This window comes from Flavivirga algicola (genome assembly GCF_012910715.1).
GTDB lineage: Bacteria > Bacteroidota > Bacteroidia > Flavobacteriales > Flavobacteriaceae > Flavivirga > Flavivirga algicola.
Genome location: NZ_JABBHF010000016.1, coordinates 1 through 87,007, shown reverse-complemented (window position 1 = coordinate 87,007; position 87,007 = coordinate 1). Strand labels below are relative to the sequence as shown.

Below are 87,007 nucleotides of genomic sequence, written 5' to 3'. Positions count from 1 at the left end.
AATCAAGTCAGACAAAAGGAAATTGCTGTGCATCATTCGCTCTAAAAGCTGCATGCTTCAAGCTGCGCTTGGCAGTTACGCTTTCCGCTCTTTATTTCTGGGATCTGATGGGGTTCCTATTCAATATTATATAATTGTTTAGAATATTTAGCCTCCAAATTTATTTAGAATGAAGACTATTAATTAACTGTCATACCGAAACGTGGACGTTGAGCGTAGTCGAAACGAGGTATGGTCGAGATATCACAACATTATTTTATTTTTATGATGTCTGTTCATTTTTTTCTTGATAAAAAAACGAACCAAAAAAATCAAGTCAGACAAAAGGAAATTGCTGTGCATCATTCGCTCTAAAAGCTGCATGCTTCAAGCTGCGCTTGGCAGTTACGCTTTCCGCTCTTTATCTCTGGGGTCTGACAGGGTTCCTATTCAACATTATATAATTGTTTAGAATATTTAGCTTCCAAATTTATTTATAACTGGGTTGGTCTTAAATATATCTGACAAAGGCCTTTTGATTATTTCAGACAGATTTTGATAAAAAGGGAACAGAATAATTTTCAACTTTTAACTAACCAAAAGACCTTAATAAAAACGATCCTTATTCCCTTTTTGAATTATAGACTTTTAAACAACCTCAATAACATTATAAACTATTTTTAACGCTTATTTACCATGCCTTTGACTTGATGAATTTGCAGGCAGGTCGAATCTGGACTAAAGACTATCTCATAAGACTTGGAATCTTTTATTAATGCTTTTGTAAACAGCTCTACATCTTTAATTGTGATGGCATTCACGATATCTTCGAAATTTTTAGGGTCATTCATATGATATCCTTCTCGAAAGTAATTTATTAGTACACACATATCGTAACTATTATAGAACTGTTGCTGCTTTCTCTCTTCTAAATAAGCGGCTTTTATTTTATCTAAATCTGTTTGTGCAACTATGCCATTTTCTATCTTTTCAATTTCCTGACGCACTACGGTTAGGAACTGCTCCACTTTAACAGGATTACAATCGATGGCTATATACAGAGATGCTTGTTCGATAGGATATTCGGATACACTAGATTTTACAATGGTTTTACAAAGTATTGTTGCTTGCTCTTGCAACTTTTCTATAAACCGTAATTGCAAGATATCGCCCAAAACCCTGGCAATTAATACATTTTTTAAGCTATAGGGCATTATATTTTTATACTCTATTCTAAGCAATTTTTTGGGAATTTTCATCATTAAGGAAATATCCTTATGGGTCGTATCCCGTAGCCAGGGTACCGAATTGTCCTTCCACACCTCCTTAACATCGTTGGTTGGTATACTCGCTATATATCTTTCCAATAAGGGCCTTAAATTACCTTTTTGAATATCGCCTACTATAAAGAATTCAAAATCGGCTGCATTATTAAAACGCTCCTTGTACAGTTTTTTTATTTTATCGAAGGAAACGTCTCTTACAAAATCATTATTAAATAAGCGTCGCCTGGGATGCCTGTTTCCATAAAGCGTCGTGATTATACTGTCATTTACCTGATCATCCATAACACGACGTCTTCTAACAATATCGTTGTTTAAATTTCGTATCAATATCTGGTATGCATCAGTATCAAGTCGTGGCTTTACAAAACGCAAATAAACCATTTGCAGCAAGGTTTCTACATCTTTTGTAACCGAAGCACCCGTGATACTTTCTGTTAAATCAGAAAGATGAACACGTGTATGAGCCGTTTTTCCTATGAGTATTTTTGACAAATCTGTTGTAGAATAATTGCCTATACCAGAGAGGGCTACCATATTCTCCAATAGCTGTGCCGAAGGGAGATCATCATTACTAACCAACGAAAAGCCACCATGACTTAAAGCATTAAATTGTATGTTATCCTTATTTTTATTGACATACTTGTAATGCACTTTTATACCATTGCTTAATGTAAAAGTTGTAGACCCTGTAGATTGCAACATACTTTCGGAAATGATACTACCCTGTTTTATGACAATACCTGATAAAAGCTTTTTTTTATTAAAGAGATCTTCGAACGGTATTAAAATGGTATCTCCTTCTAAAGTTCTTAGATGTTTTGAGACACCTTTTTTAATGGTTTGATCCATCTGGAGTGTATCGTTTAAATTTAAGGATTGGGCATCACTATTTACCGAAAACAGTAATAACAGTACATTTATAATCAATAAAAATGAAATTACAGAAAGTATATTTTGCATTTTTTAAGTTGTTTTATACGGATTTCTACTTTTGCCTCAACTATACTTGTTATTAGGTTAAGAGTTTTTAGTGTCTAGTTGAGTACTTCACACTTCACTCAGTATCAACTAAATTCAATGAGAATACTAAAAATCATTCTTCGAGCAATTATTTAGATTCCTGTTTTCGCTTCGGCTCCACTCAGTGAACACACGAGAATGTTAAACCTCAATGCCAAGTGTCTTAGAAATTCTTTTTAATTAAAATTTAAGGACAACCGAATTGTATAACGGTTGCCCGTACCCTATGCTACACCATTTTTTATTTGAAAATGGGAAATGACCTTTACATATTGTTTCCAGAGTGACTAATTCAAAAAAACAACCATATTTATAAAAACATTTAGAGATGAGTTCTATGCCTATATTATGTCGCTAACTTTGATATTCTTCTTTTTTATAGCCTTTTCCTTGCATCACGTTTCATTTAACCTTTCCAGCAAGCAAACTATCTAATCGTTAAAAGGGAAAAGATGGTTTTTAATTCTTAACTACTCTAACCTAATTAATCTTAAAACCATGTATTTTCCCTTTTTGACATTGCTTCTTTTATTTTGACATATTGTTTTATGTACAACTATTGAATTCTTTTTACAAGTGATCTAATAAATAATTTAAATAACCGAAACCCCCATGCAAGGTCTCGTGATACTCTTTTTCATTAAAATTATCATGCCTTACACAGCAATATAACTCTAAAAGAAAATATTGAAATGGTTAAAAACCAAGCTTTATCTATTTTAAACCATAACAACCAACTTGACACATTAAGTCCTTGCATGATTTTTTTTATAGAAAAAAGGCAGATGTACAACACCTATTAGTTAGTCTTAATAGGTTCAATAGATAAAACTAAATTGATTTTATCCAGCTAGTAATGTTGGAAGAAGTGTATTATATTCATAATCAAGATTGTTTGCGTTAGTTTAATTATTTTAGTTTAGTTGTTTTTTTTAATATATATCCTACACCGAAACGATTATAAAACTACTTTATAGTCAATGTTTTATTATTTATTTCATAGGTATTAATAAACCCAGTACTCTTAATAGCTATTAAAATATCTTCTATACTATTACTCTTATTGAATGTACCAATAAATCGTTCTTCTTTCTGTACCGTATTTTCAATAATCACATCCATATCGTACCAACGTGATAGTACATTCAAAATATCTTTTAAGGGTTTATTCTCAAAACTAAAAATCCCCTCTTTCCATGCAATGATGTTATAGACATCTTCAACAGTCGCCTTGCTTGTAGTTTTTGTTTCCAGATTGAGATGTAATTGTTGGTTAGGCACTAACAATTCATTGACACTTTCTGTACTAACAGCCACCTTTCCTTCTACTAAAGTAGTACTAATATGGTTTTCGTCTTTATAGGCCTTAATATTGAATTCGGTGCCCAACACTTCAACTTCTTGAGATTGATGGTATACCTTAAACTTAGCTCCTTTATGATTGGTACTTGGTGAGACATCAAAATAAGCTTCTCCATGAACCAGTTCCACCTGACGGGTTTCTCCAGCATTAAACGTTACTGGATATTTCAGTTTAGACTCTGAATTTAGCCAAACTTTAGTACCATCGGATAGTTGGATATAAAATTGTCCGCCCCTAGGAATGGTTAGCATATTATAGTTCACAGGTTTGTTTATTTCTTTACCAGCATGTTTAATTACAGGTTGATATACAATCTCTTCACCATTACTGCTTATATTATTTGATTTGTAATCTTGCCCTTTTTCCAGAACAACAGTAGACCCGTCTTCAAGTGTTAAAGTGGCTTTGTCTGTCCCCGTTTTTATATTATTATTAACAATGACAGGTTCACCAAAGTCTACATCCTTATTATCTGCCTTATTAAAAACAAAGGCCACTGAGACCAATAGCACAATAGAAGCCGCTGCAGCATAAGGCCAAAACTTAAATGATTTTTTGGAACGTTTCTCTATTTTCTTTTCTATAACCTTCCAGTCTTTTTTTGTCTCAATCTCCTTTAAAAGATTGGAGTACTCTCCTGTCTTGATTTTTGAGAGCATTTGCGATTGAGTTTCGGTATCGAAAATCTCAGATTCCCTTAAATTGCTATTGCCTTCGTTCTTAATTAGTGAGGCTGCTAATTCTTCTGAAAGTGGTTTTATTTTATTGGAATTATCCATTAGATATTTTAGGCTATATTATTAATACAAAAAAAAAGGAAAACGGGTAGTATAATGTATGAAAAATTATTTAACTGTTAAAAAACTAAGAAAGCTTCTTAATTTACGATAGGCTACTTTTTTATGATCCTTCACGGTATTGATAGATATAGACAATTTATTTGCTATCTCATTATTTGTATAATCTTCAATACTCAATCGAATAACCTGGGCGGCTTTTTCTGGTAATTTATTGATTGCTTTTTCTATAACCGCTGTGGTTTCTATGGTTACAGCTTCAGTCATATAGAATTCTTCGGTTTCATAATCCTCTAAATTTGCCAGCTCGTAACGCTCTGTAGTTTTATACTGCTTGCTTTTTAAATAATTGAGACATTTATTCTTTACGGATTTATAAAAAAAGCCAGTCGCATGGTTTTCATTCTTAAAAGAAATCTTGTCTTCCCAAACTTTAAGAAAAACCTCTTGCACAAAATCCTTTGAGAGTTCCAAATCGTTAAGATACTTGTATGCAAACACACACAATTGTGGATATAAGCTCTCAAAAAGTTTTTTGTAACTTTTTAATGTAAATTTATTTTCGCCTCCCCGCATTGGCTTTATTAAATAAGATTCGCTAAACTAAGTATTTATTTATTAATCCTGTAAAAATATACGCAATTATTAATTAATTCCATAAAAATATCGATGTAAAACGAAACAATTCTATTAATATGAGATTTAATATTTTCAGTAAAAAAACAATACTTATTGAATCGATAAAAGGTTCTTGATTTTAATCGAACTAATTTATATACAATCGATTAACACAACAAAAAATATTTTTCATTAATTTTTATCGTAGCTTCACCAATATCATAACATGTTTTTTAATGTTTATTTTTGTTTTCAGTTAATTCTCCCAAAAAAAGTGCTTTTTTATGTTAAAAATTTCAATCGTTTTAACATTATTACCAATAAATTTAAGAGTAATTTCTTACAAAACCTATTAAAAGATTCTTATTTTTTAAAACTGATTGAATAAATCAACAAAAAAAATTAGAAATTTTAAGCTTTTTATTTCTTATAAATTCTAAAAAATGAAGCTTACTTTATGAATTCATTTAAACTTTTTGCAATCTATAAAAGTGTTAAAAATTTTCAAATATGTTGCATATGCAACATATTTTTGTACTTTTGACAAAAATTAGCTAGGATCATTAATTGATAGACATGAATAAGCTTAATTTGGAAAATGTTTTTTTGAATGCCCTTTTCTAAAGTAATGACAGAATGAAATATAATATAGAACAATGTATTGGAAATAGATTGAGGTGTTTATCTCGAGTTGTAGACAGAGATTTTAGGGCTAGCCTTAAAGCATTTAATATCACAGAAAGCCAATTAAGCATTTTATTTGCATTGACAAAATTAGGAAAAGTCGATCAGGGAAAAATAGGCGAAGCCTTATTTTTAGAGCGATCAACGGTTAGTAGAAACATTAAACTATTGGAAAAAAGAGGGGTTTTAACAAAATCATCCGACTATCGTCCAGAAATAGCAATCACAAAAAAAGGCCTAGACCTGGTTCAATCTATTATGCCTATTTGGGAATCATTAATGACTAGTTTTATGGACAAGCTAGGTCATGAAGGCATAGAAAGTATTAAATCGTTGGAACAAAAATTATATTAAAAAATTTACCATATAAGTTGTATATACAACTTATAAATGTATCATCATTAAAACAAAGTCATTATGAAAACTAAAAAACAGAAAAATGAAAACAATTCATGGTTCAATACCATTAAGATTAGCATAAAACCTTAAGATAAAAAAATTTAATACAAATGTTGCATATACAACTAAAACAATTTTATGAAAAATAAACCACTCACAGCCACGACGTTTTTTAATAAAGTGACTTCGCACCACAAAATTATTCTAACACTAAGCATCGTTATAATGATAGCCGTTTCATTATTTATTCCAAAGATGACCAAAGACACCAGTTATGATGCTTTTTTACCGAAAGACGACCCCATATTAGCTTTTAGAAATCAAACGAAAGAAACCTTTGGTTTAAAAGATCCTATGGTTATTGCCATAGTAAACGAACAAGGGATCTTTAATAAGAAGACCCTTCAATTAGTTTATGAATTAAGCGAACGTTTAAAAACTATATCTGGAATAGATCCTGATCAAATTACGAGTTTATCCACCGAAAATAATATTGTTGGTACCGATGCTGGATTGGAAGTTGATCCATTTTTTGAAATTGAAGAGCTCACAGATAAAAAAGCCCTTGAAGTTAAAGCTGCTATAGACAATTTTGAATTATATGAAGGCAGCCTGGTCTCTAACGACCATACCACGACTCTCATTGTTGCCGAAATGTTGGACAGTTATGATAAAAAGCAACATGAGGTTTATAAAAGTCTCATGAAGCTACTTGATGAATATAAATCCCATAATGAACAATTTTACTTGGCTGGAGAGGGTGCTGTAAGTGGTTACCTTATTCGATATATTGATGAAGATGCCATGAAAACCAATCCGTTTGCAGCCATAGTGATATCCATCATACTCATTTTTGCTTACAGAAGACTTCGAGGTGTTGTTTTACCTAATATTATGGTGCTTGCTTCGGTAGGGGTCGCCCTCGGAGCCATGGCGGCTTTTGGTGTCGACTTTTTTGTTATTACCAATGGTTTACCTGTAGTTCTTATTGCCATAGCGGTTGCCGATGGTATCCATATACTAGGCGAATACTATGAAACGGCTGCGAAACACCCAGAATTTACTCAAAAAGAATTGGTCGTGGTAACTATGACACACATGTGGCGCCCCATTACAATTACCTCTGTAACAACAGTCGCTGGGTTCTTGGCAATTGCTGCATCTTCATATATGCCGCCAATGACCTATTTTGGTTTATTTGGTGCACTTGGTGTATTTGCTGCTCTTGTATATGCGGTATTTATGATCCCTTCGGCCATGATGTTTCTAAAACCACAATTAAGTAAAGCTTATAAAAGCGATCAGAAAATAGATTATTTCGGAAAAGCTATGGCATTTATTGGTAAGGTGGTTATAAAATACCCCAAAGCCATTATTGCTATTGCCATCATTATTATTGCTTTTGGAATACATGGTGCATCCAAACTAGAAATTAATGAAGATCGGATAAAGAATTTTCAAGCAGATGAACCTATAGTAAAAGCAGATGCGCTCATCAATAAAAAAACAGATGGGACCTCTTATTTAGATATTCTAGTTGAAACTCCAGAAGTCGAAGACATTTTTGAACCTGAAAACCTTCATAAAATAGAAGCCTTGCAAACATATGTGGAAACATTACCGCATGTAAAAGGGAGCATTTCTATTGTTGATTTTCTTAAAAAAATGAACCAGTCATTAAATGAAAACAATACAGCCTACTATAGGATTCCCGACGACCGTGAATTAATCGCACAATATTTTTTACTGTACTCGGCTAGTGGTGACCCAACAGACTTCGATAACTATGTGGACTACGATTATCGCTTAGCAAACATTAGATTGAGAATGGATACCAGCGAGTACAACTTCGAAAAACCTGTCGTTGATGCGGTTAATACTTATTTATCACAAAATTTTAATAGCAGTACCATAAAAGCTACAAGTTCGGGTAAGGTTACTGTGGATGCTCATTGGATAAACCGATTAGGATTTAATCATTTTGTTGGCGCAGGGTTAGCACTATTGGTTGTTTTATTATTTGCCGCTTTAAGTTTTAAATCTATCTGGGCTGGGATATTAACCATTATTCCAGTATCTATATCTGTATTGTTCATTTATACGGTCATGGGTGTTTTAAACATATGGCTTGCCGTTGGTACTTCTATGTTTGCTGCTATTGCTATTGGCGTTGGTGTCGATTTTGCCGTACATACTGTAGATCGTCTTAAATTCCTTTTAAGTGAAAAAGGCTTACCCATTAAGGAGGGCTATCATGAATTTTATAAATCTGCTGGACGGGCGCTTCTATTTAACTTTCTGGCACTGGCCTTAGGGTTTAGTGTTTTAATGACAAGCTCTGTACCTCCTTTAAGTCAATTCGGGTTCTTAGTTGCGGTAGCCGTGACTGTTAGTTTTATTGGAAGCCTCACGCTACTACCAGCCATAATCTATCTGGTTAAACCTAAATTTTTTAGCACTTCAAAATAAGCACACATTTAAATAATATTCACCATAAAAACAATAAACATGAAAACAAGATTTTTAATAGGTTTTATTGCCATAGGATTAGTATTCCCATTACATAGTATATCACAAACATTACCATCTGGACAAAGTATAGCCAATAAAACACACACTAGAGATGAAGGTGTTTCCCTGAGTAGAAAACTCACTATGGAACTAAAAGATAAGAGGGGGAAAATTAGAATTAGAGAAACCACATCATTTCGTAAATATTTTGGAGAAGAAAAGCGTTTGGTTATTTTTTATCTAACACCAAAGAGTGTTATGGGAACTGCTTTTTTAACTTACGATTACCCAGATGCTTCTTTAGATGACGATCAGTGGTTATACATGCCAGCCCTAAGAAAGACACGCCGTATCTCTGCAGCTAATAGAGGGGATTATTTTTTGGGTACCGACTTAACTTATGAAGATATTAAACTTGAAACCAGAATTAATCGTGACGACTATACCTATAAAACGATTGGTAAAGAACAGGTTGATGGTCATGAATGCTTTGTTATTGAAGGACTTCCCAAAAGCAAAGAAATTGCTAAAGAACTGGGATATAGCAAAACTAAATTATGGGTAGATGCAACATTATGGATGTTAAGAAAAGCCGATAATTGGGACGTCGCTGGTAATTATTTAAAAACAATTGAAATTAAGGATATAAAAAAGATCCAAGGCATTTGGACCTATCATAAAATATATGTGAAAAATCATAAAACCAATCACGAAACTATTTTTCGAATCGATGAGGTCGATTACCAAACAGAAATTAATGATGATGCTTTTACTAAAGAAGCGCTTGTTAATGGTTTATAATGTTTTAAACAATATAGCATGTTATATAGATATATAGTGATAGGGTTTCTTTTTTCAATGGGAGTCCACGCCCAAAAAAAGCAAAATACATTTAGAGAAGCCTTTAAGGCGAGCCTTGTTATTGTTTCTGATGTTTCGTATGAGTTTAAAAATGAAGCGTTTCAAAAATCTGAAATAATCTTAAAACCCGAATTTTCATATAGACTCAACAGAAATTCAAAATTTGTGTTGAAAAGTCAACTTTATACAGAATTAAATGACAATCTGGAAAGAGGCTTTTCAGAAGATGATATGGCCTCAGATTTTAGTAAACGTTTGTTTATAGGCGACCGTACCAATCTAGAATTACGTGAATTTTTTTTCTATACGAATTTTAAAAACAAATTACGTTTAACGATTGGTAAACAACAAATTGTTTGGGGAGAGACTGATGGTTTAAAACTATTGGATGTTGTTAATCCTCAAAACTTCAGAGAATTTATTTTAGATGATTTTGAAGATAGTCGAATTCCGCTTTGGTCCATAAAAGCGGAATTCGATATCAAGAACATAAATGTACAATTCGTATGGATTCCAGACAATACATATCATATTACACAAGATTTTGATGCCCCGTTCTTTACCAAAAATTTATTTCAATCGCCTCCTGAAGGCATTCCAGTTGTTATAAATGAAACGGAGAAACCCCAGCATTTTTTAAACGATTCGGATATTGGTTTTAAGTTAAATACTTTCACCAAAGGCTGGGATTTATCATTAAATTATTTTTATTATTATGACGATTTACCCGTTTTTTACAACGTGTTACAAATTACAGACACCAATAATCCTTATGTAACTATAAGTCCAAAATTTGAACGGCAACATTTAATTGGTGGTACTTTTAATAAAGTATTTGGGTCTTCAACTTTTAGAGGTGAGATTGCTTATATATTTAATCAAAATTTCCCTTCTATAAATCCAAATGCTACCCATGGAATAGAATCCAGTAATTTATTTAAATCTGCCATTGGGATAGATTATATAAAAGGAGAACAGATAATTAGTGTTCAATTATTTAACGATCTTATAACCGATGCTATTTCTCCTTACAATAGAGATTTGTTTGAGACGAATATGTCTCTAAAAATTTCCAGAGATATGATGAATGACGCACTTAATACAGAAGTACTTTGGGTTCAAAATGTAAATCATGGAGATGGTTATGTAAAGCCTCAAATTAGTTATTGGGCGAATACAAATACCCAATTATTTCTAGGTAGCAGCTTCTTCTATGGAAACGAAAGCAATCTTTTTGGACAATTTAAAGACCGAAGTAGAATCTCTTTTGGAATACGCTGGGGTATTTAGTCTATTTATTTGATAACTAATGTGAAGTACATGCCAAAGCTAACGTAATTTCATGTGAATTTTAATACACAATCTGTTTATTTTATAATAATATAAAACAGTGATTTGTTATGTTGAAAGGGTAAAGCATAAGCGCCAAAACATTTCAGAAAGATCTCCTTAATTTATCAAGTAGGTCTTCCCTCACAAATAGCTATAAGCCTTCTTAATGTATCATTCGCCAATTCATAGTCCGACATTGAATTATTGTTTTTGAAAATTTTATCCAATATGACTTCTTGCCATGTCTTCGTTCTAATCCAAAAACGCCTTTTTAAAAATATATTCGTTTTATCTCCCGATTTTTTCAACTCTATAAAATGATGCCAATTATCCTTGTCGCGGCCAAAAGCAAACTTTACAGGAGGTTCCCAAGCACAAATAATTTCTTCAAATTTAGACCCCATGAAACCACCTGACTTTTGAATAGTCCCAACTCCAATTTCTTTGTCTGAATCACTATATCCATATGAGTGTGTTACGGTAAAATATTTCTTGTTTTCGGGGTTGGTGATAGCACTCCAACAAAGGTCTATATTTTGTTCTATTACTCCATGTACGGAAACATCTCTAAAAATGGCATTATCGTCAATATTCTTATTGTAATAATTATGCGTAATAATCCATGAGATAATACCGCCAAGCAATGCCCCAATAAAAAGCAGTATAACATCTAACATATCTATGTTAATAATTTATTGTTCATCTGATTGTTTAAAAATACGATTTCCTGAAAAACGGATTTACATACAATCTCTGTTTTTTTATTAGTCTTTGAAAAACCTTCTTATCCGTAACAATAAAATATAATAAACTAAATATGCCAACAGCTGTTTTTATAGTAAAATCACTAATAAATGTCTTATTATAGATTTCCCAAAAAACTTTTATACCACCTCCCAGACGATTTAATAATACGTTCTTGGGTCTCAAAATTGGTATGTACCAATCCAAATCTGGGGCGATACCCTTCTGCCCATTCAAAATTATCGGTAAAAGTCCAAACAAAGTAACCGTCAACATTAAACCCGTCTTTTTTAGCTCGATGGACCTGTTGAATATGTGATTGTAAATAGTGAAGTCTTTCTAAATCGTGCACCTTGCCGTTACTTAGTTTATCGGTAAAAGCAGCACCATTTTCGGTAATAATAATCTTTTTGACTCCTTTGTACTTATTAAATTGTGCTATCATATTATAAATACTTGGTGGATATACCTCCCAATCCATCAAAGTGGTTTTAACTTTGCGCTTAGAAGCTTTTACAATTTTAGCGTGAATATGAGGCACAAAATAATGATGCTTTACAACTTCTCTGGTATAATTCTGTACACCTATAAAGTCAAAATCAAAAACAGCATTAACTTCATCCCCTGCTTTTTGATAGTCTTGAATACGTTTCAGTACGGGAACAATATCTGAAGGGTACCCCAAACCTAAAGAAGGTTCAATAAAAAGTCGGTTAAGTAAGGCATCGGCTTTTTTCGCAGCTAAAATGTCTTTGGAAATATTTCTATATGGGGTAACTTGTGAACAAGAAAACGTGGTTCCTATAGAAGCATCAGGTATCATATTACGTAATATGCGCCCGCCCACAGCCTGACTCAATACGGCGTGGTGTACAGCTGGCAAAAAGTTTTTCAATCCCTTACTGCCAGGTGCATGTACCCCTAAAAAATAACCTGCCCCAGTGAATACCATGGGTTCATTTAACACCATCCAATGTTTAACACGATCTCCAAATTGTTTTGCACACACCATTGCAAATTGTTCGAGCCAACTAACAATATCTCTATTTACCCAACCGCCTTTTTCCTGTAAAACCTGAGGCAGATCCCAATGGTAGAGCGTTACCCAAGGTGTAATACCACATTCTAAACAAAAATCTATAACACGATTATAAAAGGAGATACCTTCTTGACTTACTTTTCCATGACCATTTGGTATGATTCTGGACCATGCCAATGAAAACCTAAAATGCTTTATGTTCATGGCCTTCATGAGCAAAATATCGCTTTTAAAATTGTTATAAAAATTACAACTCACCTGTGCTTGTTGTCCTTGATAGATAGCTCCCCTTTTAGTTGTAAATTTATCCCATATAGAGGCGCCTTTATCATGTATATTATGAGCACCTTCTATTTGATAGGCAGCAGTAGATACGCCCCATACAAAATGGTTTCCAAAATCTTGAGGACTTAGATCAAAGTTAGGTTCCGAATTATTCAAACTCATTATGGTTTTATAGGAGGGACTCTTCAAGCAATTGATCAATAATGCTTTCAGTAATATCTGGGTAATCAACTTCCACATAGGTATTACTTTCAATCCAATCCATCAACTTTCCGAAATGTTTCTTTTTAAGAGATTTTATAACAGGAACCCCCATTTCTTTTAATGCTGCTGCATTGCACTGCTGCTCGTATTGTCCTTTCATGGGAATGGTCATAAGTTTTTTCTTCATAAATAACACTTCAGCTGGTGTTTCAAAACCTGCGCCACAGAGCACACCTTTACTACTAGACATACTTTGAACAAAAGCTTCATTGGTTATAGGCTGCACTTTAATATGCTTTTTATCAATGACTTTTTTATTGTGTTTAGAAAAAATATCCCATTTTACATGTTTAGCCATAGTAAGCATTTTCAGTATTTTTTCATCGCTATAAGAAGGCAGGTATACAGTATAATGATCCATAGTCCTACATGAAGCTTTTCTAATATCTTGCCTAATAACTGGTGTAAAAATATTTTTCTGATAGGGTTTAAAATGAAAACCATATTGTTTGGTTGTTGGAGCGTAACTTTTAAGAATCAATTTTCCTAAAAGGTCTTGTTTTTTAGGTTTTGGAGCATTGGGGTTCAATACAGCTGCTTGATGACTCAAACTCACACAGGCTTTGTTTTTTAGTTTACATGCCCATGCCGAAACAGGTTCAAAATCATTGATAATAATATCATAATCATCAATTGGAAGACTATTTATTTCTTTTTGAAGCCGTCTAGTATTGGCTTTCAAATAAGTTCTCCACATGTTAACCCCTCCTTTTTTTCCAAAAATAAAACTAAGCCCTTTAAATTGGTAATCGATGGTATATGGAATATTAATATCCGCTTGCGTACCGCTTATAAGAATATCCAGTTCTATGTTCTTTTTTTGAAGTATTGGAATAATATCACGAGCTCTACTTAAATGCCCGTTACCTGTACCTTGAATTGCATAAAGTACTTTCATTATAGCATATTGATAATTGAGGTAAACCTCTATTTTTTAATGAATTGAAATTCCTTTATCAAGTTCTGAAAAAGCTCTTCGTTTTCTAGTACTTGCGATTCTTCATCATCTTGCTCTATATTTTCTTTTAGATTCTTTTTCATACTCTCATCTGCTTCATAATTATAAAGGCTCCATGTATTGTTACAATACTCTAGTGCTGTTAAATTTTCAATCCAATCACCTGAATTCAAATACATAACTGAACCATGAGACGTTTCTATATTTTTAATTTCTGGTTGGTGTATATGTCCACATATTACATAATCGTAGTTATTTTCTATGGCAATATCGGCAGCGGTCTGTTCGAAATTATTAATGAATTTTACAGCAGATTTCACACTGTTCTTAATTTTTTTAGACATAGATATAGGCTCCCTACCTAGCTTTGATGCAATGAAATTTATACCACTGTTTAACAGAATTAAAGAGTCGTAACCAACGGCACCTAATTTAGCAATCCACTTGGAGTGTTGCATAGTCACGTCGAATACATCACCATGAAATATCCAGGCTTTTTTATCATTAATATTTAGTATAACTTTATTAACTATGCTAAAAGCACTTAATTCAAACCCAACAAATTTCCTGAGCATTTCATCATGGTTTCCCGTAACATAATACACTTTTATATCTTTAGAAATCCATGTCATAATATGCTTTACCACCTTCATATGAGATTTTGGCCAATAACGTTTACTAAATTGCCAAATGTCTATAATATCACCATTTAATATAACTGTAGTTGGATTAATGGACTTTAAATACTTCAATAATTCTTTAGCTCGACATCCGTAAGTTCCCAAATGAATATCGGAAAGTACTACAATGTCAACAGGTCTTTTTTTCATATATTATTAACGCTAGTCATTTTTTAACTTTAAGGAAGAAATAGTAACTACTAAAGCGGATAATAAAAAAATTACGATCAAGACAGATAGATAAATTGAGATTATTTTCATATATCAAAATTAATCCTGCAAATATTACAATTATAAATAGACATTCATGTAATCGTAATTTTAAACTTAAATTAAATGATTGTTAATAGGATTTTGTTTCTAAGAACCTAGCAAAAGAACCCATGCCACACAAAAGACCTAATATAAATATGCTTGAACCTTATTTAGTTTGGAAATTTTGGGTTCAAACTAGAAATCTTCGGGCTATAAACAACCCCTAAAAAAAGGGGATAAACCCTACATCAAACAAAGGAAACCACTCTTGATGTGCGTTTTTCATAGTGATAATTTTGGTTCAATATATAAAAGCACTACTCTTTTTATATGTATTTACCATGAACCATCTTAAAACTTAGAAACTATGAAATCTAAAAATACGTACCAAATTATTATTCTGTTTTTCTTAATGATATGCTGTCATATGGTTAATGCTCAGGAAAATAATGATTACCGTATCAAAATAAATGCATACCAATTCGACCCACTAGAGCGCATGCCCGATATTTCTAAGGGCTTAAAACTAAAAGAGGTTTCTTTTTCAGACAGCACTTATCAACTGGTACAATTTAAACATGCACTAAACAGACAGGAAATTAAAGTCCTGAAAGAGGAATATGGACTAAAACTAGAGCATTACATTCCTAATTATACCTACTTAGAATGTATAAACAAGGATCAATTAAAGCGAATCAATAAACTTTCTTTTTGGAGATGGTCCGGCAATTACGAACCCGCATATAAACTATCTCCAGAAATTGGCACGTTAGAGCTAAGGACCACTGCAAGAAAAAGAAGGTCTGACCTATTATTAATGGCCATCGCCTTTGACAATGCAAATGCAGATACTGTAGAAAGCTTTTTAAGATCTAAGGGCGCTTCAAATCTAACTGTTATTGATGAAAGAAAATATAAGGGTCGGTTAAAGTTCACATTTAATTTTGCTAACAGAAACAAAATTGCAGAGCTGGTTGAACCAGATTTTATAATGCGGTTAGAAGAAGTAGGAGAAACATTTGATGACAACGGGAATACATCGGGCACGATACAATCTGGGACTCCGGGAACCACACCTTTCTGGAACGTTGGTATTAATGGAGAGAATCAGATTATAGGAATTCTTGATAGTGGCGTTACCGATATTAATCATTGTATGTTTTCAGATCCCTCCCAACCTGTAGGAAACAATCACCGAAAAATGGTAGGGCAGCGTGGAACCGGGATCAGTGCGCATGCTACGTTTGTTGCTGGTATAGCCGCTGGAGATGATATTAACAACCTTGGTACTGGGGCTAATCGTGGGATTGCATGGGCAGCACGCATTACGGACGAGCGCAGGAATAGCTCTAATATTCTAACAGATTTAAACGAATCTCATGCCGATGGTGCCCATATACATACCAATAGTTGGCATGATGAACCTAACCCACAATACAACCAAGTAGCAGTAGACACCGATAATTTCTTGTACAACAATGAGTTTGATTTTCTATGTGGCTCTTCTGGTAATGTAGGCGAATCTATTGGGCCTCCCGGTACAGCTAAAAATGCTTTATGTGTCTCTGCAACACAAACAGACCCCAATGAAAACAACTTTGGAGATGGCAATAGTGGTCCCACGCCCGAAGGAAGAAGAAAACCCGAAATTTTTGCACCTGGGTGTGGCATCACTTCTGCCCAATCTGGAACGGCCTGCGGTATTAACAACACGCAATATGGTGCCGTTTGTGCAACCAGTTGGGCGACACCTGCTATTGCTGGTACAGCAGCATTGGTTAGACAGTATTATGAAGAAGGTTGGTACCCCTTTGGAACCAAAGAACCCCATCTTGGATTTACACCTACAGGTGCCCTGATAAAGGCTACCTTACTAAATTCAACCTTAAATATGACTGGGATCGCAGGGTATCCTGGAAATCAAGAAGGGTGGGGCTTGGTACGACTTAATAATGTTCTATTTTTACCTGGCAATGCAAGAAACCTTCAGGTATGGGATGTGCTTAATAACTCAGGGCTTATAACTGGTGAATCTTCTAGTTATAATTTGGAAGTAAGTACAAACGGGCAGCCATTAAAAATCACATTGGTATGGACAGATCCACCAGCACTTAGTGGTGCTGCAACACCTCTTATTAATAATTTAGACCTTGTGGTTACAGGACCTGACGGTTCTGGAGACACCATTACATATACTGGAAACGATTTTACTAGTGGCCAATCTACAGTTAACGGTACAACGACAGACCAAGTAAATAATGTAGAGATGGTATTAGTAAATACACCACAACCTGGTAATTATACCATTCAGGTTCAGGGAACACAAATAAATCAAGACACTCAGGGTTTTGCTCTCGTTGCGACCGCAGATATGCCAGACCCGCCATTACCTACAGGGAGTCAAAATACTTTGGTAGTACTTACTGAGTTACCAGGAACAACCCCATCAGGCGCGCCTTCTCAACCCAATGCACAAAACCTTATTAATGATGTAAACGCATATATCAGTGAGGCAAGTTATGGACAAACGACCATTAATCCAACCTATGAATCTGTGACATTAACCACGCCTTTGGGTAGCTACCTTTCTTTAGATAGTAATCCATTAATAGAGATGACACAGGACGTGGTCGCAGAATTAATAAGTAGTAACCCTGACGTATTCGATCAAGGAACCGCCACGCCTAACGATGACATAGACCGTATTATGATCTTATTAAACGATCAAGGATTTACAGGAGATTGGGCCACAACTGGCGCCTGGCCTTATGAACTACCAGTAGGCCTCACAGAACGCCTTTCGGTTTCTGTAAGCTCTGTTTTTAATGATCCTGAAAAGCGATTAAACCATGCCATGTGCCATCAATTGGGTATGGTAGACTTATATAATCATCCAGGCGTGGTATTTGCACAACCGCATGTTGATAATTGGGATATCATGGGGAACCTAAACATCGTACAGCCCATGGCATGGTCTAAAGAACGTGCTCTGTGGCTTAGCACACATAGTCCTAATAGTATACGGTGGATTCCTCGACCTGCTCCAGGAAGCCCTTTTAGCCAGACCATTCCTCTTAATTGGTTAAGTTCAACAAACACAAGCAATCCAAGAGCTATTGCTATTGGGCTTACACCAGGTGTGGCCAACATACAAAACGAGAACGTTTTTTATTTTATTGAAGCGAGAACGACTTCTATTGGTACCACTGATGATCTTATTCCTGAAGATGATGGTGTATTGCTTTATTATGTCAATGAAAATATTACCCAAGGTGAAGGTCCTGTGCGCATCATAGATCAAAACTTAACTACAAATACATTGGACGATGCCGCATTTGGCACAGGTTCCATACCTCCCCCTGCTGGTACTGGACTAGATGTAGATGTATTAAACGCGACAGGTTCTGAAGCTTACCGTATTCAGATAAACTATGATCCACCTCAAACCACTAACGATATGAATATTAGAGTTGGTGATCCGCATTGGACCAGCCCTGATATTTGGGTAGATTCTCAAGTAGATGGTTTTGATGTTGAAAATGGGAGAACACCTCAAGATCGTGGTAATGATCCTGTACAAGGAGAAGACAATCGCATCTACTTTACAGTGACCAACCCAGGGCCTGGTGATGCTTTTGATGTTACGGTTTCTGTTAGGATTTCAGAACCATATCATACTATTGGAGGTGCTCCAGATTTTAATCGTTTCGTTAATCAAAAATTTTATGCCAAAATAGATGCAGAAAGTAGTATCACAGATTATGTAGTCTGGAGACCCAATGATAATGGCGATGACTTACATTCATGTATTAAAGTAGAAATACATGAAGTATTTAACGATATCAATAATTTTAACAATGAAGCTCAACAGAATGTAAATATACAAGAAAGTACAACTGCCAGCCCTTATGAACCCGTTATTCATCAATTTAGTGTAACTAATCCCTATGATTATTACCAGTTGTTTTATTTTAGGTTGGAAGGCTTGCCCCAAGGCTGGACCTATAACTTTACAGAAAACAAAAAAAGGCTTGCTGCTCACGAGCGGTATGAAGGATCTTTGACTGTTTACCCGCCAGATGATGCCGAAGTTTGTACAGACCATACAACATATATTACCAGCTGGATGCCCAAGGGAAATACTTTAGTGCAATACGGCGGTACAACATTGCAAATAAACCTTCGTAATAGAACCACCCTTACGGCTAATACACGATTAACCAGATGTCGTAGAGACGCAAATATTGCCAGAGGTAATGACACTCAATTTTCCAGTATAAGCTATGCACAAGCACAAAGGCCTAAATGTTTTCAATTAGTCACCCAAGGGTGTACAGACCCTATTCGCGCTAATGAAGAAATCATTCTCCGCTATGAAGACCCAGATGGCAACCCTGTTTACAGAGTTGTTATGACAGACGAATTTGGTTGTTATTCTGACACTTATGTGGTCACAGATGGTGGCGAATGGAAAGTCTCTGCAACTTATGAAGGTGATGATTGTAATGGCTCTACAACAACAGGCAGACAACCTGTAGCAGTGCCAATTCCAACACGGCCAGGAGGTACTACAGGAATTTTTGGTAGAAACTGGTGGTTCTCAACGCACGTTGGATCGACATATCCTTTGGGAACTCTAGATGATGATACAGATGCCAATATTTATGCTGCCGTGGATCTTTCGACACCTATCAACGATAATTTCAATCTGTCATTTATATTGGGAATTGCTCAAATGACTTCCGAGGTAAGCTCAGCTCTTGAACACCCCAGATACCATCATTTTTCGAGTAATATAGAATGGAATATTGGTGCATCTAGTGGTATGAGACCTTATGCAAGATTTGGTCCAGGTTATTACAGAGATAAGGACAACAATAATTTCTTTGGTATGAATTTTGGTATTGGCGGAAAAAGTCGCATCAATGATAAATTAATCATTACCCCAGGTTTGGATTATCATTATGTAGGTATAGGAGAGGATAACAACGCCTCTTTCCTGACCTTTCATTTAGGGATTATTTTTAAATAAAGCACTTCAGTTACCCTATATAAAGAGTATCTAAAAAGACTTTGTAATTTGATTTGTCAGGTTGAGCCTGTCGAAACCAACATTAAGTATCAGTATTTTAAAAATATTTCGACAAGCTCAATATGACATTGAACATACTTTTTAGACCTTTTTTATTTAACAAAGCTGTAATATTTTTCTCTATATTTACATAACACATTCCAAAACAAAAGTTATGAGTTCATACGAACAATGGGGAGATAAAGCTGCCGATATAGAAGCAGAAAAAAAATAGATTTAATTCTCATTCTTCTTCCGAACAACAATATAAACCTACCAAAAGAACAACTTCAAGTAGAAAGAAACCTGGTGGCTTTTTTAACTTATTATTCAAAACACTTCTCATTGTTTTTATTATTTATTTGTTTGCTGCTTTGACGAAATAATAGCTTCCTGATTCTGTATTAAATAAATCATTGGATATCAATAATCATGGTTGACAATTGTTTTCTGATTGCTAATAAAATGCTTATACTGACTTACAAAAAGAGGTCTGAAAAGTCATTATAATTTGATTTGTCAGGTTGAGCTTGTCGAAACTGATGTTGTTTATCCAGTAAGTTAAAAATTTTTCGACAAGCTCAATATGACTTACGTTTTACTTTTCAGACCTCTACATATTATAACTTTATCCTTATTTTTTAATTAATTTAAAAGTCTTAGCCTCTTTTTGCTGTCCACTAAGTTTTAGCAAATAAAAACCTGGGGCCAAGTTTAAGTTTTCAAGCGATAACTCGTAATCTTTTTTTGAAACATCTAAAGTCTTAGAAAAAAGGGTTTTTCCGCTTGTAATACTATATAAATTAGCAGCATTATAGCCATGTTTATCTCCTAACGATAAAGCTATACTCGAAGTAAAAGGGTTTGGAAAAATAGAAGCATTATTTAATTTGACTTCCTCCTCAGGTGCTGTTTTTTTAATTGACGATTTCGACGATGCAGAGCTTACTGTGGTAAATTTCCATTGTTGATTCTGATTTGATGCGCTGGATCTCCATAATTTTGCACTTTGGTTATTAGATCCGCCATTACCACCATCAATAGAATAATTTGAGGCATTTCGTTTTTGTAATCTGAAATGTCCAGACCCTGCACTTATTTTTTTCCAGTGCTGATTTTGATTGCTACTGCTACATGTCCATAATTTAAGGTTTTGTCCATTAGAACCACCATTACCACCATCTAGACAAAAGTTAGTATTTCTTTTTTTATAAGAATAATATCCGTTGCCACGGCTTATTTCTTCCCATTGCTGATTTTGGTTGTTGGTATTAGAAGCCCATAGTTTTACATTTTGATTGTTTGCCCCTCCATTACCACCATCAAGGGCATATCCTGAAGCATTTCTTTTTTTCATATGTATAAAAGTGCTACCTCCAGATCCACCTCCATTACCATTAGGCACATATATTTTAAAATCATCAATTCGAACATAGGCATCACCATCTGCTACATCTCTACCTCCATTATAATAATTAAACCAATAAGCATATACTTTTAGTTTTTCTACTCTACGAAAATTAATATTGGTAACATTACATACCTGTACACCATTTACCCAGGCGCGGAGTATCCCATTGTTTCGGCCTACATCATTCATTTTAACGTATTGCTTAACATGATACCACCTATTAAAATCCATATCACTTGCATCTCTTCGACTCCAAGATCCCCAATTTAATGCCGATGCAAAAGTTTTTGTACTAGCATGTGGTTGAGCCCCAGGGTTACTCACAGAATAAGCTTTGGGATTATAATTTCTATAATCCGTGCTACCTGTTCTTACTGGGGCATCATAGTTTGTATACGTATGATACAAATAGTACCTATTTTGAACATAGTTTTGATTATCACAATTAATGGTACCACGTGCAGACCATCCTTCTACACCATAACCAGGCCTGTTCCCCCATCCTGCTTCATCATAGGTTCCTGAAAACCCAGGAGCTTTACCACCATACCCTGCACTTTGGTTTCCCATAGAAGCATCATAACGAACACGATATTCGGCGTATACTTCTTCTGGTTCAAATCCCCATTTTTGCTTAAGCAAATAGCGCATCGACCCTCCATAATGCTGACCTTTATTAATTTTAATTTCAACGCATGGGCTGTTGTTATACCCACCCGATGTTAAGTGCTTAAAATTATGACCTGCAGTAAAATCATAATTGTTTTTAAAATTGGGAGAGTTAAAATTATCTTCCCACCTTTGTCCGTGTAAAAAATTGAACATTAATACTACTAAAAAACAACTTAGTAGCCTTGTTAATTTAGTTTTCATAATTCATGTAATTTAAGGTTAATATTACATTATTGTAATATTTACATAATATAGCTACGAATAAAAAAGGAAAAGGGGTACATATTAATTCAAAAAGAGGGGCAATAAGTTCTTTTGACGAATTATCGCTAATTATTTAACTGAATTACAGCTACTTGCTAAAAATTATTGAATATTTTTTTTAACCGACACACCAAAACAAACAACTATATATCTGAAATTCAAAGCATTAATTAGTCAACTAAAATATCCTTCGTGATATGTTATTACTTAATTGCTTAAAACAACACAAAACTCGACGTATGGATGATTTTCATATGTATAGCAATTAGAAGTTTAAAATATGCTGTTATTTTCGAATTTTACCTCTTTTATTATCGAGTTAAAACAAGAAACCGAGTACTTCCTTCCTCTGCTGTGGACAATATTATTAAAACATTAGAAAATAACGCCGAGAAGCTTTTAGTTATAATCTTTCATAATTTTTGCCCACAAATTGTTTTTATAAATACTTAAAGCTTTTTTAAACAACAGTTCTGCTTCACTCGATTTACCCAAACCTTTGTTTCCTAAGGCTTCTAAATAATATGAATATGAAATGGCTCTATTATTAGTAGCTGAAGCTTCTTCTACAGCAATCAATGTTTTGCTGAAGCCTTTTTCTCTATATGCCTTCCCTTTTTCAATTAATGATTCAAATAAGGTATTGGCTTTTTCTGTATGCCCTAATTTCTTATAAGATTCAGCTTGAAAGTAAAGTAGGTCATACATACCTCTTCCATTATTAGAATTCACACTTTTTTGATAACTACTCTTTGCCTTTTTACTGTTTTTTATTTTAGTATAAACCTCGCCTTTTAAGTAATGGATTAAAGCATTTTTTTCGTCGTGGGTTGGCTTACCAACTTCTAAATTCTCAGGATATATCATAGCGGCATCTAAATATTGTATAGCTTCATCGTATTTTTTCCTATTCGCTAATTCTAAAGCCTTTAAAGCGTTGGTATGCACATAATGCCAATAGATTTCTCTTCCGCCTTCCCAAGTTCTAAAATGATGATTGGATAAAAATTCCAGGGCTTTATCATAAGAGCCATCTAAGTTGTACAATTCGACAAGTGTTTTAGGTGCTTTCACATCTTGCTTTACGATATCTATATTATTTTCCAATATGGTTAAACATGCTTTGTAGTCGGAATCAGATTCATTATAATATTTAGATAATTCGGCATACCAAAGCGGAATATCATTTCGCAATGCTATCCCTTTGGATATATAATTTATGGCCTGCTTCATATCCTTGTTATTATGATAAGCACTAAAAGCCAAATTTCTCCATACCATAGGAATATCATTATTAAGCTCACTTGCTTTTTTCCATGCATTAATAGCATCTTCTTTTCTATGGTCATATAACAAGTTACCTAGTAAATAGTAGGCTGCTGCATTTTGAGCATCTAATCTTATAGCATTTTTTAGAACAGCTTCCGATTCTTCTCTATATGGAAAACAATAATCCAATGCTACATTTTTGGCTGTATTTAAAATAGCTAACGCTTTATCTTGGTCTCCAGATTGGTCGTAGAAATACGATAAATAATAATGTACCAGTGGATTTTTAACTTCATTTATAGAGGATAACAATTTGACACCATCTTCAAATAAGCCTGCATTCATATAGTTAGTCACAATTTCCAAGTAATTATTATCTACATCTTGCATGTTTTTATGCCATAACTGTATTGAATTTTTTCCGCTTAGTAGTTCTTTCTCATAAAGTGCAGAAAAATTTAAAGGGTCGTAAGCAATCAACTGATCTATAAGTATTGTTGCTTTTTCTATACGTCCTAATTTTCTAAGAAGTGCACTGTAAAGCACAACGATTCTCCCATCTCTATTATTACTGGTGTATGCTTCCGAAATATGACCAAGTGCTTTTTTATAATTTCCTTTTAAGCTTTCCATTTGAGCTAATTGATAATTTCCAGAAGAAAACCATTGGTAGTACCAGGTCGCTCTGGCAAAATTTTTATAAGCTTTGTCCATGTTACCAAGGCCTCTATGGGCCAGCCCCAAATAATAGTACAGTTCACCTTCTTTTGGCTGATAATATTTTATTTTCAATTTGTTGGCTGCATTTTGAAAGTAAGTTAATGCCTCCCTATATCTGTTTTGATCTACTCTTCTAATTCCTAGAGCAATATTGGTTCGATAATCGTTCGGTGAAATTTCTAGTGCCTTTAAATAATAATCGTCTGGATTTTTTCCAGGACGGTTAAATTGATCGACAAACCTTCCTGTAAGGTACAAGTCTTCAACAGAATTAATATCTTCAACATCCTTAATTGGTTCTTGAGGTTCTGGTAATGTCGGGTGTTGCGGTCTGTAGGGTTTATATGAAATTAACTCTTTGTTATTTTTATCGAAAAGCTGAATGTTCAAATTATATTCTTCAAGCGCTTTTTTTCCTTTGTATCTTGATGTAAATGGTTTTGCAGGCCCTAAATCAATCGTTCCTTCAGCTATAGTTTCTTCACCATATTTTAATATGTATTTAGCATCATTAAAGTTTTGTGTCGTATTGAAGCCATAAAAGACAGTTTTAGGGTTTCGCATTTGAAGCGTCACAGAAGCATCAATATTAGCATTTTTTACAACTTCTAACTCGCGAATGGGATACCAATAGTTTTTCGCATCTTTTACGGAATGAGGCAAAATCCAACTATAATCTGGCTGATTATTAGAGAATGTCCCGGTCATAAGTTCTACATAAGCTTTGCCGTCATCTGTTAATTTTCGTCGCGCATTTTGCCCTTGAAGACCTGGGCCAAACTGCCATAGTTTTGAAGTACTATTTTCGTGGGGGTCTCCAACATGAACTGTTCCTGCATTTACACCATAATCATACCCTCCAATAAAACCTTCTTTAGCGCCCCACATAAAAAATGAAACTGGATCTGGATGGTTTTTCCACCAGGTTAAATCTACATTTTTTTCATAGCTCGTTCGTCCATAATTATCTGTTTTATTTGATAGCGGCCATTGAATAAAATTTCTGTTATTATGAAACACACCAATTTCTTGACTTGGTGGCCAAAACGTTCTAAAGTCTTTACTTGCAGTTATTGCCACGTTTGCCCAAAATAGAAAAGTTTTAGTTTTTGTACTGGTATTATTTAAACGATAATCGACTTCGATATAAGACTTATTAGGATGTAATGTCATGCCTACTATCCCTCTGGCTCGAATCGTTTTCTCGGTTTCTCCAATCCAAATCGTAGCACTTCCATCTTCATTCTTCACCAATCTATAATCGCTAGGTAACATGGTTGTGGTTCTATGATGATGAGGGAAACACCATTCTATGCCTCCAGAGACCCATGCCCCAAGAGTTCCTATTAAATCTGGTTTTATAACACTGTTGGTATGAAACATTTCATGACCATTTGTTTTATCGATCGCAGAAAATAAACGGCCTCCAAAAGCAGGTAGCACTTTAACTTTAACAAATTCGTTTTCTAAATACACCATGTGATAAGTTTCATCAGAGAGCGTTCTTCCTAAGTTTGTTTGCGAAGGATAAGGGTATACGCGACCTTCTGCACCCTGTACACTTCTACCAGTATAAAATATTGGACTTATCTCGTTTTGTCCTGGTTTGTAAGTGGCAATCGTTTCGCTTCCTTCATATATTTTTACTTGGGCATTAATATGTATAGAAATAAATAATGTACAAACTGTGATTATGACAAAAAGCAAATCTAATTTCGAGTCATTCATTTTTTTAAAGTAAGTTGGTTGATTGGTGTATACCATTAAAAATAAACAAAGTGGCACAGAAATTAAACATTTCAAATTTCTGCTGTCCCCTAAATTATATTGTATTTTATAAATAATACATTTAAATTGCTATGCAAAGTCTGTACAAAGTTTGCATATAGTTTATGATAGAGCAGGAATACTTAACACATTGTCTTAAAAAAATTGAAGAAAAATTACAATGGAAACCATCTCATTTGTGGAAAGAATCAGATTTTGTAAAACTCTCTCAAATCATTTCAGAGCAATCAAATATTTCAATAAGTCCACATACACTTAAGCGCCTCTTTGGTAAAATAAAATATAAGACATATTACAATCCGCAGCTGGCAACCAAGGATGCGTTAGTTAAGTTTTTAGGGTATGATGACTGGCAAGGTTTTGTTTCAAAAATTAAAAGCGGAAAAAAAATTATTAGTCCCATCGAGAAGGATGATAAGGCTAAAAAGAACACTTTTAGTAGATTTAATATAACCGCTGGTGCCATATTGTTATTTATCTTAGTTGGTGTCGTAATACAATCTCAGAGCAATCAAAATAACTTAAAGATATCGGAAGATATTTTTGACGTTATAAATTCAGTAGGTAATGTCCCTTTTACCGTATCTGCCAAATATAATTTGTCCAATTTCAAATCAGATAGTTTAAGCATAGATTTTGATTTTAGTCATCCCATTAGAGGAAAACAAATAGTAAATATAGATAAGACTAGATTTATACATAATTTCACCTATCAAATTCCTGGATATTATTCCATTAATTTATTGGATAAAGAACACATTTTATCATCAAAAAAAATATTGGCTAAATCTAATGGGTGGGATAGCTATGTCGCTTATGAAGCCAATAGAGATAATTATTGGATCGATAACCAAATTAATAAAAAAGACACGACGGGTTGTTTATATTTTTCACCTAAACTTCTACATACCAATGGTTTTGATATTAACACTGTATTTTATGTTACCAATAGATTGTATAAAGATTTTGAGATTGATGGTGATCATTTTGAATTAAAGACGCGATTCAAAAACACAAAAAGCTTAGGGGGCATTACATGTTATGACTTTATATTGAAACTTATATGTGAAAAAAAATCTAACTATTTAAAGTTAATGGAATCGGGGTGTTCTCAATTTTCAGGAGTAAAAATGGGCGATAAAATTATTGAAGGAGCATATGAAAATTTATCGTCTTTTTCTTTTGATACGGAAAGCTGGAATACTTTACAGTTAATCGTAAAAAATAAGCATGTAGAAATAACCATTAATGACAAATTAATTTCTCGTTTTAATTACACTGAGCCCAATGGAAAGATTGTGGGTATAGAAAACATTTTTAAAGGTGCAGGTATGTTGGATTTTATAAGGATACGAGATTTAAAAACAGGTAAAGCGTTTTTTGATGGTTTTTGAAATAGAAAAACTCAATGGTTTACGAATAGAACAAGCTATATTTTCACCAGAATACTTGATAAAAACCTCTCATCACATGATTAATAAAATTTTGACTGTTACACCTGACCCTTTTATAATCTCAACAGCCTTAATTTAAAGGGTAGCATCCTATAATTGTCACATTATTAACTTCTTTTCCTTTTTTTAAACTTTAAAACACCCTGGGAAAACAAGTTCCCAGGATATTTAAAAACCCAATTATGGGCCATCTATTAGCGCTTTTACCCTACTACTTGCGCTAATGCCTTTATTATTTACAGTACAAACCATCTATTTAGCAGATTCCTAATATGGGGGCAAGGCTATACCATTCCCAAAGTATTCACTAATCCTTGATATCCTTTTAGGTTTTATTGTCAACTTGTGGTTGCAAAGCTGCCAACAACAATCAACCAACATTTTATATTGGCAGCTCACAACACTTTTTTCCATGATTTTTTAATTAATAGTATAGCTTGTCCTAACTACTTCACCCAACCTGAAATAGCCCAGAACTTCTTCATCGGGATTATTAGGGTTAATACAATTGCCTTTTAATTGTACAGGTGTGGTTTGGAAAGGTCCTCCTCCATCTCCCCCAGACTGACTTATTAAGATATCGATGTAATTATAGTAACTCTCAGAAATACCATAAATGCTTACATCTACAGTTGCTCCAGCGATTAAATCCTCATTATCGTATTCTATAAAATTTTCATTTCCATCTGTAAATTCGTCGCTTAAAACTCCTAGTGTGAGCAATGCGTTTACCGACGAATTAAACTCTCCCAAATAATAATTATCAATGTTAATAGGGTCGTCAAAGAATACTTTTAGCTGAATTTCTTCCTCATCTCCACCACCTTCTACCGTTTGTTCTATATCGTTAATCTCTGTAACCGACATTAGGGTTTCGGTTGCGGTGTAGGTTTGTCCATTATATAAAATTTCTAAAGTATAGGATTCGTTAATCTCTGATACAAAATTGGTAGTTATGTAATCGCCATTGTTTTGGTCTTCAAAAACAAACTGCGAACCATCGTTCACCTTAGTAACGATTACTGAAGCACCAGTAACGGGTACATTAGGATTATTATCAAAGTAAGCAGTAGACTCACTTAACTTAATGATTTGTATTTGCCCCGAAGTGCCCTTTTCCCAAATAATAGATGCTTCTACTACTAATCTGGAACCCCCATTCGGGACATCCACATTTACCGTGTCTGTACACGAAAAAAATAAACCGATCATTATAAAAACCGAGGCTATACATTTATATGTTTCATTGTTCACAAAATTGTTATTTGTGTTTTTGTATTTACCATTTTTATTCAAAAAGCTCATTGTTTTAAAATTTAAAGTTGTAAGATATTGAAGGAATAATGCCAAAAATTGCAGTACGTGTGGCTTCGTTTACGCCAGTAGTTGTGTTCTGCCCGAACGTAATTGATGCGGCATTTTTGCGATTATATACATTGTAAATACTAAATACCCATTCGGCTTGACATTTTCGATTTTTATTTTTTCGCGGTATGAGTGTTGCGGAAAGATCTAGTCGGTGATAGGCAGGTAATCTGTCTGCATTTCGTTCAGAATAAGTTGCTATAGACAATTCATTATACTGAAATTGTCCATTGGGATAGGTAACTGGGCGCCCTGTTTGAAAAGCAAAGTTAGTCCCAAAACGCCATTTGTCATTTAACTCATAACTCCCAGTAAATGATACGTCGTGTGTTCTATCAAAAGATGTATTATACCAATTACCATTATTAATCCCTAAACCTCCAGCGGTTCCTCCTGGTGTTCGCTGTTCTGATTTTGATAATGTATAGGCTAACCATCCCGTAAAATCACCTTTATTTTTACGAAGCAACAATTCAAACCCATAAGCTCTGGATTCACCAATTAGAATTTCAGTTTCTATGGTGTTTTGAGCTATAAGATCGGCACCATCAATATAATCTACACGATTATCTATCGTTTTGTAATATGCCTCAGATTCTATAGAAAACATATTATTTTTAAAATTCCTGAAATAACCAACAGCAAATTGGTCGGCTATTTGTGGTTTTAAAAATTTCCCACTTGGTGCCCAAACATCTAAAGGTGTGGCCGAAGTCGTATTGGAAATTAAGTGCAGGTACTGAGCTATACGATTGAAACTAACTTTGAACGATGATTTTTCATTCAGTTGATAAGACAGCGCAAAACGTGGCTCAAAATTTCCAAAATTAGCAATACTTTTACCATTGCCATATTCCGTTTCATTAATTGGATCGGCACGCTCGTAGATATCTAATTGTGTATTATAAACTACAGGTAAATTATTGGCATAATTATTTAAGGTTTGCTTTCCTAACCTGTTAAAATAACTATAACGCAACCCATATTGTGCCGTTATCTTATCCGAAATTTTATGTTCTAAACTTGCATAAGCACCTGCTTCTAAAGCAAATTTATCATCTAATTTCATGGGATTAATACCAGAACTTTCATTCAAGGGGTTTAGTTGCCCAGGATTGAAATTGTAATAAATACCACTTACACCAAAATCAAATTTTAGCTTATCATTCAAATAATACCCAAGATCATATTTAAGGTTGTAATTACTAATATCTGATTTCCAGTCTATACCATCAGAATTAATCTCGAGATTATAGTTGTAACGACTATAGATTAAGGATAGGTTAGAAAACAACTTATCATTAAAAATATGGTTCCAGCGAAGGTTTCCCGAAAGATTCCCATAAGAATTGGTAAAGAAATTAGACAACTTAAAAATATCATTCCCAAAATACCCTGACAGATATAATTTGTTTTTATCATCAATCTGATAATTGGTCTTCAGGTTTAAATCATAAAACCCAGCACGATTGCTATTATTTGCCAAAGCCAAAAATATGTTAGCATAAGAGGCTCGTCCTGCCAAGATGAACGAACCCTTATCTTTAAAGGTAGGACCTTCCATGGTAAGTCTACTGGAAATTGCCCCAATACCACCTGAAATCTTAAAGTCCTTGCTATTACCATCTTTTTGCCTTATATCTAAAACCGAGGATGCCCTACCTCCAAAACGTGCAGGAATACCGCCTTTGTACAATTTAATATCTTTAATAGCATCTACATTAAATACCGAGAAAAACCCAAACAAATGAGAAGCGTTATAAATAATGGCCTCATCTAGCAATACTAAGTTTTGGTCTTCGGCCCCACCACGAACATTAAAACCAGAGGCGCCTTCACCTGCATTGGTTACACCTGGTAATAATTGCAAGGATTTAATCACATCGACTTCCCCCATAACCGCTGGCATTTGTTTAATTGTTTGGCTCGATAATTTTGCCACACTCATCTGTGGTGCGCGCAGATTTACTTTTTTGGATTCTTCTGCATTAATTACTACTTCTTGTAACTGACCTGCATCTTCAACTAGCTCTGAATTGAGCTTGACATTTTCGTTCAACACAATCTCTTTTTCAATAGTAGCATACCCTAAATAAGAAATCACTAAGGTGTAATTACCCTTGGGGGCTGTTAACGAATAGAATCCATATTCGTTAGTGGTAGTACCGATAGTGGTCCCTTTTAATAAAATTGTAGCCCCTAAAAGAGTTTCTCCATTGGCTTGATCTTTAAGTGTACCACTTATAGTATACTTTTCTTGTGCAAAGCCCAACCAAGACATGATCAAGGCTGCAAAAATCAATGATTTGTTCATAAAATTGATATTATTTTTTCGATTTAATTCGCGAAATATAACGCCTCAAATAGTCACGAAGTGTAGTGTATTATTAGGCTAGGTGCAGAATGTCCTTTTTAGGTGCGAAACGTTTTTTGTTTAACGTTTTATTGGGATTTTGCCTTACTCAGAAAGTGCCTTTTAGTACTTTGTAAGTTGCGATTTTATCTCTTTAAGATATGTTTTGGATACTGGAATTTTTAAAGTTGAACTTTCGTCCAAAATTATATTTGGTTTTTGGTTGATTGTTTTCAACTCTTGTACATTGAGCAAATTAATAGCATAAGAGCGATGGCACCTTAAAATAGACGGAATGTCTTGAAGCTCGCTTAATAGTTTTGAAAATCTGGTTCTAATACTTTGCTCTATCAGCATATTATTCCGTTTATACTTAATAGACACATATTGATTTTTTGATTCTATAGCATAAAGATTATTTAGAGGAATCGTTAACCTGCATGCCCCTTTTTCATCTAAAATCTTAATTAGTTCTTCATTGCCTGATACTATTTTATAATGTGTTGTAACCACATCTAAATCAGTTTTAAGACTCTGATTGTCAAAATACAATTGCTTTAAATATACAAATACAAAGCTTCCCATTACAGGATATAAAAGCACAATAGTTGCATAGAAAAAAGTTCTAATGATGTCAAAAACAACTTCTTCCATAAAATTGTTAAGCGTAATCACATCCTCTTCGAGCCAAGTATATTCTATAATAGCATTTAAAAAAACAATCAAACTAACATCAATTAAAAACCATTTTAAAAAGTATCCTAAATTATTATTGATGTTCGGGAAACGCTTGCGCAATACAAACTGGCTTATATAAAGCACAAAAAATACCATCGTACTTAAAAAGGTTACGAAAATTAAAAATCCACTAATTGTACGTTCACCAAGTTCCAAATCTACATCTAAACCAAAAGGCTTATATATTAATAAGAACAGCATAAAAAACAGACTACAGCTTAATACGTAAAGCCATTTTTCCTTTTTATTCTGAAAATGATGAAATGGGAGCTTTAAAAATTGACGGAACTGCATGGGGTTTAGTTTGTTTAGAGCAAACCTGAATTTATTATATCAAAGCTTTAAAGATATGTTATTTTTTGCTATAAAATTGTAGATTTGAACCTATCTCAACACAACAAACTCACCATTAGACGATTACAATTATATTGTAAAAATAAAATCTTAATGTCTTAGTAAAGTTCCTCCTGACATTTAGAGACAAAAAATACCAGAGCTCCTCTACTTAAGCCTGAAAGAATACCTTATACCATTTTTTAAAGCAATAGAGGAAAACCAAAAGACTCAAGCACAAAAACGCTTAGTAGCGGGTAACTGGTACTCGAACCAATGACTTTTGGGTTATGAGCTCTATCCAGAGCCAATTTCACAACCTTATAATTTCGTAAAACACTAATTATTAAGTAATTTTTACAAATCTATAAAAACCGTATACGGTATCGTATACGGTTTTATCATATTCAAAAATAAATTTTATTTTCAATATTGTGTTTACAATAGGATAGTTTAGGTTATTATCTCGTTAACTTTTTTAGTCTGGTTTGATATCTCTGTGTATATTCCCGTTTTGCTTTCTCATCAAGATAAGAAGCATTGACTAAAGCTAGCACTTCATCCTGATTAGATATAAGACTGTTGAATGCTTTATCAACTTGTTTTTTAGACAATCCTGCCAAATCTCCAAGTATATAGAATTTTTCTGCTACTTTTCCTTTTGTTTTATTGGGAGGCAAAAGCCCTTCATTAAGTGCAAAATCACGATCTTCAATATGTATTCTGCTATTTAATAAATCATAAGCAGGACTCAATTTAAAATCACCCAAAGGAGTCTCTATCAAAGAGAAGTTTTTAAAATGCGCATCCCCATTAGAAATTAAGTAATTGAATAGAATAAGTTTAAACAATTTAACAGCCTCTACTTTGTATGCCGGCACATACTTTTTCAATAATTCGAAGATTTCTAAATAATTACCCAAATACTTAAAATCACTTCCATGCGTTTGGGGAGTCCGTTTTGCTAACGAAGCAAAATCTTCTTGAGCCCATTTGCTTCCGTCCGTTTTTACATCAAATCGTTTAGTTAAATAAGCAGGTGTCCCATCTTCAAAAAACACCAAAGCATTGTTAGCAGTTTCAATGTCAAAAATCTGACTGGCAATTTGCATAGTTAGATGCTCATTGGCGGGCATTTGATCACTCTTTTTTCCTGCATTAGGAATTGGCTTTAAAATATATTCTCCTTGCTCTCCCTCTACGATTAGGCGTAATTTATTCTTATCCAATGTAACAGAAAACTTCTCCTGTACTCCAGAAATAGACATCCGTTTTTGATTTTCCCTAAAGAGCTCTTCGGTAATGGCATTACTTGCAGGAGATTTATAAGGTAATATTGGGCTCACTTTTCTCCCTGCAAACATTCTTTTTAACGCTAAGGGGCTATAGGTATCGAATCCTTCTTTTAATGTTCCTGGACAATATGTTATTTCTACACCCATTACTTATTTATTTTTCTAATAGTTACTGCACCTATAGTGTCATACTCTGCTGTAGTAAGTAGCAAACCAAAAACATCATTAGTGTCTACACGCATTTCAAAACAGATTATTTGTTTATTAGTGCCTTCTGGTAGCATACTGTAAAAAAAAGGGAATAAGTATTCGGAATGGTATTCTTGCCTATTTTTAGGCAAAGTTAGACTTATTGAAGGTCGATTATCGGCTTCAAACCACTCTTTAGTATATCGAAATACAAAACTTCCATCATCTAATTGTGATAATATACCTGATACTTCGTTTTTATATAAAACTTCTGCTGCTCTCATGATTTAGTATCTATTGATTTCACCTTTAGTGTTAATTCTAAACCTAGTGCATCAGCAAGTTTTTCTAATGTTTTTAAAGTGGGATTTCCTTTTCCGCTTTCAAATTGTTTTAACGTACGAAGCCCAACACCTGAGAGTTCTGATAAAGCCTCTTGTGTCACCTGAAGCATTTCCCTACGTTCTTTTATAGCTATAACTAAATTTTTAAAGTGCATTATACGGCTCTTTTAATGCTAAAATATAAAAATTTCCTTATAAATTCACTAAATAGTGCTTTTTAATGCTCTTTTTAACAATTTTACGATATATTATATATAATTAGTTTTAAAAAGTGCAATATAACGCATGTTTGTGGCCAAAAATTAAGGTAAGCCCTTCATAAAACCTAATACCACATACTACTTTAAAAGAGATCATGTTTAAAAGTTGTGTGTGAAATAAAAAAGCGTTCTTTTTTCAATGCTAAAATAAAATGATCCTCAATCCTTGAAACAGAACACGAAAACATGAATTAGACTTGCTCCTCCCTTTTTTATAAAGGGAGGACAATTTCGATGGCATCGAAATTTAGGAGGGTTTTATATATAAACAGTATCCGTTTCCGAGCAAATTCCCAGCTTTTTTAATGATTTACTTTTCCTTTGCCCGTCCAAAGAAAAATAATAAACCTGCCTGCTGGCAGGCAGGGGAAAAGACGCTCCATCATAGGAATTTCGCCTCACGCTATACTCAGACGAACCGATCCCAAAACATCGCGTCGCGCCTTGGCTCAACCCCAACACTTGCTCCTGGCTTTCGATGTTCCGTGTTCTATTCTTACGACGGGCCTGGACTTACCTTATGTCTGTTTTTAACAACTGGGTTGAGTATTCAAATCTTATAAAAAAGGGACCGAAGTATCAAAATATGTTCAATTCTTAGGCTTTATATCAACTCAAATTTTTGCCTACAAACAGCTTTTGTTCTTGGTCCAATTTTGTACCTATGTTGTACTCAAGAAATAAAAAAGGGTTTCAATCTCTTGAAACCCTTGTCTTTGCTAGTAGCGGGAACTGGACTCGAACCAGTGACCTTCGGGTTATGAGAATAATCACTTTCCAGAAAATTATCTCTCTACTATTTTATTGGAAATCATATTTATTTTTGAAATAGAAAATTTTAATGAAAATTAAATTTGTTGTAGGTTTTAAAATCTATTTAAGTACTTTAAAAGGTTTATTTCAAACTAAAGGTTATTTCACTGATATTTTGTTCATGTCTTAAAAAGGCTTTTACTTCAAAACTTTCTTTCTTCCATATAATATATAAAGGTCTTTCTTCGAAACTACCTTCTTTTAGACTAAAAGTACTCTTCCTTAACGTTTGAATAACCTGACCCTCATCATCTTCAGTAACAGATTCACTTTCAAGTTGTCTATTTTCGATTATTTGAATGTTATCTGGTTTTCCATACTTTTCAACAATCGAATCATAAAATTGACGATCAATCACTTTTTGAAAATGAACCGTAATTGATTGTACAGTATCTTTTTCATTAGTCATTATTGTTAGCATATTATAGCTCATACCACAAAAACCCTTTTTGATAGACTCATTAGCTATATAATAATAACTCTTTTCAAAAAGCTTATTTTCAAAATCAGTTCCAATGATTTCTTCTGCGATAGAAATATGCTTTCCTAATACTTTTTCAAATTCAATATAGCCCACAAAATAACTGTTCTGGTTTATAATTAAAATCAATAACAAACTAATAAAACTTTTCATCAATCGCAATCAAAGGGGTTACTTATACCTAAAACACTTGTAACATAAGGTGCAGGGTTAGGTATAGGAAAGGGAGCTACTGAGCTTAAACTACCTCCAACTAAAGATAATTGAGCATTAATTGCGTCTTTGAAAACCTCTGCTAATTTAAACTTTGTAACATCTGGGTTTGAAAAAAAGTATAAATCTGCGGACTTTATCGCAGCAGTAACTGCTAGCGCTGTAAGGTTAGCAGCACGTCCATTAGACATCCAAGACGGCATAGTAAAATAGGCAGTATCAATATTAATATCAATTTCACCATAGTATGGGCTACCATTAGATCTAACACCTGTAGTATAAAACCTGTGATCAAAGTTTTTGACAGCACATCCTTTCTGTAATGCTCCTGGTGGCTGGGCATATTCAAAACTTCTACAATCCGAACCCAAGAAAGGGTTAGCATCTGGATTAGCCATTAAAATTTTTATAACATATTCAGCAAATTCTTTAGCTTCATCAGAGGCATCCTTTTCAAGAAAATCATAAATTTGCATTGCCGTTTCATGGTTTTCTAATTTATACAGCCAAGCAAATTCCCAATTTCTAAGATTTAATAACCTATCTAAAGCATCATACTTTGACATTTCTAATGCATCGTAAGGAGAGTTTACAGGGCTTGTTGAACCAGGCCTACCACTACCTCCATGACTTGGATCGCCCCCTGTATCATCTGGGTTTACGTAATTACCTGAGATAAGAATTTCGTCTGACAGTCCGAAGCATTCTACATAAATTGTAACTGATAAGGTTTGTGATTGGCATGGGTAATCTAAGCTACTATGATGACCTGCCATTCCACAATCCGAAACTACATAAAGTCTACAACTATCTCTAGCTGTTAAACCAGGGTCGATAAAATCCAATCCAAAGGACGTTTCTGTTAATGGGTAATGTTCTATTTTACCTGAGAGACCATAGTATTCATAATCTACTTCTTTATACTCTCCTCCATAAGTATATCTTAAAATATAGGCTTCATAATCGCTTTTGTCTCCTAAAACTTTAATCACCAAATTATCAAAGTAATATTCTTCAACTTCACTTGTCTGAGTAGATGGTTTTATCATCCTAAATGTGTAAGTGACTTGACCTAATGTATCTGTGAGTTTTTTTATATTAGAAAAATCAACAGTACCAAATGCTGTTTCATCTGTTTTAGAACTAACTCCTTTATTGGTGACAGACTTTGTTACTATAGGATTTCTGTTTAAGAACCTTTTAATTTGAGGTATTTCATTGACGGAGACATCTTCAATTTTAATAAGCTTTTCCTGTATCGCTTCTTCTACAATTTGTTCTTTTTCTACAACAGCTTCTTTTTCGCAGTTTGTTAAAAATAAAGTTAGGACAAATAATATAACTACAAACTTAAGTGTGTAGTTAAAATAGGATTTCATGTGCATATATTTAAAAGTTTAGTAAATTAAATAGTTATTTATATGCTATTAAAATATTGAGGGAAAATTACTAGGTCACAAATGTAAAATATTTTCATTTAAAATCTCATTCTATTTATAAGAAAAATCACAACTAAAACGGGTATGAAGATCAAAAGTAGTATACATATATCTTCTATAGATAAGAGTCACTTAGAATCAAGACCAAGTGTTGTACCTATGTTGTACCCTGAGAATTAAAAAAGGCCTCACATTTCTGCAAAGCCTTGGTTTTACTAGTAGCGGGAACTGGACTCGAACCAGTGACCTTCGGGTTATGAGCCCGACGAGCTACCTACTGCTCTATCCCGCGATATTGGACTGCAAATATACAATCCTTTTTAAGTATAACAAGCATAAAGATAAAAAATTTTATTGCTCGATGCTAGTTGCCTGAAAATCTATCAATTCTGTATTCAAGAATTGCAGTGAGACTTGTATCGGGTTACAACACACCTCACAATCCTCAATATAGGATTGTTTAGAAATAGAACTATCTACCAATACAGAAATCCTTTCCCAACAATGCGGACATGTAAAATAATGCTCTAACATATGTATAAAACTAAAAAAGCCGACAGATTATGTCGACTCTTTAAGCAAAAATTAAAATTTAAATTATTCTTTTTCAATGTCCATAGTAGCCGTAGCACTTTGCATTTCTATATGCATTAAGCTAGGTGGGTTTTTACCAGAAGTACTAATATATTCTTCGTTTAAATTATTATCACTAACCATCATAGTGCTTAACTTGGTCAAATTCATAAGTTCCATTGGTAAATCACCTGTAAACTGGTTCGTAGACAACAATAATTCTTCTAAATTTGTTAATTGTCCTATTTCAACTGGAATTTCGCCATCCATTTTGTTGTCCATAAGGCTCAACTTTTCTAATTTAGAGAGCGCATATATTTCTCTTGGAATCTGACCCGTTAAATAATTGCTTCCTAATAAAAGTTCTTTTAAATTAGTTAAACTCATTAACGAATCGGGAATGTTACCAGCAAATTTATTACTGTAAAGCTTTAAAGCTTCTAGTTTTTTTAATTCACCCAATTCTACAGGAATATCTCCTTCAAAGTTATTCATAAACAATTCTAAAGACCTTAATTCTTTTAAATTCTTTAGGGTTAATGGAAGCTTTCCCGTTAGTTTATTAAAACCTAAATTGATTTTTTTAACGTATATTAAGTTTCCTATTTCTTGTGGCAGTTCTCCTTGAAGGTTGTTGAATTGCAAATTAATTTCAACAACTTTATTGTCTTCTACTTTTATGCCATACCACGTATTGATGGAGGTATTTAAATCCCAAGTGGCCGTCCACTGGGTTCCTTTGGTTGCTTTATATAAAGCAATTAATGCGTCTTTTTCGGCTGATGAAACATTAGCAAACGAATAAGCTGTTACAAAAAAGCAGATTGCTAAAAGTTTTAAAGTCTTCATGTTCGCGTAAATTTGGGATTAATTCACTAACGAAAATAGGTAATATATCGACGAAAAACTATTTTATTCGACAAAACGCATTAAATTTTAACAAATACTATCCCGAAAACTGCTCAATTTCCAACTGAATCCCTTCCCATTTTTCCATAAAGCCTTGTAAATCTGTTTTCATTTTTTGATAATCGTCGAAAAAATTCGGTTTAGAAGTCACTGTTTCATAATTAATTTCAAGCTCTAAATCTATAGCCTTTATATCCCGTTCTAATTGACTAATCTTAGATTCCACATTACTCAACTTGTTATTTAAAGACTTTAGCTTTTTTTGATCTTCATACGATTGATGCTTCTTTTCTTTAGGCACATCCTTCTTTACGACCGTTCGCTTTTCAACATCTCTAAGACTTTCTACCTTACGCTGCTCTAAATAATAATCTATATCGCCTAAATACTCTTTTATTTTATGATCCTTAAACTCGTATACTATGTTCGTTAAGCCTTGAAGAAAATCTCTATCGTGAGATACCAAAATTAAAGTACCCTCAAATCTTTTTAAAGCTTCTTTTAATACATTTTTAGACTTTATATCTAAGTGGTTTGTTGGCTCATCCATTATTAAAACGTTGAATGGCTGTAACATTAATTTTGCCAATGCCAAACGATTTCGTTCGCCTCCAGAAAGTACACGCACATATTTTTCAACCTCATCGCCTCGAAACAAAAAGGATCCTAAAATATCGCGAACTTTACTCCTATTGGTTTCATTGGCAGCATCGATCATGGTATCTAAAACGGTTTTATTACCATTTAAATACTCTGCTTGGTTTTGGGCAAAATAACCTATTTGTACGTTATGCCCGAGTTTTAAATGTCCTTCATGCTTTATATCTCCAACTATAATTTTAGCTAAAGTTGATTTTCCTTGTCCGTTTTGCCCAACAAAAGCTGTTTTACTATCTCGTTCTATGAGTAAATCAATATTTTTTAAAACTTGATTATCTCCATAGTTTTTTGAAATATTTTCGCTTTCTACCACCACCTTTCCAGGTGTTATAGATACAGGAAAATTAAGGGTCATCACACTATTATCATCTTCATCGACTTCAATTCTATCAATTTTATCAAGCTTTTTAATAAGCGATTGTGCCATGGTTGCCTTAGATGCTTTGGCACGAAACTTTTCAATAAGTTTTTCTGTTTGCTCAATTTGTTTTTGTTGATTTTTTTGAGATGCTAATTGCTGTTCTCTTAACTCCTTTCGCAATACCAAGTATTTTGTATAGGGTTTTGGATAATCGTAAATCCTCCCCAAAGAAATCTCGATGGTCCTATTGGTCACATTATCTAAAAACATTTTATCATGCGATACGATAACTACGGCTCCTGTATAATTTTTTAAGAAACCTTCTAACCAAATAATAGACTCAATATCTAAATGGTTTGTTGGCTCATCTAATAAAAGAATATCATTGTTTTGAAGAAGTAATTTAGCCAGTTCTATTCGCATACGCCACCCTCCGGAAAAGGTATCGGTTAGCTTATTAAAATCTGGGCGTTTAAACCCTAAACCCTGAAGAATTTTTTCTGTATCTCCCTGATAATTATAACCGCCTAAAATTTCATATTGATGTTGAAGTTCATTAATATCGATCATTAATTGGTTATAACCTTCACTTTCGTAATCGGTACGCTCTGCCAATTGGGTGTTAATACCCTCCATTTTTGCCTCTAGTTCTTTAATCTCAGTAAAGGCTTCGTAAGCTTCTTCAAGCACGGTTCTTCCCAAAACAAAGTCAATATCTTGTTTTAAAAATCCAATTTTCAGTTCCTTATCGGCGGCTATTTGCCCTGTATCTGGTTCCATTTCCTTTGATAAAATTTTAAGCATTGTAGATTTACCTGCTCCATTTTTTCCGATAAGACCAATTCTATCCCCGTTACCTAGTTTAAATGTAATATCCTCAAACAGGTATTCTCCTTGAAATGAAATTGATAAATTATGAATGTTCATCATAGAAATGTAACTTATATTACAGCGCTTTAATTATTAAAGGCTTATTTTTGCGTTAAGGCTATCGTTTTCACTTCGACATACTCAGAATGATATACGAGATAACCTATTTTAATAGAAACTTTTGGTTATAACCAAGAATTAATTTTTCTATTGCGCTTGCAAAAATACATTAAATTATATGTTTAAAAAAGGGACAAAATTATATAGTATTCTAACAGGTTCCTGTCCAAAGTGCCATGAGGAATCTATGTTTAAAAACAAAAATCCTTATATTTTATCTGAGGCCTTAAGTATGCATGAACATTGTAGTAATTGCAAAACTAAATATAAAATAGAACCTTCTTTTTTCTATGGTTCCATGTACGTTAGTTACCCTGTAGGTATTGCATTTGCTACTGCAGCTTTTGTTATTTCCTTTTTTGTTTTCAAGGCGAGTATTCATGTGGTATTTATATCAATTATCGCTACCTTAATTGTTTTTATGCCTGTTATTTTAAGACTTTCAAGAAATATTTGGATAAACTTTTTTATGAGTTATGACAAATCGTTTGCTAAAAAATAATTGGCATAAACCTGAATTCTATGCAAGCTATATTATAATTTCTGGGTAAGTATCAAAAATTTGTTTTCTCTACAAAATTGTGATTTTTTCAAATTGAAACTTATTTATAATGAAGTAGATTCCTGCTTTTGCAGGAATGACAAAATGTTTTTGTTTAATCATCCCTAAAAAGAAAAGCGATCAATATCTATTTCTGCGTCTAAAGGCTCATTATTTTCTATAAAATTATAAAGTTGCTTTGCTACATAAGGACCAATCATAACTCCACGTGTTCCTAACCCGTTAAGTATATAAAGATTTTTGTGTTTTTGGTGCCTTCCAACTAATGGGCGCCTATCTTTAACTGTAGGTCGAATTCCCGCTACTTGATCTACGACCTCAAAAGAACAGCCTATAAGCTTTTTAAGCTTGTTTAAGAGTGTTTCTTTTGCTTTATCTGTAATATCGTTACTTAAGTCTTTCCACTCATAAGTGGCACCAACAATGTATAAATCGCTACCCAATGGAATTAAAAAAACACCTGCTTTTAAAACATAGTCTATTTTTAAATCTGGTGCCTGAATAATGACTAACTCTCCTTTAGCAGGCACTAGCGGTAAGTAGTTAAAATAAGGATTTTGTTTCATACCATATCCTTCGGAAAACACGATGTTAGTTGTTGTTATTTTTTGATATCGAATGATATCGTCTTCTATATTAACAGCATCATGATCAAAAGCGGCTTCAAACAATAACTTATTTATCGATAAATCTGCCTTATAAGCTTTCATCATGGTCTTTACATCTATTCTTCCAGTATTTAAAACTTCTCCAAACCCAAAATGGGCTTCAACAGCCTTATTTTTATTTTTAATAATTGTTTCTGAAAGGTATTCTGAAAGTATGGGTTGATCTGAAGCTGCAAACCAGTCATTTTGTTCTTCAAGTGAAGCAAACTTACGGTATACAGGAATTTTATAATCTAATTTTACATCCAGTTCTTTTTCTAAATGTGCATAGAGTGGCAATGCTATTGCTAGTTGCTCCTTACTTTTCCAAACAGGCGTAAAACGTTTTAGCACCACAGGATTATATAAACCTCCTGCTACTGTAGAAGATAACTGCGAGGTGTCATCAAATACCACAAATGTTTTATTGTGCAGTTTTAATTGCTCGCAAAAACTAATGCCTGCCAGACCTATTCCCACAACGATATAGTCTACTTTCATGATGCTGCGAAGATACTTAGAAAAAAGGATTCCTATACAACAAAAAACGCCCACTTAAAAAGTGAGCGCTTTGTATATTTTAATTGAAACTGCAGATTAATAAGTCCACATATCCAATTCGAAATCTCTTATTCTATCTTTAATTCTTTCAGATTCCAATAACTGCATTAAAGCATTTTGGGATACATACTCAGAAATTTTTCTATCTTCTTGTACATTTTCTTCTTTATAAATGTAACCATGAAAACGTCTGGCGTTTAAAATATGATCGAAAGAAAAAGGAATCGAGCTATTCTGATTGTTGAATGATTTTGCTTCATGCAATACTTCTCTAGCATCTGGGAAGAATACCCAAAACAGAGGTACTAAATCTGGTTCTGGCTCATCAATAAAATTAACATCTGGAGCTACTGGAGCGATACCTAACAACCTGTATTTCATTTCAGACTGACGTTTATCAAAATACCAAAGACCTTTAATATGATATTCTTTAATATCTGCAGCCGTGATGTCTCTTCTATTAATATATTCAGGAGACAGTTCTTCTCCAGCATTTATTTGCTCAATACCCAGCTCTGTAGTATCAATTCTAACTAAGGCGGCTTCAATATCTTTTAAAGTTCGCTTAGCTGTGAAATAAGAATCATCATAAATGTTTTTTATTTTCCCATTTTCAATATTCTTCATAAGTACATGATATAATGATCGTCTATCAGTACCAATATTGTTAGTATCTGTAGGATAGTACAGTGGAAAGTTTGCACGTTCATCAAGAATGATTTTTTCCCATGTCATTTTAGAAAACAGAATATCTCTATCATCTACATAACCATACTCTAAAGGCTTGTCATTGTCAACCTCTTTTTGCTCTTCTGTTCTTACACCAATTTCCTCAGGGCTCTTAGCGTTTAATATATTTGCTTGAGCAAATATACCCGACACTGTAAAAACAGTCGTAACGGTTAATAAAAAACTTTTTAATTTCATGTGCTTATATTTATTGTTTCTTCTCTTTGGCCAAAACTTCGACCGCGTTCAGTACAAGCCTGCAATATCTACAAAACAGCTAGTTTTCTAACTTTTTATAAGATATTTCATCTTATTTATACATTTTAATTTATTAGGATTAGCCATATGGCTAACCCTAATAATAATATTTCTAATTTGTTATCTCAACAAAAACTGGAGATACTTTTTTAAGTATCACGCTAACACCTTTGGCCTTAGCTTCAATATCAAATATTTGAACTCCAGATCCACGCTTTGCTTTACGCAATGCACCTTTAGCTCTACTATCTAACTTGTTACCTCTAACAGTTATTGTTGGTTGTCCTGGAACTTTAAATTTAAATCCAGTTACTCGTAATGGTAATTCAAAATCGAAATCATCAAACTTTGCACCAATAGTAGATATTCCAAGAGCGTTTCGTTGCATTTTTATAGCACCGTCTTCTCCTCTTACCGTTCCTGTTGGCTTTGGCAAGTCTTTAATTCGGAAACTAGCTCTATCACTTACTTTTTGTCCACCTGGCAAAGTACCACTTACATTGATAGTTACTTCTCTACCTTTAATTCTGGTAGCATCCATGACATATTTACTACCTCCAGCTCTTGATAAACCTTGAGCACTCGCAGATACTTTATTATCTGGAATACCAGCAAACGAAATAGTCATAGGGTTTTTAACACCTCGATATACAACATTCATTTTATCTGCTGAGATGGTTGCTGAATTTGGTTTTGAAACCGTAGCAAATGATGACTTTACTGGTACTTCAATTTCTTCTCCATCTTGAGCAAAAATTAATTTCCCTTCAATTTTGTGTTCACCTACGCCACCTGTTCCTATTTTCAACTTTACTTTTCCTTCTTCTATAACGTATTGATCTTCTTTAAGTGGTCTACCATCTAAAGTTAATTCTACTCGGGTTGGTTTTGTAGAAGCATCTTTACGACCTAATACGATTTGTCCATCAAATTTCTCACCATTAAAGTAAGCAGATTTTGATGTTTCCATTAAAGTAGTATAGTTAGTCATAGATACTTCTCCAGCAAGTGTCCCTTGTAACATATTAGACAATACTTCAGATTCTGTTGTTTTAATATCTGCCTGAAGTTGTGTCATTTTAGTTAAAGAAGCAACCAAAGGAAAACCTTTATAGTTATGATCTAACCAATCTACAGTACCTGCTCCTCTTTTAACAGCATCTGTATTAAACTTGTCCTTAACATCTTTAAGGATCTCTTCCATACCTTTTTCGTCTTTAAGCAAATTGATAACACCTTCTCTAAACGTGTTAATTTGGTTTAAAAACTCTTCACCAGCTGGTTTAAGTTTATCTCCCTTAAAGAAATTTTGGTCTAGGTAATCCCCTTTGTCCATAATTTCGTAATCTGTAGGATCATCAACTGTTGCTGTCATTTTACCTTTCAATTCTTCAAGATACGAATCAAAATCGGTTGCCAGCTTGTCTAATGCTTCTCCTTTAGCTTTTAAAGGCTCATACTTTTCTGGTTGTTCTTCTGCTTTAAGCTTTAAGTTTTCAACGAAACTATGGTTACGCTCTTTAGCTGATTTATTAGAGTCTACGAGTCTCTCGTTCATTAATCCGAATGCTGAAAGTACTTCTTTCGACATATTTAAAGCGAGCATCGCAATAAATATTAAATACATCAGATTAATCATTTTCTGTCTTGGTGATAATTTTCCTGAAGCCATGTTCTAATTAGGTTTTTGGTTAATAATAATGGGATTAACCCCTAATTAGTCTTTATGCATAGCAGACAGCATACCGCCGTAAACACCGTTTAATGAAGATAAGTTTGATGCTAATGATTGCATTTGTTCTTTTAATTTAGCTGCGTTCTCTACAGACTCCTCATTAATAGACGCTTGTTTATTAATACTTTCTAATTGTACTTTATACAAGCTATTTAATGATTCCATTTGTGCTGCTGCTAATGATAATTCTTCACCATATTTCTTAGTGGCCTCAACAGAATCTACTGTAGACCCCATATTTCTCGCTGCACCTTCAAAATTTCTTATGCTTTCTCCTAAACTTGCCATTAATTCGCCATCTATTTTAGCGTCTTTTAATAACTCATCTAATTTATTCGCTAACATGCCTTGTGGGCTTTCTTTTTCTTTACTTCCAGTTTGTCCCCCTGCTAATTCTGGATATACTAACGACCAATCTAATTCTTCATCAACTGGTTCGAATGCAGATAGTGCAAAAATAATTGCTTCTGTTACTAGACCAATAGTTAACATAACGTTACCTGTTAGTGGTCCTATTTCAAAATGAATAATCTTGAATAGAGCTCCAACGATTACAATTGCTGCTCCTAATCCATAAGCCATATTCATGAATTTTTTACTTGCTTTTGACTTTGCCATAATTTTCGGTTTTTAATTTTAAGTAAGATACTTAAGTAGGTTAATTAATAGTTTATGTGTTATTGACTTGATTACTATTTCTATTTCTTATTAGAATTCTTTGTTACTTTTGTCCCCATGTAATCTTGTACTGTTCTGAATCCTATATAACTTCTTGCTGAATCTGCATATTCATAATCTCTAGAGCTTACTTGTAAAAAGTACGCGACATCTTTCCATGAACCGCCTCTTACTATTTTACGCTTATTATCTCTATCATTTACACTAGGGTTTATTGTTGATGTATATGCATAAGATGAAGGATCATAAGATGCATTTACCCATTCTGACACATTACCTGCCATGTTGTATAAATTATAATCGTTAGGCTCGTAAGACTTTGCTTCTACAGTGTATAATGCTTGATCTGCAGCATAATCACCTCTTACTGGTTTAAAGTTTGCCATAAAGCAACCTCTATCACTCTTAGTATAAGGGCCTCCCCATGGGTACGTTGCTGCTTGAAGGCCTCCTCTTGCTGCATACTCCCACTCTGCTTCAGATGGTAATCTGAACCTATTGACCATAGAAGCACCTTTTTTACCTTTTTGGTAAGAATTTTTATTAATAGTTCTCCACTCACAAAAAGCTTTTGCTTGCATCCAGGTAACCCCCACTACTGGATAATCGCTGTAAGCGTCATGCCAAAAGTAGTCATTATGCATAGGCTCATTGTAAGAATAAGCGAAATCTCTAATCCAAACCGTTGTATCTGGATATACTTCAATTTCTTCTTTTAAAAGAACATCTTTACGTTTAACACCTCTATTTCTAGCTGCTTCCTGAATGTCCATATAACTGTATTGGAACTTAAATTTCTTCACATCCCAAGTACGTTGTCCATTATATGATTCTTCTATAGGCAGATACATGGTATCCATAACTTCGGTATAGTACTCATCTGGATATTCTGCTGTATCAAAAACTAAATCCACATCGTGGTTAATTCTTCTCCCTTCATATCCTGTTGGTCCCAAACCTGTATAGTTTTCGAACATATACTTCTCATAAACAGACATATTAGCTGTGTCTGCATCTTTAAAGGCATATTCTCCAATACCTCCATCGTCTGGTACTTTACCAACCTCGTCGGCTAATATAGCAAGTTTCATTCTCACGATTGAGTCTCTTACCCATTGAACAAATTGGCGATATTCGCTATTTGTTATTTCTGTCTCGTCCATATAAAAGGCTCTCACTGTAACAGTTTTTGCAGGTGCATCATGTACACCAGCAAGATCGTCATCTGCTTTACCCATAATAAACGCTCCTCCAGGAATCAGTTGCATTCCGTAAGGCTTTTCTGGGTGCCATTTCTTTCCTTGTACACCCACTAGTTCGCCTCTATCCTTAGAGCCACAACTAGCTAGTATTGTTATTACTGCGATTAATAATATAAATTTCTTCATATCCATAGAAAACTCGAGGTTAATTAGTTTAAGCTTCATTTTTGAGAGCGTAAACATATTTATATATTTTTTAAAAAACAACTTTTTCGATAAAAAAAATACATTTCATCGTGAAAAAATGGCATTTTACCGATGAAATAAACGTTTTGACCTTTATCAACACTAAACACAATTCTTTTGAAATGCTTTATACCAACGATCAGGCAACTTATTATTACAGGCGTCTAAGTAATCCTGGTGCATGCATGGTAATAACGTATGTCTTTTCAATTTATTATTTACCTCAGCTAAAAAAGGGATTTCAATCCACCATCTGCCTGTTTTATTACTTTTATAAAAGATCAATTCTTGGGAGTCTACTAATGTTATAAATTTTTGATAATTTCTATCTTCAGAAAAGTCATCATCGTTCACTCTATAATTAACACCTTCTATAAAATACCAAATCATCTGAGAAACTAACGTGGATGTCATATCGTCATCTTTAGATGGCTTATACTCATAGATACCAAAAGAGGACACCTTATTACTAATACCTGCATAACGCGAAATAGCGCAAATTTCTTTTCCATCTAGTCCGTTAGGCGAATATTTCTGATTCAAACTAACCTCGGCACCTTTTACCGATGTTAAGTCTATACTAACTATGTTAGCATCCCTTAGTACAGGTTCAACTATAGAAATATTGTTAGATACTTGTCCGAGCCTATAAGATTCAAAATAAAGGCTATCCATTAAATCGATCTCTTCCTGCGAATTGAAATACGTTTGATACCCTATAGTTGCATAATTAAAAAGGTTATATGGTTGATCCAGAATCACCTTCCCCACAAAGCTATTATTCTTTATAGGCTTTGTTGAATCTCCTAAATCGAACTTATTATCTACGTTTACAATATTAACCATAGGCGTTAAATTATCGTAAGCTCTATAGTTTGCATAAGTAAGATCTTGAGTACCCCCTAATATAATAGGTATGATATTCTTTTTTACTAAAATACTTATAGCCGTTTTTAGTGCAAAATAGGTATCTTCTACACTTTCTCCTTTATTAATATCACCTAAATCTGCAATGGTAGTATTCCAGGCTCCTGGGAAAAGACCGTATAAAGATTTTCTGATTTCATCCAAACGAAATTCTTCTCCGATATAGTTCACATCATTTCTGTTTTCTAAAACACCTAAAATGGCAATATTTACATGATCCAAATCTGGGATACCATTTTGTTCGGAGTGAATTTTAAGTTTTCTCCCTAAAGCCTGTGTAGAAAGTAACTCGTTATGAGCTAAAACCAAATCTGAAACAGGAGATAAAAAATTAAAATTCATTTGATGATATGTTTCTATTTTTTATGATTTCTTTTTTGCTGGTGCTTTTTTCTTTCTAGTCGCTTTTTTCTTAGGAGCATTAGCTTCTATAATAGCTTTAGCTTCATCTAAGGTCATTTCAGAAACATCAACTGTTTTAGCAAGTTCTACTTTTATTTTTCCTTTTAGAACATTATGCCTACCCCACCGCGCTTTTTCAACTCGAATGCCTTCTTCTTCCCAATTATGGACAACCTTATCTATTTCTTTTTGAATTTTTGTTTCAATTAACTCAATTATATCTTCATCTGATAAGTTATCCCAATCATATTTTTTATTTACGTTAATAAACATGTTGTTCCATTTAATAAATGGCCCAAAACGTCCTTTCCCTTTTTGTACGGGCAAATCTTTATACGTATATATAGGAGCGTCTGCCTTTTGCTTTTCTTTAATCAGAACTATGGCATCATCAAGTTCTACACTTAAAGGGTCAACTCCCTTTGGCAACGAAACAAAAGCATTACCAAATTTAACATAAGGACCAAATCGACCATTATTCACAACAACATCCTCATCTTCATAAGTCCCTAAACTTTTTGGAAGCTGAAATAAATCCATAGCTTCTTCATAAGTAATGGTTGTTAATTGTTGATCTGGACCCAAACTAGCAAATTGCGGCTTTTCTTCATCATCAACTGTACCAATTTGTACCATCGGCCCAAACCTTCCTAAACGCACACTCACCTGTTTTCCTGATTTTGGATCGGTTCCTAAAATACGTTCCCCAGATTCTCTTTCGGCATTTTCTTTTACGTCTTCAACTTTAGGGTGGAAGTTTTTATAAAATGATTTCATCATTTTGGTCCAATCCTCATTACCTTCAGCGATCTCATCAAAATCTGCTTCAACCTTAGCTGTAAAATTATAATCTAAAATAGTCTCAAAATGATTTACCAAAAAGTCGGTTACAATCATACCAATATCTGTTGGTACAAGCTTCCCTTTATCTGAACCTACCTTTTCTGTTAATTTTTTATCATTTACAGTACCATTTTGAAGCTTTAACTGCGTATAACTTCTTTCAACACCTTCAACAGTTCCTTTCTCCACATAATTCCTATTTTGTATAGTTGAAATTGTTGGTGCATATGTTGATGGACGTCCAATACCCAATTCTTCTAGTTTTTTAACCAGCGATGCTTCTGTATATCTTGCAGGCGGACGTGTATAACGCTCTGTAGCTGTTATATAATTGTTAAGAAGTGTTTCATTTGTTTTCATAGCTGGAAGCATGCCTTCTTGCTCTACATCTTCATCGTCTGTTCCCTCCAAATACACTTTTAAAAAGCCATCAAACGTAATAACTTCACCGTTAGCTGTAAAGGTTTCGTTATGCGTAGAGGCACCAACTTTCACATTGGTACGTTCTAATTCTGCCTCGCTCATTTGCGAAGCAATGGCGCGTTTCCAGATTAAATCATAGAGACGTGCCTGATCTCTATCGATATCTACAGAGTGTGTTGAAAAATTTGTCGGACGAATAGCCTCATGCGCTTCTTGAGCACCTTTGGCTTTTCCTTTATAGTTTCTTGGCTTGCTATATTTTACGCCATAGGCTTTTTCAATCTCCTCTTGCGCGCCTTGTCTCGCCTCATCCGATAAGTTAACACTATCTGTTCTCATATAAGTAATGAGACCTGCCTCATATAGGCGTTGTGCCATGGTCATGGTTTTACTTACTGAAAAATATAATTTACGTGATGCTTCTTGCTGTAATGTAGATGTTGTAAATGGTGCAGCTGGTGACTTTTTTGCTGGTTTCTTTTCTAAATCAGAAACCTTAAAACTAGCCGTACTATTCTTTTCTAAGAACTGTTGCGCTTCTTCTTTAGTTGAAAAATTCTTTGGAAGTTTCGCTTTAAAGGTTTGTCCATCTTCATTTGAGAACTCTGCATCGACCCTATATGACGCTACAGGAGTAAATCCTGTTATTTCTCTTTCTTTTTCAACAATTAGCCTCACGGAAACAGATTGAACCCTACCCGCAGACAGTCCGCCTTTTACTTTTCTCCAAAGTACAGGAGAAAGCTCATAGCCTACTATTCTATCCAATACACGACGGGCCTGTTGCGCATCTACCAAATCGTAATCAATGCCTCTAGGGTTTTCAATTGCTTTTTGAATAGCTGCTTTTGTTATTTCATGAAAAACAATACGCTTGGTTTTTTCTTTATCTAATTTTAAAGTTTCTGCCAAGTGCCATGCAATGGCTTCTCCTTCTCGGTCTTCATCACTTGCCAACCAAACCCATTCTGCTTTTTTAGCTAAATCCTTTAATTTTTTAACGACCGCTTTTTTATCCTTTGAAACTTCATATTTCGGCTTAAAATCACCATCAACGTCAACTCCTAATTCCTTGGAAGGTAAATCGGATATATGCCCGAAACTAGACTCTACTTTAAAATCCTTTCCTAGAAATTTTTCAATGGTTTTTGCCTTTGCTGGTGACTCTACAATCACTAAATTCTTCGTCATACTTCAATTTTTGAAGCTACAAATGTATATCAAAAAAAGTTTATCTGCCGCATTTTATGGATTATCTGTTAATTATTTAAACAAAAAAACCTGCTTTTTAACATTTAAAAAGCAGGTTCTCGATATAGAAAATATGTTTATTCTGACAACAGGCCTATTTCATCTATAGCATCTATTTCATCGAAACCTATAACATGTTTATATATTAAATATGTAGGATGATATACAAAAGCCGCTGTAAATAATAGTCCGATTCCGCATAATAAAAAACCAACTATTTGCGATAAAATTGAAGCTACTATAACCAAACCGAAAGTAATTAGCCATTTTTTATTTCCCAGTTTAAAACTAACTTTTACAATCTCTCCCACGCTAAGTTCTGGGTTAAATGCATATATCAATGAAAAATAAGACAGGGGTACTATAACATAAAATATAGGCAAGTAACACAATAATGCTGCTACTATAGCAATCCCTATAGAAGCCAACATGAGCACAAATATTTTACTTAAATATTTCCCTTTTATAAAATAAAAAAAATCGGATGTCGATACGGCTTCATTATGATCCAATTTCTTTATAATTCTAAAAAAAGCAGCATTTATAGCCACGGAAACTGCCCCCAAAACAAACACCCCAACAATGATGAATAATACATATAATATAGACATTCCAGCAAAAAAACCGCCAAATGCCTCAGGATCTGAATACCCGCTCTCTTGCTGTGCAATTGCCATCCCTATTAAAGGAAGGTATAGAACAATTATTAGAGGCATCATTATTATAAGTGTAAACAACTGCAATAAGAACCCTTGAAGCCATGTCTTTTTAAATAACTCAATAGACTCACTAAAAATAATTCCAAAGTCTAAGCTCTTAGCATTTTCTATTTTTTGTAACAAACTACTAATTTTATTCATATTGTAATAATTTTATTGGTAATCTAAATCGTTTCCTGCACCTATTTGATCTATTTCACTGGTATTATCGAAACCAATAACTTCTTTATAAATAAAAAACACTGGCAAATAAATTATAGACAAGGTAAATAAAACACCTATAAAGCAAGCAATCATACCTAGCATTCCTAAAATACCAGCCACAAACATGGTTCCGAATGTGATAAGCCATTTTTTGTTTCCTATTGCAAAACTTGCCTTAACAATATCCATTTCACTTAAATTTGGATTGTTAGCAAAAACTACAGAGAAATATGACAATGGCACAAACACATAAATGTAAGGGATAAAAAACATAAGTTGTGCTAATGTTGCTATTCCTGTATAAATAATTCCTAGCATCAGCAGCTTGGAAAAATATTCTTTTTTAAAGAAATAAAAATAATCATCAACAACATTACCTCCTGAATCAACTTGCCTGCAAATCTGATAAAATGCGCCTACGAAAGCTATAGTTATCGCACTTAAAAGAATGGTTTGAGGAACACTAAAAAGTACATTTCCTGCATATTGACTAAAAAAGGCATCCATATCAAAGTTATTGTTAATAAAGAAGTTATTAGTAGACGTCAATCCAATTAACGAAAACAGGAAACTTATTATAACTGCAAAAACTACCATAATCAAAACCATCAAAAAACCTTTTAACCAGATTTTTTTAAATAGTTCTATGGTATGGTTGATTATGGTTCCAAAATCTAAAGATTTTGAGTTATTTACCTTTTTTAATAGGGACTCTAGGGTATGCATAATTTGGTTGGTTAAATCGATTACAATGCTTTAAAAACAAATATTTTTTAAAAATACATTTGTAATACAACACTAACAAAAAAACCTGCACAAAAAGCAGGTTTTTTTAAGATTAGTCAAAATTATTAAAACGTTATTTCAACGAAAAAGAGCTAATTAGTTTTACACCATTATGAATATATTCATATTGATACAGTGTATTCCCCCCTATCATTAACAAACTATTTTTTAACGGAATAACATCTTTAGATTGTATGTCGTTATAGGCTTTTGTTAACTTTACATCCAACGGATTCGACTTATCGAACAACTTTAATCCTGAATTGCCATCGCAAACAAACAATGTATTTTCTTTAATACCCAGTCCGTAAGGATTTTCTAATTCGTAGCGCCCTGCCAATGTTGGCGTTTTTTTGTCACTAATATCTATGACCTCTAAAACACTTTCCAATTGACCACAAGCATTCCCGCCTCGCAACGTTAAATAGGCATAATCTCCATCAACAACCACAGGATCACAGCCTTCCCAATGCGTAAACTCTGAAATATATTCTGGCGACGACGGATTTGCTATACTGTAAATATACATACCGTTCGTACTTCCTAAATACAGGTAGTTATCTGCATGAAACATCGTTTCTATATTCCATCCTGCATATTGTTTGCCATCAAGCACTGGCGATGACAAACTTTGAATATTAAAAATAGCCATTTCGTGATTTCCAACGGTATATAAATAATTGTCCACTATTTGAAAACGCGCCAAGGATCCTCCTTTACCTATAACAGATTCGGCCGCATTGAATGCAACGTCGTTTGTTATCACACCTGGATCAACAAAACGATTGTCTACTTTTTTGCGCTTTTCGGTTGTTACTGTCCATCCTACAATAATATTATTCTCCCAATCTACTTTACTATAATCAACAGCTTCCGCCTCTATTGGGATATTATAATTATAAATATTAAACACATCTTCCAATCTTTCAACTAAAGAGATTGAACTAATATCAGAAATATCAAAAACCACTAAATCTGTAGCACTGTCTGCATATAAAAAATCATTCTTTATTGAAATATCCTCATTTCCAGGGACTTTTATATATTTAATTGCTTTTGGCAAGGCTGGGTTCGAATTATCTATAACATGCACTCCTTTATTAATATCACTAATAAAAATATAGTTTTTATACGCATATATTTTACCAACCTTTTCAATAGTTTCGGGTGTTGTAATTTCAACCGAATTTCTAAAATCGACCTTAGTCATCAACTCGGGCGTTGCTACCTGAACAAGCTCAAGATCAAGGTCTTTTTTATCACAAGACCATATGCTTATAAAAATTATGGACAAAAAAAGATATTTTAATTTCATAACGGATATTTTTTTAATATTTATAATTCAATGAAGATTCCAAACCTTTTAAATGCAATATGATTTCACGACTCCCACTAACTTGAAGTGGCGTTAAATCGAACGAAACCGTTCTTTTAAATACTGCTAAACAAGCTTCTTTATTTACTAATTGAAGTTTTAAATAACGTTGTTCTGGTGAAGATTCGGCAATAGCTCCAGAATCTATTAAATTAAACTCCCAGGAATTACCATCGCACCCAGAAGCACTTATTTCGATAGTTAAACAATTATTACTTATTTCAGCATTAACCAAAGTAAAATGAGCTGAATCTAAATTATCATATACTTCTTTATCAACAACAACGGCCTGATCGCAAACAAATAAAGAAGGATCAATACCATCGTCATCGTTACATTGCATATTCATAAAACACAATACCACTGAGGCAACAAAAAAAATCTTTTTCATCATTACACATGTTTCTAAATTAATACTTCAGTACAGGAAATCCATTTTCGCAAACGACTCCTTTAGGTTGTTTTGGCAAATCACATGTCGAAGCAATACCCCATTTTATATTATACGCTTTTTCTAAATTAGTGTATACTTCTATTTTTTGTAAAAAAGCTGCAGTATCTATTTGTGTGGAATAAGCAATATATCCCTGTGGACCGCCACAAGCTTTAGCGCCATAGGCCGTAAAAGTCCAATCGGCACTATCGGTACAGGAAACACTTATTGATAGTTGGTAAATTTCATCAAACAAATCCATTAATTCCCTATGGTCTTCTTCTTGTTCTGTCAACTCTCTTTTTACAACTAATTCGTTTGCAGTCAACGAAACGATACGCCAAATATAGTTACTGGGATATTGATCCTGCGTTATAGTTATAAGTGTATTATCTAGTTTCCATGTTCCATTAGAATCGAAAAAAACCAAAGGTGGTGTGCCGCACCATCCTGAAGAACGAACAACAAAGCTTCCGTTATCCTTGAATAAAATTCCGTAGTCTTCTTCAGGCAGTTTAGCTACTTTTTTAAATGTTATTTTTTCAGCATCGTAAACGGGTTCTGCCCAACTACCAATTAATAAATTATCTGAATCAACATGAATAGTGTCATCATCTGAACATTTCATATTCATGAAACATAACATAACGGAAATAGCAAATAAAATCTTTTTCATAAACTTAATATATTTTAGAAGTTTGGTTTCTAAATAGATACCCAAAGCACATTTTGGTTGCGTAAACGGCATTGATAATTTTAAAATTTGAAAGAAATTCAAACTGCCACTTTGTCACAAAACGCAAATAAATTGTATCTTTGCACACTTATTGAATGCGTTCAGTTTCGATATATTATGGAGAAAATTATAGACGAAAATAAACAGGGAGAATCACTCATCCTAGAATCAAAAGAAAACAATAAACGCAAACTTTTTATTGAAAGTTATGGGTGCGCTATGAATTTTAGCGATAGTGAAATTGTGGCTTCAATCATGTCAGACCAAGGATTTAATACGACACAGAATTTAGAAGATGCCGATTTGGTTTTAGTAAACACCTGCTCTATTAGAGACAAAGCAGAACAGACCGTACGCAAACGCTTAGAAAAATACAATGCTGTAAAAAGAGCCCACAATCCAAAAATGAAAGTAGGTGTTTTGGGCTGTATGGCAGAACGCTTAAAAACAAAATTTCTTGAAGAAGAAAAAATTGTTGATTTGGTTGTTGGACCAGATGCTTATAAAGACCTACCAAACTTACTGGCAGAAGTTGATGAAGGACGCGATGCTATTAACGTTATCCTTTCTAAAGAAGAAACCTATGGGGATATTTCTCCAGTACGTTTAAACACCAATGGTGTTACAGCTTTTGTTTCCATAACGCGTGGCTGCGACAACATGTGTACTTTTTGCGTGGTTCCTTTTACTCGTGGTCGTGAACGCAGTAGAGACCCACAGAGTATTTTAGAAGAAATAAACGATTTATGGCGTAGAGGTTTTAAAGAAATTACGCTACTTGGCCAGAATGTAGATAGCTATCTTTGGTATGGTGGCGGATTGAAAAAGGATTTTGACAAAGCTAGCGAGATACAAAAAGCCACATCGGTAAACTTTGCAAAACTATTGGACATGTGTGCGAACACACAACCAAAAATGCGCATTCGATTTTCAACATCAAATCCACAGGACTTAACGCTGGATGTTGTTGAGACCATGGCTAAACACCATAATATTTGCAACCATATTCATTTACCAGTACAAAGTGGCAGCGACCGTGTTTTAAAAGCAATGAATCGCTTACATACCCGTGAAGAGTATATGACTTTGATTGATAATATTCGTAAAATCATTCCAGATTGTGCCATCAGTCAAGATATGATCGTTGGTTTTCCTACCGAGACAGAAGAAGACTTTCAGGACACCGTTTCTTTAATGAACCATGTGAAATATCATTTCGGATATATGTTTACCTATTCCGAACGTCCAGGCACTATGGCCGAGCGTAAAATGGAAGACGATGTACCAGAACCTGTAAAGAAAAGAAGACTAGCAGAAATGGTTGCTCTACAACAAGAACATAGCAGAATAAGAACCGAAGCACAGTTAAATACCGTTGTAGAAGTATTAATTGAAAAAGAATCTAAAAAATCGAACCAACAATGGTCTGGAAGAAATCCTCAGAATACAGTCGTTGTATTTCCTAAAGCCCATTATAAAATAGGAGATTTGGTCATGGTAAAAACGACAAGCTGTACCAGCGCAACACTTATTGGCGAGGCTATAGGATATTCTGAAAACAATTAAAAAAGATGGAGAAATTCAACTTTAACAATAAAATATTTTCTCTTATAGAAAATTCTGAAAAAGGAAAAGTGAATTCTGAGACCATATTTAAATATAAACAAGAAGGCAATCTAGTCACCGCCGAATATTATGGAGGCCCCATAAAATATGGTAAAATAATTGCCCATTTAGAAAATAATAAACTTGATATGTTATACCAATGTATAACCACAGAAAGCGAATTAAAAGCAGGAAAAGCAATTGCCAACATAAGTTTAACTAGCAACAACAAAATAAAACTCAAGCTTAATTGGGAATGGTTGGGAAAGAAAAATGAGCGCGGAATTTCTGAATATATTGAGCATTAAAAAAATAATTAATGGAATCTGTACAGTCCATAAAACAACGTTTTGGTATTATTGGTAATACGGCATTACTAAACCGAGCCATTGAAAAAGCCATTCAGGTCGCTCCAACCGATATTTCGGTGCTGGTAACTGGAGAGAGTGGTGTTGGTAAAGAAAGTATTCCCAAAATAATACATCAATTATCACACAGAAAGCACAACAAATATATTGCTGTAAACTGTGGAGCTATACCAGAAGGCACTATTGACAGTGAACTTTTTGGCCATGAAAAAGGTGCCTTTACAGGAGCAACTCAAACCAGACAAGGTTATTTTGAAGTAGCAGATGGCGGTACTATTTTTCTTGATGAAGTGGGGGAACTCCCGCTAACAACACAAGTACGATTACTACGTGTTCTGGAAAATGGTGAGTTTTTAAAGGTAGGTTCCAGTAAGGTTCAAAAAACCAATGTTCGTATAGTAGCCGCTACCAATGTAAATATGTTTGAAGCTATCGACAAGGAAAAGTTCCGTGAAGATCTATATTACAGATTAAGTACAGTAGACATACATTTACCCCCATTGCGTGAGCGACGAGAAGATATCCATTTACTGTTTAGAAAATTTGCCAGCGATTTTGCTCTTAAATATAAAATGCCAACCGTTAAATTAACAGATACAGCTATTCAAGTGCTTGCTAAGCATCGTTGGAGTGGCAATGTGCGTCAGCTTCGTAATATTGCAGAGCAACTATCGGTATTAGAGCAAAATCGTACGATAACAGCAGAAGCACTTAGAGGTTATCTACCAACAACAGGCACCAATTTACCTGCAGTCATTAAAACATCAAAATCTGAAAGTGATTTTAGCAGTGAGCGTGAGATTTTATACAAAGTTCTATTTGATATGAAAGCCGATTTAAATGATTTAAAAAAGCTTACCATGGAACTTATGAAAAGTGGAAACACCAAAGATGTAGAAAAAGATAATGAAGTTCTAATTCAGAAAATATATGGAACCAACAAAGAAGAAGAGGAAACCGTATACGAAAACTCCGTTCCAGAAACAGAAGTATTATCTATACCAGAACATTCAATAGACCCAGAAGAGACCATTGACATTCAAGATAAATATCATTTTGCCGAAGAGATTCAGGAAGAAGAAACCTTATCCCTACATGATAAAGAATTAGAATTAATAAAAAAATCTCTTGAACGTCACAACGGAAAACGTAAATTAGCAGCAGCCGAACTTGGAATTAGTGAACGTACTTTATATAGAAAGATTAAGCAATATGACTTGTAATACTTTAAAACTAGACGTTGAATGAAGTTTTACAAATTAATTATAATCAATATTGGCATATCAATTATTATGTTTGGGTGTAAATCAAAATACACATTTAATAATGTCAATATAGGAAATGCTACGACATTTCAAGTAAATAGTTTTAAAAACAATTCAAATTTAATTGAACCAGGCTTAAATAGAGATTTCACATTATCCTTACAGGAATTGCTATTAAATCAAACCTCGTTGAGTTTAGTAAAAACTGGAGGTGATTTAGTTTATCAAGGAGAAATCACAGATTATAAAATTTCACCGACAACTGCTACATCCCAAAATACTGCAGCTCAAAACAGACTAAAAATAAGTATAAATGTTCTCCATTTTAATAAATTAAAAAAAGACAGTAATTTTGAGCAAACTTTTTCGTTCTTTTATGACTACCCTAGCGATAAACAACTTACAGGAAATCTAAAAAACGAAGCTATTGAAGCAATATTTAAACATATAACTCAGGATATTTTTAACACTACCTTAACTGCCAAATGGTAAAATATAATATAGATCAAGTTAAATACATATGAAAATAGTTAAATACATATTTTTACTAGTAATTACATTAACAATTGTAAACTGCGGCATCTATTCATTTACCGGTGCATCTATATCTCCAGATGTTAAAACATTTCAGGTAAATCGTTTTGAAAACACATCACTATTAATAGAGCCTGGTTTAGAAAGAGATTTTAAACTAGCTCTAGAAGACTTAATACAAAACCAAACCAATTTAGGGTTGGTCCCTTCTAATGGTGATTTAGTTTATGAAGGAGAAATAACAAATTACAGGATTTCACCAACTACGGCGACATCTCAAAACACAGCTGCCCAAAACAGATTGACTATTGGTGTTAAAGTGCGTTTTTTTAATAGGAAGAAAGAAGAAGACGATCTTGAACAGAGCTTTTCATTTTTCTATGATTATCCTGGAAGTTCTCAGCTTGTCGGCAGCCAAAAGACAACAGCTCACGAAGAGATTTTTGAACGTTTGACACAAGATATTTTTAATGCAACTCTAGCCAAATGGTAACCTAATGAATTCAACAGATTTCGCAAACATATTACAGCAACCACAAACCATAACGCATCAACAAACTGAAGCTGTGAAATCTATTATCGATGAATTCCCTTATTTTCAACCAGCTCGTGCCGTATATCTTAAAGGCCTAAAAAACCAAAGTAGTTTTAAATACAACCAAGAGCTTAAAACAACGGCCGCTTATACAACAGACAGAAGTATTTTGTTTGATTTTATTACATCTGAAGCATTTATTCAAAATGAAATCTCACAATTTATAAAGCAAAATATTGCCCACCTAAAAGACATAGACGTTACCGTTGAAGATATTTCGGTAAATAAAAGTGTAAAAATAGACAATACCTTAAAACAACAAATTAAAGACACTATAGGGGTTCTGGATCCATCATTATTTCAACCTAAAGAAGAGCGCCCTAAAAAATCAACAAATTTTGTTTTAGATGAATCTGAATCTATTGAAAAAGTAACCAAAGAAACAAAAACACAAGAGGTTTCTGCTAGCGATATACTAAGTCTGGGCAAACCCCTTCAATTTGACAAAAAAGAAACCCATTCTTTTAACGAATGGTTAAAATTAGCACGCTTTAAACCGATTGAAAGACGTGATGACAAAGAAGAGAAAGAGGAAAACAAAAATCAAGAACATACAGAAATTGATAACGACAAACCTACTTTAGATAAAGCTAAAAAGTTTGAGCTTATCGATCAATTCATTACAAAAAACCCAAAAATAAACCCTTTTAAATCTTCAATTACTAAAGGAAATCTGGCCAAAGCTCAAATGATAAGACCTGAGTCCTTAATGACCGAGACTTTAGCCCGTATTTATGTTGAGCAAAAAAACTATAAAAAAGCAATTCAATCTTATAAAGTTTTAAGTTTGAAATATCCAGAAAAAAGTGGTTTCTTTGCAGACCAAATTAAGGCGATAAAACAATTACAAGAACAAAATAATATAGAATAATGAGTACGTTTACAATATTTTTAGCACTAATTGTAGTAGTAGCATTTTTACTCATAGTGGTAATCATGGTTCAAAACCCTAAGGGTGGTGGATTATCATCATCTTTTGGCGGCGGTGGCACACAACAATTAGGTGGTGTAAAAAAGACAACTGATTTTTTAGATAAAAGTACATGGACCTTGGCAACCCTATTATTAGTTTTAATATTAGCTTCTAATGTAGCAATTAACAGAGGGGGAGAAAACGTAGATTCTAAAGCTTTAGATGAGGACGCAGCAACCACCACTCCTGCTTTGCCTGCTCCATTACCAGCAACTAATGATGCGGCAACTGCAACGCCAGCAGATTCTACAGCAAATTAATTTTGTATAATAAAATGAAACAGAAATGCCAACTTTACCAGTTGGCATTTTTTGTTCCTACCTGTCTGATTAGGCAGGCCTGCAAGTTTGTCAGTTCTTGAGTATTGGCACATTTTTAGTATAACGCTTAAGCGTTAAAAAACTTAAATAATTTAAAACATATAAAAAATGGCATTAAATATTAAACCATTAGCAGACCGTGTTCTTATTGAACCTGCTGCAGCCGAAACCACTACGGCTTCAGGAATTATTATTCCAGATAACGCTAAAGAAAAACCACAAAAAGGAAACGTAGTAGCCGCTGGAAAAGGCACAAAAGATGCCCCCATTACCGTAAAAGTTGGTGACACTGTTCTATACGGGAAATTTGCTGGAACCGAACTTAAATTGGAAGGCAAAGATTATTTAATTATGCGCGAAAGTGACATTTTAGCAATTATCTAAGTAATTGCTTTTATTCCCATTTGCATGGGAATCTCATCAAACAAAAATCAAGTATAAAAAAACAGATTCCTACTAAGGTAGGAATGACAAAAAGTAATTCAAAATGGCAAAAGACATAAAATTTGATATTGAAGCACGCGACGGATTAAAACGTGGTGTTGATGCATTAGCCAATGCTGTAAAAGTAACTTTAGGTCCTAAAGGACGTAACGTAATTATTAGTAAATCTTTCGGAGCACCACAAGTAACTAAAGATGGTGTATCTGTAGCTAAAGAAATTGAGTTAGAAAACCCTCATGAAGATATGGGTGCTCAAATGGTAAAAGAAGTCGCTTCTAAAACTAATGATTTAGCAGGAGATGGTACAACTACCGCTACTGTTTTAGCGCAAGCCATAGTAAAGGAAGGCTTAAAAAATGTTGCTGCTGGTGCTAATCCTATGGATTTAAAACGAGGCATCGATAAAGCTGTTGGTACAATTACTGCAGATTTAGAAAAGCAGTCTAAGCAAGTAGGCAATTCTTCTGAAAAAATAAAACAAGTTGCTGCTATATCTGCAAATAACGATGACACTATTGGAGAGTTAATCGCTCAGGCATTTACTAAAGTTGGTAAAGAAGGCGTTATTACTGTCGAGGAAGCCAAAGGTATGGAAACATATGTTGATGTTGTTGAAGGTATGCAATTCGACAGAGGTTACTTATCACCTTACTTTGTAACCGATGCCGATAAAATGATTGCCGATTTAGAAAATCCATATATCTTATTATTTGACAAAAAGATTTCTAACTTACAAGAAATTCTTCCAATCCTAGAACCGGTGGCTCAATCTGGACGTCCTTTATTAATTATTGCTGAGGATGTTGATGGTCAGGCACTAGCAACTCTAGTGGTAAATAAATTACGTGGTGGACTTAAAATTGCTGCTGTAAAAGCACCTGGTTTTGGTGACAGACGTAAAGCGATGCTAGAAGATATTGCCATTTTAACTGGTGGTACTGTTATTTCTGAAGAAAGAGGCTTCACTTTAGAGAATGCAGACTTAAGTATGTTGGGTACAGCTGAAACGGTAACAGTAGACAAAGACAACACAACTATTGTTAATGGTGCTGGAAATGCTAAAGATATTAAAGCCAGAGTCAACCAGATTAAGGCTCAAATTGAAACAACAACTAGTGATTACGATAAAGAAAAACTACAGGAACGTCTGGCTAAATTGGCAGGAGGTGTTGCTGTTCTTTACGTAGGTGCTGCTAGTGAAGTGGAAATGAAAGAGAAAAAAGACCGTGTTGATGACGCGTTACATGCAACCAGAGCTGCTGTAGAAGAAGGTATCGTTGCTGGTGGTGGTGTTGCTTTAGTAAGAGCAAAATCGGTACTAGAAAAAATAACAACCGAAAACCTAGATGAAGTAACAGGAATTCAAATTGTAGCACGTGCCATTGAGTCTCCTCTACGTACTATTGTTGAAAACGCTGGTGGTGAAGGAAGTGTTGTTATTTCTAAAGTTTTAGAAGGTAAAAAGGATTTTGGTTACGATGCTAAATCTGAAGAATATGTAGATATGCTTAAAGCGGGTATTATCGATCCTAAAAAAGTAACACGTATCGCATTAGAAAATGCAGCCTCTGTTGCTGGAATGATTCTTACTACCGAGTGTGCATTAATCGATATTAAAGAAGAAGCGGCTCCTGCTATGCCTCCTATGGGAGGCGGCGGTATGCCTGGCATGATGTAATCGACTACCTCATCAAATTATATTAAAAGAGGGTGTCTAAAAAGAATGTTCAATGTCATATTGAGCTTGTCGAAATATTTTAAAAGACAGATAATCAATGTTGGTTTCGACAGGCTCAACCTGACAAATCAAATTATAAAGACTTTTTAGACACCCTCTTTTTTAAACTCAGTTTTTATACAATTATCTTAGTTACCTTCAATTATACCACCTTAATGCGTATACAAAGCATATAAGCGTTTGAAAAAAAGCTAATTGATGCAAAAGTTTCTACTCTGTTTTACAAGTACATAATTTAAATAAATCTGATGTTGAAGTCAGTTTATCATCGATTTTCGTTAACGTATGGGTTTGATACCCATCAAAATATTTAATAATAACTTTATCGTCTACAATTTCATATTCTCCTGGCACATCTAATTTACTTCCTAATTCTGGGTTTCGCTTAGCTAATTCGCTTGGAATTAAATCCAAAAACAACTTACCGCCTTCTTTAAATCGTATCACGGAACCAAATTCCCCATTTGATGTCTCACAAGTATATTCGCCACTTAATCCTTTACTACCACATGAAATTATTAATAATAAAATTGGGATGATGATTATTTTTTTCATAAATCGATTTTTAGTTTATTTATTTCTAGAATTTCACATACCAATTACATAAACGTACTTTGATGGTATATATTTCACTTTCAAATGTAACTGTTTTATAATACATCCTCTATAAAGAACTAAAATTTAAATTTCAAAGCCAGCCATTTGACATCATATTTGTTTTCTAAGACAGTCCAATATATCCCTGATTAACTATTGTTCTTGTAATCGAACACAACACTACTTCCTGCTATGACCTTCCATGTATCATGAAATAGTTTCCAGATCCTTATAACTTTATATGTCCCGTTAAGGGAATAATCAAAGTATGTTCCTTTCATTTCCACAACTGCAGAAACAATGGCATTATCTCCAATGATGTTTATGTCTTGTTCAGAATATAAAATCTCACTTATTTTCATATTTCCAGAACTGTATGTTTCCAAATCCATAGCTTTGGTTATAGTCTGTCCACTAGGAATGGTAAAAAACAATGCCTCATGTAATAAGCCATCCAACTTTTGAACGTCATTGGTTTTCATTGCATTCAAAATATCTTGCTCCATTTCGACAATTTGCTTTTTCTCTATTAATTCGGTTCTATTCATTTTAATTAGTTTAACTATTTGGGGGATTAAATACTGAAGTTATTTCAATTTCTCTCGGATGGTAATCCATTCCGATTCTTATTTCTTCAGCTTTGTCTTTTCCTACTAACTTTTCACATACATATAAGCCTAAATCCAAAGAAGAAGCCACTGCTCCTGCTGTAATGATATTATTATCGTCTACTATTCTGCTTTTAACAACCTTTTTACAATATTTTTCTAATAATTTATATGTATTAAAATTAGTTGTAGCTACTCTTTCTTTTAAAAACCCAGCAGCACCCAGCAACAAGCTTCCCGTGCAAATGGAAACAATATACTTACATTTTTCAGCTGTTTTCAACCATGCCATAAATACTTCGTCAAACCGCAATGCTCTTGTGCCATAGCCTCCAGGAACCACTATCATATCGTATTCGGACAAGTCTGGCTTAACTTTATCAATAATAATTTCAAGACCAAAACTATCCTTTATTGATTTTTCAGCAGCACACAAATCCCATTCAAGATGCTCTATAAACCCTTTTGTCTTTATATTCTTTATTGGGTCATAGAACCCTACAAAGTCTAAAAGCGTTATTTCGTTAAATAAGATATAGGCTATTTTCATTTTTTACAGCAATAATGTTCAATGCTTTTGAAATTAACTGATTAACAAAACTCCTTAAACACATGAAGTCTAAACAAATGGTTAAGCTTTTAAAATTTTAACACTCAGTTTCAATGTTAATGACTATCCTTTTTATGATCTTCATCTTCTTTATGATTGTCAATAATATCCCTGTCTCGATATCTACAACAAGGATGCACCGTAGCATAAGCTTCATCTGTAGCTTTTAACTCTTTAGTATCATGGCCAACAGCCAAAATACTTTTTTGTATGGTTTTTAAATCCGTTTTACGCGCATCAAAAATCAGTTTTAATTCATGAGTTTTTACATTCCACACAGCAGATTTTACGCCTTTGGTATTTAAACATGCTTTTTCTATACGGGTTTTACACATTAAACAAACACCATCTACTTCCATTGAGGCTCTGGCATTTTTATTTTGTGCAAACGCTGCTGTTGCTATTATTATAGTTAATACTGTTATTAATTTTTTCATGATTTATGTTTTTATTATTTGTCTCATCCCTGCGAAAGCAGGAATCTTTTAAATTGAAACTTAATTACTATAAAGTGGATTCCTGCTTTCGCAGGAATGACAATTCATAAGATTCATTCCCGTATTCTCGAGAATTAAATTCTAAACCGCAATCCCGCATAATACAAGCTCCCAAAAATAGGGCCATATACAAATGTGGTATCAAAATTCGATCCAAAAGGATCATCGGCTCCCAAAACCGGATTCGATTGCCTTATATTGGTGATGTTTTCACCTCCTAAATATACTTCAAATCTGGGAGAAAACACTTTGGTTATTTGCGCATTTAAAGTCCCTAGTGTTGGCGTGTGTTTTGGCAATTGATATTGAATTGGGTTTGCAACAGTCGATGAAAAACGTTGTTTCCCCAACCAATTAAACGTCGCATCAAATTTCCATTGTTGACCACCTCCCTGTTTAGATGTCTCATAAGATGCATTGGCAAATAAACGGTGCGTCGGTATTAATGGTTTTGATAATTTTCCAGAATTATAATCTGTTTTTACATCGTAATATTTGTAGGCCATCCGCAAATCGAAACGTTCAAATATATTATAATTAAGCTCTACCTGAAAGCTATTGGCATAGCTATCCCCTTCTAAATTATAGAAACTCACCTCTTGTGGGTTTTCATAATCTACCACCACCTGATTTTTAAAATCGGTTTTATAATAGTCTAAAGTAACATCTGCTTTTCTTCCAAAAAGGTTGAAGCCCTGTAAATAAGACACGCCATAATTCCATGCAATTTCTGGGTCTAAGCCATAAATATTCCCATTAGCGTTTACAATATTAATACTTCTTGAGGTAGAGAATAACTGCTGATTTTCGGCAAAAATATTAGCACTGCGTTTTCCGCGACCAAAAGATGCCCGTAATGCCGATTTCTCCCAAAGCGTATAACGCGCATGAAAACGAGGTGTTATAAATGTGCCCAATAAGTTATGATCATCAATACGCACACCAGCCGTTAAATTAAGTTTTTCTAAATTATCGTAATTGTATTCAAAAAATGCTCCCACAGATTTTTCGGTTCTTTCATAATCTGCCATGTTGACAAGTTCATCATAATGGTCGTAAGTATAACTAATCCCTGTTTTTATTTTGTGCCTGGAATCACTAATAATAGAATTATAAATCGCATTGGCATACAAGCTATTATGTATAATATCGTATTGGTTCAATCCAAAATAAGAATCCTGTTTATGACTACTAAATGCTGTTTGAATCCCTAAACTTTGATAAGGGATTTCAGGATTCACATAACCTAGCTTAGCCGATACTTCATAGCGCCTCGTATCGATTTCACTTCCCCAAACTTCATTTCCGTTCAATATATCATTAGGTGACAATCTATGGGTATCTGGATTAAAATCAAGCTCCCCTGTTTGTTTTTCATCATTCAGAAATTTCAGATTAATAAAACTCACAAACCCCTTTTCGGTATTGGTATACTGCCATCGGTTCATCACATTAATTTGATGGTACTTGGGCATATCCATAAAACCATCATGATTAACATCGTGCTTTTTATTATGTGCGTTTCCATGCAAATACAGCCCTGTATACCATTTATCATTCACTTTTGTATTTATATGGGTATTTAGCTCTAAACGCTCACTCGAAGCACCATACAAGTTCACAAACAACTTATCGTCTGTTGCAGGCTTTACCAATTCAGCATTTATTTGCCCTGCAATACTTTCGTAACCATTGACCACACTTCCTGCCCCTTTAGTAATTTGAATGCTCTCTACCCAGGTTCCTGGTATAAAACTTAAACCAAAAGCCTGTGAAGCGCCACGTATGGAAGGAATATTTTCGGTAGCAATCAATATATACGGACTGTTAAGTCCCAACATCTTTATCTGTCTTGTTCCTGTAACCGCATCTGCAAAATTCACATCGATAGACGGGTTAGTTTCAAAGCTCTCCGAAAGGTTGCAACACGCCGCTTTTAACAATTCATCACTACTCACAGTAAACACATTGGTAGCTTGTAGATAAGACTTGGCTGTAGCCTGCTTTCTGGATGTTACAGTTACCGCATCTAAATTATCGGTTGGCCGTAACCAATGTTTTATGGTTTTAGGTTCTGAGACTGTTATCGTATCTGTTTTAAACCCTATATAACTAATCACTAATTTTGTGTAATTCTTTTTATAAGGAATACTAAAGGTCCCGTCGACATCTGTTACTGTTCCAACAGATGTATTCAACCAAAAGACATTAGCTCCTGGCAAGCCTATAGCCTGTTTTTTTTCATTTGCTTCCATGATAACACCGGTAATTTTATCTTGAGATACCATGAGCATTGGAAGCATTAATAATATATAGAATATGTTTTTCATTTAATTGTAGGCCTTAATTAACATAATAACAGCCATAACAATCATGATGCTATTCTCAATAAACGTTGCTTTGGTCATGGGAAGTTTTAAAGCGGTTCCCAAACAAGCACATTGAATCGTTTTCTTATTTAAAAGTGTTTTGGTAACTCCTATGGTGGTTATTCCCAAAATTACCAACGTAATGAATAAGGCTACTGGAATTTGGATACGCATTAAAAACATGACTCCTAATGACAATTCAATAAATGGGTATAGCCAACCATAAATTGGTATGACTTTCGCCAAAGGATCATACATTTTAAAAGATTCTGGAAAGCCTTTTAAATCCAATAGTTTAAAAAAGCTAAAAACAATGTAGAAAAGCCCCATAAAATCGAGCATAAAACCTGCTCCGTTCCATGGTCTATAATTTATTAAGACAGCTGCTACTGTAATGTATCCAAAAATTAAAAAAAGAGGAAACAACTGCTTAAGCTCAGATTTCTTTTCTACAGTGGTTGAAGCCAACATCCTTTCATTAGACGTTTTTTTCTCTGAAATTGAATATTTATCCGATAATGTATTTTGCAATTCACTTACAGGAATATGGCTTGACATTTCTATAAGCGCTTCCGCTTTTTCTAAATTTACTATTACACTTAATACATTATCAATAGTGTTAAGTTTATTTTCTACTGAAGTCTTGCAGCCGTTACAGGTCATACCCGTAACTGTATATGTGTGTTTCATGATTTATTTTGAAAAATTAATAATTTGTACAATTTCCAATACAAGTGGATTCTTGTCTTCACTTCGACAAGCTCTGCGCAAAACGCAGGAATGACAAATATTAATAAATCAAATTATAAAGACCTGATCTAACACCTGTATGTCGGTGACCAGATTGGGAGGAGAATAATCCTTGTGAGGAATTGTTACTTTTGGTAGTCCCTTAAAAAGATTAATGTAAGCACATGTGTAGGATGCAATGAATTGTTGTTGCTCAAAATCCAGATCTTCAAACGAAGAAAACTTTAATTTATTTTGACCTTCAACAACATCAATAACATCTTTACAGCACGATTTTTTCGTGATTTTTTCCAAAGCAACTTCATAAGCTTCCATAGCACATTTATCCGCTTCTGTAAAAATGGAAATATCTATTAAAACATCACCACAGAAATGCTTTTCAATAGTAAAAGATACCGTCGAAAACATAACCAGTAAAGCCAGTAATACCGAAAAACTTTTATGTAGTAGCTTTTTTATCACAAAACAAAAATACAAAAAATCGAAATCGAATTTGCTATTTTATTAAATGATTAACACTTAGTCTTTAAGTTTGTGGTAATAAAAAGCAGGCAACAATAAGATTAAAATAATAGGCTGAATTAAAAAACGACGTACATTAAAAAACAAGTAATAATCTTCCTGCCTTGGATTTATGACGAAGTACAAATAAATCAATAACAAAATGATATAAGCTAGTGTATAAATGATTACCGAGAATTTAATGATGCTTTTATCTTTAAAAAACACGTATAAAACACCTAATGAGATAACGGTATTCAATAAATACCTCAGTGTCGTAAAACTTACAAGTTTTAAAACTTCACGTCTGGGGCTATCAATATACAAATAGTCGGTTTGAAAAAATATTAAATACGGATCGTAAAAGAGTTCGTTTTCAAAAACACGAATCAATACAAGCAATCCAAATAAAACAAACAACAGCATGTATTTAATTAGGTTAGGCATCTTTCTTTTTTAGTTTAGAAAAACGGTTTACCCATAAAATCCAAAGTAAAAACATCATACCATAAATAATTGCAGGAAAAACTACGGTATGTAAAATTTCCGTCTGCTCGGGGTAATGGTATATGCCTATTGATAGTATAACTATACGAATTAAATTGACTATATAAATTAAAGCACTACCCGCAAGTATGTATAAGAATGTTACTTTTAATTTTCCCGAAAAAGCAATAATAAACGATATAAATAAGATAAGAACACTTATAGAATTGCATCCTTCGATAATGCGTGCTAAATACTTACCGTTTATAATAAGTTTCATGGATGGCTCTTCTGGATGCGGCAATATTTGAGCATCATATCCAAATGCATCTAATAACGACCTGCTTTGCAAGGATACCAAATGTGTCATATAATCAGGATAAAACCGCGAACCTTCTAAAGCACCTAAATAAAGTTTATAAATCACAGAAAAAGAAATATAAACGACTAAAAAAGTAAGGATAAATTTTATAACCGACTTGTATTTTATAAAAAGTGCTTGCAAAAAACGTTTATCTAATTTGTTAAGTTAAAATTATACAAAACTGGATATCGAAATTACGCCTTTTTAAATACTTTTACCAAAACTTTTGAATTTATGATTTTTGAAGACCTAAAAACACAAGTTGAAACTATTATCGCTAACACTAAAAAAACAGCGGGCGAACGCCTTTTAGATATTTGCGAGCTACTCGAAACTCAAGTAGAATATTACAATTGGGTTGGTTTTTATTTTAGAAATGGCGACAAAGAAGAATTACACCTTGGCCCTTATGTAGGCGAACCAACAGACCATACGGTTATCCCTTTTGGAAAGGGTATTTGCGGACAAGTAGCTGTTAGCAATGAAAATTTCGTTGTACCAGATGTAGCAGCTCAGGACAACTATATAGCTTGTAGTATTACGGTAAAAGCTGAAATTGTTGTTCCTATTTTTGTAAATGGTGAAAATATTGGTCAGATCGATATCGATTCCAACACGCCAGACCCTTTTACTCAGGCAGATGAGCGTTTCTTAGAGTTTGTATGTGCTCAAGTCGCTACGCTTCTATAATAAATTCCAAAAATTAGAACTTCAAAACTCAAATATTTACTAGAGATTTTAATTTGGAATTTAAAAGCGCTCTTTTTTGAGGTCTTTTTTTCAAAAATCCATATTTGTGTTAACAACTCCCCTGTTTTGGTTAAAAAATCCTGCTCATTTTTATGAATTCGAAGCTTGTTTATTCAAGGAAATAAGTACTTTTGCAATTATTTAAAAAATTCAGCTTAAAACCCTGATAAACAACAACAATCTCATTCCTGTTTGGTCGCTGAGCGAAGTCGAAGTAAAAACAGGAATTAAAAAATAACGCAACAACTAATGAGCAACGAAAAAACTATTAAATCTGCATTAATATCGGTATTTAGTAAAGACGGATTAGAACCTATTGTAAAAAAATTAGATGAACAAGGTGTGACTATCTATTCTACAGGTGGAACACAAAAATTCATAAACGATTTAGGTGTAGATGTGGTTCCTGTTGAAGATGTAACCTCTTACCCTTCTATTCTTGGCGGTCGTGTAAAAACCTTACACCCTAAAGTTTTTGGAGGTATTTTAAACAGACAAAATCACGACGGTGACGTTGCAGAGTTGGCAGAATATGATATCCCTCAAATTGATGTGGTTATTGTTGATTTGTACCCGTTTGAAAAAACTGTTGCCTCTGGTGCCAGCACACAAGACATCATTGAAAAAATAGATATAGGTGGTATTTCACTAATTCGTGCTGCTGCTAAAAACTATGCCGATGTTATTTGTGTATCTTCGGTAGACGATTATGCCGAATTTTTAGATCTGATTTCTGAGAACAATGGCACTATTTCTGAAGAAAACAGAAAGCGCTTTGCAGGCAAAGCCTTTAATATATCTTCGCATTACGATACCGCTATTTTTAACTACTTCAATAAAGACCATGAAGAAGCAGCTTTAAAAATTAGCGAAACCAAAGGAAAGGTACTACGTTACGGAGAAAACCCACATCAAAGAGGCTTTTTCTTTGGAAATTTTGATGAGCTGTTCACGAAACTTCATGGCAAAGAATTAAGTTATAACAACCTTTTAGATGTTGATGCTGCCGTAAATTTAATGACCGAATTTAAAAATGACGCACCAACCTTTGCTATTTTAAAACACAACAACGCTTGCGGTTTAGCACAACGAAACACGTTACACCAAGCTTATGTTGATGCTTTAGCAGGCGACCCTGTTTCTGCTTTTGGAGGGGTTTTAATTAGTAACACCGAAATTGATGTAGCCACAGCAGAAGAAATCCATAAACTGTTCTGTGAAGTTGTTATTGCACCTGCTTTCTCTTCAGAAGCTTTAACTATTCTTCAAGGTAAAAAGAACAGGATCATACTAAAACTTCACGACATAGAATTGCCTAAAATGAATGTTAGAAGTTGTTTAAATGGGGTACTGCTTCAAGACAGAAACAATATTACAGATACTATTGAAGGCTTAACAAATGTTACCAATTCCAACCCTAACGATAGTGAATTGGAAGACTTAATATTTGCTTCAAAAATTTGTAAGCATACAAAATCCAACACCATTGTATTGGCAAAAAACAAACAATTATGTGCTAGCGGTACAGGGCAGACAAGTCGTGTTGATGCTCTTGAGCAAGCTATACACAAGGCAAATTCGTTTAATTTTGATTTGAATGGAGCTGCTATGGCCAGTGATGCTTTTTTCCCGTTTCCAGATTGTGTTGAAATTGCAAAAAATGCTGGAATTACTGCCGTTATTCAACCAGGAGGCTCCATAAAAGACCAATTAAGCATTGATTATTGTAATGAAAATAATCTGGCCATGGTATTTACTGGCACACGTCATTTTAAGCATTAAAAATATATCGTTTTTTAGTCATCTAAAAATCAGCAAAAAGCGTATAACTAAATTCATGGTATTTTTTAATAAAATTTGAATCGACTTAAAACCCATATATTTATTAACTTTTATTACATTTACGGGATTCGTTTTTTAAACCACTAAAACTTTTAATAGCACATGGGCTTTTTTGACTTCTTAACCGAAGAAATTGCAATAGATTTAGGAACTGCAAATACACTTATTATTCATAACGACAAGGTAGTTGTTGACGCGCCTTCTATTGTTGCACGAGATAGAGTTACTGGGAAAATAACCCATGTTGGTCAGCAAGCCAGTTTAATGCAAGGAAAAACGCATGAAAACATTAAAACCATTCGTCCTTTAAAAGATGGTGTGATTGCAGATTTCGATGCTTCCGAGCAAATGATAAGTATGTTTATAAAAAACATACCTGCTTTAAAAAAGAAGTTCTTTACACCTGCACTTCGTATGGTGATATGTATTCCATCAGGAATTACAGAAGTGGAAATGCGTGCCGTAAAAGAGAGTGCAGAACGTGTAAATGGTAAAGAAGTATACTTAATCCATGAACCAATGGCTGCAGCTATTGGTATTGGTGTAGATATTATGCAACCAAAAGGAAATATGGTTGTAGATATAGGAGGTGGTACTACAGAAATTGCTGTGATTGCTCTTGGTGGTATTGTATGCGATAAGTCTGTTAAAATTGCAGGAGATGTTTTCACTAACGATATCGTTTACTACATGCGTACGCAACACAACTTATATGTTGGAGAACGTACCGCAGAAAAAATAAAAATACAAATTGGTGCTGCAACCGAAGATCTGGAGTTACCCCCAGAAGATATGAGCGTTCAAGGGCGTGATCTATTAACAGGTAAACCTAAACAAGTATCTATTTCGCATAGAGAAATCGCTAAAGCATTGGATAAATCTATCTTAAGAATCGAAGATGCCGTTATGGAAACCTTATCTCAAACACCTCCAGAACTAGCTGCAGACATATACAACACTGGTATTTATTTAGCTGGGGGCGGCTCGATGTTACGAGGTTTAGATAAGCGTTTATCACAAAAAACAGACCTTCCGGTTTACATAGCCGAAGATCCATTACGTGCTGTTGTAAGGGGTACTGGTATTACTCTTAAAAATTTACCTAAATACAAAAGTGTATTGATAAAATAGAGACACGCCAATAAATCATGCAACAGATTATTAATTTCATAATAAGAAACAAAAACTTTCTGTTGTTCTTTGTGTTGTTTTCTATTTCGATTTTATTTACAATTCAATCGCATTCTTATCATAAAAGTAAGTTTATCAATTCGGCTAACTTTGTAACTGGTGGCATCTACAATTCTGTAAATAATATTAGCACATACTTTAATTTAAAATCGCAAAACAGACTTTTATTTGAAGAAAACAAACGTCTAAAATCACTTTTATATAATTCAAAAAATATTGCGAAAGCCGATAGTTTAGACAGCCTTAATGCTCCATACTATTTTTCCAATGCCCAAGTCATTAAAAATAATTATTCGGCAACAGATAACGTGCTCTTAATCAATAAAGGCACAAACGACAGCATAAAACAAGATTTTGGAGTTATAACAACTGAAGGCATAGTAGGCATTGTTGATAAAGTCAGTGGTAATTACGCCACTGTAATCTCTATTTTAAATACCACGAGCTCAATAAGTGCCCAGCTAAAAAAAACAAATCATTATGGTTCGTTAACATGGGATGCTAAAAACCCCGCATTGGTACAACTTACAGATATTCCTAAAATAGCCAAAGTTTTAGTTGGGGATACAATCGTTACTTCTGGACAATCTTCTATTTTCCCTAAAAACATTCCTATAGGAGTTGTCGAGAATTACGAATTGGATGATGCCGAAAATTACTATGAAATCAATGTGAAGCTCTTTAACGACATGACCAATCTGGAACATGTTTATATTATAGAAAATATTAATAAACCTGAGATCACTAATTTGCTAAATGAATAATTTACTTTCTGTAAATAGTGTCCGATTTATTGTATTGGTATTAATACAGGTTTTAATATTTAATAATATTAACTTTTTGGGCTATATTAACCCATATCCTTACATATTATTTATTGCTTTTTTTCCAGTAAAGAGTAACCGTGCCATCATCATATTATTGGGTTTCTTATTAGGAATAATTATTGATATGTTTCTAGATTCTGGCGGCATTAATGCTGCTGCCTGTGTATTTATTGCCTATGCAAGGCCCCTTATATTAAAATTCTCTTTTGGAACCATGTACGAACACCACAATATAAAATTTGGAGCTGTAGACTTTGGTTCTAAAATCACCTATATAACACTGCTAGTTGTATTGCACCATATTATTTTGTTTTCTTTAGAAATATTTAGCCTGTCTAAAATAATTTTAGTGATTCAAAAAACGTTATTCTCAAGTATATTTACTATTTTATTAAGTATTATAATAACTATTATTTTTAGTAGAAAATCTAAATGAGACAGCTTTTACTTTTCGTTTCAATTATACTTGTTGGTGTTTTATTTTTATCCAGACTCTTTTACCTTCAGGTATATACCTCAAATGAGCACGACTTATTTAATAATGACAATGCTATTAGAAAAGTATACGATTATCCCAAACGCGGATTTATTTACGACAGAAACGGCAAGCTTTTAGTCGCCAACCAACCATCGTACGATGTGATGGTTACTCCACGTGAAGTAAAACCTCTAGACACTCTTGAGTTTTGTGCATTGCTAAAAATAGATAAAGAGAAATTTATAAAAACATACAATAAAGCGAGACGCTACTCCCCTAGGCTACCCTCTGTTTTTGTTTCTCACTTATCAAAAAAAGATTATGCTGCCTTACAAGAAAAAATGCGAAAATTTGAAGGGTTTTATATTCAGAAAAGATCCCTTAGACATTATCAAACGACCATTGGCGCCAATGTTTTAGGAGATATTGGTGAGGTAAACACCAACGATATTAGAAGAGATTCCTACTATATAATGGGAGATTTAAAAGGCAAGCAAGGTGTTGAGGCCTCTTATGAAGAAACACTTAGAGGTGTAAAAGGTATCAAGTTTATCCAAAAAGACCGATTTAACAGAAATATTGGCCCCTATAAAGGAGGTAAGTTTGATACCATTCCAGAACAAGGAAAAGACATTACCATTACCATTGATGCAAAACTGCAGGAATACGGTGAACTACTCATGCAAAACAAGCGTGGTGGTGTTATCGCTATCGAACCATCGTCAGGAGAAATATTAGCCATGGTAGCAGCTCCTACCTACGATCCCAATATTCTAGTAGGAAGAGAACGCTCTAAAAATTTCACTAAACTTATAAGAGACTCTATAGCTAATCCCTTATTTAATAGAAGCATCCAAGGTGTATACGAACCTGGTTCGCCCTTTAAATTAATGAATGCCCTTATTGGTTTGCAAGAAGGGGTTATCACACCAAATGAAACCGTAACCTGCTATGCAGGGTACAAATACGGTAATCGTTTTATGAAATGCCACTGCTATATTGGTAGGCGTAATAATTTGATTTCTGGAATACAGGAATCTTGCAATGCTTATTTTGCAACAACATACAGAAAAATTCTAGATAAAGAAGGTAATGCTTCAACGGGTATTGATACTTGGAGCAAACATGCCAAAAGTTTTGGGCTAGGTAATTTTTTAAACAACGATTTACACGTTGGACAAAAAGGCCGTATTCCAGATAGAGCTTACTACAAACGTATCTACCCAAAAACATTTTATTCAACTTATACTATCTCCAATGCCATTGGCCAAGGTGAGGTTGCCACAACCCCGATTCAATTGGCAAATATGATTGCTGCTATAGCAAACAGGGGGTATTACTATACGCCTCATATCATTAAATCTATTGAAGACAAGACACTTCCAGAAAAGTTTACCAAAGCCAAATATACAACTGTTGACAAAACCCATTTTGAACCCGTAATCGAAGGTATGTTGCAGGTTTATAAGAAAGGAACCGCTGCATCCCTGCAAGTAAAAGATATAGATATCTGTGGCAAAACGGGAACTGTAGAAAATTTTGCTATTATAGATAGCTTAAAAACACAGCTTACAGATCATTCTATTTTTGTTGCTTTCGCACCAAAAAATGATCCTAAAATAGCTATTGCCGTTTTTGTTGAAAATGGTTATTGGGGAAGTCGTTTTGCTGGTAAAATAGCCAGTTTAATGATTGAAAAGCATATTAAAGGAGAGATAACCCGAAAAGATCTGGAAGATTGGATTTTGAGACACAGTTTAGAAGAGGAATATGCCAAACCTTATTCTGGAGAACCTTTTAGAATAAATGCACATACCAGATTACAGCTTGTCGACGACTCTGAATATAAACGGCTTAAACGACAATTAAACGCAACATTACAAAACCCATAAATTAATGGTTAGGGATACTAACAGGCATTTTAAATTTGATTGGATTACTATTATCCTCTTTTTACTATTGGTCGGGTTTGGTTGGTTAAATATACTATCGGCTTCCCATACTGGAACAGATATAGACTATTTTACCTTTTCACAGCCCTATGGCAAACAATCCATATTTATACTGCTTACCTTTTGTATTATTATAGTCGTTCTAGGTATTGAGGCTAAGTTTTATGAGCGTTTTTCAAGTATTATCTATATAGTTTCCATATTATCCCTTATTGGGCTTTTTATTTTTGGAAAAAATGTAAACGGTGCTACATCATGGTATGCCATTGGTTCCATGACACTTCAACCCAGTGAATTTGCTAAAGCTGCTACTGCACTCGCCGTAGCAAAACAGATTAGTGATTTAAATACAAATATTAACAATATAAAAGATCAGATCCAAACTTTTGTAATCATCATTATACCTGCGCTTTTAGTTTTATTACAAAATGATACAGGTAGCACTATTGTTTATGGTGCTTTTTTCTTTGTATTATATAGAGAAGGGCTACCAAAATATTATCTTACCATAGGTGTATCTGTGATCATACTATCTGTTTTAGCCTTAAAATTTGGAATTCTAATAACTTCTATAATAGCATCTATCCTTATTTTAGGCTACTATTTTCTAAACAGGAGCAAAAAGAAGGTGACATTATTACAATCTTTATTTGTTTTACTACTTTCTATAGGGGTGTCTTTTGGTGTGAAATTCTTTTATCAAAATGTTATCCCGCCTCACCAACAGGACCGAATAAGTTTATGGCTCCGATTAGAAAAAGATCCTGTGAAATTACAACAGATGAAAAAAACGTTTGCCTATAACTTAAACGAATCTGAAAAAGCAATCAGGTCGGGAGGTCTTAACGGAAAAGGGTTTATGGAAGGCACCAGAACAACTGGAAAATTTGTTCCTGAGCAGCATACCGATTATATTTTTAGTACCGTTGGTGAAGAATGGGGCTTTTTAGGCTGCTCATTTGTTGTCATCTTATTTGTTTTGCTTTTATTGCGCATTCTTCATTTAGCAGAATTACAAAAATCGCAATTCAGCAGGATCTATGGGTATGGGGTTGCCTCCATTATCTTCATTCACTTCCTAATCAATATAGGTATGGTAATGGGACTCATTCCAACCATTGGTATACCATTACCGCTATTTAGTTATGGAGGTTCTGGACTTTGGGCATTTACCATTCTAATTTTTATCTTTATTAAATTAGATTCTAATAGAATTAATGAATGGTAAGCGAATAATCGACTTTTGATCTTTTTACGTTTATGAAAAACCTTATTGTTTTAACTCTCACACTTATTTTAATAGCTGGATGCTCTAGTGCAAAAAGCACTGCAAAAAATAGTTTTTCTTCTAAAGAATCTCAATTGATTATGAGCGCCGATAGCTTAACCCCTATGCGAATCTATAAAATAACGACCAAAAAAGACTCGCTTTTACTTAGAACCAAAAGTGGCTACATAAAAACTAATCCCAGTGATCCTGTCTTGCAAAATTTTGTAAAAAGGCTTTATGCTACGGTTAGAGATAGTATGTCTATGGGCGTTGGTATTGCTGCACCACAAGTAGGCGTTTTAAAAAATATTATTTGGGTACAGCGCTTTGACAAAGAACATTTCCCCTTTGAAGTGTATCTAAATCCCGAGATTATTAAATACTCAGAAGATAAACAAACTGTTAAAGAAGGTTGCCTGTCCATTCCAAACAGAACAGACATATTAAGTAGCAGGTCGCAATCTATAACTATTGAATACGATACTATGGACAGCAAACATAAAACTGAAACCGTTGAGGGGTTTACATCGGTTATTTTTCAGCATGAAATTGACCATCTAAACGGTATTTTGTATTTAGACCATCTAGAAAAAGAGGTTCGTAATGCTCAAACCAAAAAATAAAGAATTTCTTAAAACGAACTATCCTCGAGGCAGAGCCTCGGAGAATTCTTTTCGATTAAAAATTTGATACGTTTCAATTTGTTAAAACGCTTCAAGTAAACAGTTCTAATCCAAAATAATCAATATCGCGTATATTATATGAACCAACACATACCTACTTATGAGACCTTTATTAAAAATCATGGCTATACTGCCATTTTTATTTTTAAGCTGTAATAGCGATGACAGTATGCCACAAAATAACCAAAATGATTTGGAATCTTTACCCGAAGACTTAGGAGGCACCCATAAAGCAAACGTTCTTGGAGCTAACGATATTAATTTTGGATATTATATTTATACACCAAGTGAACATAACAACAGCTCCAACGCCTATCCCTTACTTGTTTTTTTACACGGATCGGGCGAACGAGGCAATAGTGAAGCAGACCCAGCCATCTTAAAAAAAGTACTGGTTAATGGACCACCAAAACTTATAGAAAAAAATGAATGGTCTCCCAAATACCCTATGATTGTTGCCTCTCCCCAGTTACCATCTGGAAACTGGATCCCAGAAGACATTCATAATTTTATAACGTATTTAATAGCCAACTATAATATAAATACAAAGCGGATCTATCTTACAGGTTTAAGTCTTGGTGCCTTTGGAAGCTTCAATTATATTTCCAATTACGGATCGGAGGCTTATGCCGCTGCCATCATCCCTATTGCCGGAGGTGGAAACAAAAACTCTGGCGATAAATTTACTACGGTTCCAGTTTGGGCATTTCATGGCGATAATGATAATATTGTTTCGCATAATAATTCTATCGATATGATAGACGCTATTAACAAAGAAAATCCTAATACGCCAGCAAAGCTAACCATATATCCAAATGTTGGACACAATTCCTGGGCCAGAACATATGATAATAGCGGTATGGGAGATGAAAGTAACGATTATGATGCTTTTAATATGAATATCTACGATTGGTTGTTTTTATTTGAAAAAAAGTAGTTTATGTTATCAATTATATGGCTACTATCCAGATTCTCGAATAATTTAAGATAAATTTAAAAACTCACATCCTGTCGGGTTAAAAGTAACTTTTTAATTATATTAAAATACATATACAACTCTATTTCAATATGTTAAATAAAAATCAAGTTTATTTTTTAGGGAAAGATATTACCCCCATTTATTGAGTTGTACCTCAAAACTAAATAGCTAGCGCTCCATATATCCTTGCCATGTTACCAAGAGATATTTTTCCTTCTGGTTTTCTTTTTTTAGTTCCAGAAAACCGTATTCATAACAAAAAAGGTATACCTGCCCCTTTTTATTTTTCCAATAATGTGTAAAATACCTAGGATCGAAACCACCTAACAGCAGTTTTTCTTTGCACACAGTAGACAGGCCCGATTTGTTATAGGCTTTTAGGAGTTTACGGTTGGTCTTTAGCTGTTTGTCTATTGAGTAATATAAGCCTTCCTCCTCTTTTCGTTTTTTGTACTGATGTGCAGATTTACAATGTACAGAACAATATTTCTTGTCTGATCTGCCAATAATTTCGGAAGTACAATGTGGACATATATTCATAATCACAAATTAATCAAACAGTATACGAATATTATTCGATTAAGATACCACTATGATTTTTAAATACTGCATTTTTGTATGATGAACCTTACCAAACATATCACCTTAAAGCATTTATTGATAAATAACCAAAAGATGATCGGGATGCAATTTCATCCTGATAAGGTAGTTCAAGCATTGATCAAAGAACTTCCCAACCCTAGATGGAGTAAAGAGTTTGCGATGGTATACATTCTCCATACCAAAGAAAACTTGAATCAAATCTTTGAAAAGTTTAAAGGGGTGGCTTGGGTAAACGGTAATTCCTTTTTTAAAGAAAAAGTAATTAGAGACAATGAGCCCATTAATATTAATTGGTATCGTAACAGAGCTAAAACAGCTTCCTATAAATATGTGCCAGAAGCATATCTTCTGAAACTAGAACTTAAAAGATATGCTCTAAACACCTGTAAAATATATATCTCATTATTTGAAAAGTTTATAAATCACTATCCAGATAAAGATATTCTAGAATTATCTGAACAAGAAATAAGAGAATATCTACGATTACTAATCCAAGAAAATAAATCTAATAGCTATATCAATCAAACCATCAATAGTATTAAGTTTTATTATGAAGTAGTAATGGGAATGCCTAATAGGTTTTATAGTATCGAAAGACCTAGAAAAGAACAAAAGCTTCCAAAAGTAGTATCTAAGGAAGAAATTCTATCTATGATTGCTAATACCAATAATATAAAACATCGGTGCATCGTAAGCCTATTATATTCTGCTGGATTACGTAGAAGTGAGCTATTAGAATTGCAACTAGAAGATATTGATAGTAAAAGAATGCTGATCTTTATTAGACATGCTAAAAATAATAGAGATCGTTATTCTTTGTTATCAGAAACTGTACTAAAAGAATTAAGGATATACTATAAAAAATGGAAACCTAAGAAATATCTTTTCGAGTCCCCTGATGGTCAAAAATATTCAGATAAAAGTGTAGGTGCAATTGTTTCTAGAGCTGCAACAAAAGCAAATATTAAAAGAAGAATTACACCACATATGCTTAGACATTCCTTTGCAACTCATTTATTAGAGAGTGGCACGAATTTAAGATATATCCAAACCTTATTGGGACATGGCAGTACCAAAACAACAGAAATATATACCCAAGTAGCTGTAAACAATTTTAAGTTAATCAAAAATCCCCTAGATTTGTAAATAAACATATATGGAATATAAAGGACATATATCCTTTATTCTATTGTTGTGTTTCATTCGGAAAAACCAACCGCACATTAAGCTCTTTTGGTTTTTGCCATCACACAATCCGACCCTAAAAAACCAAAAGAGCTTAACCTTCCCACCGCTCCCAATAGTTACGATTTTGATTTTCTTCTAGTTGGATACATAACTTGCTGTTCTTTGAATTGACCGATTTCTTCTCTGAGTGTCTGATTGATACTTTGAATTAGGTCATTTTGAATTTTCATAATTCTCAGTAAATCGTGCATTGCGTTTAGATTATCTAATTGTTTATATACAATTTGCTCTAAATCGGCTTTGGTATATCTCGTACTCATAAAAAAGTTAGTTTTTAATTTTGATTCTTAATATGATTCATTAAAACTGAAATAAATAACTAATGAATCGTTTTACGAAACAAATATATCGTAAAAAGAACAAAATAAAAAGTTTTTAATCAACTAAATTTGTTTTAATTGCTATTTATGCAACATAATACGATTCAAATGACATCTAAAAAGCAAATCAATAGAATTAGGGTAGTGCTTGCTGAACAAGACAGAACAAACAAATGGTTATCAGAAAAAGTAGACAAAAATAGAACTACTGTTTCGAGGTGGTGCACAAATGACATGCAACCTTCTCTCGAAACTTTGGTGGAAATTGCAGAGGCTTTAGACGTAGATGTTAGGGAGTTATTAAACTCAACGAAAGACAATAAGAATAATGGCTGATGTTCATTCAAAGGAGGTAAGGAGTTACAACATGAGCAGAATCAAAGGTAAAAACACAAAACCTGAGATTGTTGTTAGAAAGTTTCTTTTCTCTAATGGAATCAGATATAAGTTGCACGACAAAACTCTACCAGGAAAGCCCGACATGGTTTTTCCGAAGTATAAGAAAGTGATTTTTGTGCATGGTTGTTTTTGGCACGGACATGAGAACTGTAAATATTTCGTTGTACCGAAAACAAGAACAGAATGGTGGTTGGATAAGATTAATGGTAATAAAAAGAAAGATGCAGAAAATGTCGAAGCTTTGAAAAAACAAGGTTGGGATGTGAAAACAATATGGGAATGTGAATTGAAGCCAAAAAATAAAGAGAAAAAACTGCAATCAATCTTAAAAGAATTTAAAAAACAGAAATCCTTGGAGAATGTTTAAAGAGATTTTTAAGGATTTGAAATTGAATAATAAATCAGACTATAACGAAAATAGTTGAAAAGAATGTTAAAAATATGATTGTTTACAAACAATTAAACTGATAAATTTTACCGTTCTTTACAAATAGAAATGAACAAGAAATATTCCAAAATAAAAGATAAATTACAAATCGTTGTAGATAAAAAAACTAACAATGATTTAGCTTATTTGACACATTATTTTCAGAATCATGAAAATGGGGTATCTCAATATTTTAAGCCAACTGCTTCGGAATATCTAACAGAATTGCACGAAGAATTAAACATTGTAGAAGAACCTGATTTTCAATATTATTTACCGATAAAATGGGATATTCCCTTTCCTCCTACGGAAAATCCGAAATTCAAATTTATCGACTTATTTGCTGGAATTGGAGGGATTCGACTTGGATTTCAAAATAACGGTGGGAAATGTGTATTTACTAGCGAATGGGACACATACGCAAAGAAAACTTATGAAGCTAATTTTGGAGAAGTTCCATTTGGAGACATAACTCAAATTTCTGAAAAAGAAATACCAGACCACGATATTTTACTAGGTGGGTTCCCTTGTCAACCTTTTTCTATTGCTGGTGTTTCTAAGAAAAATTCGTTAGGTAGAGCACATGGCTTCTTAGATGAAACACAAGGCACACTTTTTTTTGATATTGCAAGAATCATTAAACATAAGAAGCCAAAGGCTTTTATGCTTGAAAATGTAAAAAATCTTGTTTCTCACGATAAAAAGAAAACTTTCAAAGTAATTATAAAGACCTTGGAGAAATTAGGTTATAATGTCCATTTCAAAGTTTTGAATGGTAAATTCTATGTTCCTCAAAATCGTGAAAGAATAATTATTGTAGGATTCAAGAAAACAGTATTTAAAGGTAAAGAAACATTTCAGTTTCCAGACCCCCAAGAATCAAACTTTGCAATAAAAGATATTCTTGAACCAAAAGTTGATGACAAATATACATTGTCCGACAAACTATGGAATTATCTTCAAGAACATGCTAGAAAGCATAAAGCTAAAGGTAATGGATTTGGATTTGGACTAACAGACATTAATGGAATTTCAAGAACCATTAGTGCAAGATATTATAAAGACGGTTCTGAAATTCTTATTCCACAAAAAGGAAAAAACCCTAGAAGATTGACTCCAAGAGAATGTGCCAGACTTCAAGGTTTTCCAGATAAATTTATAATTCCTGTTTCTAACAATCAAGCATACAAACAATTCGGCAATTCAGTAGTAACTCTATTGATTCAAGCGGTTGGAAAAAACATTGTAAAAGAACTTTTAAAAATTAATGAATCTAACCAATCTAAAATCGCTATTCACCAATAATGGATGTAAGAAAGTTTATGTAAAAACTCTTGCCCCAAATGACAATTCTAAAAACCAAGTTTACTTTGGTGGTAGTTTTGAAATCTTAAACATATTACCACTATCTGAAATTGTAACCGAAGAAGCTGGAGATTGGAACAAAGAAAGATTTAAAGCAAAAATCAATTTTTCGTGGATTGATGATGAAGGTTCCATTTCACCAGCACCGCAAGCACAACTTATCCTCTACCCTAAATATCCTGAAGTAAGATTTTCTGGATTCCTTGCAAGGTGTCAAAATGCACCTTCAGAGTTAATGACACAAAGATTAGCAGGTCGATTGCTTTTCTTTTCTGTTGCCCAAAATGGAACTATTTTAGGCTACGTAACTTCACCTGATTCTGAAATAGCAACCGAATTTAATCAAACAGAATTTGATTCAGTTCATGGGGTGTTTTCAGTCATAGATTTACCAAAAGCTAAAAATAATCGGGCAATTCTATTAAGCGAATTAAAACGGATTCACGAATTAGATTGGATAGATTCAAAAAGATTAGACAGTAATGGAAACATAATGGATTGTAGCGCTCCTAATTGTGGAGGTTACACTTTAGAGGCAGAATTGGGAGTTACCCCAAATGGATATGCTGAACCTGATTTTATGGGATGGGAAGTCAAACAGTTTGGAGTGGCAAATTTCAATCGCACAAAATCTAAAGCGATAACCCTAATGACACCTGAACCAACAGATGGATTATACAAAACTGAAGGGGCAGAATATTTTGTGAGAACGTATGGGTATAAAGACAAAAAAGGCAGACCTGACAGATTGAATTTTGGAGGAGTCCATAAAATTGGAGAAAAGCATCCTTTAACTAATTTGGAAATGCGATTAGAAGGTTTTGATATTGAAAGTGGAAAAATTCGCAACTCGAATGGTCGAATTTCATTACTTGATGAAAAAGAAAACGAAACTGCTTCTTGGAGTTTTATTTCAATGCTCAAACATTGGAATAGAAAACACCATCAAGCTTGTTATGTTCCATCATTATCAGAAACTGACCCAAAAAGAAAATATAAATATGGCAACGAAATTATATTAGGAACTGGAACTGATTTTCAGCTATTTCTTTCCCAAATGGCTCTAGGGAATATTTATTACGACCCAGGAATTAAACTTGAAAATATTTCTACCAAACCTAAGATTAAGAAACGAAGTCAGTTTAGAATAAAATCTGGTTTTTTACCTAGTCTGTACAAACAGAATGAAATAATAGATGTTGCGGAATAGCTAACTCTGAAAGCCATACACATTTGCAATTCGCTAAAGCCAACTCTATGCCAAAAATTGTAAAAGAGTATGTCTTTGCCAACACTACAAACAGAATGAAAATAAAGAACGAAAACACAACAATATGTATAGTGCATAGCTACCCTGCGGGATAGCTACGACACCATACACGGAACGTTATGGAGCATTAGCCTATCCGTAAAATTATCTCCTTACTTTCTGACATCTTTTCGTCTTTTCTCAACCAATAAATGGACATAAAAATCAAAAGCTTGTTTTGACAAAGTTGTACCATCGGACAAATCAACTTCTTTGCAAAAGCTATTTAACTGACCTACATACCACTCATAAAACTCATCTGACCTATCATTTAAACCTATCATTGAAAATATAAGCTCACTAAAGTCAGAAATACAAATACTTCCATCGAATCCCATCTCATCAAAACTATTGGTTAATTTTTGACTTTTTAATTCTTGTCTGATTATGAATATGGCAAATTCTGCTTCTTCAGGAATTTTGACTAATGGCGAGCTTTTTGGATATTTGATTTTCATAATTAAATTATTTTTAACAAACCAAATATACACAAAAAGAATTAATATCAACATATTATGTATTAAATAATCCTCAATATGTTGATTTTAACAAAGTACAATGAATTGACAATTAGGCTCTTACACTTAAAATGTATTATTTAATGCTAAATTTGTTGTTATAAACACGTATTTAGCATGACTAAGAAAATAAAAATTAACAGACTAAAAGTAATTCTAGCCGAAAAAGACATTAGTCATAAAGACTTTGCCAATATGGTTTCAAAGACCCCAAATACTATTTCAAGAATCTGTAATAACGATTCTCAACCTTCTTTGAAATTTCTCAGACAAATGGCAATCATTCTTGATGTAGATATTTCTGAATTACTCATCAGAACAAAAAAGTAAAACGCTCCATAACAAAATGTATAATTCATTGCTTCTGATTTTCCTATCGGAAAATCCTCGCACTTTTGCTATCTTCGTTTCTTAATCTGAAAATCCTGGCGGATTTTCACGCAACAAATCATACATCGAACGTTG

At 33.7% G+C, this 87,007-nt stretch carries 75 protein-coding genes and 1 tRNA gene; 31 read left to right on the top strand and 45 right to left on the bottom strand.

All coding sequences use genetic code 11. From position 1 onward, the window contains the following. Positions 1 to 659: 659 nt before the first annotated feature. The 3 genes from HHX25_RS20265 to HHX25_RS20255 form a co-directional block, all read right to left on the bottom strand. Positions 660 to 2,225: a M16 family metallopeptidase gene (locus HHX25_RS20265; RefSeq protein ID WP_169677204.1), complete on the bottom strand. Its 1,566-nt coding sequence runs from the start codon at positions 2,223 to 2,225 to the stop codon at positions 660 to 662. Positions 2,226 to 3,251: 1,026 nt separating this feature from the next. Then, positions 3,252 to 4,427 (bottom strand): FecR family protein, encoded by a 1,176-nt coding sequence (locus tag HHX25_RS20260; protein ID WP_169677202.1) that lies wholly within the window; start codon positions 4,425 to 4,427, stop codon positions 3,252 to 3,254. Between the two features lie 66 nt (positions 4,428 to 4,493). Next, positions 4,494 to 5,021 carry an RNA polymerase sigma-70 factor gene (locus HHX25_RS20255; protein WP_169677200.1) on the bottom strand — a complete coding sequence of 176 codons (528 nt, stop codon included), beginning with the start codon at positions 5,019 to 5,021 and terminating at the stop codon, positions 4,494 to 4,496. Positions 5,022 to 5,699: 678 nt separating this feature from the next. Between HHX25_RS20255 and HHX25_RS20250 the strand changes: the two genes are divergently transcribed. From HHX25_RS20250 to HHX25_RS20235, 4 genes are all read left to right on the top strand, one after another. After that, positions 5,700 to 6,101: a MarR family winged helix-turn-helix transcriptional regulator gene (locus HHX25_RS20250; RefSeq protein WP_169677198.1), complete on the top strand. Its 402-nt coding sequence runs from the start codon at positions 5,700 to 5,702 to the stop codon at positions 6,099 to 6,101. Between the two features lie 183 nt (positions 6,102 to 6,284). Then, complete coding sequence (locus HHX25_RS20245; protein WP_169677196.1) at positions 6,285 to 8,615, top strand: efflux RND transporter permease subunit; 2,331 nt, start codon at positions 6,285 to 6,287, stop codon at positions 8,613 to 8,615. A gap of 39 nt (positions 8,616 to 8,654) precedes the next feature. Further along, positions 8,655 to 9,458 carry an outer membrane lipoprotein-sorting protein gene (locus HHX25_RS20240; RefSeq protein WP_169677194.1) on the top strand — a complete coding sequence of 268 codons (804 nt, stop codon included), beginning with the start codon at positions 8,655 to 8,657 and terminating at the stop codon, positions 9,456 to 9,458. Positions 9,459 to 9,476: 18 nt separating this feature from the next. Continuing rightward, positions 9,477 to 10,808, top strand: coding sequence for a DUF1302 family protein (locus tag HHX25_RS20235; protein ID WP_169677192.1), 1,332 nt, complete (start codon positions 9,477 to 9,479; stop codon positions 10,806 to 10,808). Between the two features lie 167 nt (positions 10,809 to 10,975). Here the strand turns inward: HHX25_RS20235 and HHX25_RS20230 are convergent, their stop codons facing one another. From HHX25_RS20230 to HHX25_RS20215, 4 genes are all read right to left on the bottom strand, one after another. Beyond that, positions 10,976 to 11,527 (bottom strand): hypothetical protein, encoded by a 552-nt coding sequence (locus HHX25_RS20230; protein WP_169677190.1) that lies wholly within the window; start codon positions 11,525 to 11,527, stop codon positions 10,976 to 10,978. Between the two features lie 185 nt (positions 11,528 to 11,712). Beyond that, the gene (locus HHX25_RS20225; protein WP_169677188.1) at positions 11,713 to 13,080 is read right to left on the bottom strand and encodes a GH1 family beta-glucosidase; all 1,368 of its coding nucleotides are present in this window, start codon (positions 13,078 to 13,080) and stop codon (positions 11,713 to 11,715) included. Between the two features lie 7 nt (positions 13,081 to 13,087). Beyond that, entirely contained in the window at positions 13,088 to 14,080 is a 993-nt protein-coding gene (locus HHX25_RS20220; RefSeq protein WP_169677186.1) for a glycosyltransferase family protein, read from the bottom strand. A 29-nt stretch (positions 14,081 to 14,109) separates the two neighbouring features. Then, complete coding sequence (locus tag HHX25_RS20215) at positions 14,110 to 14,970, bottom strand: UDP-2,3-diacylglucosamine diphosphatase (protein WP_169677185.1); 861 nt, start codon at positions 14,968 to 14,970, stop codon at positions 14,110 to 14,112. Between the two features lie 472 nt (positions 14,971 to 15,442). On the opposite strand from HHX25_RS20215, the gene HHX25_RS20210 reads away from it, so the two are divergent. After that, positions 15,443 to 20,107: a S8 family serine peptidase gene (locus HHX25_RS20210; protein WP_169677183.1), complete on the top strand. Its 4,665-nt coding sequence runs from the start codon at positions 15,443 to 15,445 to the stop codon at positions 20,105 to 20,107. 673 nt (positions 20,108 to 20,780) lie between these two features. Here HHX25_RS20210 and HHX25_RS20205 read toward each other — a convergent pair. Together HHX25_RS20205 and HHX25_RS20200 are read right to left on the bottom strand one after the other, a co-directional pair. Further along, positions 20,781 to 22,430 carry an RICIN domain-containing protein gene (locus HHX25_RS20205; RefSeq protein WP_169677181.1) on the bottom strand — a complete coding sequence of 550 codons (1,650 nt, stop codon included), beginning with the start codon at positions 22,428 to 22,430 and terminating at the stop codon, positions 20,781 to 20,783. Between the two features lie 462 nt (positions 22,431 to 22,892). Continuing rightward, on the bottom strand, positions 22,893 to 26,210 hold the full coding sequence (locus tag HHX25_RS20200; protein WP_169677179.1) for a DUF5107 domain-containing protein: 3,318 nt from the start codon (positions 26,208 to 26,210) through the stop codon (positions 22,893 to 22,895). Between the two features lie 164 nt (positions 26,211 to 26,374). On the opposite strand from HHX25_RS20200, the gene HHX25_RS20195 reads away from it, so the two are divergent. Further along, complete coding sequence (locus HHX25_RS20195) at positions 26,375 to 27,664, top strand: hypothetical protein (protein WP_169677177.1); 1,290 nt, start codon at positions 26,375 to 26,377, stop codon at positions 27,662 to 27,664. Between the two features lie 480 nt (positions 27,665 to 28,144). Here HHX25_RS20195 and HHX25_RS20190 read toward each other — a convergent pair whose 3' ends face one another. The 12 genes from HHX25_RS20190 to HHX25_RS20135 form a co-directional block, all read right to left on the bottom strand. Continuing rightward, entirely contained in the window at positions 28,145 to 29,029 is an 885-nt protein-coding gene (locus HHX25_RS20190) for a DUF4249 domain-containing protein (protein ID WP_240964591.1), read from the bottom strand. Between the two features lie 4 nt (positions 29,030 to 29,033). Beyond that, entirely contained in the window at positions 29,034 to 31,403 is a 2,370-nt protein-coding gene (locus HHX25_RS20185) for a TonB-dependent receptor (protein ID WP_169677175.1), read from the bottom strand. 162 nt (positions 31,404 to 31,565) lie between these two features. Next, positions 31,566 to 32,474 (bottom strand): LytTR family DNA-binding domain-containing protein, encoded by a 909-nt coding sequence (locus HHX25_RS20180; RefSeq protein ID WP_169677173.1) that lies wholly within the window; start codon positions 32,472 to 32,474, stop codon positions 31,566 to 31,568. 500 nt (positions 32,475 to 32,974) lie between these two features. Then, positions 32,975 to 33,955, bottom strand: a complete 981-nt coding sequence (locus HHX25_RS20175; RefSeq protein ID WP_169677171.1) for a type II toxin-antitoxin system HipA family toxin — start codon at positions 33,953 to 33,955, stop codon at positions 32,975 to 32,977. Further along, positions 33,955 to 34,281, bottom strand: a complete 327-nt coding sequence (locus HHX25_RS20170) for a HipA N-terminal domain-containing protein (protein ID WP_169677169.1) — start codon at positions 34,279 to 34,281, stop codon at positions 33,955 to 33,957. The genes HHX25_RS20175 and HHX25_RS20170 overlap by 1 nt, the downstream gene beginning before the upstream one ends. Beyond that, entirely contained in the window at positions 34,278 to 34,496 is a 219-nt protein-coding gene (locus tag HHX25_RS20165; RefSeq protein WP_169677167.1) for a helix-turn-helix domain-containing protein, read from the bottom strand. The genes HHX25_RS20170 and HHX25_RS20165 overlap by 4 nt, the downstream gene beginning before the upstream one ends. Before the next feature lie 1,000 nt (positions 34,497 to 35,496). After that, positions 35,497 to 35,991 (bottom strand): hypothetical protein, encoded by a 495-nt coding sequence (locus HHX25_RS20160; protein WP_169677165.1) that lies wholly within the window; start codon positions 35,989 to 35,991, stop codon positions 35,497 to 35,499. A gap of 56 nt (positions 35,992 to 36,047) precedes the next feature. Further along, on the bottom strand, positions 36,048 to 37,487 hold the full coding sequence (locus HHX25_RS20155; protein WP_169677163.1) for a hypothetical protein: 1,440 nt from the start codon (positions 37,485 to 37,487) through the stop codon (positions 36,048 to 36,050). 279 nt (positions 37,488 to 37,766) lie between these two features. Continuing rightward, positions 37,767 to 37,839: transfer RNA gene (locus HHX25_RS20150), tRNA-Met, on the bottom strand. A gap of 59 nt (positions 37,840 to 37,898) precedes the next feature. Next, complete coding sequence (locus tag HHX25_RS20145) at positions 37,899 to 38,081, bottom strand: CPXCG motif-containing cysteine-rich protein (protein ID WP_169677161.1); 183 nt, start codon at positions 38,079 to 38,081, stop codon at positions 37,899 to 37,901. A gap of 63 nt (positions 38,082 to 38,144) precedes the next feature. Further along, positions 38,145 to 38,969, bottom strand: coding sequence for a leucine-rich repeat domain-containing protein (locus tag HHX25_RS20140; protein ID WP_169677159.1), 825 nt, complete (start codon positions 38,967 to 38,969; stop codon positions 38,145 to 38,147). 97 nt (positions 38,970 to 39,066) lie between these two features. After that, complete coding sequence (locus HHX25_RS20135; protein WP_169677157.1) at positions 39,067 to 40,980, bottom strand: ABC-F family ATP-binding cassette domain-containing protein; 1,914 nt, start codon at positions 40,978 to 40,980, stop codon at positions 39,067 to 39,069. A gap of 178 nt (positions 40,981 to 41,158) precedes the next feature. Here HHX25_RS20135 and HHX25_RS20130 point away from each other — a divergent pair, with 178 nt between their 5' ends. Further along, positions 41,159 to 41,542 carry a DUF983 domain-containing protein gene (locus HHX25_RS20130; protein ID WP_169677155.1) on the top strand — a complete coding sequence of 128 codons (384 nt, stop codon included), beginning with the start codon at positions 41,159 to 41,161 and terminating at the stop codon, positions 41,540 to 41,542. A gap of 164 nt (positions 41,543 to 41,706) precedes the next feature. On the opposite strand, the gene HHX25_RS20125 is transcribed toward HHX25_RS20130, so the two are convergent. From HHX25_RS20125 to HHX25_RS20070, 12 genes are all read right to left on the bottom strand, one after another. After that, positions 41,707 to 42,750, bottom strand: coding sequence for an NAD(P)/FAD-dependent oxidoreductase (locus tag HHX25_RS20125; protein ID WP_169677153.1), 1,044 nt, complete (start codon positions 42,748 to 42,750; stop codon positions 41,707 to 41,709). 96 nt (positions 42,751 to 42,846) lie between these two features. After that, entirely contained in the window at positions 42,847 to 43,737 is an 891-nt protein-coding gene (porN, locus tag HHX25_RS20120) for a type IX secretion system ring subunit PorN/GldN (protein WP_169677151.1), read from the bottom strand. A 172-nt stretch (positions 43,738 to 43,909) separates the two neighbouring features. Then, complete coding sequence (gene porM / locus HHX25_RS20115; RefSeq protein ID WP_169677149.1) at positions 43,910 to 45,469, bottom strand: type IX secretion system motor protein PorM/GldM; 1,560 nt, start codon at positions 45,467 to 45,469, stop codon at positions 43,910 to 43,912. Positions 45,470 to 45,514: 45 nt separating this feature from the next. Continuing rightward, positions 45,515 to 46,150, bottom strand: coding sequence for a type IX secretion system motor protein PorL/GldL (gene porL / locus HHX25_RS20110; protein ID WP_169677147.1), 636 nt, complete (start codon positions 46,148 to 46,150; stop codon positions 45,515 to 45,517). A gap of 80 nt (positions 46,151 to 46,230) precedes the next feature. Then, on the bottom strand, positions 46,231 to 47,598 hold the full coding sequence (gene porK, locus HHX25_RS20105) for a T9SS ring complex lipoprotein PorK/GldK (RefSeq protein ID WP_169677217.1): 1,368 nt from the start codon (positions 47,596 to 47,598) through the stop codon (positions 46,231 to 46,233). Between the two features lie 162 nt (positions 47,599 to 47,760). Beyond that, a complete protein-coding gene (locus tag HHX25_RS20100; protein ID WP_169677145.1) occupies positions 47,761 to 48,927 on the bottom strand; it encodes a formimidoylglutamase in 1,167 nt (388 codons plus the stop codon). A 21-nt stretch (positions 48,928 to 48,948) separates the two neighbouring features. After that, positions 48,949 to 51,444 (bottom strand): type I DNA topoisomerase, encoded by a 2,496-nt coding sequence (gene topA, locus HHX25_RS20095; protein ID WP_169677143.1) that lies wholly within the window; start codon positions 51,442 to 51,444, stop codon positions 48,949 to 48,951. A 137-nt stretch (positions 51,445 to 51,581) separates the two neighbouring features. After that, a complete protein-coding gene (locus tag HHX25_RS20090) occupies positions 51,582 to 52,364 on the bottom strand; it encodes a hypothetical protein (RefSeq protein WP_169677141.1) in 783 nt (260 codons plus the stop codon). Between the two features lie 12 nt (positions 52,365 to 52,376). Then, complete coding sequence (locus HHX25_RS20085) at positions 52,377 to 53,153, bottom strand: hypothetical protein (RefSeq protein WP_169677139.1); 777 nt, start codon at positions 53,151 to 53,153, stop codon at positions 52,377 to 52,379. A 133-nt stretch (positions 53,154 to 53,286) separates the two neighbouring features. Further along, positions 53,287 to 54,528 (bottom strand): LVIVD repeat-containing protein, encoded by a 1,242-nt coding sequence (locus tag HHX25_RS20080; RefSeq protein ID WP_169677137.1) that lies wholly within the window; start codon positions 54,526 to 54,528, stop codon positions 53,287 to 53,289. Between the two features lie 13 nt (positions 54,529 to 54,541). Further along, positions 54,542 to 54,982, bottom strand: a complete 441-nt coding sequence (locus tag HHX25_RS20075) for a hypothetical protein (RefSeq protein ID WP_169677135.1) — start codon at positions 54,980 to 54,982, stop codon at positions 54,542 to 54,544. Between the two features lie 16 nt (positions 54,983 to 54,998). Continuing rightward, the gene (locus HHX25_RS20070; RefSeq protein ID WP_169677133.1) at positions 54,999 to 55,697 is read right to left on the bottom strand and encodes a lipocalin-like domain-containing protein; all 699 of its coding nucleotides are present in this window, start codon (positions 55,695 to 55,697) and stop codon (positions 54,999 to 55,001) included. Between the two features lie 177 nt (positions 55,698 to 55,874). On the opposite strand from HHX25_RS20070, the gene miaB reads away from it, so the two are divergent. From miaB to groL, 9 genes are all read left to right on the top strand, one after another. Beyond that, a complete protein-coding gene (gene miaB, locus HHX25_RS20065; protein WP_169677131.1) occupies positions 55,875 to 57,323 on the top strand; it encodes a tRNA (N6-isopentenyl adenosine(37)-C2)-methylthiotransferase MiaB in 1,449 nt (482 codons plus the stop codon). A gap of 5 nt (positions 57,324 to 57,328) precedes the next feature. Further along, the gene (locus tag HHX25_RS20060) at positions 57,329 to 57,670 is read left to right on the top strand and encodes a hypothetical protein (RefSeq protein ID WP_169677129.1); all 342 of its coding nucleotides are present in this window, start codon (positions 57,329 to 57,331) and stop codon (positions 57,668 to 57,670) included. 11 nt (positions 57,671 to 57,681) lie between these two features. After that, entirely contained in the window at positions 57,682 to 58,953 is a 1,272-nt protein-coding gene (locus HHX25_RS20055) for a sigma-54-dependent transcriptional regulator (RefSeq protein ID WP_169677126.1), read from the top strand. A gap of 21 nt (positions 58,954 to 58,974) precedes the next feature. Further along, the gene (lptE, locus tag HHX25_RS20050; protein WP_169677124.1) at positions 58,975 to 59,487 is read left to right on the top strand and encodes an LPS assembly lipoprotein LptE; all 513 of its coding nucleotides are present in this window, start codon (positions 58,975 to 58,977) and stop codon (positions 59,485 to 59,487) included. A gap of 28 nt (positions 59,488 to 59,515) precedes the next feature. Beyond that, entirely contained in the window at positions 59,516 to 60,022 is a 507-nt protein-coding gene (locus HHX25_RS20045; RefSeq protein WP_169677122.1) for an LptE family protein, read from the top strand. 4 nt (positions 60,023 to 60,026) lie between these two features. Next, on the top strand, positions 60,027 to 60,995 hold the full coding sequence (locus tag HHX25_RS20040) for a hypothetical protein (protein ID WP_169677120.1): 969 nt from the start codon (positions 60,027 to 60,029) through the stop codon (positions 60,993 to 60,995). Continuing rightward, positions 60,995 to 61,357: a preprotein translocase subunit SecG gene (gene secG / locus HHX25_RS20035; protein ID WP_169677118.1), complete on the top strand. Its 363-nt coding sequence runs from the start codon at positions 60,995 to 60,997 to the stop codon at positions 61,355 to 61,357. The genes HHX25_RS20040 and secG overlap by 1 nt, the downstream gene beginning before the upstream one ends. A gap of 168 nt (positions 61,358 to 61,525) precedes the next feature. Then, positions 61,526 to 61,801 (top strand): co-chaperone GroES, encoded by a 276-nt coding sequence (locus tag HHX25_RS20030; RefSeq protein ID WP_169677116.1) that lies wholly within the window; start codon positions 61,526 to 61,528, stop codon positions 61,799 to 61,801. A 103-nt stretch (positions 61,802 to 61,904) separates the two neighbouring features. Continuing rightward, positions 61,905 to 63,539 carry a chaperonin GroEL gene (gene groL, locus HHX25_RS20025; RefSeq protein WP_169677114.1) on the top strand — a complete coding sequence of 545 codons (1,635 nt, stop codon included), beginning with the start codon at positions 61,905 to 61,907 and terminating at the stop codon, positions 63,537 to 63,539. 270 nt (positions 63,540 to 63,809) lie between these two features. Here groL and HHX25_RS20020 read toward each other — a convergent pair whose 3' ends face one another. The 9 genes from HHX25_RS20020 to xrtF all read right to left on the bottom strand — a co-directional run bounded on the left by HHX25_RS20020 (position 63,810) and on the right by xrtF (position 70,522). After that, positions 63,810 to 64,154, bottom strand: a complete 345-nt coding sequence (locus HHX25_RS20020; RefSeq protein WP_169677112.1) for a hypothetical protein — start codon at positions 64,152 to 64,154, stop codon at positions 63,810 to 63,812. A gap of 191 nt (positions 64,155 to 64,345) precedes the next feature. Continuing rightward, positions 64,346 to 64,744 carry a nuclear transport factor 2 family protein gene (locus HHX25_RS20015; RefSeq protein ID WP_169677110.1) on the bottom strand — a complete coding sequence of 133 codons (399 nt, stop codon included), beginning with the start codon at positions 64,742 to 64,744 and terminating at the stop codon, positions 64,346 to 64,348. Positions 64,745 to 64,754: 10 nt separating this feature from the next. Continuing rightward, a complete protein-coding gene (locus HHX25_RS20010) occupies positions 64,755 to 65,354 on the bottom strand; it encodes a DJ-1/PfpI family protein (protein ID WP_169677108.1) in 600 nt (199 codons plus the stop codon). A 116-nt stretch (positions 65,355 to 65,470) separates the two neighbouring features. Further along, positions 65,471 to 65,851, bottom strand: a complete 381-nt coding sequence (locus tag HHX25_RS20005) for a heavy-metal-associated domain-containing protein (protein ID WP_169677106.1) — start codon at positions 65,849 to 65,851, stop codon at positions 65,471 to 65,473. A gap of 134 nt (positions 65,852 to 65,985) precedes the next feature. Continuing rightward, entirely contained in the window at positions 65,986 to 68,241 is a 2,256-nt protein-coding gene (locus HHX25_RS20000) for a TonB-dependent receptor (RefSeq protein WP_169677104.1), read from the bottom strand. Continuing rightward, positions 68,242 to 68,970, bottom strand: a complete 729-nt coding sequence (locus tag HHX25_RS19995) for a heavy-metal-associated domain-containing protein (RefSeq protein WP_169677102.1) — start codon at positions 68,968 to 68,970, stop codon at positions 68,242 to 68,244. 108 nt (positions 68,971 to 69,078) lie between these two features. Further along, positions 69,079 to 69,492 carry an HYC_CC_PP family protein gene (locus HHX25_RS19990; protein ID WP_449404044.1) on the bottom strand — a complete coding sequence of 138 codons (414 nt, stop codon included), beginning with the start codon at positions 69,490 to 69,492 and terminating at the stop codon, positions 69,079 to 69,081. A gap of 57 nt (positions 69,493 to 69,549) precedes the next feature. Then, complete coding sequence (locus HHX25_RS19985) at positions 69,550 to 69,978, bottom strand: exosortase F system-associated membrane protein (RefSeq protein ID WP_169677100.1); 429 nt, start codon at positions 69,976 to 69,978, stop codon at positions 69,550 to 69,552. Further along, complete coding sequence (gene xrtF, locus HHX25_RS19980; protein WP_169677098.1) at positions 69,971 to 70,522, bottom strand: exosortase family protein XrtF; 552 nt, start codon at positions 70,520 to 70,522, stop codon at positions 69,971 to 69,973. Before xrtF ends, HHX25_RS19985 begins: the two co-directional genes overlap by 8 nt. Before the next feature lie 93 nt (positions 70,523 to 70,615). On the opposite strand from xrtF, the gene HHX25_RS19975 reads away from it, so the two are divergent. From HHX25_RS19975 to HHX25_RS19935, 9 genes are all read left to right on the top strand, one after another. Beyond that, positions 70,616 to 71,071 carry a GAF domain-containing protein gene (locus HHX25_RS19975; RefSeq protein WP_169677096.1) on the top strand — a complete coding sequence of 152 codons (456 nt, stop codon included), beginning with the start codon at positions 70,616 to 70,618 and terminating at the stop codon, positions 71,069 to 71,071. Positions 71,072 to 71,380: 309 nt separating this feature from the next. Next, a complete protein-coding gene (gene purH, locus HHX25_RS19970) occupies positions 71,381 to 72,913 on the top strand; it encodes a bifunctional phosphoribosylaminoimidazolecarboxamide formyltransferase/IMP cyclohydrolase (RefSeq protein ID WP_169677094.1) in 1,533 nt (510 codons plus the stop codon). Between the two features lie 162 nt (positions 72,914 to 73,075). Next, complete coding sequence (locus tag HHX25_RS19965; RefSeq protein WP_169677092.1) at positions 73,076 to 74,104, top strand: rod shape-determining protein; 1,029 nt, start codon at positions 73,076 to 73,078, stop codon at positions 74,102 to 74,104. A gap of 17 nt (positions 74,105 to 74,121) precedes the next feature. Further along, positions 74,122 to 74,928 (top strand): rod shape-determining protein MreC, encoded by an 807-nt coding sequence (mreC, locus tag HHX25_RS19960; RefSeq protein WP_169677090.1) that lies wholly within the window; start codon positions 74,122 to 74,124, stop codon positions 74,926 to 74,928. Beyond that, positions 74,921 to 75,427, top strand: a complete 507-nt coding sequence (gene mreD / locus HHX25_RS19955; RefSeq protein ID WP_169677088.1) for a rod shape-determining protein MreD — start codon at positions 74,921 to 74,923, stop codon at positions 75,425 to 75,427. Before mreC ends, mreD begins: the two co-directional genes overlap by 8 nt. Then, the gene (gene mrdA, locus HHX25_RS19950) at positions 75,424 to 77,361 is read left to right on the top strand and encodes a penicillin-binding protein 2 (RefSeq protein WP_169677086.1); all 1,938 of its coding nucleotides are present in this window, start codon (positions 75,424 to 75,426) and stop codon (positions 77,359 to 77,361) included. The genes mreD and mrdA overlap by 4 nt, the downstream gene beginning before the upstream one ends. 4 nt (positions 77,362 to 77,365) lie before the next feature. Next, entirely contained in the window at positions 77,366 to 78,649 is a 1,284-nt protein-coding gene (gene rodA, locus HHX25_RS19945; RefSeq protein WP_169677084.1) for a rod shape-determining protein RodA, read from the top strand. 32 nt (positions 78,650 to 78,681) lie between these two features. Further along, positions 78,682 to 79,314: a peptide deformylase gene (gene def / locus HHX25_RS19940; RefSeq protein ID WP_169677082.1), complete on the top strand. Its 633-nt coding sequence runs from the start codon at positions 78,682 to 78,684 to the stop codon at positions 79,312 to 79,314. A 160-nt stretch (positions 79,315 to 79,474) separates the two neighbouring features. Then, positions 79,475 to 80,311: a carboxylesterase family protein gene (locus HHX25_RS19935; RefSeq protein WP_169677081.1), complete on the top strand. Its 837-nt coding sequence runs from the start codon at positions 79,475 to 79,477 to the stop codon at positions 80,309 to 80,311. 210 nt (positions 80,312 to 80,521) lie between these two features. Here HHX25_RS19935 and HHX25_RS19930 read toward each other — a convergent pair whose 3' ends face one another. Continuing rightward, on the bottom strand, positions 80,522 to 80,893 hold the full coding sequence (locus tag HHX25_RS19930; protein ID WP_169677079.1) for a hypothetical protein: 372 nt from the start codon (positions 80,891 to 80,893) through the stop codon (positions 80,522 to 80,524). 81 nt (positions 80,894 to 80,974) lie between these two features. Here HHX25_RS19930 and HHX25_RS19925 point away from each other — a divergent pair, with 81 nt between their 5' ends. Then, positions 80,975 to 82,102, top strand: coding sequence for a tyrosine-type recombinase/integrase (locus HHX25_RS19925; protein ID WP_205958079.1), 1,128 nt, complete (start codon positions 80,975 to 80,977; stop codon positions 82,100 to 82,102). 158 nt (positions 82,103 to 82,260) lie between these two features. Here the strand turns inward: HHX25_RS19925 and HHX25_RS19920 are convergent, their stop codons facing one another. After that, positions 82,261 to 82,464, bottom strand: a complete 204-nt coding sequence (locus HHX25_RS19920; protein ID WP_169677077.1) for a hypothetical protein — start codon at positions 82,462 to 82,464, stop codon at positions 82,261 to 82,263. Positions 82,465 to 82,611: 147 nt separating this feature from the next. Between HHX25_RS19920 and HHX25_RS19915 the strand changes: the two genes are divergently transcribed. The 4 genes from HHX25_RS19915 to HHX25_RS19900 all read left to right on the top strand — a co-directional run bounded on the left by HHX25_RS19915 (position 82,612) and on the right by HHX25_RS19900 (position 85,925). Beyond that, positions 82,612 to 82,860: a helix-turn-helix transcriptional regulator gene (locus HHX25_RS19915; RefSeq protein ID WP_240964589.1), complete on the top strand. Its 249-nt coding sequence runs from the start codon at positions 82,612 to 82,614 to the stop codon at positions 82,858 to 82,860. A gap of 31 nt (positions 82,861 to 82,891) precedes the next feature. Further along, the gene (locus HHX25_RS19910) at positions 82,892 to 83,290 is read left to right on the top strand and encodes a very short patch repair endonuclease (RefSeq protein ID WP_240964588.1); all 399 of its coding nucleotides are present in this window, start codon (positions 82,892 to 82,894) and stop codon (positions 83,288 to 83,290) included. A gap of 129 nt (positions 83,291 to 83,419) precedes the next feature. Beyond that, positions 83,420 to 84,655, top strand: a complete 1,236-nt coding sequence (gene dcm / locus HHX25_RS19905) for a DNA (cytosine-5-)-methyltransferase (RefSeq protein WP_169677073.1) — start codon at positions 83,420 to 83,422, stop codon at positions 84,653 to 84,655. Beyond that, entirely contained in the window at positions 84,618 to 85,925 is a 1,308-nt protein-coding gene (locus tag HHX25_RS19900) for an MvaI/BcnI family restriction endonuclease (RefSeq protein ID WP_169677071.1), read from the top strand. Before dcm ends, HHX25_RS19900 begins: the two co-directional genes overlap by 38 nt. Before the next feature lie 212 nt (positions 85,926 to 86,137). On the opposite strand, the gene HHX25_RS19895 is transcribed toward HHX25_RS19900, so the two are convergent. Continuing rightward, entirely contained in the window at positions 86,138 to 86,482 is a 345-nt protein-coding gene (locus tag HHX25_RS19895) for a hypothetical protein (RefSeq protein WP_169677069.1), read from the bottom strand. A gap of 177 nt (positions 86,483 to 86,659) precedes the next feature. Here HHX25_RS19895 and HHX25_RS19890 point away from each other — a divergent pair, with 177 nt between their 5' ends. Beyond that, a complete protein-coding gene (locus HHX25_RS19890; protein ID WP_169677067.1) occupies positions 86,660 to 86,872 on the top strand; it encodes a helix-turn-helix transcriptional regulator in 213 nt (70 codons plus the stop codon). The last annotated feature ends 135 nt before the right edge of the window (positions 86,873 to 87,007 follow it).

Excerpts from the sequence above, each read along its gene's own strand:
- HHX25_RS20170 (WP_169677169.1), bottom strand. The coding sequence starts at position 34,281 with ATGAGAGCAGCAGAAGTTTTATATAAAAACGAAGTATCAGGTATATTA.
- HHX25_RS20260 (WP_169677202.1), bottom strand. The coding sequence starts at position 4,427 with ATGGATAATTCCAATAAAATAAAACCACTTTCAGAAGAATTAGCAGCC.
- HHX25_RS20155 (WP_169677163.1), bottom strand. The coding sequence starts at position 37,487 with ATGAAATCCTATTTTAACTACACACTTAAGTTTGTAGTTATATTATTT.
- HHX25_RS20200 (WP_169677179.1), bottom strand. The coding sequence starts at position 26,210 with ATGAATGACTCGAAATTAGATTTGCTTTTTGTCATAATCACAGTTTGT.
- HHX25_RS20015 (WP_169677110.1), bottom strand. The coding sequence starts at position 64,744 with ATGAATAGAACCGAATTAATAGAGAAAAAGCAAATTGTCGAAATGGAG.
- mreC (WP_169677090.1), top strand. The coding sequence starts at position 74,122 with ATGCAACAGATTATTAATTTCATAATAAGAAACAAAAACTTTCTGTTG.
- HHX25_RS20165 (WP_169677167.1), bottom strand. The coding sequence starts at position 34,496 with ATGCACTTTAAAAATTTAGTTATAGCTATAAAAGAACGTAGGGAAATG.
- purH (WP_169677094.1), top strand. The coding sequence starts at position 71,381 with ATGAGCAACGAAAAAACTATTAAATCTGCATTAATATCGGTATTTAGT.
- HHX25_RS20255 (WP_169677200.1), bottom strand. The coding sequence starts at position 5,021 with ATGCGGGGAGGCGAAAATAAATTTACATTAAAAAGTTACAAAAAACTT.
- HHX25_RS20075 (WP_169677135.1), bottom strand. The coding sequence starts at position 54,982 with ATGATGAAAAAGATTTTTTTTGTTGCCTCAGTGGTATTGTGTTTTATG.
- HHX25_RS20140 (WP_169677159.1), bottom strand. The coding sequence starts at position 38,969 with ATGAAGACTTTAAAACTTTTAGCAATCTGCTTTTTTGTAACAGCTTAT.
- HHX25_RS20145 (WP_169677161.1), bottom strand. The coding sequence starts at position 38,081 with ATGTTAGAGCATTATTTTACATGTCCGCATTGTTGGGAAAGGATTTCT.
- rodA (WP_169677084.1), top strand. The coding sequence starts at position 77,366 with ATGGTTAGGGATACTAACAGGCATTTTAAATTTGATTGGATTACTATT.
- HHX25_RS20180 (WP_169677173.1), bottom strand. The coding sequence starts at position 32,474 with ATGCAGTTCCGTCAATTTTTAAAGCTCCCATTTCATCATTTTCAGAAT.
- HHX25_RS20055 (WP_169677126.1), top strand. The coding sequence starts at position 57,682 with ATGGAATCTGTACAGTCCATAAAACAACGTTTTGGTATTATTGGTAAT.
- porN (WP_169677151.1), bottom strand. The coding sequence starts at position 43,737 with ATGAAATTAAAAAGTTTTTTATTAACCGTTACGACTGTTTTTACAGTG.
- secG (WP_169677118.1), top strand. The coding sequence starts at position 60,995 with ATGAGTACGTTTACAATATTTTTAGCACTAATTGTAGTAGTAGCATTT.
- HHX25_RS20125 (WP_169677153.1), bottom strand. The coding sequence starts at position 42,750 with ATGAAAGTAGACTATATCGTTGTGGGAATAGGTCTGGCAGGCATTAGT.
- HHX25_RS20100 (WP_169677145.1), bottom strand. The coding sequence starts at position 48,927 with ATGAATTTTAATTTTTTATCTCCTGTTTCAGATTTGGTTTTAGCTCAT.
- porK (WP_169677217.1), bottom strand. The coding sequence starts at position 47,598 with ATGAAGAAATTTATATTATTAATCGCAGTAATAACAATACTAGCTAGT.
- HHX25_RS20175 (WP_169677171.1), bottom strand. The coding sequence starts at position 33,955 with ATGGGTGTAGAAATAACATATTGTCCAGGAACATTAAAAGAAGGATTC.
- HHX25_RS20195 (WP_169677177.1), top strand. The coding sequence starts at position 26,375 with ATGATAGAGCAGGAATACTTAACACATTGTCTTAAAAAAATTGAAGAA.
- HHX25_RS20010 (WP_169677108.1), bottom strand. The coding sequence starts at position 65,354 with ATGAAAATAGCCTATATCTTATTTAACGAAATAACGCTTTTAGACTTT.
- HHX25_RS20185 (WP_169677175.1), bottom strand. The coding sequence starts at position 31,403 with ATGAACAAATCATTGATTTTTGCAGCCTTGATCATGTCTTGGTTGGGC.
- HHX25_RS20005 (WP_169677106.1), bottom strand. The coding sequence starts at position 65,851 with ATGAAAAAATTAATAACAGTATTAACTATAATAATAGCAACAGCAGCG.
- def (WP_169677082.1), top strand. The coding sequence starts at position 78,682 with ATGAAAAACCTTATTGTTTTAACTCTCACACTTATTTTAATAGCTGGA.
- HHX25_RS20220 (WP_169677186.1), bottom strand. The coding sequence starts at position 14,080 with ATGAAAGTACTTTATGCAATTCAAGGTACAGGTAACGGGCATTTAAGT.
- HHX25_RS20250 (WP_169677198.1), top strand. The coding sequence starts at position 5,700 with ATGAAATATAATATAGAACAATGTATTGGAAATAGATTGAGGTGTTTA.
- HHX25_RS20205 (WP_169677181.1), bottom strand. The coding sequence starts at position 22,430 with ATGAAAACTAAATTAACAAGGCTACTAAGTTGTTTTTTAGTAGTATTA.
- HHX25_RS20210 (WP_169677183.1), top strand. The coding sequence starts at position 15,443 with ATGAAATCTAAAAATACGTACCAAATTATTATTCTGTTTTTCTTAATG.
- HHX25_RS20265 (WP_169677204.1), bottom strand. The coding sequence starts at position 2,225 with ATGCAAAATATACTTTCTGTAATTTCATTTTTATTGATTATAAATGTA.
- HHX25_RS20130 (WP_169677155.1), top strand. The coding sequence starts at position 41,159 with ATGTTTAAAAAAGGGACAAAATTATATAGTATTCTAACAGGTTCCTGT.
- HHX25_RS20080 (WP_169677137.1), bottom strand. The coding sequence starts at position 54,528 with ATGAAATTAAAATATCTTTTTTTGTCCATAATTTTTATAAGCATATGG.
- HHX25_RS19995 (WP_169677102.1), bottom strand. The coding sequence starts at position 68,970 with ATGAAACACACATATACAGTTACGGGTATGACCTGTAACGGCTGCAAG.
- HHX25_RS20230 (WP_169677190.1), bottom strand. The coding sequence starts at position 11,527 with ATGTTAGATGTTATACTGCTTTTTATTGGGGCATTGCTTGGCGGTATT.
- HHX25_RS20040 (WP_169677120.1), top strand. The coding sequence starts at position 60,027 with ATGAATTCAACAGATTTCGCAAACATATTACAGCAACCACAAACCATA.
- HHX25_RS20225 (WP_169677188.1), bottom strand. The coding sequence starts at position 13,080 with ATGAGTTTGAATAATTCGGAACCTAACTTTGATCTAAGTCCTCAAGAT.
- HHX25_RS20030 (WP_169677116.1), top strand. The coding sequence starts at position 61,526 with ATGGCATTAAATATTAAACCATTAGCAGACCGTGTTCTTATTGAACCT.
- HHX25_RS19975 (WP_169677096.1), top strand. The coding sequence starts at position 70,616 with ATGATTTTTGAAGACCTAAAAACACAAGTTGAAACTATTATCGCTAAC.
- HHX25_RS20135 (WP_169677157.1), bottom strand. The coding sequence starts at position 40,980 with ATGATGAACATTCATAATTTATCAATTTCATTTCAAGGAGAATACCTG.
- HHX25_RS19890 (WP_169677067.1), top strand. The coding sequence starts at position 86,660 with ATGACTAAGAAAATAAAAATTAACAGACTAAAAGTAATTCTAGCCGAA.
- lptE (WP_169677124.1), top strand. The coding sequence starts at position 58,975 with ATGAAGTTTTACAAATTAATTATAATCAATATTGGCATATCAATTATT.
- HHX25_RS20090 (WP_169677141.1), bottom strand. The coding sequence starts at position 52,364 with ATGAATAAAATTAGTAGTTTGTTACAAAAAATAGAAAATGCTAAGAGC.
- HHX25_RS20235 (WP_169677192.1), top strand. The coding sequence starts at position 9,477 with ATGTTATATAGATATATAGTGATAGGGTTTCTTTTTTCAATGGGAGTC.
- HHX25_RS20215 (WP_169677185.1), bottom strand. The coding sequence starts at position 14,970 with ATGAAAAAAAGACCTGTTGACATTGTAGTACTTTCCGATATTCATTTG.
- mreD (WP_169677088.1), top strand. The coding sequence starts at position 74,921 with ATGAATAATTTACTTTCTGTAAATAGTGTCCGATTTATTGTATTGGTA.
- HHX25_RS19915 (WP_240964589.1), top strand. The coding sequence starts at position 82,612 with ATGCAACATAATACGATTCAAATGACATCTAAAAAGCAAATCAATAGA.
- porL (WP_169677147.1), bottom strand. The coding sequence starts at position 46,150 with ATGGCAAAGTCAAAAGCAAGTAAAAAATTCATGAATATGGCTTATGGA.
- groL (WP_169677114.1), top strand. The coding sequence starts at position 61,905 with ATGGCAAAAGACATAAAATTTGATATTGAAGCACGCGACGGATTAAAA.
- HHX25_RS20085 (WP_169677139.1), bottom strand. The coding sequence starts at position 53,153 with ATGCATACCCTAGAGTCCCTATTAAAAAAGGTAAATAACTCAAAATCT.
- HHX25_RS20020 (WP_169677112.1), bottom strand. The coding sequence starts at position 64,154 with ATGAAAAAAATAATCATCATCCCAATTTTATTATTAATAATTTCATGT.
- mrdA (WP_169677086.1), top strand. The coding sequence starts at position 75,424 with ATGAGACAGCTTTTACTTTTCGTTTCAATTATACTTGTTGGTGTTTTA.
- HHX25_RS19925 (WP_205958079.1), top strand. The coding sequence starts at position 80,975 with ATGAACCTTACCAAACATATCACCTTAAAGCATTTATTGATAAATAAC.
- HHX25_RS19930 (WP_169677079.1), bottom strand. The coding sequence starts at position 80,893 with ATGAATATATGTCCACATTGTACTTCCGAAATTATTGGCAGATCAGAC.
- HHX25_RS20245 (WP_169677196.1), top strand. The coding sequence starts at position 6,285 with ATGAAAAATAAACCACTCACAGCCACGACGTTTTTTAATAAAGTGACT.
- HHX25_RS19920 (WP_169677077.1), bottom strand. The coding sequence starts at position 82,464 with ATGAGTACGAGATATACCAAAGCCGATTTAGAGCAAATTGTATATAAA.
- porM (WP_169677149.1), bottom strand. The coding sequence starts at position 45,469 with ATGGCTTCAGGAAAATTATCACCAAGACAGAAAATGATTAATCTGATG.
- HHX25_RS20070 (WP_169677133.1), bottom strand. The coding sequence starts at position 55,697 with ATGAAAAAGATTTTATTTGCTATTTCCGTTATGTTATGTTTCATGAAT.
- dcm (WP_169677073.1), top strand. The coding sequence starts at position 83,420 with ATGAACAAGAAATATTCCAAAATAAAAGATAAATTACAAATCGTTGTA.
- HHX25_RS20240 (WP_169677194.1), top strand. The coding sequence starts at position 8,655 with ATGAAAACAAGATTTTTAATAGGTTTTATTGCCATAGGATTAGTATTC.
- HHX25_RS19935 (WP_169677081.1), top strand. The coding sequence starts at position 79,475 with ATGAGACCTTTATTAAAAATCATGGCTATACTGCCATTTTTATTTTTA.
- HHX25_RS19895 (WP_169677069.1), bottom strand. The coding sequence starts at position 86,482 with ATGAAAATCAAATATCCAAAAAGCTCGCCATTAGTCAAAATTCCTGAA.
- HHX25_RS19985 (WP_169677100.1), bottom strand. The coding sequence starts at position 69,978 with ATGCCTAACCTAATTAAATACATGCTGTTGTTTGTTTTATTTGGATTG.
- HHX25_RS20000 (WP_169677104.1), bottom strand. The coding sequence starts at position 68,241 with ATGAAAAACATATTCTATATATTATTAATGCTTCCAATGCTCATGGTA.
- HHX25_RS19900 (WP_169677071.1), top strand. The coding sequence starts at position 84,618 with ATGAATCTAACCAATCTAAAATCGCTATTCACCAATAATGGATGTAAG.
- HHX25_RS20045 (WP_169677122.1), top strand. The coding sequence starts at position 59,516 with ATGAAAATAGTTAAATACATATTTTTACTAGTAATTACATTAACAATT.
- HHX25_RS20190 (WP_240964591.1), bottom strand. The coding sequence starts at position 29,029 with ATGAGCTTTTTGAATAAAAATGGTAAATACAAAAACACAAATAACAAT.
- miaB (WP_169677131.1), top strand. The coding sequence starts at position 55,875 with ATGGAGAAAATTATAGACGAAAATAAACAGGGAGAATCACTCATCCTA.
- topA (WP_169677143.1), bottom strand. The coding sequence starts at position 51,444 with ATGACGAAGAATTTAGTGATTGTAGAGTCACCAGCAAAGGCAAAAACC.
- HHX25_RS19910 (WP_240964588.1), top strand. The coding sequence starts at position 82,892 with ATGAGCAGAATCAAAGGTAAAAACACAAAACCTGAGATTGTTGTTAGA.
- HHX25_RS19965 (WP_169677092.1), top strand. The coding sequence starts at position 73,076 with ATGGGCTTTTTTGACTTCTTAACCGAAGAAATTGCAATAGATTTAGGA.
- HHX25_RS20060 (WP_169677129.1), top strand. The coding sequence starts at position 57,329 with ATGGAGAAATTCAACTTTAACAATAAAATATTTTCTCTTATAGAAAAT.